This is a genomic window from Aliivibrio kagoshimensis (genome assembly GCF_050337105.1).
In the GTDB taxonomy this organism is placed as follows: domain Bacteria; phylum Pseudomonadota; class Gammaproteobacteria; order Enterobacterales; family Vibrionaceae; genus Aliivibrio_A; species Aliivibrio_A kagoshimensis.
The window spans coordinates 1-115,343 of record NZ_JAKJSQ010000004.1; the positions used below are offsets into that span (position 1 = coordinate 1).

The following is a 115,343-nucleotide window of genomic DNA, read 5'->3' on the forward strand; positions in this document are numbered from 1 at the left end:
ATTATATACTGCTATATTTTATAGTTAGGCCGAAATCTGTGAGTAAATATTTCATGATGAAATGATTAAAAACACTTTTATTTGTGGAGGTTGGCTATTATCATGCGCCTTATTATTCCCCCTACAATTATTGCTTTGTGCTAAACGGAGACATAACTGCATTGACCAGTACTGAACGAAACATTCCCCCTGTCATCACCTTGACCAATGTCAGCAAAAGCTTTGATGATAAAGAGATCATCTCAAACTTTAATTTGACCGTTGCCCATGGTGAGTTTATTACACTACTTGGTCCTTCGGGCTGTGGTAAAACTACGATTTTACGAATGATCGCGGGTTTTGAAAGTGCAGACAATGGTTCCATTTTGTTAGACAGCATAGACGTGACTGAGCTGCCCTCAGAACAACGTCATGTCAATACCGTGTTTCAAAGTTATGCCCTATTTCCACATATGACCGTATTTGAGAATGTGGCATTTGGTCTAAAAATGCAAAAGAGACCTGACAGTGAAATCACACCGCGAGTGATGGAAGCATTGCGTATGGTTCGTTTAGACAATATGGCTAGTCGAAAACCACAACAGCTATCGGGGGGACAACAACAACGTGTAGCGATTGCTCGTGCGGTGATCAACAAACCAAAAGTACTGCTATTAGATGAGTCACTCTCAGCGCTGGATTATAAATTACGTAAGCAGATGCAGATCGAACTTAAACAGTTACAGAGACAGTTAGGCATCACCTTTATCTTTGTAACTCACGATCAAGAAGAAGCACTCTCCATGTCCGATCGTATCATTGTGTTACGTGATGGTGTTATTGAGCAAGATGGTTCACCACGTGAAATATACGAAGAACCAAAAAATCTGTTCGTGGCGAAATTCATCGGCGAAATCAATGTGTTTGATGCGCAAGTAGTCAGCCGTATCGATGAGAAAAGAATCACTGCGGTCATTGAAGGAAAACAGACGATAGTCACCTGCCCCGATCACGTTGAAACGGGTGATCAGCTGCAAGTACTACTGAGACCTGAAGACTTACGAATCACAGAAATCAGTAAAACGGATAACCGCGGGATTGTTGGTCACATTGTCGATCGCACCTATAAAGGCATGACTTTGGATTCTGTGGTTGAACTTGAATCTGGGGTAAAAGTGATGGTCAGTGAGTTCTTCAATGAAGACGATCCTGATGTTGACCACTCTTTGGGCCAAAAAGTGGCTATTACATGGGTAGAAAGCTGGGAAGTGGTACTGAGAGATAATGAAGAGATTTAGTTTACAGCAGTACATCATCACCCTCATTCTTTTTTGGCTGGTGACGTTTGTCTTCATTCCAAACTTGATGATTATCGGCACCAGTTTTTTAACTCGTGACGAATCAAATCTGATTGAGTTGACGTTTACTCTGGATAACTACAGACGATTATTTGATCCACTGTATGCCAAAGTCATGTGGCACTCGCTTTATATGGCGACCGTGGCGACATTTTTCTGTTTACTGATTGGCTACCCTTTCGCATATATCATCACTAAGTTGCCTGAAAGAATCCGGCCTTTGATGTTGTTTTTAGTGATTATCCCATTTTGGACTAACTCACTGATTCGTACCTATGGGCTGAAGATTGTGCTTGGCAGCCAGGGTGTATTGAATAAGAGCTTACTCTACTTGGATATTATTGATAAGCCGATCAGAATTATGTATTCAGAACACGCGGTGATGATCGGTTTAGTCTATATACTCTTGCCTTTTATGATTCTGCCTCTCTACTCGGCAATAGAGAAGTTAGATCGTAGCTATATCGAAGCAGCACGTGACTTAGGGGCAAATCGTTTACAGACGCTCATTAAGATCACGATACCCCTCACGGTGCCAGGTGTGATTGCAGGGTGTTTACTGGTATTGCTTCCTGCTTTAGGTATGTTTTACGTGTCTGACTTGTTGGGGGGAGCGAAGAACCTTCTCATTGGGAACGTCATTAAAAGTCAGGTACTAAATGCTCGTGATTGGCCGTTTGGCTCAGCAACCAGTGTAGCGCTAACACTCGTGATGGCAATGTTGTTATACGCTTACTATAAAGCCAATAAACTATTACATCGTAAATCGGAACTGAATTAATGAGAAATTTTATTAAGTTTGGATTTCTATCCTTAGTGTTCGCCTTTTTGTATATCCCAATTGTGGTACTGATTGTGAACTCATTTAACGCCAGTAAATTTGGTATGAAATGGGGGGGATTTACCTTTAAGTGGTATCAAGCGCTATTGAATAATGACACTTTACTTCAAGCTGCAACGAACTCGCTGACGGTAGCGTTATTTTCTGCAACAGCTGCTACTGTCATTGGTAGCTTGACTGCTGTCGCGCTATTTCGCTTCCGGTTTAAAGGAAAAAACTTCATTAATGGATTGCTTTTTACTGTGATGATGTCGCCTGATATTGTCATGGCGATCGCCTTTTTAGCGCTGTTTTTAGTCATTGGTGTACAGCTAGGTTTTGTTACCTTACTGATCGCTCATATCACTTTCTGCCTCCCTTTTGTGGTGGTAACCGTCTATAGCCGTTTAAAAGGGTTCGATGTAAAAATGCTTGAAGCAGCCAAAGACTTAGGGGCGAGTGAATGGATTATTCTTAAGCAGATCATCTTCCCGTTGGCTAAGCCAGCCATTTCTGCGGGTTGGTTGCTGAGTTTTACCTTATCACTCGATGACGTCATTATTAGCTCCTTTGTTACCGGTCCGACTTATGAGATTCTGCCATTGAAAATTTATTCTATGGTTAAAGTCGGCATCTCTCCTGAGGTAAATGCTTTGGCGACAATTATGCTGATTGTCTCTTTGAGTATGGTGCTGTTATCTCAACTCATTGCCAAAGACAAAATAAAATAGGTGAGCCCAATCATTTATTATCGGTGAATTGCATAAATTATGTGATGTTAATCGTCTTTTGTTTGTTATACTCGTGCAAATTTTTTATTCAGCTAATCTCTTTAGCCAAATTATCACAGCGATATAGGAGTTATTAATGAAGAAGTTTTCTTCAATAGCAGCCGCGACATGTTTTGCCTCTATGATCTTCACTGGAAGTGTTAATGCTGCTGAAAATGAGCTTTATTTTTATAATTGGTCTGAATATATCCCAAATGAAATACTTGAACAGTTTACCGAAGAGACTGGCATCAAAGTGTACTACTCGACCTACGAATCTAACGAAAGTATGTATGCGAAGCTAAAGACTCAAGGCAGCGGTTATGATCTTGTCGTACCATCAACCTATTTCGTCTCTAAGATGCGAAAAGAGAATATGTTACAAGAGATTGATAAAACAAAATTAACGCACTTTAACGATTTGGACGAAAAGTATCTAAACAAGCCTTTTGATCCTGATAATAGTTACTCGATACCTTACGTCTGGGGCGCCACAGGTATTGGTGTTAATGCCGATTTAATGGATCCTAACGAGGTCAGCAATTGGAGTGACCTTTGGGATCCGAAATGGGAAGGTCAATTGATGATGATGGATGACTCTCGCGAGTTTTTCCAAATTGCATTAAGTAAATTAGGCTACTCAGGCAACACGACCGATCCAGCGCAAATCAAAGAGGCGTACGAAGAGTTACGTAAGTTAATGCCAAATGTACTGGTCTTTAACTCAGACTTCCCTGCTAACCCGTATTTGGCGGGTGAGACCTCATTAGGTATGTTGTGGAACGGTTCCGCATATATTGCTCGTCAAGAAGGCGCGAACATCCAGATAGTGTGGCCAGAGAAAGGGACCATATTCTGGATGGACAGCTTAGCGATTCCAGCAGGAGCTAAGAACACAGAAGCAGCACATAAGATGATCAACTTCTTATTGCGCCCTGAAAATGCAGCTAAAATCGCACTAGAGATTGGTTACCCAACACCAGTGAAAACGGCTTACCAGTTCCTACCCGTTTCATTTGCACAAGATCCAAATGTATTCCCACCTGCTTCAGCGTATGAAACAGGCGAATGGCAGGATGAAGTGGGTGATGCTAGCACTCTTTATGAAGAGTTCTTCATCCGCTTAAAAGTGGACAAGTAATCACTGAATAACGTTAATCAGAGCGTTAACGATAGTAAAAAACGCCTGATGGAGATTCCATCAGGCGTTTTTTTATGGGGTGTGAGACTGAGGTGTAGGGTTACATCAGTGAATCCGTTTTAGAAGCACAGATAAAATCGTTCTTATGCAAGCCTTTGATGGAGTGGCTCCACCAACGAACGGTAACCTTGCCCCACTCCAACGTGATTTCAGGGTGGTGAAACTCAGCTTCTGCTAACGCAGCAACTGCATTTGTAAAATCCCATGCGAGTTTAAAGTTCTTGAATTTATAGGCGCGCTCTAGCTGAGAAACGCCCTGGTCTTTTATGATGGTCCACTCAGGCAGCTGCAACATGAGTTCAACCATTTCACTGTTATTAACCTGGGGTGCATCTATTTGGCACGCTTCGCATTTCATTTCGGTAAGTACTGACATTGTTCCCTCTACTCTATTACGGTTGAAGTGTTTGAAATTGGTGTTGGTTGTTCCTCTTTTGGAGGAAACATCGGTGAGTGCAAGCCTAGTGCTTTCGCTTGTTCTACTTTTGACATGATATCTTGTCTGGTTAACTCTAATAGTGCTTCGATAGAGTCGATAGCAAAATAGATCGGTTGCATGATATCAATGCGGTATGGTGTTCTCATGATGTCAACTGCATCGAATTTTTTCACGATACATTTACGGGGTGTGCTTTTTCCTGTGCTCTTTTTATCCGGTAAGCCAACATAATTGGTTTCACTGGGTGATGATAAGATCCCGCCACCATATACTTTATAATCATCAGGCGCGCCGACCAGACCAAATTCTACGGTGAACCAGTAGAGGCGCGCTAAATAAACCCTATCCTCTTTGCTTGCTTTGGCGCCGAGCAACCCATATTGATGAGTAAACTCTGCAAACGATGGATTGGTTAGCATGGCGCAGTGTCCAAAGATTTCATGGAAAAAATCGGGTTCTTGCAAGTACTCAATCTCCTCTTCGCTGCGCATGAACGTGGCGGCAGGGAATTTCTTCTCTGAGAGCAGTTTAAAAAAACGGTCGAAATTAATCAATGCAGGAACAGGCTCAATACGCCATCCTGTACTTTGCTCTAGAACTTTATTGATATCATTGAGTTGGGGGGCGCGATTACGGTCTAAATCTAATAATGCTAACCCGTCTAGGTATTCACGACACGCCTTAGAAGGAATGTTATGCATTTGCCGATTAACCAATAGAGACCACACTGCATCATCTTCAGCTCGCCACTGGACAATGCCATCTTGGTCAGGTTTTATTGAGACATACTTTGTCATCTTAGCCATCGATATTCCCTTGTTGATATCCTATTTTTAGAATAGGGCTTATTGTTGGTTAAGTCGCCTATCCACAAAATTTGGTTAAAACTAAGATGTAAATAATATGTTACAGTCTTGTTGGTTAATCCGTTTTGTTACTGTCCATAATTCATGTGTACAAATGACATTATTGCAATAAAAGCAGGGATTAAAGGCACGGCTTTCCAAAAGTGTAATTTACCACGTACGAAATGTTATTTAATTTGATGATAGTTTGATTATTTATTTGCCAATTGGGTTCGGATGTTACAAATTAGAGGGATAACACATCGTTAAACGCATAAAGTGAGGATTAGTAATGAAATTAGCATCCCTAAATCGTGGTCGTGATGGTCAATTAATTGTGGTGAACAGAGCGCTTACTCACGCCACACTGGTATCTGACATCGCACCCACCCTTCAATATGCGTTAGACAATTGGCAAGCGTTATCGCCACAATTAGGTAAGGTCTATGACCAATTAAACGCAAACGAGCTTGAGAGTCAGTTTCCTTTTGAGATAAAAGAGTGTGCTTCTCCCCTTCCACGTGCATTTCAATGGGCTGATGGCAGTGCCTATGTAAACCACGTCGAGTTAGTTCGTAAAGCTCGTGGTGCCGAAATGCCAGCCAGTTTTTGGACGGACCCTTTGGTATATCAAGGGATGTCTGATGGCTTCTATAGCCCTACTGCTGATATCGAAATTGCAGATATTAATTGGGGCGTTGATTTTGAAGGTGAGATTGCCGTTATTACTGACGACGTACCAATGGCCGTGAATGCAAAAGATGCCGCTGAACATATCAAACTACTTATGCTTGTGAACGATGTTTCCCTTCGTAATTTAATTCCAGGAGAGCTCGGCAAAGGATTTGGTTTTTTCCAATCTAAGCCTGCCTCAGCCTTCTCCGCTATTGCTATTACACCTGATGAACTCAATGACAACTGGCGAGACAACAAAGTACACCTTCCGTTGAATGTCTGGCTAAATGAACAGCAATTTGGTCAGCCTAACGCTGGTGTAGACATGACGTTTGATTTTTCACAACTGGTTGAACATGTAGCCAAATCAAGGCATCTAGCCGCCGGTACCATCATAGGATCAGGCACCGTCTCAAATCGTGACCGAAGCGCAGGATCATGCTGCATTGCTGAAGTACGTATGATTGAAACCATAGAAGACGGCGCACCAAAAACACCCTTTATGCAGTATGGTGATCGCGTGAAAATAGATATGGTTGATTCATCTGGTAAGTCAATCTTTGGTGCTATCGAACAACAAGTTGTTCCGTATCAAGTGCAAATAAAATAAGGGGGTATCATGGTTGAGCTGTTAGATTATTTCCGTTCTTCAGCATCGTTTCGAGTTCGAATAGTACTGAATTTGAAAGAGATCGAGCACCAATTGTCGCCTATCTCATTATTAGACGGAGATCAGACGTCTGCGGATTACAAAGCAATTAATCCTGCAGGCTTGGTGCCGACCTTGATGACTGAGGAGGGAAAGTTAAGTCAGTCATTGGCCATTATTGAGTATTTGGATGAATGTTACCCACAGTCTCCATTGCTGCCTAACGATCCTTGGCAACGTGCTCAAATCCGCTCATTAGCTCTGCAGATCTGTTGTGATATTCACCCATTGAATAACCTTCGAGTATTAAAATATCTGAATCAAAATCTTGACGTCAACGACGAGCAAAAGACAGAGTGGTATCACCATTGGTTGGCTATTGGGTTTGAAGCCCTCGAAGCAGAACTGCAGCATGGTGATACTCACTTCTCCTATTCTGATACACCCAATTTGCTTGATGTCTGTTTAATACCGCAAATCTTTAATGCCCTTCGTTTTGAACTAGACATGACCCCTTACCCAACATTATTACGTATCTACCAATATGGAATAACCCAAAAGCCCATAAAAGATGCGTTACCAGATTAAGGAAAATCGACAATGAATCAACACGTAGCAGTACAAGATGTGATGATGTGGCAACCGAATGAGCAGCAGAAAAAGTCGAGTCTATTGCATCGGTTTGTTGAAGGTTTGGATGAATACGAACACAAACAGAGTCTAGACTTTAGTCTGCTGCACCAATGGTCGGTTGATCGTAGCGAACAGTTTTGGAGTCAGTTATGGGATTATTGTGAAATCATTGGCAGTAAGCACACGCCTGATAACCGAACCCTATTTACCATGGATCAGGTCACGTCGAGTGAATCCTCAATATGGTTTCCCTCTGCTCAGCTTAATTACGCTGAAAACATGCTCAAATATGTCGATATCACGCCTCATGCTCCTGCAATTATCTGCCATAAAGAGAACTCAGCCCTTGCTACTCAATTGACTTGGCAGGAACTTTATCACCAAGTCAGTACAGTGACACACTATTTGAAATCGGTGGGTATCACTAAAGGGGATGTGGTGGCAGGTTACGTCGCCAATACTACCGAAGCCGTAGTTGCTATGCTTGCTACTACATCGTTAGGTGCAGTATGGACCTCAACCTCACCGGACTTCGGTGCCAGTAGTGTGGTCGATAGGTTTGGTCAGACTAAGCCTAAGGTGCTATTTAGCGTGAATGGTTACCAATACAATGGGAAATCATTCCGTTGTGAAGAGGCAATCAATGAGATCGTAACCGCCATCGACTCGATCGAACACTGTGTCGTGATTGACTACCTTGATGATAATCAACCAGAAAAGTTCTCAACCTGTGGACAGTTCACTGATTGGTCAACACTAGTTAACAGTACTGAAACGACAGAGATTGGTTATGTCCCATGCCAATTCAATGACCCCCTATTTATTCTCTACTCTTCAGGAACTACCGGAAAACCTAAGTGTATTATCCACTCAGTTGGCGGAATGTTACTGAGCCACCTAAAAGAACATCAACTGCATTGTAATGTGAAACCACAAGATAAAATGTTCTATTTTACGACCTGTGGTTGGATGATGTGGAACTGGCTGGTTTCAGGGTTAGCCAGTGGGGCAACCTTAGTGTTATTTGATGGGAATCCTGCTTTCCCTGACATTTCTAGGCTGTGGCAGATATGCGAAAGTGACGGTGTGACTCTGTTGGGCTGCTCAGCCAAGTATCTAGAACAGTTAGAAAAAGTGGAGTATTACCCGACAGATAATTACACGTTAGCACCATTAAACAGTATCTGCTCAACGGGATCGGTATTAAGCGCTGACTCCTTTGAGTTTGTATATACACATGTTAAACCTGATTTGCTACTAAGTTCTATCGCTGGTGGAACTGACATCTGCGGCTGTTTTGCCATTGGTAACCCCTACTCGCCGATCTACAAAGGTGCCTGTCAGGGCAAAGGCTTAGCGATGGATGTTGCGGTGGTGCAGTCTGTTGAAGGGAGCGAGGATCCAACAGATAAACTGGTGGGGCATCGAGGTGAACTTGTGTGTCGTAACAGTTTCCCAAATCAGCCAATTGGTTTTTGGAATGATCCTAACGGTGATAAATACCATGCTGCTTATTGGTCTAAATATCCTGATGTATGGCATCACGGAGACTTTGTGATGGAGACACAACAAGGTGGATTGGTCTTTTATGGTCGATCTGATGCGATCCTTAACCCTGGTGGTGTCAGGATTGGTACCGCAGAGATTTATCGACAAGTGGCTAAGGTTGAAGAGGTACTTGACTCTATCGTTATTGGCCAGCAGTGGAATAACGATGTTCGAGTGGTACTGTTTGTTCAGTTAGCAGCGGGTTGTCAGCTAACAGCAGAGCTACAAAAAGCGATTAAAACCGAAATTCGAACCAACTGCAGTCCAAGGCATGTCCCTGCGATTATATTAACGGTATCTGAAATTCCTCGAACACGTTCTGGTAAGCTGACTGAAATTGCAGTGAGGGACGCTGTACATGGGAAAGCCATTGAGAACATTGGTGCGATTTCTAATCCTCATGTTTTAGATGAGTTTAGAAATCGCAGTGAACTGAGTTGAATTAATCTGAGCTGAATGAAAATGTAACTGTGATCCTAGCGTTAAGAGGGCAAGGATCACTGATGACCTTCTATCGAGAGGTAAACTTAACGTTAAGTTACACTCCGAGCTTGGTATTTTTTGATAATAGCAAACGTGTCTTGGAGGTTGATGAAAGTGACTAGAGACTAACGAAAAGAGTACGGTCGCACTCGCGGCGAAAACATGCGACAGACACTTTAAACAGTAATTAGTCCCATGCTTTAATGACTACATCGCTAAGATCTCATCGACAAACGCTGGGACAAGTGTGCCTGCCCTGCCGTAGCGTTTTTCAGCAAACTCATTTTGTACGGCACTGGGCTCTAAGTTGATCTCGACAGTATGAGCACCATTAAGTGCCGCTTCGTGGACAAAACCAGCAGCAGGGTAGACTGAACCTGAGGTGCCTATGGAGATAAAGAGGTCAGCATTGTTTAAGACATCATGGATCTTCCCCATTCCCAGTGGCATCTCTCCAAACCAGACAATATGAGGTCGTAACTGTGCCGGCATTTGGCAGCAGTGGCACAGCTCACCAGTGTGTATATCCCCTTTCCACTCAATCACCTGATCAGAGTGCGAACAGCGCGCTTTCAGTAACTCACCGTGCATGTGAATGATATTGGTGTTTCCTGCCCTTTCATGCAGGTTATCAATGTTCTGTGTAATGATAGTGACGTTACCATCAAGGTGTTTTTCTAAACGGCTTAACGCGAGGTGTGCATCGTTAGGCGCGATATCTGATTGTTGAAGCTTTAAACGGCGCTGATTGTAAAACGATTGCACCAACTCAGGATCTTTTTGAAACCCTTCGGGCGTGGCAACATCTTCAATCTTGTGGTTCTCCCATAAGCCGTCGCTGGCACGGAATGTCTTTATTCCCGACTCTGCAGAGATGCCAGCCCCGGTTAAAATCACGATATTTTTATAAGGAAACAGCATGATAACTCCTTGTCATAAATCTGTTTATGGCTCTATTCAAGCAACTATTATTCATTGAGTAAAGTAGACATTAGTCTTTAATGACAAAAGCCAACACAGGGTTGGCTTTAGAGGGGGAAAGAGCAGGTTACTTATCCATTACTGCTCTTATCTTTATTGTTTTCTGGCAGGTCTTTTACCTCTTGGTACCATAAGTCATGATGTTCTTTGGCCCATGTTTCATCAACCTCACCCGTTATCATGCCATCTAGCGCGGCTTCCATACCAAACAGACCGATGTAGATATGAAAGATGAACCCGCAAATTAGAATAAGCGCAGAAAACATATGAATCAGGTTGGACAGCTCCATGTCTCTTCGAAGCTGGCCAAAGATTGGAAAATCGAGCACAAAGCCGCTAAGCGCCGCAACCGCTCCGAACCATATCAATAGCCAGAAGATCATCTTCTCACCACCGTTGGAGAAACCAGCCGATGGATGCGTGCCTTTATGTTTGCCTACCATACCACCAAGCTTCATAAACCACTGTATATCGATTTTGTTGATCACACTCTTACGCCACCACTTGATCAGTACCGTCATTAACAGAATAAAGAAGACAGGCCCAACATAGTTGTGGTACTGCTTAGCTGCTAGGATGACCCAGCCCCAGATTTCAGTCGGCACGACAGGTTTGATAAAGTGTTTACCATACACTAAGCACAGCCCACTGAACGCTAAGGTTAGGAAAGTAAAGGCCATGCTCCAGTGTAGCGCCCTATCGATGCGGCTCCAACGTTGTATTTTTCTACCTGTTTTCGGTTTACTTAATTTCAATGGCCCTACAATAAAATAAGCCAATGTCACAAGTGCTAAGCTACCAAAAATGGCCAATGCCCCTAAAGGAGACATCCACTTCTCTTTCAGTTTAAACCACGTCTGCCCCGGAACATTAATTAACATTCCGTGTTCAGGAGAGGTTGAGGTGGTGTAGCCTTCTTCACCGTCTCGAACTTGACGCCAATAGTCAGCACCAGCCAGTTGTATCATCTCTTGCTGGGCACTATTGGATGGTTTAGAGCTGTCTGCAGCCACACTCTGGACACTAAATAGCGCCGAAGTTAGCACAAAAACGAGAGAGAGTATTGATGCTGCAAGACGTCTTAAAAGTCTTGAATGCATAAGTGTTCTCCAATGAATATTATAGTCATTTGCTGTGCAGTCCGTGAGAACCGCACAACAGGTTAAGGGGTTCAGCTCTAGCTCTTAGTTGCGTCGTAAGAGATATCTTCGCCATTAGACCAACCGGCTTGTTTCGCACCACGTTCAACAACACGTTGGCGGAATATCTCGGAGACTTTCTCAGCATCACCCGCAATAAGTGCTTTGGTCGAACACAGAGAAGCACACATTGGCAACTTACCTTCTGCGATACGGTTCGCACCATATTTCTGTTTCTCTTCTAGTGAGCCATTCTCAGTTTCAGGGCCACCAGCACAGAATGTACACTTATCCATTTTTCCACGCTCTGCAAATGCGCCCTGTTTTGGGAACTGAGGTGCACCAAATGGGCAGGCAAACAGACAGTAACCACAACCGATGCAGAGATCCTTATTATGCAGAACAATGCCATCTTCCGTCTGCTCAAAACAGTCAGCAGGACAAACTGCCATACAAGGAGCATCGGTGCAGTGCATACAAGCGACAGAGATGGAGTTTTCACCCACCTCACCATCATTGAGGGTAACGACTCGACGACGTTGGATCCCCCACTCTAAAGCGTCATCATTTTCATTTTTACACGCGGTGACACAGCCATTACACTCAATGCAGCGTTTGGTGTCACACAGAAATTTCATACGGGCCATTTTGTTAACTCCTACGCTTTGGTAATTTTACAGAGAGTGACTTTAGACTCTTGCATTTGTGTCACCGGATCATAGCCATAGGTAGTGGCAGTATTTGCCGCCTCACCCGTAACATAAGGAACGGTTCCTTCAGGGTATTTATCGTGAAGATCAACCCCTTCAAACTTGCCTCCGAAATGGAAAGGCAAGAATGCCAGCCCCGGTTTCACTCGACGAGTTACCATCGCCTTTACGTGAATACGGCCTTTCTCCGCTCCTTCTACCCACACCATATCGCCATCTTTGAATCCGATATCGTTGGCGTCTTTAGGGTTTACTTCGACAAACATCTCTTGTTGCAGCTCAGCCAGCCAAGGGTTAGAACGTGTCTCTTCTCCGCCACCTTCATATTCAACTAAACGACCAGAAGTGAGGATGATTGGGTACTCTTTAGAGAAGTCCTGATCTTGAATTGACTTATACAGCGTCGGTAGTCGGTAGATTGATTTACTGTCATCCCACGTTGGGTAGTCGGTAACGAGATCACGTCTTGGGGTGTACAATGGCTCTCTATGTTTTGGTACGCGATCTGGGAAAGTCCACACAATCGCACGCGCTTTGGCATTACCAAATGGCATACAACCATGCTTAACCGCCACACGTTGGATCCCACCTGAGAGATCAGTTTTCCAGTTTTTACCTTCAGCAGCGGCTTTCTCTTCTGCTGTCAGTTCATTCCACCAGCCTAGCTGCTTGAGTAACTTATCTGAAAATTCTGGGTGACCATCTTCAATGTCACACCCTTTCGGATAACTGTCTTCAGCAAGCAGACTTTTTCCTTCAAACTCCACGCCAAAGCGAGCACGGAAATTACCACCGCCTTCTGCAACGGGTTTTGATGTGTCATACAGAATGTGGGTACCCGGATGTTTCATCTCTGGGGTTCCCCAACATGGCCACGGTAATCCATACGTTTCCCCATGGATTGGGCCTCCCTCTGCTTCTAAAGTGGTGTGATGGAAGGTGTGCCAATTTTTTTGATGTGCTTTTAATCGTTCTGGACTCTGACCGGTATATCCGATGGTCCACATGCCTCTGTTATATTCACGTGTAATATCTTCAATATTCGGTTGGTTGTTCTCAACCTTGATGTGCTTAAACAGTTGATCGGAAAATCCGAGCTTTTTGGTCAGAAGATACATGATCTCGTGATCCGGTTTAGACTCGAACAGGGGTTCAATGACTTTATCGCGCCATTGAAGTGAACGGTTGGAGGCTGTAACCGATCCATAAGTTTCAAATTGAGTGGTGGCTGGCAGCAGATAGACGCCATCGGTTCTATCGTGCATAACGGCAGCGACAGTTGGGTATGGGTCGACAATGACCATCATATCCAGTTTTTGCATCGCTTTTTTGATGTCGGTACCACGGGTTTGTGAATTAACCGCATGTCCCCAATAGAACATGGCGCGAATATTGTCTTTTTGTTCAATGTTTTCGCTATTTTCTAATACACCATCTGCCCAACGAGAAACAGGAATACCCATGTTATTCATTGGATTTTTTCCGCTGTACTTTTCTTGGTCGAAACGCGCTTTAACCCAATCAATATCAAGATCCCACACTTTACTCCAGTGTTTCCATGCGCCGTCAGACAAACCGTAGTAGCCTGGCAGCGTATGAGATAACACACCGAAGTCGGTGGCACCCTGAACATTATCGTGGCCACGGAAGATGTTAGTCCCACCGCCCGCTTTCCCCATGTTGCCTAAAGCCAGTTCTAAGATACAGTAAGCGCGAGTATTGTTATTGCCTGTGGTGTGCTGAGTTCCCCCCATACACCACACGACGCAACCAGGACGATTCTCTGACAGCAGTTTTGCGGTTTGGTAGACATCAGCTTCATTGACACCTGTTACGCGTTCGACCTCTTCTGGTTTCCATCTAGCCACTTCTTCGCGTATCTCTTCCATCCCGAACACGCGCTGTTTGATGAACTCTTTATCTTCCCACTTGTTGGCGAAAACATGCCACAACACACCCCAGATAAATGAAACATCAGAGCCCGGACGAAGTGATACATAGTGGTCCGACTTTGCTGCTGTACGGGTTCGGCGAGGATCCGCCACTACGATCTTACAATTGTTTTTCTCTTTGGCGATCAGAATATGTTGCATAGCTACGGGATGCGCTTCAGCAGGGTTCGAACCGATGAACAGAATTGATTTACAATTATGCATATCGTTAAATGAGTTGGTCATCGCGCCGTAACCCCAAGTATTCGCTACCCCAGCCACTGTGGTTGAGTGACAAATACGTGCTTGGTGGTCAACGTTATTGGTTCCCCATAGCGATGCCATTTTACGATACATATACGCTTGTTCGTTATTGTGTTTCGCGCTGCCAAGCCAATAGACAGAGTCAGGCCCCGATTCTTTACGAATGGCTAGTGCTTTGTCGCCAATTTCATTAATGGCCTCTTCCCAACTTAGCTTGACCCACTTGCCATTTTCTAACTTCATTGGGTATTTCAAGCGGCGTTCACCGTGTCCATGCTCGCGAAGCGCAGCCCCTTTTGCACAGTGACCTCCAGCGTTAAATGGATGGTCAAATGCGGGCTCCTGTCCAGTCCATACGCCATTTTGTACTTCAGCATAGATACCACAACCGACGGAGCAGTGTGAACAGATGGTTCGTTTAATTTCCGTTTTTACGTCTGAAGATATGGACTCTGCCTTCGCTTTTTTCATCATGCCAGGTGCAAACATACCTGATGCAACCACAGCCCCACTGGCGGCAATTGAGCTGCTCTTAATAAATGATCGACGGCTAATACCAAACTTCTGCTGTTCAGTAACTGTCGAGTCGGAACGTTTTGTTAGTTTCATTGAATTGCTCCGCTTCGTTATAGAGTGTTGTAGTAATCACGAATGTGTTGCGTCTCGTGATACCCTTTTTTGTTTTCATCACTGCTTGGTTGAATGGTGTCGTCTGCCTTAGCCGTAGATGTGACCGCGGTGGAAATTGCGGTTGCCGTTGCTACAGTGGCTATGCCTTTCAAAATAGAGCGTCGTTCGCTATCAATTTTTTTATCAGTCATTTCCATTTCTCCATGAATATTCACTGTAAAGCTACGCATTAAGCGCACAGTTCATTGTTTGTGGGGCTTCAATAAAGCGTGTTTGTTCTATTGTAAGGTAGGTTAAGGTGAGCTCCGCCAATGCGGCGTAAAATACGGAACTTTTACTGCGTTTAAGATCATGACAAAAGCGTTCAAACCAACTGGCCAGATGGCGGTTAAAAAAGTGTTGTTGTTTTTCATTATCACTGCCAACCAACATTGCCATCACTTCTAATAAAGCAGCAAAATGGTCTTCTGGCTCTTTCACTGACGCTTCTCGGGCATAACCCAGCTGCATCAAATCGTTTCGTAGGTGAGCCAGAGGCATCTCCATCAAAGACCCAGTAAGGTACCAAGAGGCGAACGGGACAATTTCACCACGTCCAATACCAATAAATAGATTCTGATATTCATCTTCAATGGAATCGAGAGATGAATTTTGAGCGTTCAGCTTGAGCAGTGACCACGCTTCAGCCATCGGATTTATCTGATTAGCCACCTCTTCAACATCCAGACCTTGTAACCAGGTAATAATGGGTTTATCGGGGGCTGCTCTATAGAGTCGGGCGAGCACTGAATAAATATCGACTCTAAGTGATTGTTGTTCATTAACAGAATTCATCATAAAGCCTTATAGGGTCAGTTGTTGTTCTGGGTTGTCGGCCAGATCATTGAAGATATCTTTTACTCTACAATCCTCACACATGGATAAGCGTCGAAGTGAATGGTCAGAGTTAAAATGCGGGTTATCCTGTAACTTATTAATCAACATATCGACCATGGATTGTGGTGCGAATGGTTTATCACAACAGATACACTGAGCAGCGGGTTCTTGGTGTAGCACCCTAGCCGACCTTCTTTCATCTGCGTTCCAGTTCATTTGTGGTTGCAGAGAAATGACCTGTTCAGGGCACGCTTTTTCACACAAGCCACATTGAACACAATCTTGCTCAATAAACAGCAGTTGTGGGCTATCCGCACTGGCGTGCAAGGCTCTGGTTGGACAGACTGCGACACAGCTCATGCACAGAGTACAGTCGTCGGTTTTGCAAGTGACGTTGCCAAAAGGAGCGCCAATGTCGACTTCAGTAATCTGATTGATCGCCTTGGTGTTTTCAGCAAGACAATCTAGCGCTGCAAATAACTTCTCACGTTTGTTCCCTTCAAGGGTGATATTTTCTTGCATAATAGGCTGACTGATCAGCCGAGGTTGATGAAGGTCTTCCACATAGGTAATAAGAAGACGATCCGCTTGTTTATCCAGATCCTTAAGCAGAGAGCGTGCAATGTTAATCTCTTGCTCCAGCACTCGAATCACCGTTTTGGGCATGCGTCTGCTGGCTACAAATAGGATTTGAGCGGCACCATTCACTAAGGCAGAGAGCCATGTGTCAATACCCACCGAGGCTAAATCTTCTAACTCAACTGGAATGACATTTTCAGGCAAATTTTGCAACGTGGTCACAGTAAAGTGAGCGTGCTTTTTACTGCAAAACATCAGAATGGCATTTTTACCCTGATGATCGTAATAGCGTTTTAGCAGGCGTTGGGTAAAATGTTGGGTATTGTCAGCATCAGGATAGGCGTAACTGATCGCTTCTGTTGGGCACGATGTCGCGCAGGTCCCCACTCCCTGACAGAGGTAAGGATTAATTTGTACATGGTGGCCAGTTTTCTCACTGCCTTCACTGGTTAATGCGCCAGCAGGGCAAGAGTCAATACAACGCTCACACCCTTTGACTCCTCTTGAACTATGAGCACAAAGGTCTGAATCGAAGCGAAAGTATTTAGGCTTATCAAAGGTTCCGATTAAATCAGGGATCTCATCGATAACAGTGGCTAGTTTTGGGTAGCCTCGACCGACAGGATAGTAACCTGGTACTGGCACCTCCTCGGTCATGAATCCGTTGAGGCTCATATCCAACACAATATCAAAGGTAGGTTGTCGAATGGCGACCGTAGAGAGCTGTGATTCAGTGCCGTTATTCAGGCAGGTAACCATAAACGCACCCAAATACCCCGACACATTGAGCTGTTCACTGACATAGAGGTTGTCTCTTTTCTCTAAGTTGTCAGTAATCAAGTGAGGATCGGTAGCCAGTAGTGTGATGCTATTGAGTGTTGAAAAGTGAGATTCAAGCTCAATGATAATATGGTACGGTCCCACAATGAGAAGGTTACCTTGGCTCTCGTAACTCACGGTAGGAGGAATTAAATTAGCTAACTCAACAGTACCACTCACTGCGGCCTGCCTTGCGGCACCATTTTGAGTAATATACTGACTTAAATAGGTATGTAACATTCTAAATCCTGTGCTGACATTAAATGCACGTGACGATAGTCTTTGCTATCGCCTTAGTTTTTTGTTTAAGAACGGAAGGTTGCAAGGAATGCACCATAATTCTAGGAGTAATAATGACGTAAAGGGAGCTAAAGTCTGCTTGGTAGAGTGGACTTTTTTATACTTACGACATTTTGTCTAAATAAACGAGACAAAATGTCCCGAGTAATTATGTGGTCTTTTTTGTCGTATCTATATCGTTGCTGAGTGGTTCTTCAGGAGCGGTGGTCAACAGAGGTTCCTCGCCATCACTAACTTCATTGTTAGAACCTATTTCATCATTCTCTTCCATCAATGGTTCAGTGACGAGTTGTGGTTCGATCTCTTCCTCCTCTTTAATCCACTTACGTAGGTTTTGAGCGACCTCAGCAGGTAAGCTACCAACACTTGAAAAGTCCTGATCATAATCGGTTAATCCGTCAAGGACATTGAAATCTGATGAGAGAAAGATCTTTTTCATCGCTGCTTTTTTTATCGATTTTTCAACACCTTCAGACAGAAAACCAGCAAGGCTACTGTTGCTTTCTAAGGCATCAACATCACTCATTGATGGCAGAGGTAGACTCTCATTATTGATGGGTTCGTCGCTTGCGGAATCAGTGCTTATTTCGTCGACAACGCCTGTTTTCTGCGTCGATTCGCTGGCCTTAGAGTGTGATTCGGTTTTAATCTTTGACCATCTTTGTATGAAGTTATTGCCCACAAGACCTCCCTGCCCCTTTGCGTTTTTTTCTGCCTAGTTCAAGTAGCTCTCCATGACGACCGATAAATGCCTCCATCCAAGCTTGTATAGGTAGAGGTAACGCTGTGGAGAGCACGAGATAGTCTCCATCTAGATAGTTACCAATAGCAGCTTGTGACACCGTCACTGCAATGAGCTTTGGTGAGTTATTACTATCTATTTGTTCCATAACAACAAAAATCTTAGGGTCCTCTGAACTTAGATTGAATCGGTAATCCGTTCTTTCATCTTTATAGAGTTCAAGATTGATTTCATGGTAGTGGCTTTCTGGCCCGTATGAAGCGATAATTTGTTCATTGTTAAGCGCTAGTGTTCCGAGGTCGACAGTATGTTCAATCCAACGCCCTACCTCTCTTTCGATGGGAGTTAACTCTATATGTAGTGGCCAAACGGTATCACTTTTGGTTATTGTATGATGTTGCTGATTGATTTCTTTTGCTTTATTGATGTGCGACATAACATCATCTACTTAAATTAACGAGTATAGACACTGATAACAGCAATAATCGCACCAGCTTTTTTGTGGAATGGTATTTGCTTTATTAACATCGATCCCCTTCACATACATGTAAGGAACTACTTTGTCTCATCTGCCTAAAATAATTAAAACCAGTGCCGCACCTAACCAGACCTTAGCGGTTGAAGTCATGGATGAATATGGAGAGACCCTCACCAAACATGTTGCGTGCGAAAGGCCGTTAACAGTACTTCTTAATTGGCACGAAGTGGTGACACTGATGACATTAGGCGCACGACCTGATGCATTGGTATTAGGCTACTTAAAAAACCAGAGCTTTATTAGCGATCTTGATAAGTTAGAGACAGTTATTATTGATTGGGAAACCAACTCTGCAGCTGTCGTGACAGGCGAAAATACCGATCATCTTGATAAGAAACTGGAGAAAAAAACCGTCACTTCAGGTTGTGGACAAGGTACCATGTACGGTAACGTAATGAAGCAACTGGAAGATTACCAAGTTCCGCAAGTGACGATCAAACAGTCGGACATCTATGCGACGCTTGAAGCGCTCACCCACTATAACGACACGTATAAAGCGGCGGGTGCAGTGCATGGCTGCGCTGTCTGTTCATGCACTGAGGGCAATGCAGAGATCATTTCGTTTGTTGAAGATGTGGGTCGCCATAATGCGGTAGACACTTTAGCGGGAGAGTTATGGTTAAAGCAACAAACGGGCAGTGATAAGATTTTTTATACCACAGGGCGTCTTACGTCGGAGATGGTCATTAAAGTGGCCCAAATGGGGATACCAACGCTGCTTTCCCGCTCTGGTGTGACTCAAATGGGGCTAGATTTAGCGCAAAAATTTGGGATTACCACCATTGCACGTGCCAAAGGGAATCGTTTTCAAGTTTTTTCAGGTCAACACCATGTACAGTTTGATGTAAAAGGTAAACACGCTTAATGGAACATTCTGAATTTTTAAATGCTAAGCAGGTGGCGGAGTATTTAGATCTTAATGAAAAAAAAGTCTACGCTCTGGCGAATGATGGTCAGCTGCCCGCAACGAAAATTACGGGTAAATGGCTGTTTCCAAAGTCACTACTTGATAAGTGGATCATCGACTCTTGCCATAACGGCGCATTCAGTGATCGTTTACTGATTGCGGGTTCGGATGATCCTTTACTGCAGATGATCGTAGGTAAAATGGGCAATCAACTGGGCAGTAATGCCTTGGTTGGATATACCTCCACGGGCAGTCGACAAGGACTGTCGCTATTGAGCAAGGGGCATGTTGATATCTGTGCGATTCACTGGGGACAAGCCAGTGAAGCCCCTTTGCGTCATCCTGCTCTATTACAACAATATACCGGCTCACGTAATTGGGTATTGGTTCATGCTTATGAGCGTGTTCAGGGCATTATTATTAACCCTAGATTGATCGGGTTTGAGGATACGGTTACTGCGAATAGTACAGAGCTAACGTCTAAGCAATATAAGTGGGGTCTTCGCCAAGAGGGAGCTGGCAGCTTGCGCACATTAGATGAATGGCTGCACGCGAAAAAGTTATCGGTGAGCGCCTTGAATGCCCAACAGACCTACTTTAGTGAGAGAGAACTTGGGGCAGCTATTGCTAGTGGTGAAGTCGATGTTGGATGTGGTAGCCAAAGTACCGCGGGTGAATACCAATTAACCTTCATTCCACTTTACACCGAAGCGTTTGAGTTGGTGATCCCAAAGAACATCTTCTTCAAGACGTTAGTCCAACATATGCTGAATGAACTGAAAGACAGTGATGTTCAGCAACGTGGAGAACGTCTAGGTGGTTACAACTTTGCTCGTTCGGGACTACAAATTTGGAGTGGAAGCTAATAACTTAATGGTGAAGGTACTGCCTTCACCCTCTTTCGATGTTGCACTGATCTCCCCACCAACTTGATGGATCAAACTTTGTGATACTGATAAGCCTAAGCCAGTGCCATCTCTTCGCGTGGTATAGAATGGATCAAAGATACGTTTCATCTGCATGTCTGAGATCCCGCAACCAAAGTCCTTAACTGTAATGATGGCGCCTTTTATCTTGCCCTGCTCTTTCCAATCGTCACTGGTAACAATAATACGACCTTCGCCATTCATCGCATGCACCCCATTCATCTGTAGATTGACCAGCACTTGCAGTAAATGGTGGCGATTAATTTCCACTTTCTGTAGTGCATTAAGGCATAGCTCAATGTTAACGGTTCTTTTTGAGGTGGCAGAGCGAATCAAGGTGACGCTCTCTTCAATTATGGGGTTAACATACTGCCAAGTGACTTCATCTTGAATGCCGCCATGTCGACTGTATTGTAGAAGACTTCTGGTGATGTTTCTGATCCTATCGATCTGACTTAAAATGGTATCAAACTCTTCATCAACATCCCCCGAGTAGTCACTAAGTTCTAATTTCAGTAACTCAACATTACCGAGAATTACTGCGGTAGGATTATTAATTTCATGGGCAATCCCGGCTGTTAGTTCGCCTAGCGCGGCCAATTTTTCATTCACCAACAGTTTATCTCTAGTGAGGTTCAGCAGTTTGATGTTGTTTTCGAGTTGTTCCGTTTTTTCATGCAAGCTGGCGGTGCGTTGTGCCACTTTGAGTTCAAGTTGTGATGACGCATCCTCAAGTTGAGAGTTACGAAGTTCAAGCTGATCAAGCATATTATCAAACTGCTGGGCTAAGCTGGTTAGCTCATGTTGTTCATCCAAACCTAAAACACCAATGCGTCGATTTTTTCCAAACTGCACTGATTTTACTACGTAGTGGATCTTCTCAAGGGGTTTAAATAAGTCCCGTGCAGAGCGATGAACAAGAATGGCGGAGATGATCAACACGATAAGGATAATAGTCCCTACCTCAACAATACTGGTGAGATAGATCTTAATGATAGGCCACTCAAGGTAGCCCGTATAAAGCATGCCAATCACCGCGTTATCAATGTTATGTATTGGCTCATAACCGGAAATGTACCAGGCATCATAAACATAGGCTCTATCTATCCAACGCTCGCCATCGATCAGTACACGCTGCTTCACTTCAGGAGAGACTCGGGTACCAATGGCACGTTCGGCAGGGCTTTCACTGTTTAAAGGTACATTGGTACTGACACGAAGATCATCGAGGAATAGGGTCACTGTCCCTAAACTTCCCTTTGGAAGGCTCCCTTCGGGGTAGATGAGATCGCGGATTCTATCCACCAATAACGTGCTATTATTTAGTAACAATCCGCCGTCAATGATCCACTGCAAGTCACCATTATGGTCAAATAACGGGATCAAGCTTCGACTGATCAAAGCACGACGCTCTGTTTTACTGCTCTCTAGAATTGGTATTTCCGCCCGACTGATCAGCTCGGTTGAGAGCGACGCTAAGACGGACTCATCGACCACTTGGAAGAAGGTCTCCTGCTTTCCCGCTTGTAACTGACGTTGATTACGCGGCGAAAATTGAGTGAGATCGTCGATGGGATGCAGTGTTATGAAATCCAATTTATAGATACTGGCTTGCTCAGAGCTCCATGCCTGTAAGGTCTCATCATCGATCTTAAAAAGTCGCTGAAATTCATAGGAGTTGACCATTGAATTGAGCAATGTACGCTGCTCTTTTTGAAGAATCTCAATACTGTTAGTCGCTACCGCCAGTTTGACACCCACTTGGTTTAGTGACTCTTTCCAAGTATAGGTAACTGACCAATAGCCCGTTACTAATATCAGTGCCAGTAAGGTAAGAATAATCGGAACTGAGATCAAAAACAGGAGGCGATAACGAACCATGGTTTTGAAACGTTGATGCCATTGCTTGACTATATTACGAGTCATTTTCTATTAACTCGCAATCATTCCACTCTTTAAATTTTCGCTCAAGGGTTTTTCTCGCGACGCCAAGTTGTCGAGCAGCAGCTGATTTGTTGCCATCATTGGCACTTACTACTTTGATAATGTGCGCTTTTTCGACCTCTTTGAGTAACCACTGTTCTGGGTAGTCCAGTAGGTTCTGCTGAGTAAGATCGACGCTGAGGTCAGACATTATGGCTTGTTCAACAGGCGTAATGGGGTTGTCAGTTTTTGATTGATGATCCGGTTGTAATTCACGCCAGTAATCTGCTGGCGGCTTACCTAATAGAAGGCAGCGTTCAATGAGATTTTTTAACTCTCGAATATTTCCTGGCCAGTCATAGTGAGACATCGCCACTACATCCTCATGTGTCCATAGCACTGGTTCGATAGACAACTCTTTGGCTTGTTTCGTCGTAAAGTGGTCAATTAAACAAACCAAATCTTCTTTGCGGTCTCGAAGTGGTGGCAGTTCAACAATCAATACGTTAAGACGGTAGTAGAGATCTTCTCTGAACCTGCCCTTCTCGACCTCTTCGATTAAGTTTCTATTGGTGGCGGCCACAATGCGAACATCCACACTGACCTCTTTTTCAGCGCCTACCGGTCGAATGGATTTCTGTTCAATTGCCCTAAGCAATGAGGCTTGCATGGTTAATGGCATTTCACCGATTTCGTCGAGAAACAGTGTCCCATGATTCGCCACTCTAAACAGCCCTTCACGCCCTTTTTTAGCGCCAGTAAACGCCCCCGAAACATGACCGAATAACTCACTTTCCAGTAACTCTGAAGCAATAGCACCACAGTTTACCGGCACAAAAGGACCTGAACGTTTGCTCATCTGGTGGATACCACGTGCCACCAACTCTTTACCCGTCCCTGATTCACCCTGGATAAGCACCGCGGCTGAGGAAGGTGCAATTTTAGACATCACCTGTTTCATGGCAGTGGTTTTACTGGAGTGGCCAATAATATTGATGGGGTTATTGATGTCACTCTCACGTTGTAGAGCAAAATTGTTGCGTTCTAGCTGACGGCGTTCGATACAACGCTGCACCGAATTCATCATCTGCTCTAAATTGAAAGGTTTTAAAATAAAATCAGCGGCACCAATTCTTAACGCTTTGATTGCAGTATCCAGATCCGCGTATCCCGTCATGAAAATCACGTCACACCCTCTACCTTGAGAAGTGAAAGCCTCATGCCATTCAATACCAGAGCGGCCTGGTAGGTTGATGTCTAAAATCATCAGATCAAAATGGGTCATTTTACGTAGCTTCTCAGCTTCTTCGATACTACTGGCGGTACTTACTTGAGCGAATTTTTTCGACAGGGCTTTTTGTAAGATAGTCTGCATACCCATTTCGTCATCAACGACTAAAACAGAAAACGCGCTCCAAATTTGTGTTGATTTATCAGAAGAAGTTGACATGGCTACTCTCGATTGGGTCAAAATGTCCTAAATCAGTGTAGCAAGGGTTGTGCATTAAGTATCTAATTTTGTGAGACATTTTGTCCTTTGTTACTATTTTCTGATATTACCTTTATTTTATTATGGATCAATATCCTTACTATTCAGAGTGTTATAATTATCTAATGGGGTTTAATAAGATTTCTTCTATTCTGGCACCAACTTTGCTATGTATTACTCAAATTTTAAATCCTCTCAACCATTAAGGAACGTTTCTCTATGTCTTCTGTTGTAAAATATGCTTCTGTTTCGTTTAGCCTTCTCTGCGCATTTCAAGCGACAAATAGTGTTGCTGCTGATGAAAATATGACCATTCGGTTAGCAACAACAACCAGCACTTATCATTCTGGTCTTCTGGATTATCTATTACCAAAATTTGAAAAAACGACTGGCTACCATGTTGATGTGCTCGCTGCTGGCACGGGTAAATCGCTTAAAATGGGTGAAAATGGTGATGTAGATTTGGTGATGACCCATGCGCCAAAAGCAGAAGCCTATTTTGTTGAGCAAGGTTTTGGCGTGCTACCACGTAAACTGATGTATAACGATTTTATTGTTGTTGGACCGAAAGCGGATCCAGCGTCGATCTTTGGTACTAAGGATGTGATTAACGCCTATCAGAACATTGCAAAAACCAATTCGACCTTTATCTCTCGTGGTGATGATTCTGGTACTAACAAAAAAGAGAAGATTTTATGGGCTCAAGCTAAGATCGAACCGAATTTTGGTGGGTATAAAGCGATTGGACAAGGTATGGGTCCGACTTTGAATATGGCTAATGAGCTGCAAGCTTATACCATGACCGACCGTGGTACGTGGTTGGCGTATCAAACCAAACTTGATTTAAATATTGTTGTTGAAGGGGATAAAAAGCTATTTAACCCGTACCAAGTTATCCTTGTAAACCCGAGCCGTTACCCAAGCATTAACTATGATGGCGCTAAGGCGTTCAGTGATTGGTTGGTGACCCCGAAAGCACAGCAGTACATCAATGACTTCAAATTAGCTGGGCAACAGTTGTTTGTTGCCAGTGCTGACTAGTCGAACGTAAAGTAGAGTCTATAGCGTGAATATTTGGCTATCAACCCAAGAGGCGGTCTCACTCTTATTGAGTGCAGACCCAGATCTTTGGAGTATCGTTGCCGTGTCATTTTCGGTATCCCTTTTAGCTATCGGGTTAGTGGTGATACCGTCGTTATTATTAGCGTTGGCGTTGGCATACAGCGAGTTTAAAGGTAAGTGGGTTATTATATCGTTAATCAATACCTTACAAGCGGTTCCGACCGTTGTGATTGGATTATTACTTTATATGTTGCTTTCTAGAGCAGGTCCCCTTGGTGATTGGCAGATGCTGTTTACTCAAAAGGCGATGATCGTTGGTCAGATGCTCATCGCCTTCCCTATTCTAACGTCGATGATGCACAGCACCTTTCAAAATAGTGACAAACGAGTGTTGGAAACAGCATTTACCTTAGGTGCTTCAATACCACGTGCGTGGTTAAGTTTAATATTTGAGTGTCGTCTCCCGTTACTGGCAGCGGTAATTTGTGGGTTTTCACGCATACTTACTGAGGTGGGTTGTTCAATGATGGTTGGGGGAAATATTCTCAATGCAACGCGTAATATTCCAACGGCAATAGCACTGGAGAGCCAAAAAGGTGCTTTTTCTCAGGGTATTGCTTTAGGTATGGTATTACTGATTTTGTCCCTACTGCTCAATTTTTTATTGGCTAACAGTCGTGGTCAAGCGTATTTAAGGGGGTAATGATTTAATGACAGTGAAAATTATTGCTCATGATCTCTCGATCTCTTTTGATCAGAGGCTCTTGTTTCATATTCCTCAGCTCAGTTTAGGGCCAAAAGAGGCGGTCTATTTGCGTGGACCTAATGGAGCAGGTAAAACGACACTGCTTAAGATTTTGTCAGGGTTAATGACCCCTTCAACTGGCAAACTGAGTTTCAGCCGAGTCCACTGGATAAAGCGATTGTTTGGTTTTTCAGGCAACAGCCAAATTACCTATCTGCATCAGACTCCGTTTCTGTTTGATGGATCCGTATATGACAACGTCAATTATGGTCTCAAGTCCAAAGCAATGACTCGTCAACAGCGTCGTAATGAGGTCATCAACGCACTGCGTCTTGTGGGGCTAGAGACGATGTCAGACGAGCATATCTCGGTCTTATCAGGAGGAGAGCGACAGCGGGTTGCAATGGCGCGAGCTTGGGTATTGAAGCCGTCAATTTTATTAATGGATGAGCCAAGTGCCAGCGTCGATAGTGATTCGATTGACTTGTTGGTAGTTCTTGCTAAAGATCTGTTGTCACGTGGCGCTAGTCTTGTGATCACAAGTCATCAAACCAACGCGTTAACCGATTTATGCCACAGACAGTGGACTATCGATGATACGGCATTGATTGAAACCGCAAATTTACACATAATTAACGATTCAACAGCTTCACTCAAGGAATCAGATGTCCCTTCAACCGCATAAAGCAGTAACACACGTAGATAATTCAAAGGTAAGTTGGGTCATTTTAGCGGGTGGCCAAGCTTCAAGAATGAATGGTAACGACAAAGGATTGGTTACGTTGGCTGGAAAGCCGCTTATTGAGTATGTCTATCAAACTCTAAGTGCTCAAACGGACTCTATTTTCATCAATGCTAACCGTAATCTTGAATTCTACCGTCAATATGCCCCAACCTTTAGCGATCAACTGGCGGATTACCCTGGCCCCCTTGGCGGCATCCATGCGGCACTAAAGCAAATCGACAGTGAGTGGATCGGTTTTGTCCCCTGTGATTGCCCCAAGCTACCTGACAATCTGGTTGAAAGGATGATTAGTGGTTGTCATGAAAACACCGATATCGCTGTGGCGCACGATGGAGAATCACTGCAGCCTGTGGTTACCATTTTCAACAAGCGAGTCCTGCCTTTACTGCAACAGTTTCTAAATAACGGTGATCGTAAAATCATTCTTCTTTACAAATTATGTAATACAATCGAAATTGACTTTAGTCAGCAGTCTCAAGGCTTTATTAATTTAAATACTCCTTCAGAACTACAACAATATGGTGAATTACTATGAGTCAGGCGTATCGTTCGACACTGTCTTCGGTCACTCCATTTCTCGGTTTTGCCGCTTATAGTGGTACTGGTAAAACCACCCTATTAGAGCGCTTAATACCGAATTTAACCGCACAAGGGTTAAAGGTTGCGGTCATTAAGCATGCTCATCACGATTTCGATATTGATCAAGAAGGTAAAGACAGTTTTCGTCTTAGAAAGGCGGGAGCCAGCCAGATGTTGATCAATTCACGCTATCGCAGCGCACTGATCACTGAAACCCCAGAAACTGAACAGAGTTGTCAGCAACTACTCAACGCCTTGGATCATGACAATCTCGATCTTATTTTGATTGAAGGGTATAAAAAACTCTCATATCCAAAAATCGAGTTACACCGTCACGAGGTAAGCAAGCCTTGGATTCATCCTGAAGATGATAATATTGTAGCCATTGCTGCGAATATTGAGGCTGACTCTTCTTTGCCGCAACTTGATATTAACAACCTTGAGCAGTTAACTGATTTTGTACTCTCCTACTTAAAAGAGTATCAACATCAAAATCAGAGCGATCATAAGGTTAATAACGACCTATTATCGCCGGCATTTTTATCGGTGGAACAGGCAAAAAGCAATATTCTAGATTCGCTAACGGTCAGTAGCAATTCTGTTGAATTATCCCTTTTTGACGCGGTTAATCATACTGTTGCTTGTGATCTGCTTTCTCCGATCAATGTGCCGCAGTACAATAATTCCGCTATGGATGGTTACGCGATTGTCGGCTGCAACTCTTCACACCCTAACTATAAGGTTGTCGGCTCCGTAATGGCCGGTCATCGTTTTGAACACACTCTATCACCCGGCGAAGCGGTACGTATTATGACTGGCGCACCTGTACCAGATAATGCAACAGCCGTCATCATGCGTGAACAAGCCGAAGAGCGCGACAACATGGTTCAATTCTCGCTTGAGTTGAACGAGATTAAAACGGGCCAGAATATCCGCTTAGCGGGAGAAGATCTAGCAGTAGGAGAAGTGGCCATAGCCAAAGGGACTAAAATCTCGTCCGCTGAACTCGGCATGATCGCTTCATTAGGGATCACATCCGTTACGGTTAACCGCCCTATCCGTGTCGCTATTTTCTCTACAGGAGATGAGGTTCAAGCACCCGGCGAAGCGCAGAAAGAGAGCAGTATATACGACTCTAATCGCTATTCACTATTTGGTTTACTGAGCCATTTAGACTGTGAGGTTATTGATCTTGGCATAATTGAAGATAGCGAAGAGAGTTTACAACAAGCTCTGCTTAGCGGTGCGCAACAAGCAGATTTAATTATTTCATCAGGTGGTGTGTCGGTAGGTGATGCGGATTATATTAAGAGTTGCTTAACCAAGTTGGGTCAAATTAACTTCTGGCGTATCAATATGCGCCCCGGTCGTCCGTTAGCATTCGGCACGATTTTTTCTGAACCAACAGATCATACTCCTTTCTTTGGGCTTCCGGGAAATCCAGTGGCAGTGATGGTCGCCTTCCTACAGTTTGTTGAGCCTGTGATCCGTCGCTTACAAGGCCAACAGGACTGGCAAGCTGAAAAATTGGTCGCGTTAGCAACGGAAAACATTCGTTCTCGTGTGGGTCGAACTGAATACAGTCGTGGGATCTATACCATTAACCATAACGGCCATTTAGAAGTGAGGACCACTGGAAAACAAGGCTCCGGAATATTACGTTCAATGAGCGAAGCGAACTGTTTGATTGAAGTGGCACCAGACGTTGAAAACGTTGAAATTGGTGCAAAAGTAACGGTTATTCCCTTAGTGAGCCGTTTATAAGTGATGTGAATAGCCTGAGAGAAACATCAGGCTATCTTTTATTTTCTTATTCTAAGGTTATAAAATATTTAGAAAAGCTGCTCCGCGTACACCACCTGAGTCACCATGTTTCGCTTTGATGATTTTAGGAACCTTGGCAACAGAAAGAAGATGTTTTGACATTCTCTTTGGTAGCTCTTGGTAGATTAAATCGTAGTTAGACAAGCCGCCACCCAGTGCCACGACATGGGGATCAAAGGCTGTGAACAGATTAGCAAAACAGATTGCTAATAACTCCATAAAACGTTCTACATGCTCTACCGCTTTTGCCTCACCTGCTGCTTGATTGGTAATGATTTCGGTCGCTTTTAATGTTTCGCCATAATAGTGCGCATAAAGTTGTTCAAAGCCTCTACCCGATAGGTAGTTATCAATACAACCTTTCTTATCACATCCGCAATCAAATAGTGGTGCGTTATCCCCTAGATGAAACCAGCCATCAATTGGCATGCGGGTATGACCCATTTCGCCTGCGACATTGTTTCTTCCCGTGTATACTTGACCATTTATTACAATACCACCGCCAAAGCCGGTGCCTAGAATTAGGCCCAATACAGACTTCTCATCTTTTAAATCATCATCCCATGCTTCAGATAAAGCAAAGCAGTTAGCATCGTTATCGATTTTAACGTCTCTGACCAATTTGGCTTCTAGATCTTTTTTTAAGAAATGTCCTTTTGCAGCGGGGATATTACTGGTGAGTATGGCTCCGGTATCAGCATCTTCCATGCCTGGAATACCAATACCAATCTTGCCTTCGCAACCAAATTGGGCATCATACTTTTTGATTAGACCAACAATGATATCGATCAATAGCTCATAATTTGAGCCTGGTGTAGGTACGCGCTCTGTTGCGACTCGTTGTAAGTTCTCATCGAAGGCGCCAAATTCTATTTTGGTGCCACCAATGTCAAATCCATAAAACATACTGCTCTCCCAAAAATGTTACAGAGGCAAATTACCTCATTAAAATATTGAGTTAATTCTAACTATTTTTGTGTCGTTAGTATTCTATAAATGTCCCGATTTACATTCAAGAAACTGATGGAGGTCTCATTGACAATACAATTATGTGTTACGGAGATCATCCAGCGATAAGAGAGCGCTGATAATCGAACATTCTGTTGAGTGCCACGTTTCTATCCGCGAGCTTCAAGGGTTGCTTGCTACACAAATAGTGCTCCTTAAAAACATCAAACCACAACTCCATGTGTTTAGCGGTCTCTTTTTCTCCATATAAATCGAGCACGATAGCGGCCACCTCTGCGGTCGCCAATTGGTAATCTTTAGATGCTTTTCGCATGATGTACTTTGACAGCTGGTCTGCTTTAATTGAGAGTACCGGAAAACGATTAAGGTAAGGAGAGCGCCGAAATATTTTGCATGCCTCGCGCCAACTCCCGTCTAACATAATAAACAGCGGTCGTTTACCATCAGTCACCTCAACCGAACTCACTACTTGCTGGGGTGTCTGCACATAATCGCTAGGAAAAACAACAAAAGGTTGCCATTGCGGGTCATTGAGTAGATCGAGCATTTCTTGATTAGGCTCGGTCCTTGACCAAAGGTAGGCGTAAGTCTCTTGCACAACGTCGGCAATGAGTTTCCCGGTATTGCTTGGTTTGAGAACTTCAGTGTCAAACATGATCAACAAAAAAGCAGCATTAGAGCTCACTTGAGGTTGATGGGCACAAATACAGTAATCGATATTCACTTGGCAATACTGACAACGCTTTACTTTCGCGCCTCGGGCATTAAAAGGTTTCGTAGAGCGGGCTAGGCGATCGATATGGAGGGTATGTACTTTGTGTATTCTCATGTGAGCATCAGTAAATAAATGAGATGGGCATTCTACGCGGCGTAGAGAGTTATTTCTAGCCAAAATATGATGTTATGGTAGAGTAAATGATTAAATTAATGATGTAATAGTGGTTATTTCAATGCGTTATCTTCTTATTATCGCTCTACTGTCTGTGGCGGGTTGCTCAACCACCCCCTCCGTGTCAACGTCGCCAGTATCTCAGAATAAGTTTGTCCAAACCAACTCCATCTTCACTTCTCATTATAATAATTGGAAAGGTACGCCATATCGACTTGGTGGCGTATCGAAAACAGGGATTGATTGTTCAGCCTTTGTACAGATTACCATGAGGGATGTCTACCGCGTAGATGTCGCAAGAACCACCTTACAACAACAGCAACAAGGTAAGCTCATTGCACGTGGTAATCAGCAACCTGGAGACTTAATTTTCTTCAAAACGGGTCACAAGGTTCGACATGTTGGGGTGTATTTAGGAGAGAAACAGTTTATGCATGCGTCAACATCGAAAGGTGTGATTATCTCTCGTACGGATAACCCCTATTGGGCCAGCAAGTTTTGGAAGATAAAAAGAGTGATGTAGTACCCCACTGGTTAACAGCGGGGTGAAATCTTATTGCGCTAATACTGAATCAAAGAGATTCTTGATAAGGCTGATATACTCTTCAAGGAAAGCAACTTGTTCATTGGTCGCTTTGGTTCCCCAAGCACTAGCAAGCACTTCACCTAAATCATCAACCACAGCATCTGCTTCTTTCAGAAGCTGAAATCTAATAATGCTGCTTAATTCTGGATTTTGATCAAATACTGTCATGATGTTAGAGGCAACCATGTCGGTGACAACATCTTCTACTGTTTCATCACCAGTGTCTCCATGACCATCTATAAAAAGTGCTAAATTTTCAGTCAAATATTCAATTAATGATAAGTAACCATCATTATCAACTACCATATTATTTTCCAGATAAGTGAAACAAAGAAACGATTTTCGCTATTATTCGATTAAGCGGTGCTGTTGTAAATCAACTTTAAGGCAGATGGTGCAAAAAATATGGAAAGTGGCATCTGCATCATAAATATTCTTTATAAGGCTTCCATCTCTTGCTCAAATACAGTTGTGCGATTTCGGCCACTCTGCTTTGAATGATATAGCGCACGGTCTGCTTGACTCAACCATTGTAGATGATCCTCACAATCTTCATCAAGTTGGCTCACGCCAATACTGATTGTAAAGGAGACTTCGTCATCTTCTGTTTTGATTATAGTCTCTTCTACTCGTTTTCTAAGCCTATCGGCAAAATAGAGCGCTTCGACTTGAGTCGTTTTCGGTAGTAACACTGCAAACTCTTCCCCACCATAACGGCCACAAAAGTCTGTACCACGTGAGGTTCGTAACAGTAGTGCTGCAGTTTCACGGATTACATCATCACCAACAATATGCCCGAAGTTATCGTTCACCTTTTTGAAGTGATCAATGTCGAGCATGACAACAGTTGAATGTCCGCCACTTGCTTTGGCACTATTGAATTCGCGTTTAAATTTATCTTCCCAATAAGCTCGATTAAATAACCCCGTTAAGCCATCAATTTGACTCAATCTAGAGAGGGCTTTATTAGATTCACGAAGGTGAAGTTTATTTTTTGCAATATCGGTTACATCAGTAATGATCATACTCACGTGTGTCACTTCACCAGACAGTGAGGTAAGCGGTGTTAAACTGATGTTTTGATACATCTCTGGAAGGCTGGCAGAGACAGGACAAAAGTTGGAAAAGTTGAACAAATATGGACGGTCTTCCCATGAGGTAAAAGAACGTGTCTTTAGCGTGATAGTCGCATCGACTTTTCGTTTTAACCACTCTTGAGGTAAGTCTCGACAGGATTCGAAGATGTTTTTTCCAATCATGTCATCACTTTTCACGCCACTGTATGCAACCATAAACGTGTTCCAAGCACAAATGTTGTACTCTTTATCCAACACAACTAGGCCAGCATCCATATGGTCTGTTACCTGCATGGCCCAATGGAGCTCAGAGATGTCGAGGGTTAAATTTGTCACTAAATCGTATCCATAATTCGAATGATTTCAGCCAGTGAATCTACATCCATTAAAAAAAGCACATCACAGATCAATTCAAGATCTTGTGCTTTATAGCGGTACTCAATGGCAAACATTTCCTTGTTGATATCGAGTCGTCTCTGACCACCACCGTGAGTAAATGCTCTGATTTCACGGTCTAGGATCAAAGGTTGTCTTAATGAGAAAGAGCAACCAATTTGCTCAGACAGTGACACTAAATACGATGAGACCAACAAATCAGAAACATCAATGTTAAGTTCGTTCTTATTACCATCATCAAGTTTAATGCCGATGCGCTCACCAAATAGGCTCACATCCTTGCCTGAAAGACACATCAACGCTTCGCCATGAATCCCACTACCAACAAATCGTTGTGATATTGGAGAGAGATCAGAGTTTTTAAAAATCGAATCCATCTTAATTTCTAACTGCTCAACTGACATCATTTTCAGTTTCGGTACTGGCATATGAAAGAATTCACCAGAATATTCTGAGATGATAGCAGCGCCTTTACCTAAGGCGACATTGCTGATCTCTTTAAATTTTGAGATATGGTCAAGGTGCCTGATCTCTTTATTAACCACTAAGCTAGGGCTGTTATAACTGAGTTCCAATTTTTCAAATAGCTCAGTAACCACTCGTTCACAGAAAGGTTTTTTAATAAAATCAAATGCGCCAAGGTTCAAGCAACGTTTAATGGCTTGGTCTTGCGTATCTCCAGAGACAACAATAACCTTTGATGGGTATGGATTGACTGGTAGCGCAGATAACACTTGATATCCGTCCATGATAGGCATGGTGAGATCAAGAAAAACAACATCGATATTTTCAGTTGCCAGTAATTCTAATGCTTCTTTACCATTCTCTGCGTAGTGTAAATCGATAGAGTTGGATTCGGTAAAATATCTTGCCAGTGATTTTCTCGCCAAAGGGGAGTCATCACAAATTAAAACACTAGGCATACATGAAAAGATCCATTACAAATATAGTTGAAGTTTCCTATCTTCTCATTAAAATTTAATAGGTTGTACTACTATTAAGTATAATAATGACAATGATCACGACGTTCATGTAAATAAAAAGTAAAGTCAATGCTCTTTAAGGCTTATATGAGGTGTTGTTTTATATATGGAACAGGCATCACACGTGTCGGATCGCTATAAGTAGCGGGCATGTTCTTTTTTTATTGATGGTTTTGTTTTAAAAATGCTCTTTTCCTCTGAGAGTTGGTCAAATAGTTATTCACGATCATTAAATGTGCTGTGATCCACAGTTTATTTCCTTGAACATAGTCTAGAATATCAATAGCTAAATACTCTTCCATCACTGTGGGGATACTATTATGTGGCAATCAATTTCTAAACAAATCTCAGATGCAACAGGATCCGAGTTCAATATCATTGAGCATGAAGTCATCGATGGTGGTGAAATTAACGACTGCTATATGGTATCTAATGGTGATCAACGCTACTTCATAAAAAAGAACAGCAAGTCATCACTACCCATGTTTCTAACTGAGGTGCAGAGTCTACAACAATTGACACTACCACATGAAATTGATGTTCCAAAAGTTATCCATGTCGGTACGACTAAAGATTGTTCCTTTTTGGTTTTAAACTTTCTTCCTACCAAACCGATTAGTAACTCCACCTCTCTTTTCTCTTTCGGTGCTCAGCTCGCTAAACATCACTTATGGGGCGAACAAGCTGAATATGGATTTGATGATGATAATTATATAGGCACTACCCTACAACCTAATGAGTGGAACCGTAAATGGTGCACTTTCTTCTCTGAACAGCGTTTGGGCTGGCAACTACAGCTAGCAAAAGAGAAAGGGATTAATTTAGGCAATATCAGTAATATTGTCGCCAATGCAAAATCGTTGCTTTCAAATCGACAACCTCGCCCCTCTTTGTTACACGGTGACTTATGGAATGGTAACGTGTCAATCTCGGTGAATGGACCTATAATGTACGATCCTGCTTGTTATTGGGGCGATCATGAGTGCGACATCGCAATGACCGAGCTATTTGGCGGATTCAGTGACTCTTTTTATCAAGGGTATGAATCTGTGAACCCGCTCTCTGAGGGCTATCAAGATCGAAAAGAACTTTATAACCTTTATCACATCCTGAATCATTGCAACATGTTTGGTGGCGATTACCTTAACCATGCACAGAAAATCATCTACGATTTACAACTCGATTAAACGTCTAATTTAACTCTCAAAATTAATGTAAGGCATTGAAGAAATTTAATGCCTTTTTCTATTGTGTTCACATATTTAACAAGATAATGTTCATTAAGGTTAATTACCCACTTGGTAGTTGAATTTTAACCGTTGTATCTGGAGTTTTTGTGCAAAGTTATCGTTATGAATTGGCCCGTTTATCCAAGCTGACCTTTCCTGTATTTATCGCGAGTGTCGCCCAAACTGGAATGGGTTTTGTGGATACGGTGATGGCAGGTGGCGTTAGCGCTACCGACATGGCAGCCGTTGCTATTGCGGCGAGTATCTGGCTCCCTTCTATTCTTTTCGGGGTCGGACTGTTAATGGCACTGGTTCCGGTTGTTGCTCAACTTAACGGTTCCGGCCAACGCGATAAAATACCCTATCAAGTACATCAAGGTTTCTATCTCGCCCTGTTGATCTCTGTCCCGATTATGTTGCTTCTCTATAAAGCGGGTTACATCATTAAATATATGGACGTTGAACCGGCACTACAGAGTAAGACTATTGGTTATATGTACGCTGTTGTGATGGCAGTACCTGCATTTTTACTTTTTCAAACATTACGTAGTTTCGCTGAAGGATTATCGCTCACCGTACCTGCGATGGTAATAGGCTTTATCGGTTTGGTTGCCAATATCCCCTTAAACTGGATGTTTGTCTACGGTAAATTTGGCTTACCCGCATTAGGTGGTGTTGGCTGTGGCGTTGCGACTACCCTCGTCTATTGGTTGATGTTTGTCTCTTTACTGATTTATGTATTAGTGAGTCCAGTTCTTAAGAAACATGAATTGTTTAAAACGTTTTTTACCCCGGATAAAAAAGCAATCACTCGTCTGTTTAAACTCGGTTTCCCGATTGCGGCATCCATTTTTTTCGAAGTGACTCTATTTGCAGTGGTTGCTCTGCTGCTTGCTCCTCTTGGATCTCTCGTTGTTGCCGCTCATCAGGTGGCAATGAATATCTCTTCGCTTATTTTTATGCTCCCAATGAGTATCGGGGTAGCAGTGAGTATACGTGTTGGCCATCAACTGGGTGAGAAAGATATTGAAGGGGCAAAAATTGCGTCGAATTGTGGGTTGGCTTTAGGACTTTCTACCGCCTTGTTGACTGCTGGGCTTACCGTTCTATTCCGCGAGCCTATCGCACTGCTCTATACTGACAATCCTGAGGTTATTACTCTTGCGACCAGTCTTCTGTTACTTGCGGCCATTTACCAATGTACAGACTCAATACAAGTGATCGCTGCGGGTGCGCTTAGAGGGTATAAAGACATGAGTGCGATCTTCTCTAGAACTCTTATTGCTTATTGGTTTATCGGCTTTCCTGTTGGTTATATTTTAGGGATTACTGACTGGATTGTTGAACCTATGGGGGCTCACGGATTTTGGATTGGTTTCATTTGTGGTTTAACGACGGCGGCTATTTTACTCGGTAAACGCCTTTTATGGATTCACAAACAAGACGAAGAGTTTCAACTATTATTGGCTGAAAAATAAGGAAGTGTATGCCGCAATTACACCAATTACCAAGTGACGAATTAAGTAAGGATTGGTCTAAAGTCCAGATTGTATTAACCGATGTCGATGATACATTGACCTGTGACGGACAGTTACCGCCTGATACTTTACATGCCTTAGCGCAGTTGCAAGAGGCGGGAATTCTCGTCTACGCCGTTACTGGTGCTTGTGCAGGTTGGTGTGATCACATTGCACAACTCTGGCCTGTTGATGGGGTTCTAGGCGAGAATGGCGCCTTTTTGCTAACCAAAGTGGATGGACACTTAACGGTGTCATCCTCTGTTCCACTAGCGACCATTCGTGAACAGCAACAAAAGTTAAAGTTACAAGTTTGTTCTATTCTAGAGTCATACCCTGATCTCTCTTTGACATTAGACCAATCGTATCGCCTCTGTGAAGTGGCTATTGACATAGGACAGAACTGCCCCAAAGTTCAACCTCAAATCGTTGCTGAAGTGATGGAAGAAATTCATGCGCTTGGAGCAAATGCGACAGCCAGCTCTATTCATATTAATGCTTGGTATGGCATCCACTCTAAGAAAAATGCGTCACTGGCTTTATTAAGTGACTTAGGGTTTGATGAGCAATCTATACAACAAGCTGTCTGTTATGTGGGGGACTCCCTCAATGACCAGCAGATGTTTAATTACTTAGATCTCTCAGTCGGAGTGTCGAACATTGTCCATTATTGGGATCAGCTACAATATCACCCTGCCGTAGTTATGCAGGCGTCTGGTGGATACGGTTTTGCAGAATTTAGTCGGAAGTTACTTGCCCTAAAATAAAAAAGGGCCGAATAATTCGGCCCTTTTACTTTTTGGTCACCTTGTTATATCAATCGTTTTCGAATTTGAATAACAATCGCTTCTGCAATAATCACTATCGCGAATATGCTTAATAGTACCATTGCCACTTTCTGCCATTCAAACAGATTTTGTGCGTCATTGAGTACCACGCCGATCCCGCCTGCGCCGACTAAACCGAGTACTGCGGATTCTCGAACGTTAATGTCCCAACGGAATAGAACAATGGAGTAAAATGCAGGCATCACTTGTGGCCAATAACCTTTGATTAATATACTGCCCTTTGAAGCGCCTGTCGCTTTTAACGCCTCAATGGTTCCCATATTCACCTCAGTTAACGCTTCTGACAGTAATTTACCTACAAAACCAACGCTTCGAATCGCGATGGCCATAATGCCAGCCAGCACTCCTGGACCAAATAGTGCAATAAACAGTAAGGCCCATACTAATGAGTTTACCGAACGTGTTGCTACCAAAAAGAATTGTGAAATCCAATTGATGGTGAGGCTTGGGGTAATATTGGGTGTATTTAATAGGGCCAATGGTACCGCAATAACCAAGGTAAACAGTGTTCCTAATGTCGCAATGTGTAGGGTTTCAATAAGCGCGTCATGAATGCTAATCGGATAAAAACCATAATCAATGGGTGTCATCCGATGAAACATATCCATCAACTGCTCTGGTGCGTCATATAAAAATTCCGGAATCACTTCGACTGTCTGCCATGACCAGACGAGTGACATAACCATAACGAGATATACGGCGTATCGAGATAGCTTTTCAGTAAAGGTAAATCGTTGCCAATCAAGATCCATACTTGTTGTTGTCATTAGAAGATCCTTCTTACTACATTAGACAGAAACTCACCCACAAGAATAAGCGCAATAATGGTCAATAAAATCGCCGCAACAAAGTCATAATCGAAACGTTGGAACGCAGAGAAGAGTGTCCCCCCTAACCCACCAGCACCAACGATGCCAACCATGGTCGAGTTACGTAGGTTAGAGTCTAATTGGTAACTGGAAAAACCAATAAATCGAGTAAACACCTGCGGCATAACGGCATATAAAATAACGCTCATGAAGCTGGCACCAGTGGCACGAATAGCTTCAACAGGTTTTAGAGAGATCTCTTCTATCGCTTCGGCAAATAATTTGGCAATAAACCCAATTGAAGCAAATATAAGGGTTAATATCCCCGCTAGCGCACCAAAACCAACCGCTTTCACGAAGATAATAGCGATAATCACTGGGTGAAACGAACGGCATAAAGCGATCAAAATTCGAATAGGGCCGGTGACAACCAAAGGCATCATGTTTCGAGCCGCCAGTAAACCAAGAAAGAGCGAAATAAGGATACCAAAAAAGCTCGAAATGATGGCGATTTGTAAGCTTTCAGCAAGTCCACTTACTAACAGACTGCTGCGAGAAAAATCAGGTGGGAACATTCTCGAAAGTAGACGTTCACTCTCACCAAAGCCAATCACGATACGGTCCAATGATAGGCCTAGCGAACTGAAGCTATAGAAAAGGTAGCCAATAATCAGAATGGTAATACTGCGATTCAGCAGAGATGGTTTAAAAGGCGAAATAGGCACTTTTTTTGATTCGGTTAATCCAACCATGACTCGCCCCCGTAAATCACTTTAAGATCTTCTTCTGAGATATCATCCGGGCTGCCATCATAATGGATTTTTCCGTTACACATTCCAATTACTCGTTTTGCATAACGTTTGGCAAGGTTCACATCGTGAATGTTAACCAATACTGGGATATCGTTTCTCTGAGCAAATGTCTCCATCAACTCCATAATTTCAACGGCTGTTTTAGGATCCAGCGATGACGTAGGTTCGTCCGCTAAAAGAATATAAGGGTTTTGCATCACTGCACGAGCAATCCCAACACGTTGCCTCTGCCCACCAGATAAACTGTCCGCTCTTTGGTTAGCAAATTCAGATAAACCAACCAGCTCAAGCAGTTCAAATGCTTGTTTCAGATCTTTTTGCCGATAGTTTCTACGCCACGCATCCCATGATGACATATACCCTAAACGCCCACTGAGTACATTTTCAAGTACAGTCAGTCGTTCAACCAAATTGTACTCTTGAAACACCATACCTATGTGTCTGCGAAGCTTACGAAGTGCCGTGCCTTTTACTTTGGTTAAATCTGCTCCGTCGAAGTGGATCTCTCCTGACGTAGGGTCGTTAAGGCGGTTAATACATTTGAGTAAGGTACTTTTTCCTGTACCTGATGGGCCAATTATGGCCACAATTCCAGGCTCACTAATTTCAATATTAATGCCTTTTAATACCGGTTTACCCGTAATATATTCATGATGTAGGTCATTAATTTGAATTGCATTAGAACTTATAGCCGTCATTGATCATTCCTTTTATCGAACAAGAAGAGTGATGCCTACCCAGTATGTAGGTAGGCATTAATCGGTGTTAACCTTGTGTTTTATTTGCTTCAGCGGCTAGTGCAGCCGCTTTCTTCTTGGCTCGTTTAGCTGCATCTTTCTCGGCAAGCTTTTTCAGACCTGTTTTTGTGTACGCAGTGCCAGTTGCATGGGCAATATCACGAATCACTCCCCACTCTTCTTTGTAAGTGATTGGAGCAAAACGGTCTGCACCTTTAAACGTTGCACTCATCTCTGGAGTAAAACGATAGGTTGAGAATGCCTCACGGATCTTTGCCGCAAGTTCAGGTTTAAGGTCGTGTGAGTAACCAAAGGCCGATGTTGGGAACCTCGGGCTACGGTAGATAATGTTTAGATTACTGTCATCGACACGCTTGGCATCCACCATTCTGTCATAAACATCTGATGCAACTGGCGCGGCATCGTAATCTCCGTTGTAAACTCCTAAGATAGATTGGTCGTGTTTACCAGAGTAAAGGACTTTGTAGTCAGTGTCTGGGGTAATGCCTTCTGCTGGAAACAGTGCGCGAGGTGCTAAGTTACCAGAGTTTGAAGAGGCAGAAGTATGGGCTACTTTTTTACCTTTAAGATCAGACATTGACTGAACCTGACCATCCTTTCTCGCAATCGTAATCAAGTTATAGCCTTGGAAGCCCTCTTCCGTTCCCTTAACCGCAATCGGTACATAACCGGCAAGGTTCACCGCATAACCTGTAGGTCCAGTTGAGAAACCAGCAACATGAAGACGTCCAGAACGCATTGCTTCTACTTGTGCAGAGTTAGAGTGGACGGTGTAATAAATAACGCGTTTACCCGTTACCTTGCTTAGATGCGCTTGAAAATCGGCAAACGCATCTTTGTATACTGCTGGGTCTTCAACTGGGGTATAGGTAAAGACTAAAGTGCTTGGATCACGCCACTGTTCTGGATCCTTTGGTGTATCCGCGACTAAATCGTTATTTTCATCACAGTACCTTTCATCGAGTACCCCTCTATTAGAACAATCATCGGCTTGCGCCATTGCTGGAATTGAAAGAGCACCAGCGAGCAGTAATCCTTTTGATACGTTATTCATTACATTTCCTTATTGTTATATTTATGTTAACTCAATTCTGTAATAGCAAATGCTAAGCCAAGAATTTAAACTACATATAAACAATAAGTTAACTATCTCATGGTTCGTTTACTTGCTGTAATGAGTCATTATTGTCACTCTTAACTCTTTACTGATGGGTCATATATGTCCTATCAGGTTTTCACTTCGCGATAATCGTATCGGTTAATGTTGTGTTTTTTTAATTTCCTGTAGAGTGTTTTTCGAGGTAAATTGAGTTTTTCCAGTGTGGCATTGATGCTGCCATTGCTGCTCACTAGTGCTTCAGTTAATAACTCTCTTTCATAACATTCCATCTGTTTTTCAAAATCAAAATCACTGTCTGTCGTTTGATTGATTGTCATCGGGACTTGAAGATTAAATCCATCACCAACAATACCAAGTACAAAACGGTCAGCCACGTTTCTTAATTCACGAATATTGCCAGGCCAGGGATGTCGATTCAGCTGCAAAATTTGTTCTGGATGAATTTTGGGTGGGGTTGTTTTGTACTTCTGGCAAGCTTTATGAACAAAAAATCGAAACAGCGGTTGAATATCTTCAATCCTATGATGCAATTTAGGAAGATTGATACAGGCGACATTTAACCGATAAAAGAGATCTTTTCGAAACCTTCCTTCGTCACTTAATGTTGATAAATTAGATTTACTGGCCGCTATTACTACAAATTTAACCGGAATTAATTGGTTACCTCCAACCCGTTCTACAACGCGTTCTTGCAGTACTCTTAACAATTTAATCTGGATTGAGATCGGCATACTTTCAATTTCATCAAGAAACAGTGTGCCACCGTTGGCTTGCTCAATTTTACCGATTCTCTTCTTATTCGCACTGGTGAAGGACCCTGCTTCGTGCCCAAATAATTCGCTCTCAATGATGCTCTCAGTCATGCCACCACAGTTGATGGCGACAAAGGGTTTATCTACACGATCACTAAATTGGTGAAGCGCATTAGCGATGACCTCCTTTCCCGTTCCTGTATCACCATTAATGATGGTATCGACCCCCGTTTTTGCAAGAAGCAAGATTTGGGAACGTATACTTTCTAATACGGTGGAGTCCCCAATGATCACCTCCTCAATGGTCTCTCGGCTTGGGGTAGCGTCGTGAGAGTGTTGTAACTCAAAAGCACGCTGCTCCAGTGCCGTATTTAATTTATTAACCAATATATGTGGGTCCATTGGTTTTTCTAAAAAATCAAATGCGCCAATTTTCATGGCTTGAATTGCCATTGGGATATCACCATGACCACTCATTAAGATGACAGGAGTACCTGGGACGCGTTTATGGATTGAATCTAACAGAGTTAATCCATTAATGGAGGGCATTTTTACGTCACTAAGTATCACTTCACAGCTTCCAGGTCTTAATGATTTCAGTGCTTGTTTCGCATCCAGGAACGCATTAACAGTGAACCCCTCTAATTCGAGCATTTCACTGAGTGCGTCAACTACATCAGATTCATCATCGATGAGGACAACATTGGTTAGTTCTGATCTATTCACTGCTTATTCCTTTCAGTTTTTTCAACCCAATGGTAAAGGTAGTCCATTGATTTGGCTGCGATCTTGCCGATAAACTTCCGTCAAAATCTTTCATAATATTAAACGCAATAGAGAGCCCTAACCCGAGCCCTTTACCGACCGTTTTTTGTGTGTAAAAAGGGTCAAATATGTATGGTAACGCTTCGGAGATAATCCCTTTTCCATTGTCTTTAACTAAGATATACAAGTGTTCAGTATCGCTCTCTACAAGAATGCTAATATCTGGCTCTTCTTGTCCTTCAACGGCATCGAGTGCATTACTCAATACATTAACGATCACCTGCTCAAGTCTAATGGCATTCGCGAGGACAAATTGATGAGATCTTCCTGTGTACTCGATCACCACATCACTCATTTCGATTCTGGTTTCAAGAAGTGCCAGTGCTTCTAAAATAACCGAGTCGATATCAACCGGTTCTAATTTCCCATCAGATTTTCTAGAGAATGCTTTAAGGTGCTTAATAATAATGGCTGTTTTATCGACCAGTTTACCAATCTTATCGAGGTTGGTTTGTGCCTTATCCATATTCTCTTTTTGTATCCAAATTGAAGCACTTCTAAGATGGCTATTAATGGCGGTGAGGGGTTGGCTTATCTCATGAGTAATTCCGACACTTAACTCTCCGAGTGCCGCTAGCTTTCCTGCTTGTATCAGTTCATTTTGTGTGGCAATTAATTGTTGATTAGTGCGTTCAACAGTAACGGCAGTTTGTTGGAAAAAGTCGACGTCTTTGGCCATCTCAGTGATCTCGTCTCGACCTTTAATGCTTATTGATGTATTGAGGTTACCTGATGAAATGGAACGCATGCTGAGTTGTAAATCGCGAACTCTTTGTAAAATATTTTTTTTAACATAAAACCATGAGAGCAAAGCCGCGGTAAATAGACTTAAGAAGGCAATCAAAAGTGACAACGTATTGTTATTGGCCAGCTCTTTCTCTGTATCACTGATCGACGCGTCAATATCCTGGTTGACTCTGGAGGCGTAACTCTCGATCTGTACGGCTAATTGATGAAGATGGGAGCGACTGTTTTCCAGTAAGTATTTTTCTTGATAACTAAGATCGAGCAGTTGATTTTTAAGTTCAAACAGTCGCCCTTTTCGAGAGGTGAGTTTGATGATTAATGAGAGCTGTTGGTGAAGATCGACGTAGCGGTTGGAGAGTTGGCCCTGCTGCCAGAACAACCACCAGTTATTGCCCAGCTCTTCCAATCGTAATATTGTGATATCAAGTTCGTTATAACTTGAGTCGTTGTACAGTTTCTCTGCTAAGCCAGATTGATAATAGAGCAACGTACGTAAATAGTTATAATCGATGATTTTTTTTGTTTCACTGGGTAAATTAGCGAGTTGTTTATCTGTCTCTATGAGCAATGGAAAAAGACCATCAAGCAGGTCTCTAAATTCATTAGCTAAGGCTTGAGATTTTACTTCATTGGCATAAAGCAAACTTAGGCTATTACTTATCTGTGTGATGAGTTCTAAAAAATAGTGGTTATATTCAGGGAACTTAACCATGATCTGCTTCATCGTATCGATCGACGTGTTAATCTTGCCCATCGCGTTATTACGTTCTAAATTTGATTCAGCAGAGATCAATATCGCGGAGGTAGCGATAATGATTCTACCTGTATCATTCAGACGAGCTGCCGCTTTGAGAGCAACCATATCCCCTTGATAGATTTCGTTTAACCTATTGCGTGTTTCTGTAAAAGTAGAAAACGACACACTAGCGACTAGTATTGTCGATAACGCTAGCACACCAAAAGCGAGCACAAGTCGTACCCCAATCCCAGTCCAAATCATAAAACCAACACAACAATAACCTTGATATAAATTCAGTTACTTATTTATAACATTATTAGTTGTTGTGGGAAATCATATGCTCAGTCAATGTGTAGATTTGAGTGTTGAATGGTTGAATCTTTCATTCTTAGTAAAACACGCTCAGAAAATCAGCAAACAGTCGTAAATATTCAAAAAATAGTATGTTTCTACTTGCACAGCCCATCGTTGATGGTTAATATTCGTTTCGCTTTCAACGAAAGCAGATAAAGAAAGCTCGCTTAGCTCAGTTGGTTAGAGTACTTGCATGACATGCAAGGTGTCACTGGTTCGAGTCCAGTAGCGAGCACCATTTTATTGCCCGGAACAATTTGCTCGCTTAGCTCAGTTGGTTAGAGTACTTGCATGACATGCAAGGTGTCACTGGTTCGAGTCCAGTAGCGAGCACCAAATTTTAAAAGCCTGTAATTAACGTTACAGGCTTTTTTCGTTAGATTTGAGAGAAGATAATGAAACGTATTGTTTTGTATGTATCTGATAAATGTGTGCACTGTAAAGCCGCACAACAATATTTAGACTCTAAAAAGATCCCCTACCGTTTAACAGATGCGAAAACTCAACGTGGTAGGAAAGAGTTACAGGCTATTGGCGCTAAAGGTGTTCCCGTATTTAAGATCGGTGATCAGTATCTGTTTGGGTTCGATATTAAGTCATTTGATAAAATGTTCAAAAGTTAACAAATAAGTGACCTATTGATAATTCAGTGACTTCCAATTACAAATATCACCCAACAATTACGCTTTGTTGACTCATATCAACAAACGTTAACATAACCACTACATATCTTACCGCATTTGAGCTATATCAATAAAGTATCTATCAACTTCGCTATATTACAAAAAAATCAACAACAAAGGATATAGCTATGTTTGGAATTGACCCTTACTCTTTTGAAACTGTACTACCTAGTGTTCTTTTAATTGCTGCGATTACAGGTGTAATGACATGGGCTTTCTTTAAAGTTCGTCATTTAATGAAGCAACCACCACAAGAGTAATTAAATAAACATCTAGCGCCAGTTTGTCACTCTTTACTGCTTAAGTTTGTAGTGTAAACTCTTTTTCACGACTGGCCACTCACTGTTTATTATTGAAAAAACAACAGTATCCCGATACCCACCATCGGGATCTTGTTGATGATTCCGCAATACCCCATCCTGCTTTGCCCCCAACCTTGCTATCGCCGTCCGTGACGCATGGTTATGCCAATGTGTTCTAAATTCAACGGCAATAACACCAAGTATTTCGAAAGCATACTGTAACATTACGCTTTTACATTGTGTGTTCACTGAAGAGCGTTGATGACTTTTTCCATACCACGTATAGCCAATTTCAACCCGTCTGTTGTTTTGAACGATATGACAAAATCGAGTGGAACCGATGACCTTATTGGTAATGGAATCAATCACCACAAAAGGAAGCGATGTTCCATTATGTTGCTGTAACAATGCGTCATTTATGTAGGCTTCTATTGACCTGTCATTCGGAACACTGGTAAACCAAAGAGAAGATAAATTGCCGTCTTTTTCTGCTTCGATTAAGCCATTCATATGATCAAGTGTTAGAGGGACTAACCGAATTGAAGCCCCCACTAATTCACAAGGTAGTAACCACTGCTGAACCTCCATGTTTGCCCCTATTGTGTTAACTTTTTAATCAGTACAGAGGTATCCATTCTGCCAAATCCCTCCTCTTGCAATGATCGATATTGATTATCGACATACTCAGTGATTGGCATTGTTAACTGGTGTTTTTTTGCTTCAGTTAAACAGATATCTAGGTCTTTTCTCATCCAATCGATCGCAAAACCAAAATCAAATTTACCTTGTGACATTGTCACAGAACGATTCTCCATTTGCCAAGAACCAGCCGCACCATGCTTTAACGTATCCACCACCTGTTCAATATCTAGCCCTGACTGTTGGGCTAATGTTATTGCTTCGCTCAACCCCTGTAGCAGACCTGCAATACAGACTTGATTGACCATTTTACAACGTTGACCCTGTCCGTTTTCTCCTAACAATGTACTCTGTTTGGCGTAGGTATCAATAATGGGTTTAACACGTTCAAATACACCTTGATCACCACCACACATGACGGTTAACAGTCCATTTTCTGCGCCTGCTTGACCACCAGACACTGGAGCATCAATAAAATCCACCTGTTTCTGCGTACAAGCTTGCGCTAATTCCACGGCAAGTGTGGCTGAGGTCGTTGTATGATCAACCACCACACTGCCCGCTTTCGTGCCAGCAAGCACGCCATCATCGCCATATACAACACTTCTCACATCTTCGTCATTGCCGACACAAATAAAGATCACATCAGCGTGCATCGCCGAATCACGAGGGGTTTTGGCATACTCACCGTGAAAGGTTTCTTGCCACTCAACTGCACGTGTAGTTGTCCGATTGTATACAGAGGTTTCATAACCTTTACGCTGTAGATGACCAGCCATAGGGAAACCCATAACGCCCAGGCCAATAAACGCAACCTTGATCTTACTCATTATCTACTCCTATCAATTCAATGATGTTGTTTGGATTACTCTACCTCGTAGGTTAGTTATATGTCACTAACGAGTTGAAATTTATTGTGTATCACATGGCATTTTGTTCGATTCGTTCTAGTCTTAAAGATGAAATGTCTGTTGCATTTCTCATTCTGTTGCTGGTTAGGTGAGTTGGATTCCTTTATGAAAAAAATGAGTAACGTAGTCTCTTTGTTTTTTCTACTTGTTTCGTTATTTACCTTTGCAAATGCTCATGCGACGGAAAACATGGCTTTTCTGACCTCAGAAGAACGTGATTGGTTAAAAAATCACCGGACAATACGCATTGGTATTGATCCTCACTTCCCACCCTATGAATTTGTTGATGATTTAGGGAACTACACGGGTATGACATCTAACTATCTACAATTGATAGAAAAACGTTTAGGAATAACTTTCGAACGCAAAAAAGGAATTACTTGGGATCAGGCTCTATCTATGCTTGCTAATGAAAAGTTAGATATGCTACCAGCCATTATTAGTACCCCTCAGCGTGAAAAATATTATGAATTCACCAAGCCCTACATCATCATGCCCTATGTCATTGTTACCCGGAGTAATTATAGCCATATAGACAGCTTGCATGACTTTTATGGTAAACGTTTTGTCTTGGTATCGGGTTATTCGTATAACAATCAAATTATTACCAATTACCCTAACTTACAGACATACTTAGTAAATACACCATTGGAGGCTCTTAAAAAGATTGCGACAGGTTCAGCCGATGGCATGGCGATTAATCTCGGTGTCGCCAACTATTTAATTCAAAAATATAACCTTACTAATCTTGGCATATCTGCTGAATTAGGGATGGGCGATGGAAACCTTAGTATGGCCGTGCGAAAAGACTGGCCTATTTTCAAATCAATCATGAACAAAACCTTGGCATCAATAACTCATGAAGAGAAATCTAAAATCAGTAATCAATGGGTGAATCGAAAGGAAGAATCAAATGAGCAAAAACAGTACATAACATCACAACTTAACACTAGTATTCAAATAAGTGTGGCAGTTGTGATTCTGATTACTCTATTGGGGCTCTTATTTCGTTTACTTAGAGTCTCATCTAAAGATCCCCTTAGTCATAAATTTCGAAAATATGCGGCGATCACTGTTTGTCTTTTAGTTGGGTTGGTGATCGCTGTCACCATGTTTTCGCTCTCAATGATCAAGGAGTCTTTAACTGAAGAGCGTAAGATTTCTCTACAAACAATCATGGATACAGTGACATTAAGTTTAGACCATTGGCAAAAGACAAAAATAGTTTCAATTAATCATTTGGTTGAAAAAAGAGAAGTGGTTAACTTAGCGAGAAAATTGGTTGATTCAGAACCAAACAATAGACTCTCTTTTGAATTAGCTAGTCTGAGAATGAAAAAAGAACATGCATTTTCACACCTATCAACAGGGGTTAATAATTACATTTTGCTTGATCGTAAACTTCAACCGATTGCATCCTTAGATGGTACGCGTGATGCATTAACACGTGATCCTTTTGCTGAATATACTCAATTATTAAATAGAGCTCTCAAAGATAATGTCGTGTTTATTCCACCATTTAATATCAAATCATCAAAAGAGCCTGTGCATTTCTTTGTTGCACCTATTAAGAATAGTCGGGGTGATGTCATCGCCCTTTTAGCACGACAAGAAGACCCAAACACTTTTTTCACGCAACTTCTCAGTTTTAGTCAAACCTTATCTAGAGACACTTACGCTTTCGACCGATATGGTCATATGCTTTCTAACAGTTTGTTCTCTAACCAACTTAGAGATCTCGGTTTATTACAACCAGGTCAAAGCACAATTCATAATATTAGAATTAGAGACCCAGGTGGCAACCTGTTAGAAGGACACGAAAGTGATCGGCTCTCAAGTCATTGGCCTTTAACGACTATGGTTCAGAGTGCCACAACCATAGGCAATGGAAGTAATTATACCGGTTACCGAGATTACCGTGGGGTGCCAGTGATAGGAATATGGATATGGCACAAAGGGTTAGATATCGGTATTGGTACTGAGGTTAATGTTAATGATGTCATGAGCAGTTATTACGCCGCTCGCCACACCCTGTTTACGGGCTTAGGTATAACCTTGATTGTGACCTTGGCTGCAGGTGTTATCGCTAGTGTTATTGGTGAGCGAGCCGTACGGGTATTAAACCGATCAAAATTAGAGTTGGAGGAGATGATTACTGAACGGACTAAGGATCTGGCCTTGAGTGAACGAAAGATGTCATTGATTGTTGAGAACGCAGCGGATGGCATTCTCGTATTTAACAGTGACGGGTTAATTGTTAATTTCAGTCGTCAAGCAGAAGAGATATATGGCTACTCTCACACAGAGATCGTTGGTTGTGAATTTATTAGACTGTTAGCTTCCCCATACAAAGAGCAGTATCAGCACTACTTAACACTATGTCACTCCGAAGGTAAACCATTTGAGTCTCATATTGATAGAGAAATTATTGGGATAAGACGAGACAAAACTGCTTTTCCAATTGATGTGGCCATTGGTTTTACCACTGAAGGAGGAGAAACTACATACACTGCCATCATCAGAGATATTACCAACAGAAAGAAAGCCTCGGAAGAGCTCGAACGAGCCAAAGACGAAGCGGAAGCAGCGACCCAAGCGAAATCCAACTTCCTTGCTAACATGAGCCATGAAATTCGTACCCCAATGAATGCCATCATTGGTATGTCCCACCTTGCGTTGGGTACTGATCTTGATACCAAACAACGAAACTATATTACCAAAGTACATCGCGCCGCCAATACCCTGCTCGGTATCATTAATGACATCCTGGATTTTTCTAAAATTGAAGCGGGAAAATTAACTATAGAACACATCCCTTTTTATCTTGAAGACGTGTTAGATAATGTAGCGATTCTGATCAGTCACGCCGTCGAAGATAAAAACGTAGAACTCCTATTTGATATTGATGATTCTGTTCCTCTCGCAATAATTGGCGACCCTTTACGTATTGGCCAGGTATTGATCAATTTGTGTAACAATGCTGTCAAATTCACTGAAAATGGTGAAGTGATTGTGGGTATTAAGGCAGACATCATTGATCCTGGCTCGGCACAATTTACCATTTCAGTCCGTGATACTGGTATTGGTATGACCGAAGAGCAAACATCGAAACTCTTTCAGTCATTCAGTCAGGCAGACAGTTCTACTACTAGAAAATATGGTGGCACAGGTCTAGGTTTATCAATTTCTCAAAAGTTATGCGCCCTGATGGGGGGAGATATTTGGGTTGAAAGTACGCCTGACGTTGGCAGTACGTTTTACGTTGTTGTACAGCTTGGTTTGCAAAAGACTCCAGTGACAAGAACATCAATAAAGAATGTTAATACAGATGATCTTAAGGTGTTGATTGTTGACGATAACCTAACAGCATTGCACATATTAAGTACACTGCTCGGCAATCTGGGCGTCAAAGCCGATGAAGCATCCAGTGGGCTTATGGCCGTTGAAATGGTGAATGGTTGTGAACAGAGTCAGCCTTATGACATCGTACTCATTGATTGGAATATGCCAGAGCTCAACGGTATAGAAAGCATTAAATTGTTCCCTGAACGATTCCGCTCTGCATCCTGCCCTGTGATAATGGTGACTTCATACGGAAAGAGTGAAGCATTAACTGAAGCAAAAGCTCATAAAATTGATATTCAATATGTGTTGAGTAAACCTGTCACGTCACTTAAGTTGCAAAATACGATTAGCGAAGTTGTTAACCGTTCAGAAAAGGAAAGTAATAACACAACAACTCCTTCATATATAAAGAGCACATCACAACACTATTCGCACAACTTGCACCTTCTGTTGGTTGAAGACAATGAACTCAATCAAGAAGTCGCATCAGGATTACTTTCGAATCTCGGTATTACTTTTACCATTGCCAGTGACGGGCAACAAGCACTGGATTGCCTTAATTCCGATGAAATATTTGATGGCATATTGATGGATATTCAAATGCCAGTGATGGATGGATTTACCGCCACGGCTAAGATTCGTGAGCAGGATAGATTTAAGGATATTCCGATCATTGCCATGACAGCTAATGCCATGTTGGGGGATATTGAAAAGAGTCTCGCTGCGGGTATGAATGATCAGATATCAAAACCCATTAACCCCGAAGCAATGGCCACGACCCTTCGTAAGTGGTTCGAAACGACAATAGCCGGTGAAGTGTTTACCAAGACTCTGATTCAAGACGTTGATGCTGGGCTAACACTTACTGCTATCGACATAAAGTTAGGGTTAACCCACCTTGCTAACAGTGAAGCCGCCTATTTAAAACTGCTACAGAAGTTTCCTTCTCACCATCAACAAGATGTCGAACAGATTCGCCATGCGCTATCTAATGAAATGAGTGAAGATGCCTTGCGATACGCTCACACACTAAAAGGTATTGGGTCTACGATTGGGGCAACTGTATTGGGTAGTATTGCAGCCAATATAGAGAATGCTATTACGACTAACGACACACACGAACTTGAACGCTTACTTCCACTGTTAGAAGGTGAATTAAATAAGGTGATTGAAGAGATTGAATCCATTAAACCGCAGCCGCAAATAACGAATCAATCAATTGAACCTATAATTAATGAAGATTTTGAGCAACAAATAGATAGGTTAATGACTTTCTTATCACAATTTAATTCTGAAGCAGAGCAGGTAACCACCAACTTACTCAAACAGTACCCTGAAGGTGATATCCATGTGATATTGCTTAAGATTTTAAAATCCCTAGAAAAATATGACTTTGAAGCAGCACTGGTGGCGGCAGAGAAACTTAAATCGATCAAAAAAGAGTAACGTATGACTCAGATTGAAAAGAAGATTTTAGCGGTTGACGATACTGCAGAAAATTTAGATGTACTCAAAGAGATGCTCTCAACTGACTACACGCTTTTAATGACGACGAAACCACAATTGGCAATGACGATTGCGCAATCTCAGCAGCCAGATCTTATTCTGTTGGATATTATGATGCCTGAAATAGATGGTTATCAAGTGTGTAGTTTACTTAAAGATAACCCGCTGACAGCCCATATTCCGATCATTTTCCTCACTGCCAAAGCTGAGATCGATGATGAAGCGAAGGGCCTTACTTTAGGGGCTGTGGATTATATTACCAAACCCGTTTGTGCACCTATCCTCCACGCTCGAATCGGTACTCAAATCACCTTAAAAAAAGCGCAAGATACGTTAAAAGACCACAATGCGCAGCTTGAAGAGAAAATAGCAGAGCGAACCAGGGAAATAGACGCGGTACGTGACGTTACTATGGTCGCAATGGGCTCATTAGCTGAATCTCGAGATAACGATACCGGCGCTCATATTCGACGAACCCAAAATTACGTAAAGTTGTTGGCTGAAAAACTGTCGACTCGAGACAAATTCAAACAACACTTAACCCCAGAATCAATCAAGCTTCTTTATAAATCGGCACCACTACATGATATTGGTAAAGTGGGTATACCAGATAAGATCTTGCTAAAACCCGGTAAATTAACCGAAGAAGAATTTGAAATCATGAAGACCCATACAACAATTGGTCGTGACGCAATTGAGCAAGCAGAAACACTATTAAAAAAACAGAATATTAAACACTCTTTTTTGACTTTTGCGAAAGAGATAGCTGGCAGCCATCAAGAAAAATGGGATGGGAGTGGCTACCCTGAAGGGTTAAAAGGGGATGAGATACCGATATCGGCTCGAATCATGGCGATCGCCGATGTATATGATGCTCTCAATTGTAAACGTATCTATAAAGAAGCCTTTGAACATGACAAAGTGGTTAAAATATTGATCGAAGGTAAAGGCAGCCACTTTGATCCTGAGATGATTGATACTTTCTTAGAACATCTATCAGAATTTAGGCGTATCGCTATTAAATTTGCTGATCAACCGAATGATGTCAAAACCCTAGAATAAATAGTTCATCGTTTCGTCATTGATAAGAAACATAATTGTCACACAACCAGATCACTATAGCTTCAAACGAAACAACCTACGTCTCGTTCGAAACTAACCATCATTAACAAGGAATCTATGATGAATAAGATCTGGTTATCAGCTCTGCTTACTGCAACTATTTCAGGTACAAGCTTCGCGGCAAATGACCCATCTGCAACGGAAGTTACATGGTGGCACGCCATGGGTGGTCAGTTAGGTGAAACGGTGAATAAGATCGCAACCGATTTTAACGCTTCACAAACTGAATACAGAGTCACTCCTGTTTATAAAGGATCGTATACTGAGACATTGACAGCGGGTATTGCTGCCTTTCGAGCGAATGAAGCCCCCAATATTTTGCAAGTGTTTGACGCCGGTGCTGCCACCATCATGAATGTTCCCGGTGTAGCCAAGCCAGTCCAAGATATTCTTGTCGAGTCTGGTTATCAGTTTGATTCAAAAAGCTACCTCGCTGGCGTACGTAACTTCTACGCTGATAGTAAAGGTAAAATGGTTGGTATGCCATTTAATAGCTCAACACCTGTTCTCTATTTTAACAAAAACATTTTAGATAAAGTTGGTGCTGAAGCACCCAAAACCTATGAGCAATTAGAAACCTTAGCAGCCAAACTAAAATCAAAAGGCTACGTCACTTTTTCACAATCACATACACCGTGGATAATGTTTGAAAATTTCAAATCTCGTCACAATCTTCAGTTAGCTAACAACAACAATGGCTTTGATAAATTGTCGTCGAAACTGATGTTTAATAGTGACGATATGGTAATGCACTTTAGTAAGCTTAAAGAGTGGTCTGAGAAAGGGTATTACAAATATTATGGCAGTGATTGGGATGCAAACCAAACGCCCTTTGAGCGTCAAGAAGTTGCGATGTGGATGGGGTCATCAGGTTCATTCGGTGGATTACGTAACCGAGTTAAGTTTGAACTGGGTACCACCTATCTACCCTACTGGGAATCCGTCAATCCTGATGCAGGGTTAACCTTTATTGGTGGGGCGGCATTGTTCGCATTAGATGGCAAGCCAAAAGCCGAACAGCAAGGTGTTGCAGCTTTCTTTAATTATCTTACCAAGCCTGAAACACAGATGTACTGGCATAAAACAACGGGGTATGTTCCTGTAACTAATGCGGCGTATGACATGACGAAAAAATCGGGTTACTACAATCAACAACCCGATGCTGAAGTCGGTGTTAAGCAGCTTAGTCTAGCATCTGGTGAGTGGACAAAAGGCTACCGTCTTGGGTTCTATCCTCAAATTAGAGAAGTGATGCACAGAGAGTTTGATAATATTTTTGCTGGTCGTTCATCTGTTGAAAGTAGCTTAGATAAGGTAGAAGAGGAAAGCGAACAGTTACTTAAACGTTTTGCTCGTACCATTAAATAGCGACACTTTTACATTTAGCGCCTCACACCTGTTGGGGCGCTCTTTCTGTGCATCATCAATAGGGATTATTGTGGAACGTCGTCAACAATTTTTTCACTCTCCGCTGCCATATTTTTTTCTGGCTCCGCAAATTGTGATCATCGCTATCTTCTTTTTCTACCCAGCAATTAAGGCAGTTTATCTCTCTTTTATGCTTGAAGACCCATGGGGCATGTCTTCAACGTTTGTCGCATTTGAAAACTATCAGATGCTATTTAGTTCTAGTGACTATTGGCAATCGGTTAGTTTTACTCTCTTCTTTGCAGTCGCCGTTACGCTGTTATCCCTGTCCATTGCACTGCTATTAGCGGTTAAAGCGGATAATATTATCCATGGTCAGAGTGCTTACAAAATCACCCTCACTTGGGTATATGCGGTAGCTCCAGCTGTCGCAGGCATTATCGGTGGATTTTTGTTTAATCCGCATATAGGGATGTTAACCGATTTTTTTGCCCTATTGGGTTGGACATTTAGTTTACAAACGGACCCTGTCGACGCCACTTTTGCACTTATTTTAGTTTCAGTGTGGAAGCAGGTGTCTGTCAATTTTGTCTATTTTTTGGCTGGCCTTCAATCTATCTCATATGCGGTGAAAGAGGCATCTATGCTTGACTGTGTCAGTGATAACAAGCGATTTTGGACCATCACCTTTCCACTGTTAGCACCGACGGGCTTTTTCCTATTAGTGATTAACTTAACCTATTCATTTTTCGATACGTTTGGTGTTATCGACACCATGACATCGGGTGGCCCTGGTGGGGCAACTACGTCATTAGTTTACAAGGTCTATCGTGATGGGTTTGTTGGTGCTGACCTTGGTGGCAGTTCAGCGCAATCGGTCGTGTTACTGATTTTGGTTCTTACCTTAACCTTCATCCAATTTCGATTTGTTGAAAAACGTATCCATTACTAGGAGTAACAAGTGAAAAGTAATCGATTCTCTGACCACCTGATTTTGATTCTTGGTGCCCTGTTTATGTTGGTGCCTATTTGGTTGATCTTTGCCAGTTCAACTCATAGTCCAAATACCATTGTGAGTGATGGGTTACAGTGGCTTCCGGGAGAACATTTTGTTGATATTTACTCTGAAGCGTGGAATAAAAGTTTTGGCTTTAGCGGTGGTGTGACCGCAAAATCTATGATCATAAACTCAATGGTCATGGGGTTAGGCTTTGCTATCGGAAAGATTATCGTCTCGATGTTAGCCGCGTACGCTTTAGTCTATTTCCGTCTACCGTTTGCCTCGGTCTGGTTCTGGCTCATTTTTGTCACGTTACTGCTTCCTTTAGAGGTGCGCATCATCCCCTCGTATGAAGTGGTCTCTAGCCTTGGCATGTTAAACAGCTATTCAGGACTTATTCTACCGTTGATTGCATCTGCAACCGCCACTTTTTTCTTTCGTCAGTTTTTTAAAACCATACCGGATGAGCTGTTAGAAGCGGCGCAACTTGATAATGCAGGCCCTATTCGATTCTTATTCGATATTCTATTACCGCTCTCAAAAACCATGATTTCGGCGATCTTTATCATTATGTTTGTTGTGGGATGGAATCAGTATTTATGGCCCATCATGATGACCACAGACGAGAGCTACAACACTATTGTCATGGGCATCAAACAGATTCTCAACAACATTAATGAAACCAATATTCCCCGTTATGACTATGCATTTGCCATGGTAATCCTCGCGATGTTACCTCCCGTTTTGGTGGTGGTGTTATTTCAGCGTTGGTTTGTTAAAGGATTAGTTGAAAGTGAAAAATAATACAGTACGCACCATTAAGGAAGAGACAATGTTAGACATTAAGCAATTGGTAAAAACCTATGAGAATGGTCACCAAGCGGTGAAAGGCGTGAACTTATCGATAAAAGAGAGCGAGTTTCTGGTGTTAGTCGGGCCCTCTGGGTGTGGAAAGTCTTCCATTTTACGTTCAATCGCTGGGCTTGAAAGCATTACATCAGGCGAAATTCACTTAGCAGGACGAAGAGTCGATACAATCAAACCAGCTTTACGTGACATTGCAATGGTGTTTCAAAACTATGCCCTCTACCCGCATATGAGTGTTTACGATAATTTAGCTTATGGCCTTAAAAATAGAGGTACTGACAAAGCGACTATTGCGAGTAAAATCGCAAAAGTCGCAAAGACGTTAAAAATCGAAGAGTACTTAGAGAGAAAACCAGCAAAACTGTCGGGAGGGCAAAGGCAGCGTGTGGCGATGGGCCGCGCGATCGTTCGAGATCCGCAACTTTTCCTATTTGACGAACCCTTGTCAAATTTAGATGCTGCACTTCGTGCGCACATGCGATTAGAGATAAAAAAGCTGCAACGTGAATTGGGCGTAACCAGTGTGTATGTGACTCACGATCAAGTTGAAGCCATGACGTTAGCAGATCGTATTGTCGTTTTGAATCAGGGTGAAATTGAACAAGTGGGTACCCCTTCTGAAGTGTACCATCAACCAGCAAGTCAATTTGTCGCCGGCTTTATTGGTAGCCCTGCCATGAACTTTATTGATGCCGTCATTGAAAATGGATATTTGACCGTAGGCGATCAACAAATTTACCTGCCTGAGTACTCACATCTAACGCCACAACAAATAACGTTAGGCATACGCCCTGAACATGCGGAAATACAATCGACTGACCGCGTCCCCCTATCTAATGCATTGACGATAAAGCTTGGAATACATGCAGTAGAACCATTGGGCCCGAATCAATTAGTGCATGGTAACGTGGATACCCATTCCTTTACCTCAGTGACCCCTGAAATGTACATCGACACGTCTCACCCTTTACTTTTACAGGTTCAGAGCGAAAATTTGCATCTGTTTTCGGTACAAGGCCAGAGACTACCATCAGAATCGTCGGTTATTAGTGCTATTGCGTAATCACAATAATTTGGAGGTAAAGTGAGCTTATCATCACGTCAAAAGTTAATTCTTAATTACTTACAACAGTCTCATGGTGTGTTATCAAGTTCATTGTTGTCTAAACGGTTTTCGATTTCAGTACAGACGATTAGAAAGGACATGAATGAACTAAGTGACAAAGGTATGGTACGTCGTGTACATGGCGGAATTTCTCTGCCCAGTGCCAATGATAATCTCTCGTTTGCAAATCGTGAATTGATCAATTTATCCGCTAAACAACGGATTGCAGAAACAGTGGTTGCCGATCTTCCTGAAGGAACTAGTCTGTTCTTAGGGATAGGAACAACGCCAAAACATGTTGCTCAAGCGCTACTGGATCACCCAGGGTTGACCGTTGTTACCAACAATATTAATGCTGCGTTGATGCTCAGTCGTAATCCAAATATTACGATACATCTTGCTGGTGGTTTGGTTCGTTCATCAGACGAAGATACTGTAGGTGAAGCCACTACCGATTTCTATCGTCAATTTAATATTAAGATAGGTATATTTGGGGTCGGCGCTTTAGGATATAACGGACAGCTACACGATTTTACCCCTGAAGAGGCGAGTTTATCCAGAGCTATCATTAATCAAAGTCAACAATCTTGGTTAGTGGCCGATAAAACAAAATTAGGTCGTTATGCCCCCATAGTCAGTGGTAAGCTACACGAAATCACCCGTTTTATTATTGATGAATCTACTGATCAGATAGACGCGTTATGCCATGCAAATAACGTCGATCTGGTCATAGCGAATAGAGGTTAACATGTCACCACTTATTGTCGGCCATCGTGGCGTTTCAGGTACTTTTCCTGAGAATACGACAAGCAGCATAAAACAAGCAATATCGTTAGGGTTACGTTGGGTTGAGGTTGATATTCAACCCGCCAAAGATGGCACGTTAGTTGTGTGTCATGACCATACGGTTGACCGCTGCAGCAATGGTTTAGGACGAGTTGACTCCTTTACTTTGTCGCAACTTAAACAACTTGATTTTGGTTCGTGGTTTTCCGATGAGTTTATTGGTGAATCCATCCTGACCCTAGATGAGCTACTTCAGTTATCTATAGAACATGATCTCAATGTAAATATTGAAATTAAAGTTGATCAGCATGATGCCAACCAAGTTGTTAAGCAGTTAAACCAGCAGCTTGCACAATCAGATATCCCGAGTGATTGTGTCATCTTATCGAGTTTCAGCCAGGACATCATGCGTGTGTTACACCAACATTGTCCAGGCTACCGGTTAAGTGTAATTTCAGAAACGGTAACCGATTCCGTTCACCAATTACTCGAAGAGATAAATGCTTTTGGTTGCCACCTTAACTATCAGCATATAAACAAAGAGCAGCTAAAGTCGTTAAAGAATAAAGGCTATCAAGTCTGGTGTTACACGGTAAATCGTGTAGACACCTTTCCTCTGCTTAACCACGTTGATGCTATCTTTACGGATTACCCAGAACGATTTTTATAAAATCCAAAAGCCTTCGCCATTAATATCGGCGAAGGTACTCTCTTCTCAAATAGCGGTCACGTGTTTAGAAGTGTTTACCTAGCAGGGCATGATAAAAATCGTTATCCGATAATACGCCCTCTAGACGACCATCGGTTCCCAACATCACTGGTTGGCCAGTTCGATAACGAATCTCTAACGCTTCACGCATTGAAATATCCGGAGTAGCCATAAGGAGTTGACCTTTCTGCAGTGACTCTAAGCAGTCACCTTCATTCCAGCAGTCCCAGATTATTGCTTGGTTATCTCGAGTTACCGCGATGACATCGTCCGCGTTATTCAAAATGATAAAGGTGTTATCATTTTGATTAAGCACTTTTTTATCCGCTTGCTGTTCAAGACTTTTGGTATTGGTCATTAATGAACGCCCACGCAGTACGTTTAATGGGTTTGTATGAGCAACAAAGTCTTTTACATACTGAGAGTTAGGTTTTAAGACAATGTCTTCGGGTTTGCCATGTTGAATCAAACGACCTGACTCCATAATGGCAATGTTATTACCAATTTTAAGTGCTTCATCCAAATCATGACTTACAAAGACAATCGTCTTATTAAGTTGCCGCTGAAGCTCAAGAAGTTCATCTTGCAGCTGACTACGAATCAATGGGTCAAGTGCTGAAAATGGCTCATCCATTAGTAATATATCACTGTCCATCGTAAACGCACGAGCCAAACCAACACGCTGTTGCATTCCACCCGACAGTTCATGAGGTAGCATATGTTTCCACTCTGCTAACCCTACCATCTCAAGCTTTTCCAATGCACGCTTGCGGCGCTCTGTTTTGTTTATACCTTGCATTTCAAGTCCAAATGCCGCGTTATCTAATACTGACAACCATGGCATTAGCGCAAACTTTTGAAACACCATTGAGATGCGGTTAGTACGAAGATGACGCAACGAAATCTTATCGCAATTGGCAAGATCGATGGTGTCATCACCATCTTCAATCGTTAGTGAGCCACGGCTGACAGTATTCAAACCGTTAATGGCGCGTAAAAGACTCGATTTTCCTGAACCAGATAGGCCCATTAATACACAAATTTCGCCTTTTTTAATGTCCAAACTAACATCGTGTACACCTACTACATCACCCGTGGTATCAATAATCTCCTGACGACTTTTTCCTTCATCAAGTAGAGCTAATGATTGCACCGTTTTTTGGCCAAATATAACATCAAGATTTTTAATACTAATTGCACTCATTGTTATCCCTCTCTGCTCTGACTGGCTGGTGTTTTACACAAACGGTCTAAAATAATGGCAACCAGCACAATGGCAAGACCCGCCTCAAAACCTTGAGAAATATTGACGGTATTTAATGCTCGCACTACAGGTTTACCGAGGCCATCGGCACCCACTAGGGCGGCGATAACGACCATGGAGAGTGACAACATAATGCACTGAGTAATACCCGCCATAATGTTTGGCATTGCCGCCGGAAGCTCAACTTTGAATAACAACTTTATTCGATTGGCTCCAAATGCTCGACCGGCCTCAACCAGCTCTTCTGGTACGCGACTGATGCCTAAATAGGTTAGGCGGATTGGAGCGGCAATGGCAAAAATAATGGTCGAAATCAGCCCTGGAACGACCCCTAAACCAAACAACACCAAAGTAGGAATTAGGTATACAAAAGTGGGTATGGTTTGCATAAGGTCCAAAATTGGCCTTAGTATGGTATATAACCAAGGTTTATGTGCTGCAAGAATCCCAATGGGTACACCGATTAATACGGAAATTGATGTTGCAGCCAGTACCAGAATAAAGGTCTCTAGCATCTCTTCCCAATATCCTAAGTTCATAATTAATAGAAGTGATGCCACCACAAATATGACTAATGAGATATTACGATGAAGAAACCATGCCAACAGTGCAGTTGTCGCAATCGGAACGGCAGGTGGAAACCATTTGAAAAGCTCGATTAAAAACATAATCATCGTTTCAAGTGTGTACGAGATCGAGTCAAAAAATCCGGCAGCGTTAAAGGTTAGCCAATCAACAAAGTTGGCCATCCAATCACCTAGTGGGATTTTGTGCTCAGTAATAAAGTCCACTGTTACTCCTTAAGGGTCTTTAATTGTAGTGTGCTGCCACTCTAAAAAGTGACAGCAGAATTAACATAATAATTAAATATTTAGGTAAGCTTTTACAGCGCCAGTAGCCTTTTTTCCATCACGTGTTTTCACGTCATGTAACCACTTCTCTAACACTTCCGGGTGTGCTTTTAGCCACGCCTTCGCCGCTGCTTCAGGTTTTGCATTGTCATTTAGAATTTCACCCATCAACTGGTTTTCCATCTCTAAACTAAAGCTAAGATTTGTAAGAAGTTGACCTACGTTTGGACACGTTTTCAAGTAGTCTTGACGCACGTTGGTGTAGACACTAGCCCCCCCATAGTTAGGACCAAAATAATCATCGCCGCCATCTAAGTAAGCCATTTCAAAATTGCTATTCATTGGGTGCGGTGCCCAACCTAAAAAAGCGATCCATTGCTTACGATTAACTGAACGTTTCACTTGCGACATCATGCCTGCTTCACTTGATTCAACTAAACTAAATCCTTGCAGTGCAAAGGCGTTCTTATCGATCATATCTTGAATAAGACGATTGCCATCGTTACCTGGTTCAATGCCGTAAATACGACCACGGAATTGATCTTTGTTTTTAGCGATATCAGCAAAAGTTTTCACGCCGGCATCATAAACGTACTTAGGCACAGCAAGGGTGTATTTTGCCCCTTCTAAGTTAGCGCGTACGGTTTCGACAGAACCATTTTGCTCATATTTAGCAATATCAGCTTCCATAGTTGGCATCCAGTTCCCTAAAAACACATCAATGTCTTTGTTCGCCATTGATGAGTACGTAACTGGCACAGAGAGCAGCTGGGTTGATGTTTGGTAACCAAGCCCTTTTAATACTTCACTGGTGACGGCCGTTGTGGCCGTTATGTCTGTCCAACCTACGTCAGAAAAACGTACTGTGTCACATTGAGCTGCCAAAGCGCTCGTTGCCGATAGCCCTAAAATTATGGCACTACTGCCAATGAGTGTCTGTTTAATCGTAGTATTAATGTTCATCACTTTTCCTTGTTGTTCATGATCCTATTAAAAAATTCTACGTCTTGTAGAACTCTATCTTTTAAATGTGGGACGTTGTGCAACTCCACAGCGTTGCTCGGTTTTCCACAATTGATCGATCCACGTTGACGCTTTTGAAGGCACCAAACGTGTATTACCTAAAATTGCGTCAGCCATTTTCTCTGCAACCATAATCGTTGGTGCATTAAGATTGCCATTGGGTATGGTTGGGAACACCGAAGAGTCTACGACCCTGAGTGATTCAATGCCACGTACTTGGCAGTCACTGTTAAGCACCGCTAATGGGTCATTATCTGCCCCCATTTTACAGGTACAAGATGGGTGATAAGCGCTCTCTACATTTTGACGTAGCCATGCATCAATAGCCTCATCAGAAGTAATATCACTTCCCGGTTGAATCTCTTTCCCTCTGAAGTTATCCATCGCTGGTTGGGATAAGATCTCCCTAGTCAACCGTATACAGTCACGCCAATCTTGTTTATCTTGTTCTGTACTGATGTAATTAAACTCAATATTTGGTTTTTGATGAGGATCAGACGACGTTATCCAAATTCGTCCACGGCTTTCAGGTTTATTCGGGCCAACATGTACTTGAAAACCATGACCATCAAATGCCACTTGTCCGTCATATCGCATAGCAGCAGGCAAGAAATGATATTGAATGTTTGGCCATTTCAATCCAGCACGAGAGCGTATGAATGCACAGGACTCAAAATGATTAGTGGCGCCTAAACCATCTTTTCTGACGATCCAGCGTGTGCCAATCATCCCCTTGCTGATTAAGTCTAGTTTACTATTCAGCGTAATTGGTTGGTGACAAGTATATTGAAAGTAGACCTCTAAATGATCCTGTAAGTTTTCACCGACACCAGGCAGATCGTGTTGAACGGTGATGTTGGCTTGTTCTAATACCGCTTTCGGGCCGATACCCGACAACTGCAGGAGTTGAGGAGAACCAATAGAACCTGCAGAAAGCAGAACTTCTGTATTGGCGTACACATTGTGAACCTTGCCTCTAAGCTCTATTTCAACACCAACCGCTTTTCGATTTTTAAGCAGTACTTTGCGTGTGATAACGCGTTTTTTTACGGTTAAATTTTTTCGCTTCATGGCACGACGCAGATACGCATTTGAGGTCGAAGCTCGAACCCCTTTATCAACAGTCATGTGCATAGGACCAAAGCCCTCTTGCTGATAACCATTGTAATCAACTGTTTTGGGGTAACCTGCTTGCTGACCCGCGTCAATAAACGCCTGGTACAACGGATTCATTTTCATGTCGTTACCGTTGCAGGTAGCGACGGGACCCTCGCTACCTCGGTATGCGTCTGAACCACCAATCCATGACTCAGCACGTTGAAAGTAAGGTAAACACTCTTGATAGCTCCATCCCGTAGCCCCCTCTTCAACCCACTCATCAAAATCACAAGCGTGTCCACGAACGTACACCATACCATTGATTGAAGAGCTACCACCCAGCACCCGACCACGGGGGCAATGTAAGCTTCGGTTATCAATCCCTGCTTCAGGTAAGCTTTCAAATTGCCATGCGTAACGCTCGCTGTTCATTGGATAAGAGAGCGCGGTTGGCATTTGAATGAAGATACTCTTATCAGTGCCTCCAGCCTCTAGTAGTAAGACACTGTGTTTGCCCGATGAGCTCAAGCGATCAGCTAATACGCATCCTGCAGACCCTGCACCAACAATGATGTAGTCGTACTTGGTATTCATGTTTTCTCCTTTAATGCGATTGATTCGATTAAGCCAATAGACTTCGCTACCGGCTTATTCGTAAGGAGACTCAAGATCACCTAACTCAATCAGTACACTCTTGTATTGGGTGTAATGATTGAGTGTTTCAATACCATTTTCACGTCCGATCCCAGACTGTTTGTAACCACCGACTGGCATTTCAGCTGGAGAACCACCCCATGTGTTAATCCAACAAATACCGGCCTCAATTTGGGCTATGACGCGATGAGCGCGTGATAAGTTTTGAGTAAACAGCCCTGCTGCTAAACCATATTGCGTGGCATTAGCGCGCTTAATGACTTCCGTTTCCTCGGTAAAGCGTAAAATAGACATAACCGGCCCAAAGATCTCTTCTTGAACTTGAGGCATATCATCAGTGCAATCTGCAAATATAGTCGGTTGCACAAAGTTACCTTTGTCTAAACCATTAGCTAATTCACGCGCTCCGCCACAAAGTAGACGAGCGCCCGATTGTTTACCAGCTTCAATAAAACCAACCACTTTTTCTAAATGTTCAGCTGAAATAAGTGCACCAATTTGAGTTGCCATATTTGAAGGATTGCCAATCACTAGTTTTTTGGTGCGTTCAGTAATCTGTTCAATAAACTCATCGTAAATAGCATCATGTACAAAGACTCGCGTGCCATTAGTACAGACTTCACCTTGTGTATAAAAGTTGGCAATCATCGCTGCTGAAACGGCATTTTCAAGTTTTGCGTCATCGAAAACGATCAGTGGAGATTTGCCACCAAGTTCCATCGTAATATCTTTCAGAGTACCTGCCGCATCAGCCATTACCTTCTTGCCGGTTCCAGACTCTCCAGTAAATGATACTTTTGCAATATCTGGGTGACGAGAGAGCATTTGCCCTACTCGGTAATCCCCTTGAACAACATTAAACACACCATCTGGGACACCAGCTTCACTGTAGATTTCAGCGAGTTTCAAGACAGAAAGTGGTGTCTCTTCAGACGGTTTAAATACCATGGCATTCCCTGCAGCCAGTGCTGGTGCAGATTTCCACATGGCAATTTGAATTGGGTAATTCCACGCTCCAATTCCGGCACAAACGCCTAATGGTTCGCGGCGAGTATAGAAAAACTGCCCATGACCTAAATCTTGTTGCTGGCCATGAATGGTAGAGGCAAGACCTGCGTAATATTCAACAACATCAGCACCAGTAACGATATCCACTTCGATCGCTTCTTGGATTGGCTTACCGGTATCTAAGACTTCTAATTGGGCAAGTTCATCATTGCGTTCACGTAAGATCGCCACCGCTTTCATCATAATACGACCGCGCTCCATACCGCTCATCGCAGACCACACCTTGAAACCTTCTTGCGCGGATTCCACCGCACGATCAACGTCTTGAGAAGACGCTTGACCAATTTCGGCCAATAGCTCCCCAGTCGCAGGATTAGTAGTGACAAATGATTCGCCAGAAGAAACGTCAACGGCTTTACCGCCAATATAAAGTGATTTAGTTTTCATCAATGTGCCTTGATAATAAGTGAGATATTATGAGTTTTTGTATGGGGCGAGTTGTTTTTCTAGATAATCTGAAATGATTAACTGAGCTTTATTCGGGCAGATCCCTTGCGGATTCAGGGCCCCACGTAGCCAAATGCCATCAATAAGAGCGGCAATGCCTTGCGCAACAAAAGTCGCCTGTTCAATAGGCAATACCTGCTTTAATTCCCCTCGTAGGTGAGACAGCAGACGACGTTCATTTACACGTTGTAATCGGTACAAATCAGCATCATGCATAGATTGAGCCCAAAATGCTAACCAGGTTTTCACCACCTTACTTTCCGCTTGGTAGCCATCAAAGTTTGCCGCAACAATCGCCTTGATCCTCGCGGTTACATCACTTGATTTGACTTCACGCAGTGCTTCAATAGAGGTACGTGATAATTGTCGTAACACCGAACGCATTGTCTCTTCCAATAAACCATGTTTACCGCCAAAGTAGTGATTGATGATCCCAGGAGAGACACCTGCCTTTCGGCTGATTAATATGACACTTGCGCCAGATAAACCCACCTCATCAATAACGGCCATCGTTGCTTCAACAAGCTGTGGACGGCGAATCTCCTGCATCCCTACTTTCGGCATATTGTTACCCTTATGTTTCTTAATTGAACGTTCAATTAAAAATAGATTACATCATTCGGAGTGTAAGTCAAAACATGAGCATCCCGATCAGGCGACCCCTCGCTGGTATATACTGGGTTCGTGGCCCTAAGCCACTGTTAGTAAATGGTTATTAATTAGTTACACTATTTTATGTCGAAAATGAGAATTACTAGCAATACGCCACACTATGGCGACTCTACATATAACCACGTTAAGTTAAGATTGTTTTTGCCGCTTCCACTCTTTCGAATTCTATATAACACCTGATTCTTATTCATTGCAGTTCTTTCTAAAAAACAAATGAGTCTATCCATTTTGCTCGGATTATTGCTTTTAAGCTTTTAGTATTTTCTTGATTTAGACCATTCTATGAACATAATTTTCATATTTACGGTTATAAATTGTAGACGATATCAGCTTGTTATCATGGCAAGCCTATTTTTCACAATCTCCTTTATTATTCTGGCTCACCTTAATTTGATTTTGAATATTGGATAATTACCAGGTTGTTGTTGCGTCAATATCATGATTATTAACATGAGTCGTGAATCCGGATTATTGGACAAAAAATGGATAGTACACAACATTTATAAGATACCTCTCGCACTCTGTATTTCGATGTTCGGGGCGGATCATTGAAACATCACTGTATTCGGTGCAAGAAACATTCTCTCTTATAGGGAAGACACCTAATGACCATCATTCGACAGATCCTAGCGGCTTTTTTACTGGTTACCTTCACATTAGGAGGGGCTGGGTATATCGGTATCTCGCACATTCAAGACGAACTAACGACACACATAAGTGCAGATTCAATCAAGCAAGCTTCCACTTTGATCGAAAATATTGATGAGAATATTTATAATAGAATTAAGCAACTACAGGTATATTCTGAAATTTTTGCACTAACGGAACATGTTGAACGATCTAATGCCTTTTTTAAGAGACTTCAAAACCACAGTCAATATATACACGCAATAGGTATGAAGTGGCAAAATGGAAGTCATTCACCCGTCATCAATGAAATTTTAACTAACCCAGCATCAAAAGAGATACAAGCATTCGTTAACACAATGAACAGCGGGTACGGTTCTCAATTGCTCTCTGAAATGTTTGTGACCAATAAATACGGTGTCGTCACCGCGACCTCAGGGCGTACCAGTAATTACCTACAATCCGATCAGGCCTGGTACCAACAAGCACTCAAAGAGGAGAGCTTCTTTGTAGGGGATGTTGTGTATGATGCAAGCTTATCAACTTACGCTTCTTCCGTTGCAATCAAATTGTACGACAGCAAAGGGGAATACATTGGTATCTTGAATACCATTTTGAATATCATTGACCCTATACGAATAATTAAAGAGTCTGAAGAGGCTGATCAGCATACGTCACGCCAAACAAAACTGATTACTCGGTCAAATCATATGATCTACTCCACTGAGCACGAGTCACCGTTAACAATTGCTACGACGACCATACTTAACCTTCTTGACTCTCAACAACTTAATAGTGGTTTCACTTCAGCACCAGGAGATATGCCTGGTGAAGGTGATGAAATATTCGCTATTTCGGTTTCTCGTGGATACCGAGATTATAAAGGCATTGGTTGGAGCATCATTATTGAGCATAACAAGGATGAAGTACTTAGTTCAGTGAATATTCTGAAAAAAGAGGTCATTGGAACGCTCACTGTTGTAATGATTATGGCAGCTATTTGGTGTGTGTATATCTCACATTCCATATCTAGACCACTAGTAAAACTTAGTAAGGCTGTTTCACTTTTTGGGGTTGGGAAATGGGACACACCCGTTGAAATATCAAGTAACAATGAAGTGGGTGCTCTATCAAAAACGTTTAATAACATGGTTAAAGAGCTACGTGGAAGTACGGTGTCAAAAACCTACTTCGATAATATTGTGAATAGCACCCCAAATAGCCTTATTGTCGTCATACCAAATGGCGATATTGAATTGGTTAATCGAGCCACCACCACCCTATTTGGTTATACCGAACAAGAGTTGATGGGACGATCTGTACGTTCACTTTTTGCGCCCACAAGAAAAGATGACCCGTGGAAGCTTAGAGGGATTGATATTATTGCCAGACTGCAACAAAAAAATGTAGAGGATATCTTCCTTACTAAGCAAGGATTAAGGGTACCGGTTTGTGTATCGGGTTCCCCTATGTTCAATGCCAAAGGTGAACTTCAAGCGGTTGTCATCGCTGTTCTTGATATTCGAGCAACTAAGCAAGCCGAACAACAACTTGAACGTCTGGCTCATTATGACTCATTAACTCAATTACCAAACCGCACGCTTTTCATGCATAGAATTCAACATGCATTGGATCATGCACAGAAACACTCTGAACAAGTTGCTCTTCTTTTTTTAGATCTGGATCGGTTCAAAAATATTAACGACAGTCTTGGCCATGCAGTGGGTGATCAGCTCCTACAGACTGTAGCCAAGCGATTGAAGTTATGCACACGAAAAGGCGATACGATAGCGCGATTAGCTGGAGATGAATTTACCATCATACTACAAGGGGATAATGACGCAGAATCAGCTTCTATTGTGGCTCAAAATATACTAAAAGCCTTCCAAGAACCCTTCTTACTGAATAATATGAAACCCCACGTCAGCATGAGCATTGGCATTAGCCTCTTCCCTCACGATGGTTCAGACACACAGACGCTGTTAAAATCCGCTGATGCAGCAATGTATCACGCCAAAGATCAAGGAAGAAATAATTACCAGTTCTTCACGCCAAAGCTGACAGAAGCAGTGACTGAGCGTTTTGTGATTGAAAACCAACTACGAGAAGCTATTGAGAGGGATGAATTTGAACTCTATTACCAGCCACAAGTTTCATTAGCTGATAATCAAATTATAGGTGTAGAGGCTCTTATTCGCTGGCATCACCCAGAAAGAGGCTTGCTAGCGCCAGATTCTTTCTTCGCTATCGCAGAGGACTCTGGATTAATCTGTGCAATTGGCAAACAGGTATTGCGCAAAGCGTGCTTTCAAGCAAAAGAGTGGGTAAATAATGAATTACCACCGATTGTGATGGCGGTAAACATCGCAGGTCAACAAATTATCCACAAAAGCATTAAAGAGCATGTCGAGTCGATCTTAGTGGAATCGCAACTTGATCCACACTATCTCGAATTAGAGGTGACTGAGGGTTTCTTCATTGGTACTAATGAGCAAGTAATCAACACACTCAAAGAGCTAAAATCTCTTGGGCTAACCCTCGCTATTGATGATTTTGGTACTGGGTATTCGTCGTTAAGTTACTTAAAGCGTTTACCCGTTGATAAACTAAAAATTGATCGAAGTTTTGTTCAAGATTTGGATTGGGGAAATAGAGATGAATCTTTTGTTCAAGCCATCATTGCGATGGGAAACAGTTTACACCTTCAAGTCATTGCTGAAGGGGTAGAAACTGAAAACCAAAAAGCACTATTAATGGAATCAGGCTGCGCAGAATACCAAGGGTACCTGTTCAGTAAACCCGTTGCAGCAGCGCAGATGACCATCCTCTTAGAAAACCAACTCTTCGCCGAAAATTACGAAGAGTCTCTCTTTATTAACTCGTTACGCGGTAATCTGCACAGGTAATTACAACGCAATAAAGAAGTTAATGGCGATTGCATTCAATATATCGACAAAAAAACCACACACTAGAGGTACAACTATGAAAGCTTTATGTGCCGCACCGTGTTGTTTTGATACTGCGGTCATGTTGGCGATAGCGGTTGCGGTAGAGCCAAGTGTTATGCCCCCAAAACCGGAACAGATCACCGTTGCCTCATAATCCTTACCCATTAAACGGAAAACAACAAAGATAGCAAATAGCACCGAGACAACGATTTGAATACTCATAACAACAGATAAGTAACTTACCAAACCGACCAACTCCCACACTTTGAGATCCATCAATGCCATGACAATAAACATCCCCAAACAGATATCAGAGATTAATGACAGCCCTCTGTCTCCACCTTCAACATGTTGTTTTGGTAGAATTTTATAAGCACGATTACCCAACATAATCCCGCCGATTAAGCATGAAACAAACAGAGGCAGTTCAATGCCCAATTCAGATAAACCAAGATCGAGACCATAACCGAGCATCAGCGCTAAGTTGAGACGCAACCATGCAAACAACAGACTATAACTGTCAACCATTTCACTTGTTTTTGAATAGGATTGACCAATATCAAGTTGTTCATTCAGATCACCTTTAACGCCATGTTTGCGCATCAAAAATTTGGCTATTGGGCCTCCGACTACACAAGCAAAAATTAACCCAATGGTGTTACTAGCAATTCCAAGCTCCATGGCATTTTCTATTCCTAGCTTCTCCACAAAGGTAGGTGCCCACGCTAACGTTGTGCCAACTCCGCCAATCAACGAGACAGAACCAGACATCAATCCGGCTCTTGGATCCATACCAAATGCGCCTGCCACTGACATGCCGATGACATTTTGCAATACGATATACACAGCCGCCAATGCCACTAAGATAACTAACGGTTTCCCACCATTTATCAGTGACTTAATATCAGCATTCAATCCCATTGCCGCAAAGAAATAGAGCAGAAGTGCATCACGAACTCCCACATCAAACGTGATTTTAATATCAAGCACAAAATAGACCATTGCAACCACGCTGGCACAAACAAATCCACCAATAACTGGTTCGGGAATGCTGTAGTTCCTAAGCACTTCATAACGAGCTAGCGCGGTTTTACCAAGAAAAAGCAGTAAAATGGCTAAGGTAAATGAGAAAAAACTCCCTGCAACAATGGATTCCATGTTCAATATTCCTTTTTATAAAGCATCTGTCTATACCATAGCCGTTAAAACCTATGAATTCAAAGAGGTATATAGTATTAAACTGATAATTAGGGAGATGGTTGTATTGAGTGGTTTTACGCAAAAAAAGAGTGCTCAATTGAGCACTCTGCTACATGATAGATCATGAGGCTGTTACAGGTTATCAAGTCTAATGTGGCTATTTTTTAGGTAGTCACGCGTAATACCCTCACCGTTATTCAGTTCATTAAAATGACGTAGTAACGCTTTGATCGCCTCAATAGCGGCAATCAGATCACCAGTATGAGCCGATTCAGACGATGTATGCATGTTGCGAATTGGGTAGCCAATGGTAATTGCAGCACTATCTACACCAGCCAATGCTGCTGCCATGCCATCAGTTCCCATATCACGACCTGAGAAATCAAGCTGACATGGGATTTCATTGTCACGACACACATTTTGTAATGTTTGAACAATAAACTCGGATGCGACTGAGCCACGGCCAACGGTAAAGCCTTTACCCATTTTTAGCGGATTCATGTTACGTGGTGCAATGCCAGGAGCGGCTTCATAGTCATGGTTTACATCGGTAGCGATCAAGATGTCTGGACGAAGTTCACCAACCACTTGCGTTGAACCAAAACGACCAATCTCTTCATGTGTTGCGATGGTGTATAACACACGGACATTGTTTATGTTCTCTTTAGAGAGTGTCCGCGCGATTTCAGTCACAGAGAAACAACCTAGACCATTATCGAGATAGGCACCGTAAAAAGTATCTGCTGCAACGCCACGTTTGATTGGACGATCAAGCAGGATTGGGTCACCTGGTCGCAGACCTAGCGCTTCAACTTGAGCTTTGCGCTCTTCACCATGTGTGTGTAGCTCTAGATAAATAGTTTCAGGTTTGATCCCTTGCTCGCCAGAGCGTTGTCCGGGAGTAGAGAAGTGAATGGCCCCTAATGCTTCAACTGTACAGCCTTCAATGACTTTGTAAGCACCAGCCTTGTCAGGATCTTGGCAGAATACTTTTACTTCATGGCCGATTAATGTTGTCGGTAGGAATGAGTCAGTATTGATCCAAACTTTTCCATCTTCATCAATTTTTCGCACTTGCATACGAATTTTATCAGCGTGGCCAACAATCATCACACTGGTTAAATCATCACGGCCAGGGTGTGAATCAAACACGATGCTTGCCGTACCTTTAAACTGATGAATCCCCCACCCTTCAGGCATAAAAGATTCAAACTCTGGCTTAATCACACCATAGCTCATCGCGGCCTCAAATCCGATTGGTGATGGTGCGTCCAATACTTTTGACATGAAATCAAATTGCTCTTGTGACATTGGTTGTGTCCAAGGGCGTTCTTTCTGCTGTTCTGTCGTTTCTGTACTCATTAGTTTCTCTTATTATCCGTTGATTAATTGCCGAGTCGTGATTATGTTAAATCACCGTCTCATGCAGCTTTAATAAAAATCCTAAGCACGCATACAATAACTTTTAATAATGCTTACCTGTTAAATACACGCTTCTAGTGAATATCATTTAGTAATATACCAGTAGGTAATCTATCGACTACTTTTTTATAAATGGATAGTAAACTATGAGAATCTATAGACAAATTCGCATCCCTAGTTAACCTAAAAGCAACATTGGGGCATACATTTTGGCTAACTAATTGGATTGGTTGTACATCTCCATACCAATTATGTTCGTCATGTTTATTTGCACTATGAATTTCTTCAATTAATATATGTTAACAATTTGATTACAACGCCAATCATAAAGTGAAACCTATGAAAAAAATTATTAGTTTATTGTTTTTGTTGTTTTGTACTGGTGTACAGGCAGAACAAAACTATCAGTATCGTTTAAAAGCAGACTTAGTTGATTTCATGGCTAATGAAGGTACAGCCTATCTTCATGTTTACGTTAACATTGTAGACATAGACGCATGCCATATAAACCTTTCTGTAGAGGTGGATGTTTCGCCGGATAAATCTAATAGGAGAACAGTGGATTCATCACATAAGCGTGTTGATGGGTTGTTTGTCATGGCACATTACAACGAGGAGTTTCAACCAGCCTTCCATGAGCGTCGATTACGCATATCAAATAGCTCCAATGGCGTTGTTAATCAGGAGATCCACCTTTTTGAAGCGTTTACCATGTATGATTACTCCTACTCACATGATGATAATTACAAAAAACTTAAATCTGATTTAAAGGATAAGGTCAAAACATGTAAAGCGGTTCATGAAGGGCGAGCCCGTGAAAAGAAACTAAACGATGCTATTCAATCTGCTAATGATTCTGCAGAGCGTGCCGACAAAGCAATAGCCTCTGCATTGGCAAAAGCGGCTGAGTTGAAGGCAAAACAAACAGAATTGGAAGCCATCAGTAACGCAATAAATATCGATCCTAATGGCTGGTTGGCCTATTCAGATCGTGGTTATATCCATCAGACAAAAAACTTCGCAATCATCTTAAACCATCATTTGAATAAGAAGGCGGTGTTACTCATGGATCCCGTGATTCATATTCATGGTGAACCTAACCTTTTAAGTAAACTTCCTTCATCTGTGAGAAAACAATTCATACGCTCCAATTACTCCCCAGCTAAATTGTTGAATACTCAGACTGACTATCTTCATATTATGGATTGGTACAAGCGGCAGATAGTCCACTTTGAACATCCCTCTTTCATTAGTGCATACCTTAAAAACAACTATTTAGGGCGCACCACTTTTCCATTTGTAGGTAAACAGAGTCTATTTTTATTGGAAGATTTAATGTGGGTAGTTTCAGATCATTACGGTATGTTCTCACACGATTTTCTCTATATCGATATAGCCGGTAAAGAGAAGATCAGTGCAAAACAGGTAAGACACACTGCATTGAAGGATTTTGTATTTTCGGACCAATTTACCGATGAGATCTTACGCCATTATCTGTTTGAACTCTTCCCATCCGAAGCAGAGCAAATTAAGCAGGGACAACGGTCTACTAACGATCTGTTACTCTCAATGATTGATAACGAGCCTATGTTTCTTGATCTAAATAATCCAATCACGTCAGACAATACCCTTGTTATTGTATTACCTATGAGTAATAACAATGCCCTGCGAGTATTAAAAGATTTGGATAAGTATCAACAGCTTCATAAAGAGAGAGGGATGAATATCTTTTTCATTCTGACTGATAAACAGCAGAGCCTCTCTAACCCTGCATCGCCAATTAATCGCATTTTTTGCAGTAAAAACATTAAACAAGCGATGTCATCCTGGGCCAATGGTAATGAAATTGATACGAAACAGTGCCGATCGTCGATGGAACGTAATAAGTTTAATCAAGAGCGTCTAAAATCGTATGGCTTTCTTTCGGAGGATGTCACTTTCTTCTTCAAAGGCCAACATTTGGATGGGTATAAATCCCCGACCTCCCTGTTTAACTTGTCCCGTCCTAAAATACGTTGACGGTTTTTAATAGAAGGTCAGAAGCTTTTCGCTCTGGCCTTTTTGTGCACCTCGTTTGGTGTCTTCATTCCCAAACTTAAATGCGGTCTCATTTCATTGTATATCTGTATTGACTCATCAACGAGCAATTTTAATTCATCAAGCCCTCGGCACTTGTACAACAAAAACTCCTGTTTCAGTATGCCATTTATACGCTCTGCAAGGGCATTTTGATAGCAGTCATACCCATCTGTCATCGATGGCCTAATTCCGCTTCTTGTCAATGCGGCCTGATAAACACCAGAGCAATATTGTAGACCTCTATCTGAATGATGGATGGYATTGTGGCTATATTGTCGATTCTTAACGGCCATATTCAGTGCTTTGACGACATCTGTTGCCTTCATCTCGTTACTTAATTCATATCCCATGATTTTCCTGCTATAAGCATCGGTGACCAGAGATAAATAATGTACTCCCCGCTCTGATTCCACATAAGTAATATCGCTTACAAATACTTCTTCAGGCCCTTTTGGGGAATGTTCTTTAAGTAAATTCGGATGCTTGCGCATCCAGTGGTTGCTATTCGTCGTTTTCGTATAACTTTTACGAGGTTTGACTAGCATGCCTTGTTCWCTTAAATAACGAAATAATCCATCCCTACCAAGCTTGATACCTTGTRTTTCCAGTTCWGGCTTAATTAGTTGGTAAAGCTTTCTAGTCCCAAYTCGTGGCATATATTTGCGCCAGTACATTACGTATTCTCTAACGGGTTCGAGATTCTTAGCTCTATTTCGTATCCGTTTGATAGCTTGATAAACACATTGAGGAGTCATCCCTAGGGCTCGACAAGCGGGAGCGAGTTTTACTTGTCCTTTTTCTTTGGCTTGCCAGAGGGTTCGGATAAGTACTTTTTTCTTAGACCTGCCCCATATTCTTTATCCATGATATCAACCATCCCATTGAGGACGATATTCTTCATTTTTTCTTCTTCTAGTTGGCGTTCGAGGCGCATTATTTTTTGAGCTGGAGTCTCTTTTGATWTAGGCATATTGGGTACATAAATTGGTTTCGACCAATCTAGCTTACCATGCTTTCTTAGCCACATGAGCACGGTGCTGCGTCCTTGGATACCATAGTGTTTTTGAGCTTGCTTGTAGGTGAAATCGCCTTTTTCAACTTGATTGACTACTGCCAATTTAAAGCCTAATGAGTAATCTCTTTGTGAGCGTCGAGCTCGGTTGGGTGTTGGATTGTTCATTTTAAAGTCCTCAATGTGTAAACACATTTCAGGACGAGACAACTAACAGAAAAAGGGCATAGATTAATCTATGCCCTACTCACATTTAGATGAAAAGGAATCGTAACCTACTTGATGTAGTACGCTTCTACTTTCCCTTTTAGCGTCATCATCAATGGTTGTCCGCGACGGTCTAACGCTTTTGGAGACTGAGCTTTTACCCAACCTTCACTGATGCAATATTCCTCTACATCAGTACGCTCTTTGCCATTTAGCGTAATACCAATATTCTGTTCGAAGCACGCTTCTACATAGTGCGGGCTACGTGAATTGCTTGAAAGACGATCCGGTAGTTCTGGAATCGATGTAGTATCGTTCATGTGCTTGACCTGTTATAAATAAAAAGTGCGCCATTGTAGTCAATATCAGGCCTGTGCTCAAGTAAGAACGCTTCGTAAAGTTATTGCTTTGGTTAAGCGTTCGATTTAAGGTATTTCTTAACTTTTTTCATCGCCATTTGACGTTTAAGCGGTGAAAGGTAGTCAATAAATAGATTACCAGATAGATGGTCGATTTCGTGCTGCATAACGATAGCAAGAAAGTCATCACTCTTAATGGTGATGGGCTTGCCATCACGATCGAGTGCAGTGACCACGACCGAAGTAAAACGTTCTACGTCTGCATAGTAATCAGGAACAGACAAACACCCCTCTTGCCCCATTGCTTTATCCCTGCCTTCCACAACTTCAGGGTTAACTAAGATTAATGGATCGTCTCGATTTTCTGATATATCGATAACAACAACGGCGTGTTTACTGCCAACTTGGGTAGACGCTAAGCCAATCCCATCATGTGTCGCATACAACGTCTCTATCATATCATCGATTAAAACTTGTACAGAACTGATATCCAACACGTTTTCGGCCGTAACCTTTAAGCGTGCATCGGGGGCTTTGAGAATGTCTAAAACGGCCATAGTTACCTTGTATTGTGTGAACATTTACTAAGAAAATAGATGCAAAAAAGCCGCTGTAAAAAACAGCGGCTTCTTTTAATGTGGCGGAGAGATAGGGATTTGAACCCTAGGTACGCTATAAACGTACGCCGGTTTTCAAGACCGGTGCTTTCAACCACTCAGCCATCTCTCCACAGGCGGTGAATAATACGGTTCTAGTTCATGATTGTAAAGCAGTTATTGCGTTTTAATAAAGATCTCTTGTGCCATGTAAGTTTGAAGTACTGAACTGCTGATAAGTTGACCTTTTTTAAGCAAAACAGTGACACGTAAGCCCTTCTGTTCTGCCTGTTTAATTTGGTCAATCAACTGGTTTTCATTTTTATAGCCATATCGTTCAGCATCGCGTCGACATAAATCAACAAAGACCTCCTTACACCCTAATTGATAGAGAATAAGCTCTGCTTGTTGCATCAGGCGCAATGATTTGAGGGTTAACATTTCAGGATCTGTACCGATTTCAATCCAATTTCTGCTGGCACCTTCACTGATTTCTTGATTGAGATGTAAGCCATAAGCTTGCTCTAGCTGCTGTAATTTGGTGGCGTGCTCTACAGTGGGGGTTCTGAAGAAGGTTTCCCAAAACTTGCGTCTAAGATTGACATTGGGAAGTAATCTTTTGATTTCAGAGCGTTTATTACCAGCGAAATCGGCCAATAACGCCACATTTTGCGGTATTTGCGTTTCCAATAGCTCACGAAGGTAACGAACCAGAACAGGTGAAGCACCGCCACTGGAGATCGCAACTTGAATTTGACCTCTGTTTACTATTGACGGGGTTATAAAGTCACAAAATTCGATATCATCCACGACATTAGTCATGATTCCAGCGGCTGTTGCGTCGCGGTAAACTTGGTGATTGATTTCTGAACTGTCTGTGGTTGCCCACACTTGTACGTAGTCATTATCTAACAATGATTCACGATAGAAACTTTTGACGTGCACGATCTTTTCGAGCTTAACAAGAGATTGAAGATAAGGCTCAATCTGAGGTGATACAACGGTCACTTTTGCCCCAGAACGGACCAGCATCTCAATTTTTCGATTGGCAACTTCTCCACCTCCAACAACGAGGACTTGCTTGCCGTTCAAATCAAAAAATATTGGAAAATATCTCATTATACCTTCAACTGTTAACCACTTGTTTTGGCATCATACAGTATTCATAACCTCCATTAATAGCCGTTTTAGAAGCCCGTGAGTATTCCTCATTTAGTTTATAAAATGCTGCAGATCATTATTTATCTTCTTCAGTCAATAATATCGCATACATATGCATTTTCAGTGAATTAATAATCCTACTTTTTGCAGAAACTGAAGATATCGCACATTTTACAAACAATTAAGCCTGCTAGAAAATAAAATCCAATCGCTCTAAAAGTGTTGATCTGATTAAAATTCAGGCAAGAACAAACCTTAGTTAGGTCACACTCTATTCACCATCCTGTCACGTTTTTCCGTTTCACCGCTCAAAATTACGACGATGATAAAAAAAACAGGATAATATAAAAAAAATATTTATCTCAAGCCTTTCGCTTTTAGCAGTTTTATGTTCTACATTTATTATGTAAAACCTACATATGTTACTGGATATTTTAAAAACGCTGGCTTAACAAGCCCTTTCATAAAAAATAACAGCATTTCACAAACTAATAACATTGTTGTAGGTTTAATTGTCGATGCGTAGTTAGTGACCCTTAGAGAAGTGACTATAAGCATCCAGTTGGATATCAGGTATTGCGAACCAATTTTTAGTTATAACCTTTGGTACAAGCATAATAAAACAGCAATACCTCGATCCCTATTATGGATAATACAGGAAGAATAAAATGGCGAAGAAAGTGAAAGTACTACTTACAGCACTAGCTGCTTCATCTGCACTTATAGCAAGTAATGCTATGGCAGCAGAAGGGACACTAGGAAAAGTAATGAAACAAGGATTTGTTCAGTGCGGTGTGAGTACTGGTTTACCAGGATTTTCTAACCCCAACTCAAAAGGCCAATGGGAAGGTATTGACGTAGAGTACTGTCAAGCACTTGCTTCTGCTGTCCTAGGTGACAAATCAAAAGTTAAATACGTTCCACTGACTGCAAAAGAGCGTTTTACTGCTCTTCAGTCTGGTGAAATTGATGTTCTATCTCGTAACACAACATGGACTCTACACCGTGATTCGGCTCTTGGTTTGAACTTCGTCGGTGTTAACTACTACGATGGTCAAGGTTTCATGGTCAAAAAAGAGCTTGGACTTAAGAGTGCTACAGAACTAGATGGCGCATCTGTTTGTGTTCAATCTGGTACGACTACTGAGTTGAACCTTGCAGATTACTTCCGTACTAAAGGAATGAAGTATACGCCAGTAGTATTTGATACTGCTGCTCAAACGTCTAAAGGATTTGATTCTGGTCGTTGTGATGCATTAACCACTGACCAATCTGGTCTATATGCACTTCGCTTGAACTTGAAAGATCCTGCTTCTGCGCAAGTACTACCAGAAATTATCTCTAAAGAGCCTCTAGGCCCTGTTGTTATTCAAGGTGATGACCAGTGGTTTAACATTGCTAAGTGGACATTAAATGCAATGCTAAATGCTGAAGAGTTTGGCGTAACCTCTGCAAACGTTGACAAGATGAAGGATTCAAAAGATCCAAACATCCGTCGTCTACTTGGTCTTGATGGACCAAAAGGTAAAGGTTTAGGAATCCGTGACGATTGGGGTTACCAGGTAATCAAGCAAGTTGGTAACTATGGTGAAAGCTTCGAACGTACAGTAGGTAAAGGTTCTCCTCTGCAAATTGCTCGTGGTGTGAATGCACTATGGAATGCAGGTGGCTTCATGTACGCTCCACCAATTCGTTAATATACAATAATAATTATAAATACTATGGGGTGGCTTTCGTCTTTTAAAGAAAGAGAGTTCACCCCCTTTTTCAAATGGAATTGAGGTTGTAGCCGTTATGACGTCTAAACTACAGGCTGATTCAAAATCTGCCCCTAAAAAAAACCAAAGTCTCCTATACAATCCTACTTTTCGCTCTGTCGTTTTCCAATTTTTCGCAATCATTGGTTTAGTCTATTTTTTCTATACCATTGTGAACAATGCATTAGTCAATCTTGATGCTCGTGGTATTGCCACTGGATTTGATTTCTTAAGTGAAAAAGCAGGTTTTGGTATTGGGTTTTCCCTTATCGAATATGATGAATCTCACTCGTACGCAAGTACATTTTATGTCGGATTAATCAACACACTCGTTGTTTCTTTCCTAGGAATTATCTGTGCTACTTTTCTGGGTTTCTTTATCGGGATATCCCGACTCTCTACAAACTGGTTAATCAGCCGAGTAGCAGCAGTATACATTGAGATCTTTCGTAACATCCCACTTTTATTACAGATTTTTTTCTGGTATTTCGTTATCCAAAGCTTACCGTCAACGCGACAGAGTATCAGCATTGGTGAAGCGATCTTCTTGAACGTTCGAGGTCTATTTCTACCAAAGCCAATTTTCGAATCGGGATCACTGCTGATTGGTATTGCATTAGTCATTGGTCTTGTTGGTGCTTTTATATACCGTTCATGGGCGCACAAGAAGCAGGAATTATCCGGTCAACAGTCTCCGATTGTTAGCGTAAGCCTAGGTCTGATTTTAGGTCTACCACTGGTTGCCTATTTCATTTCAGGGATGCCAATTTCAATCGAATACCCCGCTCTTAAAGGCTTTAATTTCAAAGGTGGTTACAGTTTCATTCCTGAACTTGCAGCACTGATGATAGCGTTAAGTGTTTACACTGCAGCCTTCATTGCAGAGATCGTTCGTTCTGGTATTAATGCCGTTAGTCACGGACAGACCGAAGCGGCTATGGCGCTAGGTTTACCTAAAAAGAGAACGCTCAAGCTTGTGGTTGTCCCTCAAGCACTACGAATCATTATTCCACCGTTAACCAGTCAATACCTTAATTTAACCAAGAACTCCTCCCTTGCGATGGCAATTGGTTACCCAGATTTGATGTCCGTATTTGGCGGAACAACATTGAATCAGGTTGGACAGGCAATCGAGATCATCTTAATGACTATGGCCGTTTACCTAACGATCAGTTTGGTCACGTCTATGTTGATGAATATCTATAACCGTAAAGTGGCGCTGGTGGAGAGATAATATGAGCATACATCAATTTCAACCCGACTTGCCGCCACCATCTAACACAGTTGGACCGGTAACCTGGGCAAAGAAACATCTATTTAGTTCTATTTTTAACTCAGTAATGACCCTTGTATTAGCATTTTTGATTGTTAGTGCATTATGGGAGATTGCGGAGTGGGCATTTATTAACGCAGATTGGGTGGGTACCACTCGAGACGCATGCAGTAAAGAAGGCGCCTGTTGGGTATTCATCAGCGTTCGTTTTGAACAGTTTATGTTTGGTTTCTACCCAGAAGCTGAATTGTGGCGTGCCGAACTCTTCTTTGCGCTGCTTGCTGTCTTTGTTGTGCTATTGGCTTATGAACATACTCCAAAAAAATTCATTATTTGGTTAGTGTTTGTGAATATCTTCCCTTTCTTCGCAGCTGGTCTTCTTTATGGCGGCGTATTTGGCCTGCCTGTAGTTGATACCCATCTTTGGGGAGGGTTACTGATCACCTTGGTGATTGCTATCGTCGGTATTGTGGTCTCCCTGCCTATTGGTGTGGTGCTGGCCCTAGGCCGACGTTCAGAGATGCCAATAATCCGTAGTATCTGTACCGTCTACATTGAGATATGGCGTGGTGTTCCACTGATCACCGTGCTGTTTATGGCATCAGTCATGCTTCCTCTGTTCCTGTCACACGGGTCAGAGATGGACAAACTGCTACGAGCCTTAATTGGTGTGGTGATGTTCAGTGCCGCCTATATGGCAGAAGTAGTTCGAGGTGGGTTACAAGCGATTCCAAAAGGACAGTATGAAGCCGCTGATGCATTAGGGCTTTCCTACTGGAAAAAAATCACCTTTATTATCATGCCTCAAGCATTGAAAATCACGATTCCTTCGATTGTGAACACCTTCATCGGACTGTTTAAGGATACCAGTCTGGTGTTAATCATCGGTATGTTTGATGTTCTTGGTATTGGTCAAGCCGCAAACACCGATCCAGAGTGGCTAGGTTTCTCAACGGAGAGTTACATCTTTGTCGCGTTAGTGTTTTGGGTATTCTGCTTTGGTATGTCTAGGTATTCGATTTTCCTAGAAGATAAGCTCAATACCGGTCACAAACGATAATTTGTTTTTAGAATAATAGAATTGATCATCAAGGACGTATTATGACGCAGCAAGAAGATTACATGATCCAACTAAAGGACATGAACAAATGGTACGGACAATTTCACGTACTAAAAAACATTAACCTAAACGTTAAAAAAGGCGAAAAGATTGTTATTTGTGGCCCATCTGGCTCAGGTAAATCAACAATGATTCGCTGTATTAACCGTTTAGAAGAGCACCAAAAAGGCGAGATCTATGTTGCTGGTAACGAGCTTACAGAAGATCTAAAAGACATCGAATTAGTGCGTAAAGAAGTGGGAATGTGTTTTCAACACTTTAACCTATTCCCTCACCTAACCGTACTTGAGAACTGTACACTAGCTCCTATTTGGGTGAAGAAAATGCCTAAAGAAGAGGCTGAAGCCATTGCAATGAAGTATCTAGAGCGTGTTAAGATTCCTGAGCAAGCGGACAAGTTTCCTGGCCAGTTATCAGGTGGGCAGCAGCAACGAGTTGCTATTGCACGTTCTCTATGTATGAACCCACAAATTATGTTGTTTGATGAGCCAACTTCAGCACTCGACCCAGAGATGGTTCGTGAAGTGTTAGATGTAATGGTTGAGTTAGCGAGTGAAGGGATGACCATGTTATGTGTTACGCATGAAATGGGCTTTGCAAAAGAGGTGGCAGACCGAGTCATCTTTATGGATGCGGGTGAAATTATCGAAGAGAATAACCCAGTTGATTTCTTTGAAAACCCTCAATCAGACCGTACCCAGTTGTTCTTAAGCCAGATCTTAAACCACTAATCTCAAAACAGCAGAGACAAAAAAGGGCATCGTAACCGATGCCCTTTTCTATTTTTATCTCGCTAAATGAGCGATCAATTCGCTTTGCACCGCTTGAAAATCAGTGAAGTATTAATACCACCAAAAGCAAAGTTGTTACTCATGATGTAATCACAATCGAGTTCACGCCCTTGACCTGTAATGTAATCGAGCTCACCGCATTTTTCATCTATGTTATTTAGATTCAGTGTTGGACTAAACCAGCCGCTATTCATCATCTCAATGCTTAACCACGCTTCAACAGCACCACAAGCCCCCAACGTATGTCCGAAGTAACTTTTTAGCGAGCTTATCGGCATGTTAGGACCGAATAGATTAGACGTAGCATTACTTTCTGCTATATCTCCACGCTCTGTGGCCGTGCCGTGTGCAGAGACATAGCCGATATCCGCAGTGATAAGTTTAGCGTCCGTAAGAGCCATCTCCATGCACTTCTGCATCGTTTCCATCTTAGGTTGTGTCACATGCGCCGCATCACAGTTACTTGCAAAACCAACTAACTCAGCAAGAATCGTCGCACCTCTCGCTTTCGCATGTTCGTACTCTTCCAATACTAATGAGCCAGCGCCCTCTCCAATCACTAACCCATCACGATCTTTATCGTAAGGACTCGGCGTGGTTTTTGGCTGATCATTTTTTAGACTTGTCGCAAACAGCGTATCGAATACGGCAGACTCAGTCGGACATAATTCCTCGCCACCACCTGCAACCATCACCGTTTGGTAGCCGTGTTTGATCGCTTCATACGAATACCCAATCGCTTGGCTACCAGAGGTACAGGCACTGCTGGTTGGAATCACTCGCCCACGAAGACCAAAGAAAAGACCGACATTCACAGCAGCCGTATGCGGCATCATCTGAACATAAGTGGTGGCCGTTATATCTTTCGTTGATTTATCTCTCAGCATCACACCAAAAGCGCTCACTGCTGGCGTTGAACCTGTTGATGAACCGTAGGCAATCCCTGTTTCACCATTAGTCAATACATCATGACCACTCAAACCACTCTGCGCTAGCGCTTGTTCAGTTGCATAAGTGGCAAACAGCGAGACGCGCCCCATTGAACGTATTTTTTTGCGTGTATAGTGTTTAGGCAATTCGAAATCAGTCACTGGTGCAGCCAGCTTGGTGTTCAGACCATCAAACTCTTCATAGCTTGGCATGTACTGCACTGCATTTTCACACGCTTTGAGTTTAGCTTCGACACTCGGCCAATCATTTCCTAAAGAGGTCACGCCCGACATCCCCGTAATAACTACTCGACGACTCATACTAAACCTCCATTAATTGATATTACTTGTCGCGTAACATAAGCCGCAACATCGGACATTAAATAGCTGACTAACCCTGCCACTTCTTTAGGCTCTCCCATTCGTCTTAATGGAACTTGAGGTAACGCGTGCTCTTTGACGTGATCATCAACCATTCCAGTGTCAATAAGACCAGGGGCAACACAGTTAACAGTGATTTTACGTTTACCCAATTCTAATGCTAATGATTTTGTCGCCCCGATCACACCGGCTTTTGCCGCGCTGTAATTGGTTTGACCTCGATTCCCGGTAATCCCTGACACTGAAGCCATGGTCACAATTCTACCGCCACTTCTATTTCGAACCATCGGCATGATGCATGGGTGCAACACATTATAAAAACTGTCTAAGTTGGTATGAATAACGCCATCCCACTCCTCTTCAGTCATAGCTGGAAAGGCGGTATCGCGTGTGATACCCGCATTATTGACCACACCGTAATACGCACCGTGGTGTTCAATGTCTTTTGCTAATTCTACCCTGCACTGCTCTCGATTACTGATGTCAAACCGGATCAATCGACCACCGCCACCGGCTTCCGTAATGGTGTCTAATGTCTGTTGCGCTCCCTGCTCATCTCCCATGAAATGGACAGCAACGGTAAATCCGTCGGCTGCTAACTGTACCGCGATTGCGCGGCCAATGCCTTTACTTGCGCCTGTTACTAATACGTGTCGAGTCATCGCTTTTGACCTGTTAATAATTGTTCCAATTTCTCTTCAGTAGGGACAAACACATTCAACTGGCTGGAGGCCAAAAGATGTGATTCATGCTCAATTCTACAACTGAAAACGGCCATCCCATCATTTTCCAAGACTTGTTCGCCATAAACCTGTAATACCATCCCCTCACTAAACGCTGGACAGTGAGATTCATACTTACGGCTACCGAGCAAGAAACCTATTGGTGATGGCTTTCCTGCTTGCAACGCATGGTAACCAGACCATGCGGCTACAGTTTGAGCCATATACTCAATGCCGACCCAGCCAGGAATCGTTTTATTCTCTCTGCAATAAAATAGAGAAGAACTGTCGATTGTGACTTGGCATTGTACACTGATGTCACTCACATTGACCAAGGTATTGATTAACGCCATTGGCATATCATGAGGTAATAGCTCTAACATGGATGGGTATTGCGGTTTACTGCTCATTCTCAATCCCAAAAATTAAACTTACGTTGTTACCACCAAACGCGAAAGAGTTACTTAATATCGCTTTTTTTCTCAACGCTTGTTCTTGATGCACAAGCTGTATATCCGCCAGTTCGTCGCCTATTTGCCCATCATTTATCTGTATGGGCAGTGGGAGTCCGTATTGCAGGATGTGCCAACAAATAGCGGCTTCTGTGATTGCCGCTGCACCTAATGTGTGGCCTGTTAATGGTTTGGTTGAACTGACGGGTGTGTTGGCACCAAACAGTCGATATATCGCTTTCGCTTCCATCGCATCATTCAGCGGTGTCGCCGTGCCATGTGCGTTAATATAACCTACCTCAGAAGGAGTAAGATCAGCATCTTGAAGCGCTTTTTGCATTGACGCTACCGCACCGTCGCCTTCTGGATGAGGGGCTGAAATATGGTGAGCATCGGAACTATCACCCACCCCAAACAGTGCCACATTTTTCTGGTTTTTATTGGCCTGGTGTGAAAGCAACATAAATGCGGAAGATTCACCAATGTTTATCCCATCGCGATTTTCACTGAAGGGATTACAATGCACATTAGACAGTGCTTCTAAACTGTTGAAACCATTTAATGTCAGCTTGCACAAAGAGTCACATCCACCAACAATAACTGCATCTACCATCCGCATGTTAAGTAATCGTTGTGCCGATATAAAAGCACGCCCACTGGACGAACACGCCGTAGAGATAGTGTACGCAGGACCAGTGAGTTGATAATAATCAGCCACAAATTGACCTAAATTACCTAACTCCTGTTGATGGTAGTGAAAATTATCAGGAAAGGCTTGTTGACCCAGACGTTGAGAGAGTGCCACTTCGCCATCAGAGATACCCGATGTGCTAGTTCCAACAACGACACCTATCCGTGAGGCCCCATACTGAGATTTTGCCGTTTCAATGAGGGACTCAATCTGCTGAAGGGCTGAAAGTGCCAAACGGTTGTTCCGAGTATTTTTATGCAGCATCAACATTGTGTCTGAAATTTCAGGTAATTGGCTGGTTACTTTGCCTACCACCGTTGATTTCCCATTGTTTAACCAGTCAGACTCGCAGTACATGTCTGCAGGTTGTTGCTGTGTTAAACAAGCCGTAATCTGCTCAGGTGAATGCCCCAAAGCTGAGTTAAATCCGCATCCATTAATAAAAATAGTCGGCTGTTGTTTTGAACTGTTCATTGGCGACTTTCCAAAACAATTAATGACGGTACTGGTAGGTTTTAATCGTAATGCGATAACCTAGATTTTCGTTGGTAATCACAATGTCACCCTGTAAATAGGGTGCGGCGGCGTAATCAATCCTAATCACTACGTCACCATTAGAATCTTTTAGTAGGCGTTGATCGCCATGTTGAGTCAGTGTCCAGTTAATCTCTTTTAATCGATCCGTCCAAGTATCCACTGGCCATAAGGTGACCATTACATTAAAGAGTACCTGTTTAGGCTCTGGTAAAGTCTCTGATAATCCTTGCATTACGAAGGTTTCAAATGAGTGATCATCATAGGTAACGCTTAACAGTGTCGCTCCCCATGAAGCGAAGCCAGCTAATACTACTTTTTCAGCATCAACTTCCAACTGAACCGGCAGTTTATGTTGTTGGTCATTCCAATCAACGGTAATCAACTGACTCGCATTTAAATTGGAACCAAATTCTGCCGCGGTTGGAAGTGAAACAAACTTACCAGCTTGCAACTCGACCTGGTTACTCGGTGAGACAAAATGGCTCTCTTGATTCTGGCTATCTGTGCTCTGTTTCATCGAGCTACAACCACTTATCACTATTATTGATAAAACGGCCATCCATTTACAGTATCTGTTATTTGGAATATTTATCATCTTCAATCCTTGGATATTAACTATTATTGGGGCTTATATCAGTCTTGCTTAATGGCGCTAAGACCCAAGCAACGATAATCCCGACTAAAACGGTGACGCCAAAACTGTGTATCGCTTGTGTTTCACTTAAAGCCAACAACCCAAACGAAAGAATGGTTGTTATGCTTGAAAGAGTCACGGCGAGAAGTGTGCTCTTTTCATGCTTCTGTTCAGCAAAAAAGAGTGTGTAATCAATACCAATGCCTAAAATCAGCAGTAAGGCGAGCAAATTAAATAAATTGAGGTCTCCCCCTGTTACTGCGGTTATCGCAAGACCTGCAGCACCTGCAATGGCTGGTGGTAACACGATAAACAGAGCACGCATGATGTTATAGCGCCAAATCATCACCAGAAAAATAGTGAAAAATGCCATGACCAGTAATTCACTCACCTTCACTCTGTATTGAGAAAACAGCTCTGATATTTCATCCGCTTTGTTGAGATAGATAATACCACTGTTTTTTGCAAAGGTTTTTAACTGTTGGCTGCTATTCACACCCGCTGTCGTGATCACCGCCGCAAACACATCATCTACTCTTCCTAACCACATAAATTGCAGTGCGTCTGATGCACTGGAGGCTAAATAATCCTCAATGGTCAGTAGCTTAAAGGGTTGTTGTAGTTGAGGCACCACCTTAAAACCAAGCTTTTCTTTTAATAATTCAGCTTGTGTAAGGTAGAGTTCCGAAACCAATTGATAATTCTTCTGTTGAACGGCTTCTGAAGGCACAAATTGGCTGATACTTTGAAAACTGCTTAATGTTCCTTTTTCCACTTCAAGATCTAATTTCTCCGATATTAGTGCCAGTTTTTGTAGCAGGTCATCTGCACTTTTTTCTGAAGTAACCACCAGCATCTGTTGGCTATTATCCAGCCCCGTGACGGTCTTCACCCGCTTCTCTTGATCCGTGAGATAAGACGGCATGGCTTGTAACTGGCGAATATCATCATTGTAATGTGCGTGATAGAGGCCAAAAGCAGAAAGCAGCACAATAAATGTTGGCAGTATCACCTTGGTCTTTTTTTTCTGCCAGAATGCTATCCAAACACTCATCACTCTTGAAAAAGGCAGTTTAGTAGCAGCTACTTGTCGCTTTTGTGGTGCTGCGGCCAGGATAGGATACCAACAGACAACACAGAGGAAAGAGGCAATCAAGCCAACCGATGAAAACAGAGATAATTGCTGTAGCCCGGGGAAAGGGGCAATCAACATGCCTAAATAGCCAATCAAACTAGTAATTAATCCCAACAAAATCGCAGCAAAAATCTGTTTGAGCCCTGCTTGAGCGTTCCATGTTTTGCCCGCAGCCAATCGATCCGTTAAATAGTGAAATGCGTAATCAATAGAGACGCCAATCAAACTCGCCCCAAATACCATGCTAAAAAGGTGTATGTTTCCAAACACAACGATGGTTGATACCGTTGCGATCACAAGACCAGTCCCGATGGACAGCAGGGCTAAAAACAGTGGTAACGTGCTTCGGTAGATAAAGAGCACGATAAATATAACACCGATGAGTGAGCCGACTCCGATGGTACTCATTTCACCCTTGGCACTTTGTGTACCGTACGCAGCATAAAAGATCACCCCAGTATGTAGGATCTCAACGTCATACTCGTTTTTTATGTCACTCTCAATCGCCTCTAGCTGTGAAAGTTGTTGCTGCGACGACAATTGATAGGGTGAATGGGCCAATGTTGCCGTAATAATGAGGTAATGGCGCTTTTCATATTTGGCGGTTAAGTAACCATCTTTTAATTGAATATTACTGTTGTTGCCATTCAACTGTGTCATAAAGTCACGAAACAGAAGAAACGGGTCACCACTTAATTCGCTAGCGGTTACACCAGCAAAAGGGTTGTATACCTGTTTAATGGTGTGTTCAACTTGATTTTTTGGTTGATGGTTCAGTCGATATTGTTGTTCAGCCGTGAGCAGTTGTGCTCGAGCAGGATAATAGAGGTCTCCCCACGCTTGTTGATCTTCTTTGCTAATAACTCCGGTTACCTGCTTGAACAGGGGTAGCGTCGATAACTTAATGACAAATGCATCTGCCGCATCAATCATATTCGTTCCGTCTGTTGATTTCTGGGGCTGTTCAATCAGAAATATTACTTTATCGCTAAGGTTATCTGTTACTTGATTAAATGCTTCTTGTGCAATCGGATCTTGCCTGTTCTCTGGCAATAGTTTCAGAATATTGGTTTCTATTGGCGAGTTTGACTGCATAAAGAAACTCACTAATAACCCGGAAGACAGCAGCACAACCATCAACCATATTAGGGCTACTTTTTTATATATACGCTCAAAAGTCAAAAGCAGCGATCTCTTTTGTAGTGAGTGCAATAGGCGTCGAGGACTGATTGTTAAAGCTTATGATACTGCTGTCACCTTTTATCTCTATTAATTGCACACGACTAATGTAACTGCTACCAGTCACTTCAATCATTGAAAAAACCGCATTCAATGGCGCAGATTTAGGTATAAGAGAGAGCGTCCATTCTTGGTCATCTCCACTTAGCTCTGTCCTAAAATCCTTATGCAATTGATCGGTATCACCACGAAACAGAGAGAGGAATATGTGACTAAAATAGAACGCCATCGGGTTCTCTTTTGCGGTCATTATCTGCGGTTCTCCATCATCAAATGATTGACTAAGTTTCTCTTTGGTTAATCGAAGTTGAGTTGGAAATGGCACACTTTGCTGCCAAATAAGCCCATGATTATCAGCCAAAAGAAAGGTGCCACTTGAGAGGAGTGGTGTTGAGAAAAGGGCCATAACACGTTGTTGAGAAAAATCACCTCTAACCACAGCGTGTTGTGACAAAGTGTTCTGCAACGACTGTAATGTAATGGCATTGCTGTTCATCGAACAGACGATCAACGCCAAGCCCATCATGATGGGCTTAATCTTGTTGTAAGCTCGCATGATAACTCTCAACCTTATCGATAAATATTTTAGGTGAAGCAAAACACATCTCAGCATCATCAATAGAGACCGCCACTTGTAGAGTGTGAGCCTTGGTCATTCTAACGCCAGATTTTGCATCATAGACAACATAATCAACCCTCAGCCTATTTTCCCACTCAGTAAGCGTCGCAGTGACCCTTATCTCATGACAAAAAGGGACCGCTTTGACATATTTAACACGAGTATCAATGATTGGCCAACTGTATCCAGACTCTACCATTTGATGGTAACTGTAATCGATCTTGCTCATTAGCTCATGGCGAGCCTGCTCGAAGTATCGGAAATAGTTACCATGGTAGATAACGCCCATAGGGTCTGCATCGTTGAATGAGGTAACTAACGTTATCTCAGCAGTTAATACGTTGGCACCATTCATTTTAATAAAGTGTCCATTTTTGTTGTTGGATATGTTCAATAAACAGGCGTAGATCCGTCTCTAAAGGTCTATCTTCAATCACAGGTTCAAACTCTGCTAGCACATCGTTTAACATAGTCTGTAATGACTCACTGAAGTGCGAATGTTCCAGTTCGTTATTACGCTTGCGTAAAACCAATGCTTGTGTTGCCGCCAGTAACGAAGCCGAGGTAACTTGCTCGGTAAGTTGAAGTACACGTAAACAGTCTCGTGCTGAGATAGTACCCATGCTCACTTTATCTTGGTTGTGACACTCTGTAGAGCGTGAGAACACACTTGCAGGCATCGTATTTTTCAGCGCTTCTGCAGTCCATGCCGAAATGCCGATTTGAACTGCCTTAAAACCATGGTTGATCGGTTTGCGACTGCCCTCGGCACCCGTTAAGTTAAATGGAAGTCCATTATTAAACTTATAATCCATCAGTTGTGCCATTTGACGGTCAAGCAGATCGGCAATGTTGGCGACTGCCGTTTTTAACGAATCCATCGCCATGGCAATGTGTCCACCATAAAAATGACCACCGTGGAGTATGCGTTCATTATCACCATCAATGATTGGATTGTCGTTGGCACTGTTTAGTTCATTCTCAATCATTTGGCGTAACCACGGTAGGCTATCTTGCAACACGCCAATAACGTGCGGAGCACAACGCAGTGAGTAGCGATCTTGCAAACGGTCACTATTACGTGGTGGTCTTTCAGCCTGTAGATCTGAACGTAACCAACTAGCGACTTGCTGTTGACCTGGATGAGGTTTAACCGCAAAAAGTGATTCGTCAAAGTGAAAATCGTTACCGTGCATACCAACCGACACCATGGCCGTAATTTTCGTTGCCATTTTGGCTAGATACTCAGCACGCTTATAAGCGATACAAGCTAAGCCAGTCATCACTGAGGTGCCATTCATTAACGCTAACCCCTCTTTGGGTTTTAACTTAATGGGTTTAATATTTAGCTCAGCAAATACGTCTGCCGTTGGTCTAATCTCACCTTTATAGATAACTTCACGCTCACCGATTAACGTTGCGGCAAGATAAGAGAGCGGCGTAAGATCACCGCTAGCACCGACGGAGCCCTCTTGCGGGATTCGAGGAGTGATGTCGTGATTGATCAAAGTAACAATTTGATTTAGTAAGTCATGAGTGACCCCTGATACCCCTTGTGACAGTGAACATAAACGGGTAGCCAATACAGAACGAGCCTGTTGAATGTCCAGGTTTTCACCCAAGCCACAACCATGAAAACGGGTCAAATGAAGCGGCAGTTCATCCACTAAATCTGTCGGTATTGCCACGGTACATGAATCGCCATAACCTGTTGTAACCCCGTATATCACGCCGTCATCTTTTAATAAGCGTTCTAAAAAAGCCACCCCACGATCAATTTTTGATGTAAATGCGTCTGAAGAGTTCATGACCGCTTTTGAGCCATTTGCAATATCGACTACATCTTCAATAGTAAGGCGTTCACCTCCGAAAAGGACGGTTTTATCACTGTTATTTGTCATGTTTTATTCCAGTTAGCTGCCAGAAGTTAAAGAAGTTATACCATTGATGTGGGGCTTTTAGGGTATAGTGCTGCAAGCGTTTAGCATATTCATCAACGACAGTTTGCAGCGCCTCTTCTCTTTTTCCTCTTGGCAAAATTATTTGATCTTTAAACGGTTCAAAGTAGACATCAAAAGTGGGTTCCACTTTACTCTCATCCCTTAAACCAAAAAGTGTGTATACCGGTTCTTTCAAAATAGAAGCCAGTAAAAATGGTCCTTGTGGGAATGGTGCTGGTTTGCCTAGAAAATCAGACCAAACCACCCGTTGCTCTTTAGTGACAGAAGTGCGGTCACCAACAATAACGATCCATTCCCCTTTTTCAATTTTTTGTTGCAATAAAATCGCGGTTTCGGGTCCAATATTGGATACCTGTATAATGTTTAATTCAGAATCAGGGTTAACCGCTTTCATAACAGAGTTGAACTTAAGCGCATGATCAGTGAACACCAATGCATTAATCATTAAGCCACGATGGCGACGACTTAACGCTCGACATAACTCTAAATTTCCTAAGTGAGAGCCTAATAAAACGATACCCCGCTCTCTTTCCATTAAAGCGGGGTAGTGCTCGATACCATGCACCACCAAGTTTTTATCACTAAAATCCCCTTTCCACGCTGCTAATTTGTCTAACATCGTGTGGCCAAATGAGAGCAGATGTTGATAACTACTGGTCTTATACTCAAGAGAGATTGAGTGTGTATTCGCATATTCATTGAGCTGAGCTAAATAACGTTCAGATTCAATTCGAGGGGTTTTTCCCGTCAGATAGTAAAAAACAATAACGGGTTTAAGTAACCAATTAAAAATGGTTCGGCCGAACGTCGAATAGATAGCCAACAAGGTTTTGATACCAATAATGGTTCCTTGCTCTGCATGTTTTGACCAATGTTGAGGGGTTGCCGGTGTCCGCTTAAGCAGTGATGGAATTCTTGGTAACATGCCCAAAACAAGACGCGTATGCATGAGTGAGATTTTCACGTTATCCCACAGTGCATCAAAGTGCGAAACACCATCATCAGGGTAGTTCACCTTGGTATCAATAAAACGTACATCGTTACCCTGCCAGTAAAGTCGTACCAGAATTTCAGTATCAAAATCCATTCTCTGGCCAATATAACTGCGTTCAATAACATTTATTGTCGGACCAATTGGATACGCTCGAAAACCACACATACTGTCTTGAATGGTAAAGGAGAGTGTTTCAATCCATACCCACACATGAGTTAAATAACGGCCGTATAGTCGGGATTTTGGGATCGACTCATCGTAAACAGGTTGCCCTGAAATAACCGCCGTAGGGAATGCTTGAGCTTCCTCAATGAGCTGTGGTAACGAGGTTAAATCATGCTGGCCATCAGCGTCAATTTGAATAGCGTGGCTATAACACTGTTGATAGGCTTTTTTTATCCCTGCAATAACCGCCCCGCCTTTACCGAGATTGTGTTCAAGCGTTAATAGCGTGACACGGTCACTTGACGTGTACTGTTGCAGAACGGATTTCGTCTGTTGTTCGCTGCCATCATCAACAATAATAATGTGGTACTCATGCTCTTTAAGTGCGTCGATAACCGTTGAGATTTTATCACCATGGTTATAACAAGGGACTAAAAAGCAGGGTTTAAAATTACCCATTGTTTTCACCAAGGAGGATTCGTCCTGAAGAGTGAACGCCATCAGCTGATAGGTAATGAAAATAGAGCTTATTTTTCTCTGCTAGCCATGACAGATGCAATTGTAAGCGCAGATTTGGCAGTATCGCATTTTGAAATTTGATGACTTCCATACCCATAAATTGAGTGGGAGCCCCAAGCAGTCCAGCGGCATAATAGATAGCCCAATCAATTTGAGTCACACCGGGAAGAATAGGCTGTTGCGGGAAGTGCCCTTTAAAATCGACAATATCATCATCAATATGAAGAGTTAGGATCACGCCCTTCCCTTTTTTCATTGCCGAAGCAACGTCAGATTGCGCATCAATCTCTACAGTGGTTAACACTGTGGGTTTGCGTTTTGTCATAACTACTATCTCTATTTCATACCAGTGCGGTGTATTCATCAAAGGAAAGGAGTTAGAGCGTGAATAGACGCTCTAAGTCTCGTTTAATTCGTTTTCCTTGACTGTTTGTTGGAATCGCTTCAACTACCCGGAATTTTCGGGGTATTCCGACGGGTTCCAACCACTCTCGCAACTGTTTTCTAAGTTCAATCCAGAACTTACCTTTACCAATAAGTGTGATTCTATCATGACCATACGGTGTTAATGTAATAACAGCGCATAAAATAGTGCGACTCTCATCATCCGAAGTCAACACCGCTGACTCTTCGATCGAGGAAAGCTGGTTCAAACGTTTCTCCACCTCAGTTAATGACAGACGTTTCTCTTCGATTTTGACCACCCGATCTGCTCGCCCTTTCAGCATAAATTGATCATTCGGTAGCAGTTCGCAGTAATCACTGGTGTTATACCACTGCTTCTCAAAAACGAACGGCGACTTAATTGCCAAGCAGCCTTCGGGGTTGATCTGCGCCTCCACACAGGGAAATAGAGTCCACGGAGTGGTGCTTGAATGTTGTTGACGGTAGGCAATACCCCCCGTTTCAGTACTGCCAAATACCTCTATTGGGCGAACACCTAAACGCTCAAGTGAACATAGTGCTGCCTCTTCTGGCAATGGCCCCCCCGATGAAAAGAGAGCTCGATATTGTCCACTTCCTTCAGCGGTCCCTACTCTTTTAAGCAGTGCAGGACTGCTAATTAACGTTTGGTTATTTTCAGCTTCTAACAGCACCTGCTCTGGATAAACTAAGTTAACCCGGTCGAACGTTCTTCCGCTACACAGTGGCCATAACACTCGGAACAAAAGTCCGTAAATGTGCTGGTGCGACACAGTACTGCAAATGTTAGAGTCACTCAGTGTTTTCCCCCATAACGCCTCAAGTTGTTCCACTTCATTATTGAGATGCGATACACTTTTTTCAATTGGTTTTGGTGTATCACTGGATCCTGAGGTAAACAAGGTTAATTCCACCTCATCCAAGCTGAACTCATTGAAATGCGGAGTCACTTGTTCCTCGGTTGCAGTAACGGGCACTAAAGGGAGTGTATAGGCGGGCTTGTTAAACAGATTGGTTAATATCCCATCGTGGAGCGTTGCATCAAAATGATTTGATAACTCTTCTAGAGCTGCAGGCTGATAATTACTTGGCAGAATCAGATGCTTCCCCGCATGAGCTAGGGCCATAAATGCGACGGCACAATAATAACTGTCTTGAAAGCAGATCGCCCATTTATGCTCGTTATGTTGCGATAGTTGTTGAGATAACTCAAAGACATCTGTTTTGAATTGCTGCCAGTTCTGCTCATTTCCCTGGTGCGTTGCAACGATGGTTTGGTGACGCTCGTTCATTAAACGATTTAACGGTAAATATTTTTCATGCACCACTGGCTTGTACTCGTTTTCTAATTATAAACTCAATACCAAAAAGCGTTCCCATCAACAAGTAACTGATCAGGCCGTTATATAAGGTCCAGATCTCCATTGATAGGAAGCAAGTCGCTAATGAGATTGAACCATTAATAATAAAAAAGAGTGACCAGACCATGGTCACTTTTCGAGTGTATAACACCCCACTGTCAGGCAGTTCAGGGTCTTGCAACCTAGCAAAGCGTTCAATCATGCTCTGCTTTTGAAACAGACTGACTGCGAACAATATCAGCATGAACAAATTGACAATAACTGGGTAGAAAGTAAACCACCCTTCATCTTTAAAAATCATACCTAGAAGGGTTAACAGCACACCTGAAACACCACTTATCCAAGCGATATATTTCAGCTCTTTTAGGGGGACGCTACTTCCAACAAATATCCGCAGTGTAAACAACAGCACCAGTACCATTGCCACCGAGCTCATACCATAATTGTTAAGTCCATAATAGACTGCAAAGGGGTATGCCAACAGTGCAATTGCGGCCAGCAGTGCAATGATGCGCACTACTTCTCCTGCAACAACGCAGTAACAGAATTCACAACATCATCAACCGTTCTTACTTCTTTAAACTCGTCAGGTTTGATTTTTTTTCCGGTCACTTTTTGTAGGTGTACGACCAGATCAACAGCGTCAATACTGTCTAAATCTAGATCGGTGTAGAGCTGAGCAGAAGGTGTAATATCATCGATATCAACATCAAACAGTTCAACTAAAGCGTCACTGACTTGCTTTAGTACTTCTTCATTATCTACTTGGTTCATTTTTCTACCCTTTAGTGGTTCCATTTGCCTCTATGTACAGTGCTAAGTTAGCCACTGAAGCAAAGTGTACTTTTGTTTTGCTGTCATCAGAATCTATAACGATATTAAATTGTTTCTTAATAGCTAACCCTAATTCAAGCGCATCAATAGAGTCTAGTCCTAATCCATCTCCGAATAGAGGGGCATCAGTATCAATATCGTCTACTGAGATATCTTCGAGGTTTAACGCTTCAATAATGAGCAGTTTTAGATCGGTATGCAGTTGAGTCACAGTAACCTACTTATTTTAATAATTGTCTTGGTGAATATTTTATGGGAAAAGTATTTTTTTTACATGTTTATTTAACTGTCTTGCTGCTAAAGAGAGTGAATCCGCTTCAGTAATAAAGGGAGTCACCTCTATTTTGTCTTTTACCTCAACGGTAAACATTGGTTTAATTTTAGGCACTTGATACCATTTCTTCTCTTTGGTTAGGAAACTGGGAGAGACGGTAATATGAATCACTCTAAGATCAGTTTGAGTTCGGACAGCAACTTGTGACGCACCACGTTGTAGTGTTCTCTCACCCTGTTCTTTAGTCCGTGTTCCTTCGGGAAAAATCAGTAGCACGTTACCAGCGTCTAATCGTTCGCTACAAGAATCAAGCAGCTGTTCTGGATTGATATTAGGAATATAGCCCGCAGCTTTAACTATCCCACGCATAAAGAAGTTCTTCCATATACTTGCTTTAACCAAACAGTCACATTGGGAGAGCTGGGACCCAATCAACACATAATCAATTAAGCTTGGGTGGTTAGCTATGATTAGGCAGTTTCTCTCTTTTTTTAACGTCTCTACACCAATAAACTGATAATCTATAGCACCTAAAAATCTCATTGTTTTTGCGAAAAGCAGAAATGATTTTTGAATGATTGATTGAGCCACTTGCTCTTTTTTCTTTTGATCGGTAACCGTTATAGTCTGTATTGGCACAAAAATAAAAGCCAAACAGAGAGCACCGATGCCAAAAATAGCAAAGCACACCCCTGTAGCGACAATTCGCCATGCCTGGCCTAGGAGTAATAACCACTGACTCATCGATTTAACTGCTCTTGCTTAATTGATGCCAATGATAATCCGCACGGGGTCTTTCAATGATCCACTGCTCTGACGCATTCAACATACCTTGCATAAACAGCAAACCATCTGGCTGTGCATTAGTTGGCCCTCCAATGATGTTTTCATCAAGAGGTTGTTTGCCCACTCTTTCAACAGTGTACTGCTCGCCTGACTCGATAAGGAAGCCAAGCGCAAATCCTTGATAGTCATCTGTCTCAAATTGAGCATACTGATTAGGCAGTGGTTCATCAAAATTAATAACCAGAACATTATGAGTCGGGTTTTGGTTAAGATAAGCGAGAGCATCAATTAACGCGGCATGAAACGTCTCTTCACAGGCCGCAATGGAGCTAACCGAAGTGGTTAGTTTTGAAATAATCGTAAACAATCCAGACGCGGTATTGTGCACGGACTGAGAAAATGCCATTGGAGAGGCATCTTCACCTTGTAAGATATCTTCTAACAGCGACACCGTACGTGTTAACTCGCCGTGACGGCTGGCAAAAACAATATAATCAATGGGATGCTGCTGACTAAGTGAGAGTGCCGTTTGAATGGCAAGTTTACTTAATGTGCTCATTCTACGGCGCATCATTGCTGGTATAAGATCAACGGGTGGCTTTTCGGCTTCTTTTGGCCACTGCATTGACGTTTTAGCCCATTCAAGCCAATCTCTCTGTGTTACTAGGCCTGGAGAGGTTGCCGTCCACTGCTTAATGTTAAACTGCATCATGACTTGTGACACTCTCTGTGTAAAAAATGTAGACCATCAATAAGGCTAACCGATTGAAAAAACAAAATGTATTGGCGGTAAAATAGCATAATGCTAATATGATTTGAATATTGAGCAGCGATTTATTCTATTTCAATTTTGATAATAAGGTACTAGGCAGTGATTCTTTACGACAAAGACCCCTATTCAGCGCTTGAAGCGAAAACACAAGCTCAGCAACTCTCTTTTGCTCCAATCACCTTCCACACGGCGAAAACCTTACGAGATCTCGGAATACTTGCTTTGCTTGATACCGCGGGTTCTGAAGGTTTATCTGCAGAGCAGCTGGTCGAACAGAGTGGGGTATCCGAATATGGTGTCAAAGTATTGCTGGACATGGCACTCAGTGCTTATATTGTCACTTGGAATAAGCCTAATTACGTTATAGCGAATCTTGGTCACTATTTAGCTCACGACAAAATGACTGAAGCCAATATGGACTTCACTGCAGACGTCTGTTATGCCGCTATGCAGCACTTAACTGAATCGATTCAAAAAGGTGAACCTTCTGGGTTGAAAGAGCTTGGTGATTGGCCAACCATTTATGAAGGACTTTCAACCTTGCCAGAAAAAGCCAAAGAGAGCTGGTTTAAGTTCGACCACTTCTACTCTGATCGCTCCTTTACTATTCTGTTAAATAAAATTTTTGCCGAAAAACCTAAGCGACTATTTGATATTGGGGGTAATACCGGTAAATGGTCCCTTGAGTGCTGCAAATACGATAATGATGTTGAAGTGACGATCATTGATCTACCACAACAGATCGAAATGGCTCTACTTAATGCTAAGCAGCAGGGGTTTGAAGGTAGAATTCTAGGCCACCCAACCAATATGCTAGACCCAGATTTAAGCTTACCAAGCGGAGCGGATGTGTGGTGGATGAGCCAATTTTTAGACTGTTTCTCTCCAATGGAAATATTGAATATTTTGCGTCGCGTTCGAGCGGCGATGGCTCATGATGCTAAAGTGTATATCCTAGAGCTGTTTTGGGACATTCAACGATATGAAGCAGCAGCACACAGTTTAAACGCAACCTCCCTATACTTTACTTGTCTCGCTAATGGTAACAGTCGTTTTTACCGTAGTGATGATTTTCTTGAGATTGTTAAAGAGGCGGGATTTGTGGTGACAGAACAGACAAATAATATTGGACTAGGACACACGCTTTTAGAGCTGCGTCCTGCTTAGTTTTTCCATCTTTATTCATTCGTTTATAACGGTTAAGGATTAGCCTTGTTAACTAAACAGTCTACTCAAGTCGCTATTATTGGAGCGGGTCCATCAGGTGCAATCGCCGCAGCCCTGCTTCATCAGCACAATATCAACGTTGTAGTTGTTGAAAAGAGCACTTTCCCTCGCTTTTCAATTGGCGAAAGTTTACTGCCAGCTTGCATGGAAGTGATTAAGAAAGCCAATATGGTTGTCGCGGTTGAAGAGGCAGAATTTCAATTTAAAAATGGCGCCGCCTTCCATTTTGATGGGCAATTTTCATCCTTTGATTTCACCAACAAATTTACGCCTGGTGCAGGGACTACATTTCAAGTACAGAGAGCCGATTTTGATAAAGTGCTGGCCGATCAAGCAGCTGAACAAGGTGTTGAGATCCGTTATCAGCATAATGTCACCGCTATTGACCTTGAAAACCGCCCTCTGCTGACCATTGAAGGCAATGATCAACAACCCTATCAACTTGAGGCTGATTTTGTCCTTGATGCTAGCGGTTTTGGTCGTGTATTACCTCGATTACTTAATTTAGAGCAACCTTCAACCCTCCCACCAAGAAAGGCCATTTTCACTCATATAGAAGACAACATTACCGCTGATCACTTTGACCGCGATAAGATACTCATCTCTATCCATCCAACCAATCGTCAAGTGTGGTTCTGGCTTATTCCGTTTAGTAATGGAACATGTTCATTAGGTGTTGTGGGTGAGCCTGACTTTTTTAAACAGTATCCTGATGACACGATTGAAGCGCTTAAACAGATCGCTTCAGAAGAGATGAACCTTAATCACATATTAGCCCAAGCTGTCTACCCCAACCCAGGGGGCGATATTATGGGTTACTCGGCGAATGTAACAAGTCTATGCAGTGACAAATTCGCTCTACTTGGTAATGCGGGAGAATTCCTTGACCCTGTGTTTTCATCCGGCGTGACGATTGCGATGAAATCTGCCGAGATCGCTTCGGAACTATTGGTCGCACAATTTTCGGGGCAACAGGTCGATTGGAACAGAGACTATACTGATGAATTAATGCGGGGAGTGGACGCATTCCGCTGTTACGTTGAAGGTTGGTACAGTGGTGAATTTCAAGATGTGGTCTTGCACCAAAATGCTAATCCGAAGATAAAGCAGATGATTTGCTCTATTTTAGCGGGTTACGCATGGGACAATAATAATCCATTTGTTACTGAACCTCATCGACGCTTAACAACAGTGGTTGAACTCTGTCGTTAACAAAAATGATACTCACTGTCACAGTTAGTTACAAAATGGTTATTATTGTTTTATAGTAATAAAGTAAACTAAAATCGTAATATTAGTTGAGCGTCATAACAGTATAACTAAATGACAGGCGGCTCTTGTTTTTTTGAACTTTCGCCACCATATCTGTCTATATAATTATTGCAACATACAAAGTCAGTACTTTAAGGAAACATATGAACAACCAAATGTTTAGTCAGTCAACATCACAAGAAAGTGCTATTCAAACCAATAAGGTTTTGCGTAATACTTACTTTTTACTATCAATGACCTTAGTTTGGTCTGCAGTTATTGCTGGCTTAGCTATGGCGTTTAACCTGCCGCACCCTGGATTCCTAATCACCATTGTTGGTTTTTATGGTTTGATCTTTATGGTTGAGAAGAACCGTAATAATAGCTCAGGCATTATGTATACCTTCCTATTCACTGGTTTCCTTGGATACACTTTAGGTCCAATCCTAAATATGTATTTGGGCGCTGGAATGGGTGATATTATCGTTACTGCTCTGGGTGGTACAGCCCTTGCGTTTATGTCAGCGTCTGCGTACGCACTGACTACTAAGCGTGATCTATCATTCCTTAACGGCATGATGCTAGCTGGTTTTGTCGTTCTTCTAGTGGGTGTAGTTGCAAACTTATTCCTTCAGATGCCTTTACTACAGCTTGCATTGAGCTCAATGTTTATTCTGTTTTCAACCGGTGCAATTCTTCTGACTACTCAGTCAATTGTTCGCGGTGGTGAAACAAGTTATATCTCAGCGACAGTAACACTTTATGTCTCTATCTATAACATCTTCATCAGCTTGCTAAGCATTCTTGGCATTATGCGCGATGATTAATGGCTAAATGACTCATTGTTAAATGGCCTGCCTTCGAGCAGGCCTTTTTTTATCCCTCTTCTGTCATAGCAAATTCCCAATTGACACGTTATCATTCGGTTTTAGTCACTGGTTAACGATGAGAACTATGCTTGTATTTAATGGTAAAGAGATTGAAACCGACGCCCAAGGTTATCTAAAAGACGTACACGCTTGGGAAGAGGATATGATCCCGTTACTTGCTGATGAAGAAGGAATAGCGTTGACCGAGGCTCATCTTGAAATCATTCACTTTGTTCGTAATTTCTATCTTGAATTTAATAGCTCTCCAGCGATTCGCATYTTAGTGAAAGCCATTGAAAAGAAACATGGCCCAGAGAAAGGAAACAGTAAGTATCTGTTCAAACTTTTCCGTAAAGGCCCTGCAAAACAGGCCACCAAACTAGCTGGGCTTCCTAAACCGGCAAAATGTTTATAATCATATCGATACTCTGTGAGCCCCAGTTCACAGAGTTTATTTGCAATTCCGCACTACTTGCTTGAGAATACGCCTCCACTCCCTATTCAGAGCAACTTCTATGTCCATTGCTATTCATCTTGTAAAAGGTCGCGATAAAGCCTTAATTCGTCGTCACCCTTGGATCTTCTCTCGCGGTATCGAAAAAATCGAAGGCAAACCTGAACTGGGTGAAACGGTTGAAGTTTTTGACAATAAAGGCAAATGGCTTGCTCGTGGCGCGTTTTCACCACAATCGCAGATTCGAGTACGTGTCTGGACATTCGATAAAAATGAGCAAATTAACAGTGATTTCTTTGTTAAACGTCTTCAGCAAGCTCAAGCACTCAGAGACACATTGGCTGTACGTGATGGCCTGACTGGATACCGATTGATTGCGGCTGAGTCTGATGGTCTACCTGGGATTACCATTGATAGATATCAGAACTTCCTAGTTTGTCAGTTACTCAGTGCAGGTGCAGAAGCGCAAAGAGACAATCTAGTTGAAGCATTAAAAGTATGTTACCCAGAGTGCAACATCTATGAGCGTTCAGATGTCTCTGTGCGTAAGAAAGAGGGATTGAAACAACGCACTGGCGTCCTTCATGGTGAAGAGCCACCTGAGTCTGTTGTGATTGAAGAGAATGGCGTTAAAATCAGCGTTGATATTGTCAAAGGTCATAAAACAGGATTTTACCTCGACCAGCGTGATAGCCGCGAACGCTCTGTTAAATATGTAAAAGATAAAAAAGTATTAAACTGCTTCTCTTACACAGGCGGTTTTGGGTTATATGCATTAAAAGGTGGTGCTAAAAAGGTCATCAACGCTGATGTCTCTCAATTAGCCCTTGATACCGCCAAAGCCAACGTTGAGATCAATGGTTTTGATGCTGAACGCGCTGAGTTTTTAAATGCTGATGTATTCAAATTACTTCGTGAGTACCGTGAAAACGGCACCACCTTTGATGTTATCATCATGGATCCGCCTAAGTTTGCTGAGTCAAAATCCCAATTAAATGGTGCTTGTCGTGGTTATAAAGACATCAACATGTTAGCCATGCAAATCTTAAACCCTGGCGGCACGCTGCTTACCTACTCTTGCTCTGGCTTGATGGATCAACCTCTTTTCCAGAAAATAATTGCTGATGCTGCCTTAGATGCAAATCGTACTGTGCAGTTTGTAGAACGATTTGAGCAAGCTGCAGACCACCCTATTGATACCGCTTACCCTGAAGGTTTCTACCTGAAAGGATTTGCCTGTTACGTTAAGTAATATTGACTATTCCAAAAGCCCTTAATTGCTATTTATCTTTCGAGATAAGCGTGTGTTAAGGGCTTTTTTGTTAAATTAACTAGATCTATATGGATTTTATGTTATTTTCTACGCTCTTTTTTTGATGTTAGGACTACAACAATGAAACTGATTCGAATTATCCTTGGTGCACTTATCCTATTTTTTAACGCACTGTTCTCTCCAAGAGGCATCAAACGCTCAGATGAACAACAAGCTAACGTTAACCAACAAGCTGAATCCCTAAAACTGTATCAATTTAATAGCTGCCCATTTTGTGTGAAAGTCAGACGCAGTGCTAAGCGACTTTCGCTGCCATTAGAAACCAGAGACCTTAAAAAAGAACAGAAGTGGGAAGATGAGTTAATCAAAGAAGGCGGCGTACGAAAAGTTCCTTGTCTACGAATTGAAGAGAACGATCAGGTAACTTGGATGTATGAATCAAAAGATATTATCACTTACCTTGAACAGCGCTTTGCTTAACTCACCTCAATAAAGAGTTGGTTTAGTATCGAATGGGATACTAAACCTAAAGCTCGTCCCTTAATTACGTTGCAATTCTAATGATGCAATAATATCCTCAAATCTTTGATGCCCTTTCAAGTTTTCAAAGTCTGCCTCTTCTGCCACCAACTCACGAAATGAGCCGCTGTTTGAGAGTGCCAATTCAAGGTCATCAATTGCCTGACTTTCAAGGCCTAAACAAGCGTACGCACAGGCTCGTTGATAAAAAGCATGAGCATTGGTGTCATCCACTTTAAGCACACGGTTACACAGACTAAGTGCCCAGTGGTACTCTTTAATCTCCATGGCAGCATCAGCTTTATGTGTTAGTGCTTCTAAATCTCCAGGTCTTATCTTTAAGATCTCATCATAAACAGCCATTCTCTGCTCAGCCGTCTGCGAACCTTGTGCACGAATCCATAAATTATGAATTTCATTGATAATTTCAATCTGTTTGTTATTGTCACTAATGACACGAGTTTTCTTTTTCAGATCGCGCTCTAGTGCTTTAAATTTATCTTCATACTGCTTAGAAATGTTTTGCAACTGCTGCTCAGCCATTTTTGTGGTACTCGTTCGAATCTCTTTCAGTGATTGCCAACCAACAACCGCCATTAATGAGGCAAATCCTGCAATTATGTAGAAAAAGTAGTTAACTGTCAGGCTCGCATAACCCAGTGATTTATCTGCAAGCTCTAACTCTCTGTCCGTGATTTCCACCACCAATCTACGCTCGAGATCTTGAAGATCATGTCGAACAGATTTCAATTCATCTAATATGTAGCGCTCCACTAAAGGCTTTTGGGTAATGGTAGCGATACTATCGTTTTGTGGGGCTGTTGATGACGTTTCCGCATTCGCAATACCAAAAAATGGTAAGAAAGTAATAATGAGTAGGGGCACAATGAGTCGAATCATAATAGTATCCATCAGTGATTGGCGTTATTTAGTAGCCAGATTACTGTAATTGCCCATTTAGTTCATTTAATTTATCTAAATATTTAGTGGTTTTACATTTAAATTTAAATATTTAGCCCCATATAATAAATATGACGAGCGGAGTACAAAGGTGTACATTTAGTTTTTGTAACTTTGAACATTTCATACAGAAACTTGTCCTATCAATACAAGTTTCAAACACACAATAGGAATGACGATGACATTACAACTTAATGATCTTACCCCTCTACTTACTAGCCATGAAGGCTGGAGCGTTGAGCAATTAGAGCAATCGCTAGTAATTAGAAATGAAGATGGCATTGAGGCCTTTCTGGCCATTGCTGGAGAGCAAATTTTAGTAGAAGTTATTCTATTCTCACAAGCAGCAGTTACTGATGTTGCAGGTTTGAACGACACCATATTACGTTCACACCAGATGTTCCCGCTATCCACTATTGGACTGAACATGTTCAATGAAGAGAGCTATTACGTGGCATTTGGTTCACTCTCTTCCCAATCAAAAGAAGAGAGCGTTGTTATTGAAGTCGCAACGTTATTCCGTAACGTTGAAGCATTTGTTGAATTATACCAAGAGTATTTATAAGGATTACCCATGAGCGTTTGGAAAAAACTATTTACTGCCGTTAAAGGTGGCGCGACAGAAGCGGCAGAATCTGTTGCTGATAACCAAGCTCTACGAATCTTAGACCAAGAAATTCGTGAAGCTAAAAGTGAACTTCGCCGTTCAGATGAAGCATTAGTTGCGATGATTGCTAAGCGTAAAATGTCAGAAACAAAAGTGGCTGATTTTGAGAGCAGTGTTGCTGAGTACGAATCCCATGCACGTAATGCAATGGAGAAAGGTCAACAAGAGTTGGCTCTAGAGTGTGCAACCAAAGTCGGAACACTACGTACTGAACAGGAAGCTGAGAACCTCTACCTTCAGCAGTTCACTCAGTCTGAGCAGAGCATGCGCACTAACATTAGCCAAGCAAAAGACAAATTGCGTCAGCTTGAGCAACAAATTGATGTGATCAAAGCCAATGAAGCCGTGCAGAAAGCGCAAGCGGCTGTGTCAACCACTAACGTGGGTGCCAATGCCAAAATGACAACGGCTGCCGAGTCTCTTGAACGCATTAAAAAGCGTCAAGCTGAGCGTTCTGCTCAATTTTCTGCCGCTCAAGAACTTGATGAGCAGAACTCTGGTAGCAGTTTAGATAAGAAGTTGGCTGACGCTGGTATTACTGCTGGTGGAAAATCATCTGCAGAAGATGAACTTGCTCGTATTCTAGGTAAGTAATTTATTGGTTATAGTCATTACATTTAAATAGCAGGGAATCTATGCCAGTCTGGTTATTATTACGCCGATGGGCTGCTGCGCAATTTAATCAATTAACCGGACGTAACCTGCTACTTGTTGTAGCGGGTTACGTTGCTATTAGCTGGTTACTTTTATTTGCAGCAAAAGAGTCAGCAATGACTTCAAGTTTCACCGACTTTGTCTACTATTTGCTTGTTACCGCATCGACGGTTGGTTATGGCGATATGTCTCCAACCAGTGCGGCTGGAAAGTGGATTGTATCGCTATTCGTTATACCCGGTGGTTTGGGACTATTTGCCATTACCATTGGTCGATTAGCAGCAATTGCCATTAATTATTGGAAAAGCGGCCTCCAAGGCAAACGGAGCTTAACAGTGAACGGACATATACTTGTATTAGGCTGGAATGAACAACGCACCCTCTCCCTCCTTGAGATGCTACTGCACGAAGAGAAAAACCGTCGACGCATTGTACTGTGTGTTATTTCAGACATTGAAAACCCTTATCCAGATTTGATCGACTTCGTTAAAGTACGAAGCTATACCGACAGTACGGATATGGCCAAAGCATCAGTGGCTACTGCAAATTGCATCATCATTGATAACCCTAAAGATGATTTAACACTTTCTAGTGCCCTCTTCTGCAGCAGTCAAAACCCGAATGCTCACCTTCTTGCCTATTTTAATGATGAAGTCTTAAGTGACTTGTTAAAACAGCACTGTCCCAATGCTGAGTGTATTCCCTCTGTCTCTGTTGAAATGCTCACCAAAGCCGCAGTTGACCCAGGATCGAGTGAGTTACACCACGAGCTACTCAGTTCGAACAAAGGGATGACACAGTATAAAGTGGTCTACCCTTCAACATCTGCTGCTATTACGGTCGGATCCATCTTTGAGTCGTTCAAAGCAAACCATGACGCCACGCTGATTGCTATTAATAATGGCCAAGGAATGGAACTCAATCCAGCTCTTGATGCGGTGATCGCTCCTGGTGGTCAGATATTCTATATTGCCGATGAACGTATCGATGATTTTAAGTGGAGCTAGTTTATGTTTAATTGGTTAAAAAACAAACTTGATGCGGAGCCTGCCAAAGCGCAGCCGAAACCGCCAGAAGTCTTGGGCCTACGTCTTGGTGGTGCGATTGAGCTTGATGATCTTAAATTTAAAATCATTGAACCTAACTTGATCATCAGTAACGCGTCACGTACTCAGCTTATTAGTGCTGTGGGTGTTGTTAACCTAGATGAGCAGTCTCGCTTAATTCGTTACTACACTGATGATGATGGCTATATTCAAATTTTACAGCAGGGCCGAACTGATGCGGATATCCAAGAGGTGAAGCTTTGGTATTACTACGAAACCAAACCGATTGACACCACTACACAGTGGAATAATTGGTTACAAAATGAAGTCGTTAAGCCCAATATTCAACTGGAAGGTTACCTATTTAATAAGGTATGGGATAATGTTAAACCCGTTGGTATGACGGAGCAAACCTGGGACAGCAATGGCAACATCACCACCACAGATCAATTTGTGATGGTGTATGAACGTGAAGCTGACAGCGACCTTTTCGAGTCAGTTCTCATCTCTGCAGAAGAGTCCATCATTGATAACCGAGCCGATCACTGTGTGGTCTATAGCACCGGTGTTAATTTATCTGCCACAGACTTCAAAGTTGTCGGTTAACCCCGACTATTTATTACAAGGAATTTTTTATGTCACAACTTATCGCTTCTCTCTCTGGTCTCGGTTCATTTGCACTCTACTTTGGCCTATCTATCATTTTTTTGATGCTGTTCAAATTCGTCTATCTTCGTATAACACCTTACGATGAATGGGCTCTGGTCAAAGAGGAAAAAAATGTCGCTGCAGCCATTACTATGTCGGGCGCTTTCATTGGTTATAGCCTTGCCATAGCGAGTGCAGCAACCAACTCAGTCGGTATTTTAGACTTCGCTCTATGGGGTGTTGTTGCCTTAGTCGCACAAGTTATTGCTTTCGCTATTGTTCGCTTTGGTTTCATGCCGAAATTGGTAGAGCGTATTATTAATAATGAAATCCCTGCAGCGGTAGTTATGGGCTCTATGTCTATCGCTATTGGTATTCTCAATGCCGCTTGCATGACCTACTAGGAGTTGAGATGAAACGTAGTCAAAATGTCGTCTGCTCTCGCATGCGCAAAGCAAATTGGAGATATGTCTCCTTCGGTACTGTTGCCGTAGCGTCAACTGCATTAGTCGGTTGTGGTGAAGAGGTAACTCCAAGCACGATGTACGCCAGCGTCAATGATTGTATCAGTGATAACTCTGAATATGCTTCAGAGTGTAGTGCTGCTTATGAAGACGCAGTACGAGAAGCTGAACGTACCGCTCCAAAATACAGCTCCGCACAAGATTGTGCATCTGAATTCGGTTACGAAAACTGTGCACAGAGTCGTCAAGGTAGTTGGTTTATGCCGATGATGGCTGGATATATGTTTTCAAATATTATCCATGGTAATCGTAACTACTACTCCCAACCTCTTTTTACCTCATCGAATCGTCGTAGCCCTTATTACAACAGCTGGGTCGCTTCAGACGGTAAAAACTATGGCCGTAGCTACAGCAAAAGCAAAACCTTCATGTCTAAGAGTGACATGCAACCTAAACCAACGGTTTCTCGAACCATGTCTCGTGGCGGCTTTGGATCAAAAGCGGCAGCAAAATCCAGCTGGGGAAGCAGTTCAACTAAAAGCTGGGGCGGTTAATGCTCAGAATTGAAAGTAAACCTAGAGAACATTGGCAGCGTCGTGCTGCTGAGTTCGGCTTTGGCTTTCACACCATGTATGGTGAACCCTATTGGGATGAGTCGGCTTACTACCAATTCACCCTCGAGCAGATTGAAAAAGACCTTGAAGACCCGACACAAGAGATCCATGAGATGTGCCTTGATGTTGTGGATAAAGTGGTTTGTGACGAAGAGTGGTTACGCCGTTTTCAGATCCCTGAAGCGCATTGGCAAGGTATTGCTGACTCGTGGAAGCGTCGAGAGCCCTCTCTCTACTCGCGACTCGATCTTGCTTATGATGGCAGTGGACCAGCAAAGTTTTACGAGAACAACGCTGATACTCCTACATCGGTGTTTGAAACTGGCTTCTGGCAATGGCTTTGGTTAGAAGACAAAGTGAAAAGTGGTGATCTTAGGCGTGACTCTGATCAGTTCAATCTATTGCAAGAACTGATGATGAATCGCTTTAAAGAGCTGCAACAGCTTCAACCAGGTCAAACCTTACATTTTGCCTGCTGTCATGACACGGAAGAAGATCGCGGTACCGTTCAATATATGGAAGACTGTGCCAAAGAGGCCGGTTTAACCACTGCGTTTGTTCATATTGAGGACATAGGCGTCACTAAAGAGGGAGAGTTTACCGATACCGATGACAAAATCATTCGTTGGATGTTTAAGCTCTATCCTTGGGAATTCATGTTTGATGAAGAGTTTGGTCAACATCTCTCTACGGCCAATGTTAACTGGCTAGAGCCTATGTGGAAAGCGGTCATCTCCAACAAAGCTCTACTGCCTACCTTGTGGAAAATGTTTCCTAATCACCCTAATTTGCTACCCGCATTTTTTAGTGGTGACCCAGCTGCCAGTGTTCTAAAAGATTATGTGGTCAAGCCCCTATTCTCGCGTGAAGGGTCAAACATTCAGCTATTTAGAGACGGCAAGGAGACTTATAAAGTTGACGGGCCATATGGAGAAGAGGGGTCGATCATTCAAGCCTTTCACCCCCTCCCTAAATTTGGTAATAACTATACGTTAATTGGTAGCTGGTTAATCAACGATCAACCTGCTGGTATCTCAATTCGTGAAGACTCATCATTGATCACTCAAGACCTGTCTCGTTATCTGCCTCATATTATTATCGACTAGGGTTATTTAATGCCCTTTTCCCTTAATCGTTTATAGATGGTATTTCGGCTAACGCCAAGCGCTTTGGCCGTTTCCGAAATATTACCTTTAAATTTTTGATAGATGTCATACCACTCCACTCCATCAGCATCGTTCGCCGTTCCCAGTGTTTGACACTCTTCGTCGTGAATCATATCTTCAAAAAAGTCATCGGGTAGGTGTTCAGCTTTGATCTCCCCTTCTTCAGACATAGCCAATGCTATCTGAATAACCGATTCCATCTGCCGAACATTTCCAGGCCATGGATGATTCTTAAACAATTCAATCACATCACTGGTCACCACTACTCTTTCATCTGACTCTTTATGTGTATTGACCAAGTGATTAATAATCTGCTCTTTATCTTGTCTGTCTCTCAAGGCTGGTAGCGTAATATTTAACCCAGAAATACGATAAAAGAGATCCTGGCGAAATTCACCGAGTGACACTCGCTGCTTTAGATTTACGTTTGTTGCGGAAAAGAGCTGGAAATCAACCTCATAACTTTTAGTCGATCCAACAGGCGTTACCTTTTTCTCTTGTAGCACTCGTAACAGCCGAGTTTGTATATTTAAGGGCATGTCGCCTAATTCATCTAAGAATAATGTCCCTTCATTCGCCTCTCGTATCAGTCCAATGTAGCCCTTAGGGTTAGCACCAGTGAATGCGCCTTTTTCATATCCAAACAATTCAGATTCAACCAATTCTTTAGGAATCGCGGCACAATTCACCGCAACCAAATTGCCTTTAGCCCGCTCACTTAATTGATGGATAGCCTTAACAAATACCTCTTTTCCTGCCCCTGTTTCTCCGTAGATTAATATGGGAATATTCTTACCGATAACTTTAGATACCTGCCGCAAGGAGCGAGCAATTGAAGGGTCTCCTGAATTTATTTTTTCAACCGTTAATGGCCCTGTCTTCTCCATTTTGGTATCGGATGGTCCAGTTGGTTTAATTAGTGATAACTTGTTAGGCACCACAATTTGCCCATAAAACCTAACTCCTTGACTGTTGATGACTTTGTTTGCAATTCGTTGATTATTTGATAAAAGAACTGGCAATGATTGATTAAATAGCTGCTCTACATTTAGGTCAACCAAGGGCTCCCCCATGACTAACTTGGCTCTTTTATTCGACGAAATTACTCGTCCTGTATCATCCAAAACTAAGAGTGCAGACCACTGACTGTCTATATTTTCAGCACTCGTATTAAACCAGAAGAGGAGATGGCTAGCTTGAAAATTAGAGATGATTATTTGATTCTCGACGGCTTGCGACATCATTTTAACCAAACCTAAAGTATGTGCTTGCGGGATGTATTTGTCTGTCGATATATCAATGACCCCTAAGGTATCTCCTTTAGCATCAATGATAGGCGCTGCTGACCCTGTCATAAAACGATTTGCCAATAAAAAATGCTCGTCATAATGGATTTGTACTATAGAAGACGTAGCTAAAGCGGTGCCAATCGCATTGGTTCCGACTAAACCCTCTTTCCAAAAAGCGCCTTTATTAAACAAGCCGTCTAATGGTTGGTTAGAAAAATGCTGCTCTCCCCAAGAATTAAGAATTTGACCTTCATAATCGGCTAATTGCACTAAACAACCGCTATTTTCTAGTAAATGTTCATAAAATGGCATTACTTTCTGTTTTGTTGTTTCTAATAAAACTCTATTCTTGTCAATAGAATCTGCATAACTTCCCCGATCATTAATTTCAATGATCGGTTTACTATTATGCTCAAGCCCTGCTTCTCTACAACGTTCCCATGATGATTCAACCATGTAAAGATGTTGTGCTGCATTCTCTTTGAGATGGGACATTCTCTCTCCGGCTTAGTAACAATGTTCAATTAAATAATTTCGTAAGTGAACAAAACAGTGTTCACATTGTTAACTATTAATGAACAAATTGTAAATCTTTATTTCTTAAGCACATCCTACCACAGGTGAAAATAACAGCTAACTTGCTGTATAAGTGCATAAAATAATAATTTAACATTAATTTTACATATTGGCACGTTATTCGCTTATTCAATACTATGAACTAATTCGAGCATTTTGGTTTCGTACGAAACCAAGGGCATGATAAACATGGAATGGTAATTAAACGAATGGAGAGTAAACGTGTCTTTAACTCTTAAACAAGTCTGCCGGACAGTAGATGGTGAAGTACATATCGACAACGCTGACATCACCTTTGAAGCGGGTTCTTTTAATGTGCTACTCGGTCGAACTTTATCTGGGAAAACGTCGCTCATGCGATTAATTGCAGGACTTGATAAGCCAACATCAGGTTCAATATTCATGAACGGTATTGATGTAACAAAAACAGCGGTTCGCAAACGAAACATATCAATGGTGTACCAGCAATTTATTAATTACCCAAATTTAAACGTTTTTGAAAATATTGCTTCTCCTTTGCGTCTTTCGGGTATGTCAGAAGCGGTCATCAAAGAGAGGGTACACTCAACAGCAGAGATGCTTAGAATTACTCCTTATTTAGACCGCCTCCCTCTAGAACTATCTGGTGGACAGCAGCAGCGAACTGCCATGGCTCGTGCTCTAGTAAAAGATTCAGAGATCATTCTTTTCGATGAGCCTTTGGTTAACCTGGACTACAAATTGCGTGAAGAGTTACGACAAGAGATGCGTGAACTATTTCAGCAACGAAATATTTTGGCTTTTTATGCCACGACAGAACCTAATGAAGCCCTTGCGTTGGGTGGAACCACCACTATTCTGCATCAAGGTAAAGTCATTCAATCTGGCGTGACTACAGAGGTGTATCACACTCCAAATAACGTCACTGCGGCTACCCTTTTCAATGAACCGCCAATTAATTTACTCAACGGCAGTGTGACCAACTCTGAAGTGACTTTCGATGACACTGTTCATTTTCCGCTTAATGAAGACTTAAACGACTTAAAACAAGGTGATTACCAGTTTGGTATACGCCCAAGTCACTTAAGTTTACTACCCAAAAACGATGATGATTTAGAAGTGGCTGTCACCGTTGAAGTGGCAGAAATCAGTGGATCTGAAACATTTTTACACGTCAGAAATGAACACTTCAATCTGGTGCTTCACCTCTCTGGGGTGCACGCATACGATGTTGACGATGTCATTAAAGTCTACATCCCAACTCACAAACTGTACGTATTCGGCACGGATGAAAATTTAATCCAAGCCCCTAGTCATCGAGTATATGGATAATCATCATGGCAGAAATTAAGTTAAATGGCTTAGCTCATACCTATGAGAAACACAAAGGCAGCCAAGCACAGTATGCAATCACCGAAATGACTCATACCTGGGAGCATGGGGGGGCTTATGCTCTCCTCGGCCCTTCTGGTTGCGGAAAGTCCACCTTACTCAACATCATATCAGGTTTGTTACAACCTTCGGATGGAGAGGTGCTTTTTGATGGCGTTCGCATGAATGAAGTGTCACCGCAAGAACGCAATATTGCCCAGGTTTTTCAGTTCCCAGTCATATATGACACCATGTCAGTGTATGACAATCTGGCATTCCCACTACGAAACATGAAGGTGGAAGAATCAAAAATTGCCACTAAAGTGGCCGAAATTGCAGATGTTCTTGAACTGACCTCAGTGTTAAAGAAAAAATCTAATCAACTCACCGCTGATCAAAAGCAAAAAGTCTCTATGGGACGTGGTTTGGTCCGTGACGACGTTACCGCCATACTCTTTGATGAACCTTTAACAGTGATTGATCCTCAGCTGAAGTGGAAGTTACGTCGCAAGCTCAAGCAGATCCACCAGCAGTTTAATGTCACCATGGTTTATGTCACTCATGACCAATTAGAAGCCTCGACCTTTGCCGACAAAATTGCTGTTATGTACGACGGTAAAGTGGTGCAATTTGGGCCTCCTAGAGAGCTTTTTGAAACTCCAAATCACACTTTCGTTGGTTATTTTATCGGCAGTCCAGGTATGAACTTTTTCGAAGTCAGCCCTAGTGAATTAGGCGTTAGTTTTGCTGACATACAGATACCTTTAAGTAACCATTACAACTCAGTTCTTTCTTCAACAGCAACAGACAACATTAAGCTGGGAATTCGACCGGAGTTCGTCCATGTCTGGGAAACCCCGCACCCCGATGCTTTTAAAGCAGAAGTAACCCATATTGAAGATTTGGGCACCTATAAAATAGTGAGTCTACTGCTAGGAGGACAGCGACTTAAAGCCCGTCTACAAGAGGATCAAAAAGTCCCTGAACACACTGCCTATATCAGCTTTCCTGAGCAGTGGTTAATGCTCTATTTAGATGAGTATCGAGTTCCTCATCAAGCGCCGACCACTGAAGGAGTGAGTCATGGATAAAGTACATAATAACTGGGCATGGTTACTGGTATTGCCCGTCTTTCTTTTGGTTGCTTTTAGTGCAATCGTGCCACTCATGACGGTGGTTAACTACTCAATTCAAGATATCTTTGATAGCAACACCGCCTATTTTGTTGGTGTTGAGTGGTACAAAGACACCTTAAATGATGAACGACTTCAAGGGGCGCTGATTCGTCAGTTTATCTTCTCTTTTACAATTTTGTTGATTGAAGTTCCACTTGGGATTTTAGTGGCATTGATGATGCCAAAAGGAAAAGGGTCGGTTTTTTTCTTAGTTATCTTAGCCATTCCACTGCTTGTCCCCCTCAATGTTGTTGGGACCATTTGGCAAATATTTGGACGAGCGGACATCGGACTACTTGGCTGGACATTGAGCAATTTAGGTATCAACTATAACTACGCGGGTAATACATTAGACGCATGGTTTACGGTGTTGTTGATGGATGTCTGGCACTGGACCTCCCTTATTGCTCTGCTCTCTTTTTCAGGACTCAAAGCGATTCCAGACGCCTATTATCAAGCTGCTCGTATCGACCGTGCCTCTAGCTGGGCTACTTTCAAATACATTCAATTACCTAAGCTTAAGAGTGTGTTGTTGATTGGGATCTTACTGCGCTTTATGGACAGTTTCATGATCTATACCGAACCTTTTGTATTAACTGGCGGTGGACCTGGTAACTCAACCACATTTTTAAGCCAAACATTAACCAAAATGGCCATCGGTCAGTTTGATATTGGGCCTGCTGCTGCTTTCTCCATTATCTACTTTCTCATCATATTGTTAGTTAGCTGGGTGTTTTACACCGCAATGACTCACACTCAGAAACAGTAAAAGAGGCGAATTATGAACAAGCGTAAAACTATCGGCTTAAGTGTCTATGTTCTCTTTTTGATGTTACCTATCTATTGGTTACTGAACATGTCATTCAAGACCAATCAGGAGATATTGAGTGGCTTTAGCCTGTTTCCGCAGCAGTGGACATTTGATAACTATCTCACCATTTTCCAAGATCCGAGTTGGTACATGGGATATGTCAATTCAATGACCTACGTAATGATGAATATGATCATTACCCTAGCAGTCGCTCTACCGGCAGCGTACGCCTTTTCACGCTTTCGTTTTATCGGCGATAAGCATCTGTTTTTCTGGCTATTGACCAATAGAATGGCGCCACCTGCTGTATTTTTATTGCCATTTTTCCAACTCTACTCATCCGTTGGTCTGTTTGACACGCACATCGCGGTTGCATTAGCTCATTGTCTTTTTAATGTTCCGCTTGCGGTGT

108 protein-coding genes and 3 tRNA genes (1 of these 111 running past the window's edge) are annotated in these 115,343 nt (G+C 42.3%); 53 read left to right on the top strand and 58 right to left on the bottom strand.

Translation table 11 applies throughout. The annotated features are described in order from the left end of the window. The first annotated feature begins 152 nt into the window (after window positions 1-152). From potA to L4C32_RS01795, 4 genes are all read left to right on the top strand, one after another. Window positions 153-1,277 carry a spermidine/putrescine ABC transporter ATP-binding protein PotA gene (gene potA, locus L4C32_RS01780; protein WP_428195287.1) on the top strand — a complete coding sequence of 375 codons (1,125 nt, stop codon included), beginning with the start codon at window positions 153-155 and terminating at the stop codon, window positions 1,275-1,277. Beyond that, the gene (gene potB / locus L4C32_RS01785; RefSeq protein ID WP_428195141.1) at window positions 1,264-2,118 is read left to right on the top strand and encodes a spermidine/putrescine ABC transporter permease PotB; all 855 of its coding nucleotides are present in this window, start codon (window positions 1,264-1,266) and stop codon (window positions 2,116-2,118) included. Before potA ends, potB begins: the two co-directional genes overlap by 14 nt. Continuing rightward, a complete protein-coding gene (gene potC, locus L4C32_RS01790) occupies window positions 2,118-2,888 on the top strand; it encodes a spermidine/putrescine ABC transporter permease PotC (RefSeq protein ID WP_428195142.1) in 771 nt (256 codons plus the stop codon). The genes potB and potC overlap by 1 nt, the downstream gene beginning before the upstream one ends. Window positions 2,889-3,024: 136 nt before the next feature. Then, entirely contained in the window at window positions 3,025-4,068 is a 1,044-nt protein-coding gene (locus L4C32_RS01795) for an extracellular solute-binding protein (protein WP_428195143.1), read from the top strand. A 100-nt stretch (window positions 4,069-4,168) separates the two neighbouring features. Here L4C32_RS01795 and L4C32_RS01800 read toward each other — a convergent pair whose 3' ends face one another. Both L4C32_RS01800 and phhA read right to left on the bottom strand, forming a co-directional pair. Further along, window positions 4,169-4,504, bottom strand: a complete 336-nt coding sequence (locus L4C32_RS01800) for a 4a-hydroxytetrahydrobiopterin dehydratase (protein WP_428195144.1) — start codon at window positions 4,502-4,504, stop codon at window positions 4,169-4,171. Between the two features lie 8 nt (window positions 4,505-4,512). After that, window positions 4,513-5,364, bottom strand: coding sequence for a phenylalanine 4-monooxygenase (phhA, locus tag L4C32_RS01805; protein ID WP_428195288.1), 852 nt, complete (start codon window positions 5,362-5,364; stop codon window positions 4,513-4,515). A gap of 340 nt (window positions 5,365-5,704) precedes the next feature. On the opposite strand from phhA, the gene L4C32_RS01810 reads away from it, so the two are divergent. Genes L4C32_RS01810 through L4C32_RS01820 form a run of 3 tightly spaced genes read left to right on the top strand, consistent with a single transcriptional unit; the run spans window position 5,705 to window position 9,358 of the window. Beyond that, a complete protein-coding gene (locus L4C32_RS01810) occupies window positions 5,705-6,697 on the top strand; it encodes a fumarylacetoacetate hydrolase family protein (RefSeq protein WP_428195145.1) in 993 nt (330 codons plus the stop codon). Window positions 6,698-6,706: 9 nt separating this feature from the next. After that, window positions 6,707-7,324, top strand: coding sequence for a maleylacetoacetate isomerase (maiA, locus tag L4C32_RS01815; RefSeq protein WP_428195146.1), 618 nt, complete (start codon window positions 6,707-6,709; stop codon window positions 7,322-7,324). A 12-nt stretch (window positions 7,325-7,336) separates the two neighbouring features. Further along, on the top strand, window positions 7,337-9,358 hold the full coding sequence (locus L4C32_RS01820; protein WP_428195147.1) for an acetoacetate--CoA ligase: 2,022 nt from the start codon (window positions 7,337-7,339) through the stop codon (window positions 9,356-9,358). Window positions 9,359-9,607: 249 nt separating this feature from the next. Here the strand turns inward: L4C32_RS01820 and cobB are convergent, their stop codons facing one another. The 9 genes from cobB to L4C32_RS01865 all read right to left on the bottom strand — a co-directional run bounded on the left by cobB (window position 9,608) and on the right by L4C32_RS01865 (window position 18,807). Continuing rightward, the gene (cobB, locus tag L4C32_RS01825) at window positions 9,608-10,321 is read right to left on the bottom strand and encodes a Sir2 family NAD+-dependent deacetylase (protein WP_428195148.1); all 714 of its coding nucleotides are present in this window, start codon (window positions 10,319-10,321) and stop codon (window positions 9,608-9,610) included. Window positions 10,322-10,452: 131 nt separating this feature from the next. Beyond that, window positions 10,453-11,481, bottom strand: a complete 1,029-nt coding sequence (locus L4C32_RS01830) for a formate dehydrogenase subunit gamma (protein WP_428195149.1) — start codon at window positions 11,479-11,481, stop codon at window positions 10,453-10,455. Between the two features lie 77 nt (window positions 11,482-11,558). After that, complete coding sequence (gene fdh3B / locus L4C32_RS01835; RefSeq protein ID WP_428195150.1) at window positions 11,559-12,167, bottom strand: formate dehydrogenase FDH3 subunit beta; 609 nt, start codon at window positions 12,165-12,167, stop codon at window positions 11,559-11,561. 11 nt (window positions 12,168-12,178) lie between these two features. Further along, window positions 12,179-15,034 carry a formate dehydrogenase subunit alpha gene (locus L4C32_RS01840; protein WP_428195151.1) on the bottom strand — a complete coding sequence of 952 codons (2,856 nt, stop codon included), beginning with the start codon at window positions 15,032-15,034 and terminating at the stop codon, window positions 12,179-12,181. Window positions 15,035-15,051: 17 nt separating this feature from the next. Next, window positions 15,052-15,252, bottom strand: a complete 201-nt coding sequence (locus L4C32_RS01845) for a transcriptional initiation protein Tat (RefSeq protein ID WP_428195152.1) — start codon at window positions 15,250-15,252, stop codon at window positions 15,052-15,054. 25 nt (window positions 15,253-15,277) lie between these two features. Next, a complete protein-coding gene (locus L4C32_RS01850) occupies window positions 15,278-15,889 on the bottom strand; it encodes a TorD/DmsD family molecular chaperone (RefSeq protein WP_428195153.1) in 612 nt (203 codons plus the stop codon). 9 nt (window positions 15,890-15,898) lie between these two features. Beyond that, entirely contained in the window at window positions 15,899-17,569 is a 1,671-nt protein-coding gene (locus tag L4C32_RS01855) for a 4Fe-4S binding protein (RefSeq protein ID WP_428195154.1), read from the bottom strand. A 208-nt stretch (window positions 17,570-17,777) separates the two neighbouring features. Continuing rightward, complete coding sequence (locus L4C32_RS01860) at window positions 17,778-18,311, bottom strand: DUF3306 domain-containing protein (RefSeq protein WP_428195155.1); 534 nt, start codon at window positions 18,309-18,311, stop codon at window positions 17,778-17,780. Then, window positions 18,301-18,807: a DUF3305 domain-containing protein gene (locus L4C32_RS01865; protein ID WP_428195156.1), complete on the bottom strand. Its 507-nt coding sequence runs from the start codon at window positions 18,805-18,807 to the stop codon at window positions 18,301-18,303. Before L4C32_RS01865 ends, L4C32_RS01860 begins: the two co-directional genes overlap by 11 nt. A 124-nt stretch (window positions 18,808-18,931) precedes the next feature. On the opposite strand from L4C32_RS01865, the gene L4C32_RS01870 reads away from it, so the two are divergent. Together L4C32_RS01870 and L4C32_RS01875 are read left to right on the top strand one after the other, a co-directional pair. After that, window positions 18,932-19,774 carry a formate dehydrogenase accessory sulfurtransferase FdhD gene (locus L4C32_RS01870; protein ID WP_428195157.1) on the top strand — a complete coding sequence of 281 codons (843 nt, stop codon included), beginning with the start codon at window positions 18,932-18,934 and terminating at the stop codon, window positions 19,772-19,774. Continuing rightward, a complete protein-coding gene (locus tag L4C32_RS01875; protein WP_428195158.1) occupies window positions 19,774-20,682 on the top strand; it encodes a substrate-binding domain-containing protein in 909 nt (302 codons plus the stop codon). The genes L4C32_RS01870 and L4C32_RS01875 overlap by 1 nt, the downstream gene beginning before the upstream one ends. Here the strand turns inward: L4C32_RS01875 and L4C32_RS01880 are convergent. Then, the gene (locus L4C32_RS01880; protein WP_428195159.1) at window positions 20,659-22,668 is read right to left on the bottom strand and encodes a sensor histidine kinase; all 2,010 of its coding nucleotides are present in this window, start codon (window positions 22,666-22,668) and stop codon (window positions 20,659-20,661) included. The genes L4C32_RS01875 and L4C32_RS01880 overlap by 24 nt on opposite strands. Further along, window positions 22,658-24,115 (bottom strand): sigma-54-dependent transcriptional regulator, encoded by a 1,458-nt coding sequence (locus L4C32_RS01885; RefSeq protein WP_428195160.1) that lies wholly within the window; start codon window positions 24,113-24,115, stop codon window positions 22,658-22,660. The genes L4C32_RS01880 and L4C32_RS01885 overlap by 11 nt, the downstream gene beginning before the upstream one ends. Before the next feature lie 258 nt (window positions 24,116-24,373). Between L4C32_RS01885 and L4C32_RS01890 the strand changes: the two genes are divergently transcribed. From L4C32_RS01890 to L4C32_RS01910, 5 genes are read left to right on the top strand one after another with little or no spacing between them, the layout of a single operon-like run. Next, window positions 24,374-25,195, top strand: a complete 822-nt coding sequence (locus L4C32_RS01890; protein WP_428195161.1) for an ABC transporter substrate-binding protein — start codon at window positions 24,374-24,376, stop codon at window positions 25,193-25,195. Window positions 25,196-25,220: 25 nt separating this feature from the next. Beyond that, window positions 25,221-25,919: an ABC transporter permease gene (locus L4C32_RS01895; protein WP_428195162.1), complete on the top strand. Its 699-nt coding sequence runs from the start codon at window positions 25,221-25,223 to the stop codon at window positions 25,917-25,919. 7 nt (window positions 25,920-25,926) lie between these two features. Continuing rightward, entirely contained in the window at window positions 25,927-26,646 is a 720-nt protein-coding gene (locus L4C32_RS01900; RefSeq protein ID WP_428195163.1) for an energy-coupling factor ABC transporter ATP-binding protein, read from the top strand. Further along, complete coding sequence (mobA, locus tag L4C32_RS01905) at window positions 26,627-27,241, top strand: molybdenum cofactor guanylyltransferase MobA (protein ID WP_428195164.1); 615 nt, start codon at window positions 26,627-26,629, stop codon at window positions 27,239-27,241. The genes L4C32_RS01900 and mobA overlap by 20 nt, the downstream gene beginning before the upstream one ends. Beyond that, window positions 27,238-29,049, top strand: a complete 1,812-nt coding sequence (locus tag L4C32_RS01910) for a bifunctional molybdopterin-guanine dinucleotide biosynthesis adaptor protein MobB/molybdopterin molybdotransferase MoeA (RefSeq protein WP_428195165.1) — start codon at window positions 27,238-27,240, stop codon at window positions 29,047-29,049. Before mobA ends, L4C32_RS01910 begins: the two co-directional genes overlap by 4 nt. Before the next feature lie 57 nt (window positions 29,050-29,106). On the opposite strand, the gene nagK is transcribed toward L4C32_RS01910, so the two are convergent. Next, window positions 29,107-30,015, bottom strand: coding sequence for an N-acetylglucosamine kinase (nagK, locus tag L4C32_RS01915; protein WP_428195166.1), 909 nt, complete (start codon window positions 30,013-30,015; stop codon window positions 29,107-29,109). 157 nt (window positions 30,016-30,172) lie between these two features. Further along, complete coding sequence (locus L4C32_RS01920; RefSeq protein WP_428195167.1) at window positions 30,173-30,907, bottom strand: tRNA-uridine aminocarboxypropyltransferase; 735 nt, start codon at window positions 30,905-30,907, stop codon at window positions 30,173-30,175. Between the two features lie 121 nt (window positions 30,908-31,028). Here L4C32_RS01920 and L4C32_RS01925 point away from each other — a divergent pair, with 121 nt between their 5' ends. After that, the gene (locus tag L4C32_RS01925; RefSeq protein WP_428195168.1) at window positions 31,029-31,490 is read left to right on the top strand and encodes an NlpC/P60 family protein; all 462 of its coding nucleotides are present in this window, start codon (window positions 31,029-31,031) and stop codon (window positions 31,488-31,490) included. Window positions 31,491-31,520: 30 nt separating this feature from the next. Here the strand turns inward: L4C32_RS01925 and L4C32_RS01930 are convergent, their stop codons facing one another. From L4C32_RS01930 to L4C32_RS01940, 3 genes are all read right to left on the bottom strand, one after another. Next, window positions 31,521-31,859, bottom strand: a complete 339-nt coding sequence (locus L4C32_RS01930; protein ID WP_428195169.1) for a DUF3802 family protein — start codon at window positions 31,857-31,859, stop codon at window positions 31,521-31,523. Between the two features lie 131 nt (window positions 31,860-31,990). Beyond that, window positions 31,991-32,965, bottom strand: a complete 975-nt coding sequence (locus tag L4C32_RS01935; RefSeq protein ID WP_428195170.1) for a sensor domain-containing diguanylate cyclase — start codon at window positions 32,963-32,965, stop codon at window positions 31,991-31,993. Beyond that, window positions 32,965-33,948, bottom strand: a complete 984-nt coding sequence (locus L4C32_RS01940) for a response regulator (protein WP_428195171.1) — start codon at window positions 33,946-33,948, stop codon at window positions 32,965-32,967. Before L4C32_RS01940 ends, L4C32_RS01935 begins: the two co-directional genes overlap by 1 nt. A gap of 380 nt (window positions 33,949-34,328) precedes the next feature. On the opposite strand from L4C32_RS01940, the gene L4C32_RS01945 reads away from it, so the two are divergent. From L4C32_RS01945 to L4C32_RS01955, 3 genes are all read left to right on the top strand, one after another. Beyond that, on the top strand, window positions 34,329-35,195 hold the full coding sequence (locus L4C32_RS01945) for a fructosamine kinase family protein (RefSeq protein ID WP_428195172.1): 867 nt from the start codon (window positions 34,329-34,331) through the stop codon (window positions 35,193-35,195). A gap of 149 nt (window positions 35,196-35,344) precedes the next feature. After that, on the top strand, window positions 35,345-36,715 hold the full coding sequence (locus tag L4C32_RS01950; protein WP_428195173.1) for an MATE family efflux transporter: 1,371 nt from the start codon (window positions 35,345-35,347) through the stop codon (window positions 36,713-36,715). Window positions 36,716-36,723: 8 nt separating this feature from the next. Beyond that, the gene (locus L4C32_RS01955; protein WP_428195174.1) at window positions 36,724-37,521 is read left to right on the top strand and encodes an HAD family hydrolase; all 798 of its coding nucleotides are present in this window, start codon (window positions 36,724-36,726) and stop codon (window positions 37,519-37,521) included. Window positions 37,522-37,565: 44 nt separating this feature from the next. Here L4C32_RS01955 and phnE (L4C32_RS01960) read toward each other — a convergent pair whose 3' ends face one another. The 6 genes from phnE (L4C32_RS01960) to L4C32_RS01985 all read right to left on the bottom strand — a co-directional run bounded on the left by phnE (L4C32_RS01960) (window position 37,566) and on the right by L4C32_RS01985 (window position 44,425). Next, the gene (gene phnE, locus L4C32_RS01960; protein ID WP_428195175.1) at window positions 37,566-38,369 is read right to left on the bottom strand and encodes a phosphonate ABC transporter, permease protein PhnE; all 804 of its coding nucleotides are present in this window, start codon (window positions 38,367-38,369) and stop codon (window positions 37,566-37,568) included. After that, a complete protein-coding gene (phnE, locus tag L4C32_RS01965) occupies window positions 38,369-39,163 on the bottom strand; it encodes a phosphonate ABC transporter, permease protein PhnE (RefSeq protein WP_428195176.1) in 795 nt (264 codons plus the stop codon). The genes phnE (L4C32_RS01960) and phnE (L4C32_RS01965) overlap by 1 nt, the downstream gene beginning before the upstream one ends. Beyond that, complete coding sequence (phnC, locus tag L4C32_RS01970; RefSeq protein ID WP_428195177.1) at window positions 39,151-39,921, bottom strand: phosphonate ABC transporter ATP-binding protein; 771 nt, start codon at window positions 39,919-39,921, stop codon at window positions 39,151-39,153. Before phnC ends, phnE (L4C32_RS01965) begins: the two co-directional genes overlap by 13 nt. Window positions 39,922-39,988: 67 nt before the next feature. Then, complete coding sequence (gene phnD / locus L4C32_RS01975; protein WP_428195178.1) at window positions 39,989-41,035, bottom strand: phosphate/phosphite/phosphonate ABC transporter substrate-binding protein; 1,047 nt, start codon at window positions 41,033-41,035, stop codon at window positions 39,989-39,991. Between the two features lie 173 nt (window positions 41,036-41,208). Then, window positions 41,209-42,579, bottom strand: coding sequence for a sigma-54-dependent transcriptional regulator (locus L4C32_RS01980; protein WP_428195179.1), 1,371 nt, complete (start codon window positions 42,577-42,579; stop codon window positions 41,209-41,211). After that, on the bottom strand, window positions 42,572-44,425 hold the full coding sequence (locus L4C32_RS01985) for an ATP-binding protein (protein WP_428195180.1): 1,854 nt from the start codon (window positions 44,423-44,425) through the stop codon (window positions 42,572-42,574). The genes L4C32_RS01980 and L4C32_RS01985 overlap by 8 nt, the downstream gene beginning before the upstream one ends. Before the next feature lie 254 nt (window positions 44,426-44,679). Between L4C32_RS01985 and L4C32_RS01990 the strand changes: the two genes are divergently transcribed. From L4C32_RS01990 to L4C32_RS02005, 4 genes are all read left to right on the top strand, one after another. After that, window positions 44,680-44,756: transfer RNA gene (locus L4C32_RS01990), tRNA-Val, on the top strand. Window positions 44,757-44,777: 21 nt separating this feature from the next. Then, a tRNA-Val gene (locus L4C32_RS01995) sits at window positions 44,778-44,854 on the top strand. Window positions 44,855-44,913: 59 nt separating this feature from the next. Then, window positions 44,914-45,141, top strand: coding sequence for a glutaredoxin family protein (locus L4C32_RS02000; RefSeq protein WP_428195181.1), 228 nt, complete (start codon window positions 44,914-44,916; stop codon window positions 45,139-45,141). A 188-nt stretch (window positions 45,142-45,329) separates the two neighbouring features. Beyond that, the gene (locus L4C32_RS02005) at window positions 45,330-45,461 is read left to right on the top strand and encodes a hypothetical protein (RefSeq protein ID WP_428195182.1); all 132 of its coding nucleotides are present in this window, start codon (window positions 45,330-45,332) and stop codon (window positions 45,459-45,461) included. Between the two features lie 33 nt (window positions 45,462-45,494). Here the strand turns inward: L4C32_RS02005 and L4C32_RS02010 are convergent, their stop codons facing one another. Both L4C32_RS02010 and L4C32_RS02015 read right to left on the bottom strand, forming a co-directional pair. Then, entirely contained in the window at window positions 45,495-46,091 is a 597-nt protein-coding gene (locus tag L4C32_RS02010) for a GNAT family N-acetyltransferase (RefSeq protein ID WP_428195183.1), read from the bottom strand. Window positions 46,092-46,099: 8 nt separating this feature from the next. Further along, complete coding sequence (locus L4C32_RS02015; RefSeq protein WP_428195184.1) at window positions 46,100-46,972, bottom strand: NAD(P)-dependent oxidoreductase; 873 nt, start codon at window positions 46,970-46,972, stop codon at window positions 46,100-46,102. A 186-nt stretch (window positions 46,973-47,158) separates the two neighbouring features. On the opposite strand from L4C32_RS02015, the gene L4C32_RS02020 reads away from it, so the two are divergent. The 8 genes from L4C32_RS02020 (at window position 47,159) to L4C32_RS02055 (ending at window position 58,822) form a co-directional block, all read left to right on the top strand. Then, the gene (locus L4C32_RS02020) at window positions 47,159-51,844 is read left to right on the top strand and encodes a response regulator (protein WP_428195185.1); all 4,686 of its coding nucleotides are present in this window, start codon (window positions 47,159-47,161) and stop codon (window positions 51,842-51,844) included. Window positions 51,845-51,847: 3 nt separating this feature from the next. Then, window positions 51,848-52,966, top strand: coding sequence for an HD domain-containing phosphohydrolase (locus tag L4C32_RS02025; RefSeq protein WP_428195186.1), 1,119 nt, complete (start codon window positions 51,848-51,850; stop codon window positions 52,964-52,966). A gap of 120 nt (window positions 52,967-53,086) precedes the next feature. Beyond that, entirely contained in the window at window positions 53,087-54,394 is a 1,308-nt protein-coding gene (locus L4C32_RS02030) for an extracellular solute-binding protein (protein WP_428195289.1), read from the top strand. Window positions 54,395-54,464: 70 nt separating this feature from the next. Then, window positions 54,465-55,346, top strand: coding sequence for an ABC transporter permease subunit (locus L4C32_RS02035; protein WP_428195187.1), 882 nt, complete (start codon window positions 54,465-54,467; stop codon window positions 55,344-55,346). Between the two features lie 9 nt (window positions 55,347-55,355). Then, on the top strand, window positions 55,356-56,198 hold the full coding sequence (ugpE, locus tag L4C32_RS02040; protein ID WP_428195188.1) for a sn-glycerol-3-phosphate ABC transporter permease UgpE: 843 nt from the start codon (window positions 55,356-55,358) through the stop codon (window positions 56,196-56,198). Between the two features lie 28 nt (window positions 56,199-56,226). Further along, complete coding sequence (ugpC, locus tag L4C32_RS02045) at window positions 56,227-57,324, top strand: sn-glycerol-3-phosphate ABC transporter ATP-binding protein UgpC (protein WP_428195290.1); 1,098 nt, start codon at window positions 56,227-56,229, stop codon at window positions 57,322-57,324. Window positions 57,325-57,345: 21 nt separating this feature from the next. Next, entirely contained in the window at window positions 57,346-58,113 is a 768-nt protein-coding gene (locus L4C32_RS02050) for a DeoR/GlpR family DNA-binding transcription regulator (protein ID WP_428195189.1), read from the top strand. 1 nt (window position 58,114) lies between these two features. After that, window positions 58,115-58,822, top strand: a complete 708-nt coding sequence (locus tag L4C32_RS02055; RefSeq protein WP_428195190.1) for a glycerophosphoryl diester phosphodiesterase — start codon at window positions 58,115-58,117, stop codon at window positions 58,820-58,822. Between the two features lie 64 nt (window positions 58,823-58,886). Here the strand turns inward: L4C32_RS02055 and choV are convergent, their stop codons facing one another. The 6 genes from choV to betI form a co-directional block, all read right to left on the bottom strand. Then, window positions 58,887-60,065 (bottom strand): choline ABC transporter ATP-binding protein, encoded by a 1,179-nt coding sequence (choV, locus tag L4C32_RS02060; RefSeq protein WP_428195191.1) that lies wholly within the window; start codon window positions 60,063-60,065, stop codon window positions 58,887-58,889. A gap of 2 nt (window positions 60,066-60,067) precedes the next feature. Next, window positions 60,068-60,916, bottom strand: coding sequence for a choline ABC transporter permease subunit (choW, locus tag L4C32_RS02065; RefSeq protein WP_428195192.1), 849 nt, complete (start codon window positions 60,914-60,916; stop codon window positions 60,068-60,070). A gap of 72 nt (window positions 60,917-60,988) precedes the next feature. Beyond that, a complete protein-coding gene (locus L4C32_RS02070; protein ID WP_428195193.1) occupies window positions 60,989-61,939 on the bottom strand; it encodes a choline ABC transporter substrate-binding protein in 951 nt (316 codons plus the stop codon). Between the two features lie 54 nt (window positions 61,940-61,993). After that, complete coding sequence (betA, locus tag L4C32_RS02075; protein WP_428195194.1) at window positions 61,994-63,691, bottom strand: choline dehydrogenase; 1,698 nt, start codon at window positions 63,689-63,691, stop codon at window positions 61,994-61,996. A gap of 54 nt (window positions 63,692-63,745) precedes the next feature. Further along, on the bottom strand, window positions 63,746-65,206 hold the full coding sequence (gene betB / locus L4C32_RS02080) for a betaine-aldehyde dehydrogenase (protein ID WP_428195195.1): 1,461 nt from the start codon (window positions 65,204-65,206) through the stop codon (window positions 63,746-63,748). A 27-nt stretch (window positions 65,207-65,233) separates the two neighbouring features. Next, window positions 65,234-65,830 carry a transcriptional regulator BetI gene (gene betI / locus L4C32_RS02085; protein ID WP_428195196.1) on the bottom strand — a complete coding sequence of 199 codons (597 nt, stop codon included), beginning with the start codon at window positions 65,828-65,830 and terminating at the stop codon, window positions 65,234-65,236. A 713-nt stretch (window positions 65,831-66,543) separates the two neighbouring features. Here betI and L4C32_RS02090 point away from each other — a divergent pair. Next, window positions 66,544-69,471: an EAL domain-containing protein gene (locus L4C32_RS02090; RefSeq protein WP_428195197.1), complete on the top strand. Its 2,928-nt coding sequence runs from the start codon at window positions 66,544-66,546 to the stop codon at window positions 69,469-69,471. On the opposite strand, the gene gltS is transcribed toward L4C32_RS02090, so the two are convergent. Both gltS and L4C32_RS02100 read right to left on the bottom strand, forming a co-directional pair. Further along, a complete protein-coding gene (gltS, locus tag L4C32_RS02095; protein WP_428195198.1) occupies window positions 69,472-70,671 on the bottom strand; it encodes a sodium/glutamate symporter in 1,200 nt (399 codons plus the stop codon). A gap of 174 nt (window positions 70,672-70,845) precedes the next feature. Continuing rightward, on the bottom strand, window positions 70,846-72,075 hold the full coding sequence (locus L4C32_RS02100) for a M20/M25/M40 family metallo-hydrolase (RefSeq protein ID WP_428195199.1): 1,230 nt from the start codon (window positions 72,073-72,075) through the stop codon (window positions 70,846-70,848). A gap of 399 nt (window positions 72,076-72,474) precedes the next feature. Here L4C32_RS02100 and L4C32_RS02105 point away from each other — a divergent pair, with 399 nt between their 5' ends. After that, window positions 72,475-74,154 carry a hypothetical protein gene (locus tag L4C32_RS02105; protein ID WP_428195200.1) on the top strand — a complete coding sequence of 560 codons (1,680 nt, stop codon included), beginning with the start codon at window positions 72,475-72,477 and terminating at the stop codon, window positions 74,152-74,154. 17 nt (window positions 74,155-74,171) lie between these two features. On the opposite strand, the gene L4C32_RS02110 is transcribed toward L4C32_RS02105, so the two are convergent. From L4C32_RS02110 to L4C32_RS02130, 5 genes are all read right to left on the bottom strand, one after another. Beyond that, a protein-coding gene (locus L4C32_RS02110; protein ID WP_428195201.1) for an IS3 family transposase occupies window positions 74,172-75,394 on the bottom strand; the annotation gives its coding sequence in 2 pieces (ribosomal slippage) (window positions 74,172-75,037 and window positions 75,037-75,394; 1,224 coding nt in all). 107 nt (window positions 75,395-75,501) lie between these two features. Further along, window positions 75,502-75,753 (bottom strand): DUF3297 family protein, encoded by a 252-nt coding sequence (locus L4C32_RS02115; protein ID WP_428195202.1) that lies wholly within the window; start codon window positions 75,751-75,753, stop codon window positions 75,502-75,504. 92 nt (window positions 75,754-75,845) lie between these two features. Then, window positions 75,846-76,349 (bottom strand): peptide deformylase, encoded by a 504-nt coding sequence (gene def / locus L4C32_RS02120; protein WP_428195203.1) that lies wholly within the window; start codon window positions 76,347-76,349, stop codon window positions 75,846-75,848. A gap of 81 nt (window positions 76,350-76,430) precedes the next feature. After that, window positions 76,431-76,521: transfer RNA gene (locus tag L4C32_RS02125), tRNA-Ser, on the bottom strand. A gap of 44 nt (window positions 76,522-76,565) precedes the next feature. Beyond that, on the bottom strand, window positions 76,566-77,507 hold the full coding sequence (locus tag L4C32_RS02130) for a precorrin-2 dehydrogenase/sirohydrochlorin ferrochelatase family protein (RefSeq protein ID WP_428195204.1): 942 nt from the start codon (window positions 77,505-77,507) through the stop codon (window positions 76,566-76,568). A 710-nt stretch (window positions 77,508-78,217) separates the two neighbouring features. Here L4C32_RS02130 and L4C32_RS02135 point away from each other — a divergent pair. The 4 genes from L4C32_RS02135 to L4C32_RS02150 all read left to right on the top strand — a co-directional run bounded on the left by L4C32_RS02135 (window position 78,218) and on the right by L4C32_RS02150 (window position 82,430). Next, a complete protein-coding gene (locus L4C32_RS02135) occupies window positions 78,218-79,246 on the top strand; it encodes an amino acid ABC transporter substrate-binding protein (protein ID WP_428195205.1) in 1,029 nt (342 codons plus the stop codon). Window positions 79,247-79,343: 97 nt separating this feature from the next. Beyond that, window positions 79,344-80,540 (top strand): amino acid ABC transporter permease, encoded by a 1,197-nt coding sequence (locus tag L4C32_RS02140; RefSeq protein ID WP_428195206.1) that lies wholly within the window; start codon window positions 79,344-79,346, stop codon window positions 80,538-80,540. Window position 80,541: 1 nt separating this feature from the next. Further along, window positions 80,542-81,639, top strand: a complete 1,098-nt coding sequence (locus L4C32_RS02145; protein ID WP_428195207.1) for an amino acid ABC transporter permease — start codon at window positions 80,542-80,544, stop codon at window positions 81,637-81,639. Between the two features lie 41 nt (window positions 81,640-81,680). Next, on the top strand, window positions 81,681-82,430 hold the full coding sequence (locus tag L4C32_RS02150; protein ID WP_428195208.1) for an amino acid ABC transporter ATP-binding protein: 750 nt from the start codon (window positions 81,681-81,683) through the stop codon (window positions 82,428-82,430). A 74-nt stretch (window positions 82,431-82,504) separates the two neighbouring features. Here the strand turns inward: L4C32_RS02150 and L4C32_RS02155 are convergent, their stop codons facing one another. The 17 genes from L4C32_RS02155 to L4C32_RS02235 form a co-directional block, all read right to left on the bottom strand. Next, on the bottom strand, window positions 82,505-83,740 hold the full coding sequence (locus L4C32_RS02155) for a beta-ketoacyl-ACP synthase (RefSeq protein WP_428195209.1): 1,236 nt from the start codon (window positions 83,738-83,740) through the stop codon (window positions 82,505-82,507). Continuing rightward, on the bottom strand, window positions 83,737-84,462 hold the full coding sequence (fabG, locus tag L4C32_RS02160) for a 3-oxoacyl-ACP reductase FabG (RefSeq protein WP_428195210.1): 726 nt from the start codon (window positions 84,460-84,462) through the stop codon (window positions 83,737-83,739). The genes L4C32_RS02155 and fabG overlap by 4 nt, the downstream gene beginning before the upstream one ends. After that, window positions 84,459-84,932, bottom strand: coding sequence for a hotdog family protein (locus L4C32_RS02165; protein WP_428195211.1), 474 nt, complete (start codon window positions 84,930-84,932; stop codon window positions 84,459-84,461). Before L4C32_RS02165 ends, fabG begins: the two co-directional genes overlap by 4 nt. Then, window positions 84,922-86,139 carry a beta-ketoacyl-[acyl-carrier-protein] synthase family protein gene (locus L4C32_RS02170; RefSeq protein WP_428195212.1) on the bottom strand — a complete coding sequence of 406 codons (1,218 nt, stop codon included), beginning with the start codon at window positions 86,137-86,139 and terminating at the stop codon, window positions 84,922-84,924. Before L4C32_RS02170 ends, L4C32_RS02165 begins: the two co-directional genes overlap by 11 nt. Before the next feature lie 19 nt (window positions 86,140-86,158). Then, on the bottom strand, window positions 86,159-86,719 hold the full coding sequence (locus L4C32_RS02175) for a DUF3261 domain-containing protein (RefSeq protein WP_428195213.1): 561 nt from the start codon (window positions 86,717-86,719) through the stop codon (window positions 86,159-86,161). A 94-nt stretch (window positions 86,720-86,813) separates the two neighbouring features. After that, window positions 86,814-89,066, bottom strand: coding sequence for an MMPL family transporter (locus tag L4C32_RS02180; protein ID WP_428195214.1), 2,253 nt, complete (start codon window positions 89,064-89,066; stop codon window positions 86,814-86,816). 76 nt (window positions 89,067-89,142) lie between these two features. After that, window positions 89,143-89,766, bottom strand: coding sequence for an outer membrane lipoprotein carrier protein LolA (locus tag L4C32_RS02185; protein ID WP_428195215.1), 624 nt, complete (start codon window positions 89,764-89,766; stop codon window positions 89,143-89,145). Further along, window positions 89,744-90,184 (bottom strand): acyl-CoA thioesterase, encoded by a 441-nt coding sequence (locus L4C32_RS02190; RefSeq protein WP_428195216.1) that lies wholly within the window; start codon window positions 90,182-90,184, stop codon window positions 89,744-89,746. Before L4C32_RS02190 ends, L4C32_RS02185 begins: the two co-directional genes overlap by 23 nt. A gap of 1 nt (window position 90,185) precedes the next feature. Further along, window positions 90,186-91,730 carry an HAL/PAL/TAL family ammonia-lyase gene (locus L4C32_RS02195; RefSeq protein ID WP_428195217.1) on the bottom strand — a complete coding sequence of 515 codons (1,545 nt, stop codon included), beginning with the start codon at window positions 91,728-91,730 and terminating at the stop codon, window positions 90,186-90,188. Further along, the gene (locus L4C32_RS02200) at window positions 91,720-93,408 is read right to left on the bottom strand and encodes a glycosyltransferase family 2 protein (RefSeq protein ID WP_428195218.1); all 1,689 of its coding nucleotides are present in this window, start codon (window positions 93,406-93,408) and stop codon (window positions 91,720-91,722) included. The genes L4C32_RS02195 and L4C32_RS02200 overlap by 11 nt, the downstream gene beginning before the upstream one ends. Further along, a complete protein-coding gene (locus tag L4C32_RS02205) occupies window positions 93,401-93,793 on the bottom strand; it encodes an ApeI family dehydratase (protein WP_428195219.1) in 393 nt (130 codons plus the stop codon). The genes L4C32_RS02200 and L4C32_RS02205 overlap by 8 nt, the downstream gene beginning before the upstream one ends. 52 nt (window positions 93,794-93,845) lie before the next feature. After that, entirely contained in the window at window positions 93,846-95,183 is a 1,338-nt protein-coding gene (locus tag L4C32_RS02210) for an AMP-binding protein (RefSeq protein ID WP_428195291.1), read from the bottom strand. Window positions 95,184-95,208: 25 nt separating this feature from the next. Then, window positions 95,209-95,769: a COG4648 family protein gene (locus L4C32_RS02215; RefSeq protein ID WP_428195220.1), complete on the bottom strand. Its 561-nt coding sequence runs from the start codon at window positions 95,767-95,769 to the stop codon at window positions 95,209-95,211. Further along, on the bottom strand, window positions 95,769-96,026 hold the full coding sequence (locus L4C32_RS02220; protein WP_428195221.1) for an acyl carrier protein: 258 nt from the start codon (window positions 96,024-96,026) through the stop codon (window positions 95,769-95,771). The genes L4C32_RS02215 and L4C32_RS02220 overlap by 1 nt, the downstream gene beginning before the upstream one ends. A gap of 4 nt (window positions 96,027-96,030) precedes the next feature. Further along, complete coding sequence (locus L4C32_RS02225) at window positions 96,031-96,297, bottom strand: phosphopantetheine-binding protein (protein WP_428195222.1); 267 nt, start codon at window positions 96,295-96,297, stop codon at window positions 96,031-96,033. A gap of 39 nt (window positions 96,298-96,336) precedes the next feature. After that, a complete protein-coding gene (locus L4C32_RS02230; RefSeq protein ID WP_428195223.1) occupies window positions 96,337-97,104 on the bottom strand; it encodes a lysophospholipid acyltransferase family protein in 768 nt (255 codons plus the stop codon). A 4-nt stretch (window positions 97,105-97,108) separates the two neighbouring features. Then, window positions 97,109-97,858, bottom strand: a complete 750-nt coding sequence (locus tag L4C32_RS02235; RefSeq protein ID WP_428195224.1) for a beta-ketoacyl synthase chain length factor — start codon at window positions 97,856-97,858, stop codon at window positions 97,109-97,111. Window positions 97,859-98,017: 159 nt separating this feature from the next. On the opposite strand from L4C32_RS02235, the gene L4C32_RS02240 reads away from it, so the two are divergent. From L4C32_RS02240 to L4C32_RS02265, 6 genes are all read left to right on the top strand, one after another. Next, complete coding sequence (locus L4C32_RS02240; protein ID WP_428195225.1) at window positions 98,018-99,085, top strand: methyltransferase; 1,068 nt, start codon at window positions 98,018-98,020, stop codon at window positions 99,083-99,085. 45 nt (window positions 99,086-99,130) lie between these two features. Then, window positions 99,131-100,357 carry an NAD(P)/FAD-dependent oxidoreductase gene (locus L4C32_RS02245; protein WP_428195226.1) on the top strand — a complete coding sequence of 409 codons (1,227 nt, stop codon included), beginning with the start codon at window positions 99,131-99,133 and terminating at the stop codon, window positions 100,355-100,357. Between the two features lie 203 nt (window positions 100,358-100,560). After that, the gene (locus tag L4C32_RS02250) at window positions 100,561-101,223 is read left to right on the top strand and encodes a Bax inhibitor-1/YccA family protein (RefSeq protein ID WP_428195227.1); all 663 of its coding nucleotides are present in this window, start codon (window positions 100,561-100,563) and stop codon (window positions 101,221-101,223) included. 127 nt (window positions 101,224-101,350) lie between these two features. Next, window positions 101,351-101,680, top strand: coding sequence for a TusE/DsrC/DsvC family sulfur relay protein (locus L4C32_RS02255; RefSeq protein ID WP_428195228.1), 330 nt, complete (start codon window positions 101,351-101,353; stop codon window positions 101,678-101,680). A gap of 100 nt (window positions 101,681-101,780) precedes the next feature. Next, window positions 101,781-102,971: a class I SAM-dependent methyltransferase gene (locus tag L4C32_RS02260; protein WP_428195229.1), complete on the top strand. Its 1,191-nt coding sequence runs from the start codon at window positions 101,781-101,783 to the stop codon at window positions 102,969-102,971. A 141-nt stretch (window positions 102,972-103,112) separates the two neighbouring features. Then, window positions 103,113-103,472, top strand: coding sequence for a glutaredoxin family protein (locus L4C32_RS02265; protein WP_428195230.1), 360 nt, complete (start codon window positions 103,113-103,115; stop codon window positions 103,470-103,472). 60 nt (window positions 103,473-103,532) lie between these two features. On the opposite strand, the gene L4C32_RS02270 is transcribed toward L4C32_RS02265, so the two are convergent. Next, the gene (locus tag L4C32_RS02270; RefSeq protein ID WP_428195292.1) at window positions 103,533-104,408 is read right to left on the bottom strand and encodes a tetratricopeptide repeat protein; all 876 of its coding nucleotides are present in this window, start codon (window positions 104,406-104,408) and stop codon (window positions 103,533-103,535) included. 241 nt (window positions 104,409-104,649) lie between these two features. Between L4C32_RS02270 and L4C32_RS02275 the strand changes: the two genes are divergently transcribed. From L4C32_RS02275 to L4C32_RS02305, 7 genes are read left to right on the top strand one after another with little or no spacing between them, the layout of a single operon-like run. Beyond that, window positions 104,650-105,036 carry a DUF2170 family protein gene (locus L4C32_RS02275; protein ID WP_428195231.1) on the top strand — a complete coding sequence of 129 codons (387 nt, stop codon included), beginning with the start codon at window positions 104,650-104,652 and terminating at the stop codon, window positions 105,034-105,036. Window positions 105,037-105,045: 9 nt separating this feature from the next. Beyond that, on the top strand, window positions 105,046-105,732 hold the full coding sequence (locus L4C32_RS02280) for a PspA/IM30 family protein (protein ID WP_428195232.1): 687 nt from the start codon (window positions 105,046-105,048) through the stop codon (window positions 105,730-105,732). A 41-nt stretch (window positions 105,733-105,773) separates the two neighbouring features. Next, window positions 105,774-106,799, top strand: a complete 1,026-nt coding sequence (locus tag L4C32_RS02285) for a potassium channel family protein (RefSeq protein WP_428195233.1) — start codon at window positions 105,774-105,776, stop codon at window positions 106,797-106,799. A 3-nt stretch (window positions 106,800-106,802) separates the two neighbouring features. Beyond that, window positions 106,803-107,444, top strand: coding sequence for a YjfK family protein (locus L4C32_RS02290; RefSeq protein WP_428195234.1), 642 nt, complete (start codon window positions 106,803-106,805; stop codon window positions 107,442-107,444). Window positions 107,445-107,473: 29 nt separating this feature from the next. Next, complete coding sequence (locus L4C32_RS02295; RefSeq protein ID WP_428195235.1) at window positions 107,474-107,890, top strand: DUF350 domain-containing protein; 417 nt, start codon at window positions 107,474-107,476, stop codon at window positions 107,888-107,890. Window positions 107,891-107,898: 8 nt separating this feature from the next. After that, entirely contained in the window at window positions 107,899-108,504 is a 606-nt protein-coding gene (locus L4C32_RS02300) for a DUF1190 domain-containing protein (protein WP_428195236.1), read from the top strand. Further along, the gene (locus L4C32_RS02305) at window positions 108,504-109,670 is read left to right on the top strand and encodes a glutathionylspermidine synthase family protein (RefSeq protein ID WP_428195237.1); all 1,167 of its coding nucleotides are present in this window, start codon (window positions 108,504-108,506) and stop codon (window positions 109,668-109,670) included. The genes L4C32_RS02300 and L4C32_RS02305 overlap by 1 nt, the downstream gene beginning before the upstream one ends. Window positions 109,671-109,672: 2 nt before the next feature. Here the strand turns inward: L4C32_RS02305 and L4C32_RS02310 are convergent, their stop codons facing one another. Then, window positions 109,673-111,514, bottom strand: a complete 1,842-nt coding sequence (locus L4C32_RS02310; protein ID WP_428195238.1) for a sigma-54-dependent Fis family transcriptional regulator — start codon at window positions 111,512-111,514, stop codon at window positions 109,673-109,675. Between the two features lie 303 nt (window positions 111,515-111,817). On the opposite strand from L4C32_RS02310, the gene L4C32_RS02315 reads away from it, so the two are divergent. The 4 genes in view from L4C32_RS02315 to L4C32_RS02330 are tightly spaced (at most 12 nt apart) and all read left to right on the top strand, a layout consistent with a single transcriptional unit that may run on beyond the window. Then, window positions 111,818-112,906 (top strand): ABC transporter ATP-binding protein, encoded by a 1,089-nt coding sequence (locus L4C32_RS02315; protein ID WP_428195239.1) that lies wholly within the window; start codon window positions 111,818-111,820, stop codon window positions 112,904-112,906. Between the two features lie 5 nt (window positions 112,907-112,911). Continuing rightward, window positions 112,912-114,036 carry an ABC transporter ATP-binding protein gene (locus L4C32_RS02320; protein ID WP_428195240.1) on the top strand — a complete coding sequence of 375 codons (1,125 nt, stop codon included), beginning with the start codon at window positions 112,912-112,914 and terminating at the stop codon, window positions 114,034-114,036. Further along, window positions 114,029-114,889 (top strand): carbohydrate ABC transporter permease, encoded by an 861-nt coding sequence (locus L4C32_RS02325; RefSeq protein WP_428195241.1) that lies wholly within the window; start codon window positions 114,029-114,031, stop codon window positions 114,887-114,889. The genes L4C32_RS02320 and L4C32_RS02325 overlap by 8 nt, the downstream gene beginning before the upstream one ends. Before the next feature lie 12 nt (window positions 114,890-114,901). Then, a protein-coding gene (locus L4C32_RS02330; protein WP_428195242.1) for a carbohydrate ABC transporter permease crosses the window boundary here: on the top strand, window positions 114,902-115,343 show its 5' portion. The gene runs 359 nt beyond the window's last position; 442 of the gene's 801 nt are visible here — the first part of the coding sequence; the start codon lies at window positions 114,902-114,904; its stop codon lies beyond the right edge, outside the window.

Excerpts from the sequence above, each read along its gene's own strand:
- betB (WP_428195195.1), bottom strand. The coding sequence starts at position 65,206 with ATGAAAACTAAATCACTTTATATTGGCGGTAAAGCCGTTGACGTTTCT.
- ugpC (WP_428195290.1), top strand. The coding sequence starts at position 56,227 with ATGTTAGACATTAAGCAATTGGTAAAAACCTATGAGAATGGTCACCAA.
- L4C32_RS02010 (WP_428195183.1), bottom strand. The coding sequence starts at position 46,091 with ATGGAGGTTCAGCAGTGGTTACTACCTTGTGAATTAGTGGGGGCTTCA.
- L4C32_RS02265 (WP_428195230.1), top strand. The coding sequence starts at position 103,113 with ATGAAACTGATTCGAATTATCCTTGGTGCACTTATCCTATTTTTTAAC.
- L4C32_RS01945 (WP_428195172.1), top strand. The coding sequence starts at position 34,329 with ATGTGGCAATCAATTTCTAAACAAATCTCAGATGCAACAGGATCCGAG.
- L4C32_RS02325 (WP_428195241.1), top strand. The coding sequence starts at position 114,029 with ATGGATAAAGTACATAATAACTGGGCATGGTTACTGGTATTGCCCGTC.
- L4C32_RS02155 (WP_428195209.1), bottom strand. The coding sequence starts at position 83,740 with ATGAGTCGTCGAGTAGTTATTACGGGGATGTCGGGCGTGACCTCTTTA.
- L4C32_RS02175 (WP_428195213.1), bottom strand. The coding sequence starts at position 86,719 with ATGAAACAGAGCACAGATAGCCAGAATCAAGAGAGCCATTTTGTCTCA.
- L4C32_RS02280 (WP_428195232.1), top strand. The coding sequence starts at position 105,046 with ATGAGCGTTTGGAAAAAACTATTTACTGCCGTTAAAGGTGGCGCGACA.
- L4C32_RS01875 (WP_428195158.1), top strand. The coding sequence starts at position 19,774 with ATGGAACATTCTGAATTTTTAAATGCTAAGCAGGTGGCGGAGTATTTA.
- L4C32_RS02170 (WP_428195212.1), bottom strand. The coding sequence starts at position 86,139 with ATGAACAGTTCAAAACAACAGCCGACTATTTTTATTAATGGATGCGGA.
- choV (WP_428195191.1), bottom strand. The coding sequence starts at position 60,065 with ATGAGTGCAATTAGTATTAAAAATCTTGATGTTATATTTGGCCAAAAA.
- L4C32_RS02295 (WP_428195235.1), top strand. The coding sequence starts at position 107,474 with ATGTCACAACTTATCGCTTCTCTCTCTGGTCTCGGTTCATTTGCACTC.
- gltS (WP_428195198.1), bottom strand. The coding sequence starts at position 70,671 with ATGGAATCCATTGTTGCAGGGAGTTTTTTCTCATTTACCTTAGCCATT.
- L4C32_RS01955 (WP_428195174.1), top strand. The coding sequence starts at position 36,724 with ATGCCGCAATTACACCAATTACCAAGTGACGAATTAAGTAAGGATTGG.
- L4C32_RS01885 (WP_428195160.1), bottom strand. The coding sequence starts at position 24,115 with ATGTCAACTTCTTCTGATAAATCAACACAAATTTGGAGCGCGTTTTCT.
- L4C32_RS02220 (WP_428195221.1), bottom strand. The coding sequence starts at position 96,026 with ATGAACCAAGTAGATAATGAAGAAGTACTAAAGCAAGTCAGTGACGCT.
- L4C32_RS02180 (WP_428195214.1), bottom strand. The coding sequence starts at position 89,066 with ATGCAGTCAAACTCGCCAATAGAAACCAATATTCTGAAACTATTGCCA.
- L4C32_RS02015 (WP_428195184.1), bottom strand. The coding sequence starts at position 46,972 with ATGAGTAAGATCAAGGTTGCGTTTATTGGCCTGGGCGTTATGGGTTTC.
- L4C32_RS02070 (WP_428195193.1), bottom strand. The coding sequence starts at position 61,939 with ATGAACATTAATACTACGATTAAACAGACACTCATTGGCAGTAGTGCC.
- L4C32_RS02165 (WP_428195211.1), bottom strand. The coding sequence starts at position 84,932 with ATGAGCAGTAAACCGCAATACCCATCCATGTTAGAGCTATTACCTCAT.
- L4C32_RS02090 (WP_428195197.1), top strand. The coding sequence starts at position 66,544 with ATGACCATCATTCGACAGATCCTAGCGGCTTTTTTACTGGTTACCTTC.
- L4C32_RS01845 (WP_428195152.1), bottom strand. The coding sequence starts at position 15,252 with ATGGAAATGACTGATAAAAAAATTGATAGCGAACGACGCTCTATTTTG.
- L4C32_RS02145 (WP_428195207.1), top strand. The coding sequence starts at position 80,542 with ATGAGCATACATCAATTTCAACCCGACTTGCCGCCACCATCTAACACA.
- L4C32_RS01800 (WP_428195144.1), bottom strand. The coding sequence starts at position 4,504 with ATGTCAGTACTTACCGAAATGAAATGCGAAGCGTGCCAAATAGATGCA.
- phnE (WP_428195175.1), bottom strand. The coding sequence starts at position 38,369 with ATGACAACAACAAGTATGGATCTTGATTGGCAACGATTTACCTTTACT.
- L4C32_RS02305 (WP_428195237.1), top strand. The coding sequence starts at position 108,504 with ATGCTCAGAATTGAAAGTAAACCTAGAGAACATTGGCAGCGTCGTGCT.
- L4C32_RS01855 (WP_428195154.1), bottom strand. The coding sequence starts at position 17,569 with ATGTTACATACCTATTTAAGTCAGTATATTACTCAAAATGGTGCCGCA.
- L4C32_RS02320 (WP_428195240.1), top strand. The coding sequence starts at position 112,912 with ATGGCAGAAATTAAGTTAAATGGCTTAGCTCATACCTATGAGAAACAC.
- L4C32_RS01900 (WP_428195163.1), top strand. The coding sequence starts at position 25,927 with ATGACAGTGAAAATTATTGCTCATGATCTCTCGATCTCTTTTGATCAG.
- L4C32_RS02000 (WP_428195181.1), top strand. The coding sequence starts at position 44,914 with ATGAAACGTATTGTTTTGTATGTATCTGATAAATGTGTGCACTGTAAA.
- def (WP_428195203.1), bottom strand. The coding sequence starts at position 76,349 with ATGGCCGTTTTAGACATTCTCAAAGCCCCCGATGCACGCTTAAAGGTT.
- phnC (WP_428195177.1), bottom strand. The coding sequence starts at position 39,921 with ATGACGGCTATAAGTTCTAATGCAATTCAAATTAATGACCTACATCAT.
- L4C32_RS02020 (WP_428195185.1), top strand. The coding sequence starts at position 47,159 with ATGAAAAAAATGAGTAACGTAGTCTCTTTGTTTTTTCTACTTGTTTCG.
- L4C32_RS01910 (WP_428195165.1), top strand. The coding sequence starts at position 27,238 with ATGAGTCAGGCGTATCGTTCGACACTGTCTTCGGTCACTCCATTTCTC.
- betI (WP_428195196.1), bottom strand. The coding sequence starts at position 65,830 with ATGCCGAAAGTAGGGATGCAGGAGATTCGCCGTCCACAGCTTGTTGAA.
- L4C32_RS02115 (WP_428195202.1), bottom strand. The coding sequence starts at position 75,753 with ATGAACGATACTACATCGATTCCAGAACTACCGGATCGTCTTTCAAGC.
- L4C32_RS02030 (WP_428195289.1), top strand. The coding sequence starts at position 53,087 with ATGAATAAGATCTGGTTATCAGCTCTGCTTACTGCAACTATTTCAGGT.
- L4C32_RS02235 (WP_428195224.1), bottom strand. The coding sequence starts at position 97,858 with ATGATGCAGTTTAACATTAAGCAGTGGACGGCAACCTCTCCAGGCCTA.
- L4C32_RS01880 (WP_428195159.1), bottom strand. The coding sequence starts at position 22,668 with ATGACTCGTAATATAGTCAAGCAATGGCATCAACGTTTCAAAACCATG.
- L4C32_RS01830 (WP_428195149.1), bottom strand. The coding sequence starts at position 11,481 with ATGCATTCAAGACTTTTAAGACGTCTTGCAGCATCAATACTCTCTCTC.
- L4C32_RS02250 (WP_428195227.1), top strand. The coding sequence starts at position 100,561 with ATGAACAACCAAATGTTTAGTCAGTCAACATCACAAGAAAGTGCTATT.
- L4C32_RS01940 (WP_428195171.1), bottom strand. The coding sequence starts at position 33,948 with ATGCCTAGTGTTTTAATTTGTGATGACTCCCCTTTGGCGAGAAAATCA.
- L4C32_RS01820 (WP_428195147.1), top strand. The coding sequence starts at position 7,337 with ATGAATCAACACGTAGCAGTACAAGATGTGATGATGTGGCAACCGAAT.
- L4C32_RS02100 (WP_428195199.1), bottom strand. The coding sequence starts at position 72,075 with ATGAGTACAGAAACGACAGAACAGCAGAAAGAACGCCCTTGGACACAA.
- L4C32_RS02230 (WP_428195223.1), bottom strand. The coding sequence starts at position 97,104 with ATGAGTCAGTGGTTATTACTCCTAGGCCAGGCATGGCGAATTGTCGCT.
- L4C32_RS02200 (WP_428195218.1), bottom strand. The coding sequence starts at position 93,408 with ATGGGTAATTTTAAACCCTGCTTTTTAGTCCCTTGTTATAACCATGGT.
- mobA (WP_428195164.1), top strand. The coding sequence starts at position 26,627 with ATGTCCCTTCAACCGCATAAAGCAGTAACACACGTAGATAATTCAAAG.
- phnE (WP_428195176.1), bottom strand. The coding sequence starts at position 39,163 with ATGGTTGGATTAACCGAATCAAAAAAAGTGCCTATTTCGCCTTTTAAA.
- nagK (WP_428195166.1), bottom strand. The coding sequence starts at position 30,015 with ATGTTTTATGGATTTGACATTGGTGGCACCAAAATAGAATTTGGCGCC.
- L4C32_RS02140 (WP_428195206.1), top strand. The coding sequence starts at position 79,344 with ATGACGTCTAAACTACAGGCTGATTCAAAATCTGCCCCTAAAAAAAAC.
- potC (WP_428195142.1), top strand. The coding sequence starts at position 2,118 with ATGAGAAATTTTATTAAGTTTGGATTTCTATCCTTAGTGTTCGCCTTT.
- L4C32_RS01795 (WP_428195143.1), top strand. The coding sequence starts at position 3,025 with ATGAAGAAGTTTTCTTCAATAGCAGCCGCGACATGTTTTGCCTCTATG.
- L4C32_RS02275 (WP_428195231.1), top strand. The coding sequence starts at position 104,650 with ATGACATTACAACTTAATGATCTTACCCCTCTACTTACTAGCCATGAA.
- phhA (WP_428195288.1), bottom strand. The coding sequence starts at position 5,364 with ATGACAAAGTATGTCTCAATAAAACCTGACCAAGATGGCATTGTCCAG.
- L4C32_RS02025 (WP_428195186.1), top strand. The coding sequence starts at position 51,848 with ATGACTCAGATTGAAAAGAAGATTTTAGCGGTTGACGATACTGCAGAA.
- L4C32_RS01810 (WP_428195145.1), top strand. The coding sequence starts at position 5,705 with ATGAAATTAGCATCCCTAAATCGTGGTCGTGATGGTCAATTAATTGTG.
- L4C32_RS02285 (WP_428195233.1), top strand. The coding sequence starts at position 105,774 with ATGCCAGTCTGGTTATTATTACGCCGATGGGCTGCTGCGCAATTTAAT.
- L4C32_RS02260 (WP_428195229.1), top strand. The coding sequence starts at position 101,781 with ATGTCCATTGCTATTCATCTTGTAAAAGGTCGCGATAAAGCCTTAATT.
- phnD (WP_428195178.1), bottom strand. The coding sequence starts at position 41,035 with ATGAATAACGTATCAAAAGGATTACTGCTCGCTGGTGCTCTTTCAATT.
- L4C32_RS01925 (WP_428195168.1), top strand. The coding sequence starts at position 31,029 with ATGCGTTATCTTCTTATTATCGCTCTACTGTCTGTGGCGGGTTGCTCA.
- cobB (WP_428195148.1), bottom strand. The coding sequence starts at position 10,321 with ATGCTGTTTCCTTATAAAAATATCGTGATTTTAACCGGGGCTGGCATC.
- L4C32_RS02055 (WP_428195190.1), top strand. The coding sequence starts at position 58,115 with ATGTCACCACTTATTGTCGGCCATCGTGGCGTTTCAGGTACTTTTCCT.
- L4C32_RS01840 (WP_428195151.1), bottom strand. The coding sequence starts at position 15,034 with ATGAAACTAACAAAACGTTCCGACTCGACAGTTACTGAACAGCAGAAG.
- fabG (WP_428195210.1), bottom strand. The coding sequence starts at position 84,462 with ATGACTCGACACGTATTAGTAACAGGCGCAAGTAAAGGCATTGGCCGC.
- maiA (WP_428195146.1), top strand. The coding sequence starts at position 6,707 with ATGGTTGAGCTGTTAGATTATTTCCGTTCTTCAGCATCGTTTCGAGTT.
- L4C32_RS01850 (WP_428195153.1), bottom strand. The coding sequence starts at position 15,889 with ATGAATTCTGTTAATGAACAACAATCACTTAGAGTCGATATTTATTCA.
- L4C32_RS02310 (WP_428195238.1), bottom strand. The coding sequence starts at position 111,514 with ATGTCCCATCTCAAAGAGAATGCAGCACAACATCTTTACATGGTTGAA.
- L4C32_RS02195 (WP_428195217.1), bottom strand. The coding sequence starts at position 91,730 with ATGACAAATAACAGTGATAAAACCGTCCTTTTCGGAGGTGAACGCCTT.
- L4C32_RS02185 (WP_428195215.1), bottom strand. The coding sequence starts at position 89,766 with ATGCGAGCTTACAACAAGATTAAGCCCATCATGATGGGCTTGGCGTTG.
- L4C32_RS01920 (WP_428195167.1), bottom strand. The coding sequence starts at position 30,907 with ATGAGAATACACAAAGTACATACCCTCCATATCGATCGCCTAGCCCGC.
- L4C32_RS02190 (WP_428195216.1), bottom strand. The coding sequence starts at position 90,184 with ATGAATGGTGCCAACGTATTAACTGCTGAGATAACGTTAGTTACCTCA.
- L4C32_RS02135 (WP_428195205.1), top strand. The coding sequence starts at position 78,218 with ATGGCGAAGAAAGTGAAAGTACTACTTACAGCACTAGCTGCTTCATCT.
- L4C32_RS01890 (WP_428195161.1), top strand. The coding sequence starts at position 24,374 with ATGTCTTCTGTTGTAAAATATGCTTCTGTTTCGTTTAGCCTTCTCTGC.
- L4C32_RS01985 (WP_428195180.1), bottom strand. The coding sequence starts at position 44,425 with ATGATTTGGACTGGGATTGGGGTACGACTTGTGCTCGCTTTTGGTGTG.
- L4C32_RS02005 (WP_428195182.1), top strand. The coding sequence starts at position 45,330 with ATGTTTGGAATTGACCCTTACTCTTTTGAAACTGTACTACCTAGTGTT.
- L4C32_RS02150 (WP_428195208.1), top strand. The coding sequence starts at position 81,681 with ATGACGCAGCAAGAAGATTACATGATCCAACTAAAGGACATGAACAAA.
- L4C32_RS02205 (WP_428195219.1), bottom strand. The coding sequence starts at position 93,793 with ATGACAAAACGCAAACCCACAGTGTTAACCACTGTAGAGATTGATGCG.
- L4C32_RS01865 (WP_428195156.1), bottom strand. The coding sequence starts at position 18,807 with ATGTCGCACATCAATAAAGCAAAAGAAATCAATCAGCAACATCATACA.
- L4C32_RS01930 (WP_428195169.1), bottom strand. The coding sequence starts at position 31,859 with ATGGTAGTTGATAATGATGGTTACTTATCATTAATTGAATATTTGACT.
- L4C32_RS02210 (WP_428195291.1), bottom strand. The coding sequence starts at position 95,183 with ATGAACGAGCGTCACCAAACCATCGTTGCAACGCACCAGGGAAATGAG.
- L4C32_RS02130 (WP_428195204.1), bottom strand. The coding sequence starts at position 77,507 with ATGAGATATTTTCCAATATTTTTTGATTTGAACGGCAAGCAAGTCCTC.
- fdh3B (WP_428195150.1), bottom strand. The coding sequence starts at position 12,167 with ATGGCCCGTATGAAATTTCTGTGTGACACCAAACGCTGCATTGAGTGT.
- potB (WP_428195141.1), top strand. The coding sequence starts at position 1,264 with ATGAAGAGATTTAGTTTACAGCAGTACATCATCACCCTCATTCTTTTT.
- betA (WP_428195194.1), bottom strand. The coding sequence starts at position 63,691 with ATGAATACCAAGTACGACTACATCATTGTTGGTGCAGGGTCTGCAGGA.
- L4C32_RS02290 (WP_428195234.1), top strand. The coding sequence starts at position 106,803 with ATGTTTAATTGGTTAAAAAACAAACTTGATGCGGAGCCTGCCAAAGCG.
- L4C32_RS02300 (WP_428195236.1), top strand. The coding sequence starts at position 107,899 with ATGAAACGTAGTCAAAATGTCGTCTGCTCTCGCATGCGCAAAGCAAAT.
- L4C32_RS02105 (WP_428195200.1), top strand. The coding sequence starts at position 72,475 with ATGAAAAAAATTATTAGTTTATTGTTTTTGTTGTTTTGTACTGGTGTA.